This window comes from Streptomyces sp. CNX435, from assembly GCF_059570575.1.
The window spans coordinates 115,344-230,686 of the sequence record NZ_JCANTA010000008.1 but is presented as its reverse complement, the minus strand read 5'-3'; the positions used below and the strand labels follow the sequence as shown (position 1 = coordinate 230,686).

Here is a 115,343-nt window from a genome sequence, read left to right as displayed (position 1 = left end):
CACGCCGCGCTCCTCGGTGGCGGAGTACAGCTGGACGGGGATGCTGACCAGCCCGAAGGAGATCGCACCCTTCCATATAGATTTCATCCATATGTCCTCTCTCCCGGAGGTTCAGCATATGCCGGTCACCGAGGTCGAAGGCCGCCGCCTGAAGCTCAGCAACCTGGACAAGGTCCTCTGGCCCGAGCCCGGCTTCACCAAGGGCGAGGCGCTGCACTACTACGCCCAAGTCGCCGACGTCCTGCTGCCGCACGTGCGCGACCGGGCCGCGTCCTTCCTGCGTTTCCCGGACGGTGTGGACGGGGAGCGCTTCTTCGCCAAGAACACCCCGGCGGGCACGCCTGAATGGGTGAGGACCGCGGATGTCGAGCTGACCCGGAGCACCGTGCACCACGTACTCGTCCAGGACCTCCCCACCCTGCTGTGGGCGGCGAACCTGGCCGCGCTGGAGCTGCACGTACCGCAGTGGAAGGCGCTGGCCGGCAGGGGAGGGAAGGAGGCGGTGCGGGTCAGGGCGGACGAACGTCCCGCCGACCGGATCGTCTTCGACCTCGACCCCGGTCCGCCGGCCACCGTCGTGGAGTGCTGCCGTGCCGCGCTGCTGCTGCGCGAGGCGCTGCGCGCGGACGGACTCGACGCCTGGCCGAAGACCTCCGGGGCGAAGGGCCTGCACCTGTACGTGCCGATCGCGCCCGCCGCCGCCGAGGCCACCAGCGCGTACGCCAAGGGCCTGGCGCGGCGGCTGGAGGAGGAGAACCCGGGGCTGATCCTGCACCGGATGGCCAGGAAGCTGCGCCCGCGGAAGGTCTTCGTCGACTGGAGCCAGAACTCGCGGGCGAAGACCACCGTCGCCCCGTACGTGCTGCGCGCGAAGGCCCGGCCGACCGTCTCCACCCCGCTGACCTGGGACGAGGTGGAAGGCTGCGCGGATCCGGACGAGCTGGTCTTCCTCCCCGACGACGTACTGGAGCGCATCGGGGAACACGGTGACCTGCTGGAGCCGCTGTTGGGCGAGCGCTTTGACCTGCCGGATATGCCCGATTAGTCCATTCGTAGGACAGTGGAGAGCGACCGACACGGTCGACAGGGTCACAGGGGCCCGGCGGGCTCGGGGCGTCGGGCACACGGACGTGGCCCCTCCGGCATGCGGCGGCGTGCTGAGGGGTGGGTGCGGCCTCGTGCGGCGGCGGGGCGCTGCCGCCGCACGACGGGCCCGTGCCGCGCGCCTTCCTACCCCCCGTACTCCGGCGCCCGGGCCTCCTCCGGGCCCTTGTCCGGCCGCAGCCCCCGCCACACCGGGTGCCGCAGCACACCCGCCGCCGTCCACTCCCCGTACGTCACCTCGCCCACCAACTCCGGCTCCACCCAGTGCACCGCGCCCGCCGCCCGCACGTGCCTGTCCGCGACCGGCCCCGCGAACGGGCTCGTGTCCCGGGCCAGCCCCGCCAGCCGCTCCCGCAGCACCTCCAGCGCGTGCCGCGAGAAGCCGCTGCCCACGCTGCCCGCGTAGGCCAGGTCCCCGTCCTCCGTCCATACGCCCATCAGCAGCGCGCCGACCGCGTCCGACCTGCCGCCCGCGCCCTCCGTCCAGCCGCCGACGACGACCTCCTGGGTACGGACGTTCTTGATCTTCAGCCAGAGGTCGCTGCGCCGCCCCGGCAGATACGGCGACGACAGCCGCTTCGCGAGCAGCCCCTCCAGCCCGTACCGCAGGGTCATCTCCCGCGCCTCGGCGCCGTGGCCCTCCCAGTGCGGGGGAGTGCGCCAGTGCGGGCCGTCGACGTCCAGGCCCGCGAGCAGCGCGCGGCGCTCGCGGTACGGCAGGCGCAGGGTGGACTCGCCGTCGAGGTGCGGCACGTCGAACGCCATGTAGTGGACCGGCACCTCGGCGGCGAGGCGGGCGACGACGGCGCGGCGGGTGAGGTTCATCCGGCGCTGCAGCGCGCCGAACGAGGGCCGGCCGTCCGGGGCCAGCGCCACGATCTCGCCGTCGAGCACGCAGGCGTGCCCGGCGGCGGCGAGGGCCTCGCCGAGCGGGGCCAGCTCGGGGTAGCGGGCGGTGACGTCGTTGTCGTTGCGCGACAGCAGCCTCAGGGAGCCGTCGCCCGGGGCGTAGGCGACGGCGCGGATGCCGTCCCACTTCAGCTCGTACCCCCAGGAGGGGTCCGCGGCGGCCGACGGCAGGCTGCCGGAGACCGCCAGCATGGGCGTGACGTGCGGCAGCCCGCCGAGGTCGGTCATGCGGGCAGAGTAAGTTCCGGGCCGGCGCTACGCCTCCTGGGCGATGTCCGCCTGCAACGGCGCCAGGGTGCCGCCGATCGTCTTCACGGTGTCGTCCGGCACGCCGAGGCCGACGAGGGTGGCCGTCAGGTGGTCGACGACCCGCTCGAAGTGGGCCGTCGTGATGCCGAGGCCCTCGTGTGCCTTGCGCATGCCGCGGCCGTTGTACGCGGCGGGGCCGCCGAGTGCGGCGCCTATGAAGGCGCGCTGGTGGCGCTTGAGGCGCTGGACGTCGATGCCGTCGAAGAACGGCTTCAGCTCCGGGTCGTCGAGCACTCGGTCGTAGAAGTTGTCCACGGCGGTGGCGACCGCCGTCTCCCCGCCGATCGAGTCGTAAATAGTCATAGGGCCCGATTATTGGTGCCAGTGGGGCTGGAGTGAAGAGCGTAGAACGTTTAATTCCGGCCCAAGATTTCGCCAACTGTTGCCCAGGAGCCCTGCGTTGTCAGCCGTTATCGCCCATGCGCTGCAGGATCGCCCGCTTTGCCGCTGCGAATTCTTCGTCGGTCAGTATCCCGGCGGCGTGCAACTCGCCCAGCTCGCGCAGCCGGCGCAGCACCGCGTCGTGGTCGTCGGCCGGAACCGCGGTGTCCCGGGACTCCGTCCCGGCGTCCGCCGCCTTGCGGAACTCCACCGGCACCGCGTCCTCGGGCTCCGCCCCGTTCGCCGCGGCGGGCTCAGTGGACTCGGCGGGCTCGGCCGGCAGGGCGGGCACCGCGGGCGCGTTCGGGTGCGGCAGCCGTACGGTCACCGCCGCGGCCAGCAGCACCGCGGCCCCGGTCTCCTTCTTCGTGCCCCACAGCGCCAGCGTGTGGGGGTCCTTGTCCGGGTCGAGGAAGACCGCCGTCCCGTGCGGCCGGAACCGCAGGCCGCCCGACTCCAGGCCCGCCGCCCCCGCCCACTCCACGCCCGCCAGCTCGGCGAGCGGGAAGACCCGGTTCCCGACCCGCTTCTTGACGTCCTCGACCAGCCAGTTCCACTCCAGCCTGACCCGCTCGCCATCGAACGTCGCGGTGCCGTCCAAGCCGGCCGCGGTCAGCGGCACCGCGGGGCCCGGCAGCAGATAACGGTCGACCGGCCCGTCCGGAACCTCGTCCAGCAGCAGTGACCTGCGTACCTCCTCGGCGAAGTACTCCGCGACCCCGCCGCGGTCGCGCTCCGGCCGCAGCAGGTACGGGCTCGCCGCCTCCGAAAGCCGCCCGCCGGCGGCGCGCAGCAGCGGGCACGCGCCGTCGCGCAGCCGCAGCCGCAACAGTCCGCCCTTGCGCCCCGGTTCGTACGCGATCCCCGCCACGGCCGGCAGCGGCACCGCGACCTCGCCGAGCAACTGCCGCAGTTTGTGCACTCCCCGGTCGCGGCCGGGGGCGATCCGTATGATGTCGCCGTCGAACGCCCAGCTGCCGTCTTTCGCGATCACCTCGGCCATACCGCGAGTCTATGGCGCGGCCATGTGAACGTCAGTTCGTCTGGAATCCGTTCGAGACGTCAACGCTCCGTCACCTGACCGCCGCGTGGCGTATGGACAGTGGTTGCCGCCAACAACTGAAATACGGCGCATGACGCCTCCTCACCCGCAGGACGCCCTGCGCGCCGCCGCCGCGCACGTGAGCCGCCGCCGCTTCCTCACCGTCACCGGTGCCGCCGCCGCGCTCGCCTTCTCCGTCGGCCTGCCGCGGGCCCACGCGGACGAGCCCGCGGACCCGGGGCAGATCCGCCAGGAGCCCTTCACCCTCGGTGTCGCCTCCGGCGACCCGGCGCCCGACGGCGTGGTGCTGTGGACCCGGCTCGCCCCTGCGGCGTTCGAGCCCGACGGCGGCATGCCGCCGAGCCCGTTCATGGTCGACTGGGAGATCGCCCACGATGAGGGCTTCGGCCGAGTCGCCCGGCGCGGACAGGAGTTGGCGCACCCCGAGTACCACCACACCGTGCACGTCGAGGTCGACGGGCTCGCCCCCGGCCGCCCGTATTACTACCGCTTCCGTCTCGGCCGCTGGACCAGCCCCGTCGGCCGGACCAGCACGGCGCCGGGGTACGGGGAGCGCAACTCCTCCATGCGCTTCGGCGCGATCGCCTGCCAGAACTACCCGGGCGGCTACTACACCGCGTTCAAGCACCTCGCGAACGAGGACCTCGACGCCGTCTTCCACCTCGGCGACTGGATCTACGAGGGCGCCGTCGACTCCGCCGGCGGCAGCCGCGCCTACCCCACCGGCACCCTCTCCGACGTCTTCAACCACGAGACCGTCACGCTGACGGACTACCGGCTGCGCTACGCCCTCTACCGCAGCGACGCCGACCTGCGCGCCGCCCAGGCCGCCCACCCCTGGATCCTCACCTGGGACGACCACGAGGTCGAGAACAACTACGCGGGCGCGATCTCCCAGGACAACCAGCCGCCCGAGGAGTTCCTCGTCCGCCGCGCCGCCGCCTACCGGGCGTACTGGGAGAACCAGCCGCTGCGCAAGCCCCAGCGCCCGCGCGGCGCCGACCTGCTGCTGTACCGGCGGCTGCACTACGGGACACTGGCGCAGTTCGACGTCCTCGACGGCCGGCAGTACCGCAGCGACCAGGCTTACGGCGGCGTCTGGGCGCCGCCGGGGCCGGATGCGGACGACCCGGGGCGCACCATGCTCGGCGAGCGGCAGGAGCAGTGGCTCGCGGACGGCTGGCGGGACTCGCGGGCGCGGTGGAACGTCGTGCCGCAGCAGGTGGTGCTGGCCGAGCGGCGCAGCGAGCCGATCGAGGCGTACAACGTCAGCATGGACGCCTGGGACGGCTACACCGCCGCCCGCACCCGCTTTCTGGACGCGGCCGGGGCGGCGGGGGTGGAGAACCTCGTCGTCCTCACCGGTGACGTGCACGTGCACTACGCGATGGACGTCAAGCGGGACTACACCGACCCGGACGCGCCCGCCGTCGCCAGCGAGATCGTCGCCACCTCCATCAGCAGCGGCGGCGACGGCGCCGAGCGGCCCGCGAACTACGACCCGCTGCTGCAGGCCAACCCGCACCTGCGCTTCTACGACGGCCGCCGCGGCTACGTGACCGTCGAGCTGACCCGCGAGCAGTGCCGCGCGGACTTCCGCGTCGTGCCGTACATCACCACGGAAGGCGCCCCGATCGCGACCGCGGCTTCCTATGCGGCCGAGGCCGGAAGGCCGGGGCTGTACCGGGTGTGACGGGGCCGGCGGTGCCGCCGGCGTCGCCGGGTGCGTCGCCGGGTGCGCCACCGCCTGCGCCGCCGTCGCCTGCGCCGCCGGCCGAGCGGCTGACGGCCGCGACCCTGAGCCACAGGGCCGCGGCCTTCAGCGCCGAACCGGCGCACAGGCCCCAGGCGGCGCCGAGCACGCCGCCGGCCGCGTAGCCGGTGAGCATGCAGCCGACGGAGAGCAGGGAGAAGACGACCTGGATCGGCAGCGTGCTCTCCGGGCGCAGCACGCGCAGCGTGAGCAGCGCGCTGGTGCCGAGGGCGATGCCCGCGTACTGGCTGCCGGTGGCGGGCAGCAGCGCGGACGTCGCCGCCCAGGTGTCGCCGAGGAGTTCGCGGCCGGCGGAGTCGGGGAGGACGACGAGCACGGTCGTCCAGGCGGCGGCGGTGCCGGTGAGCAGGAGGGCGAGGGCGGCGGCGGAGCGGAGCTTGCCGCGCAGGTTCGGGATGCGGTGCATCACCGGCGGGCCGAAGGACGTCGCGGAGTTGTAGAGGACGTTCATCGGCCCGTAGAGGGTGGTGGCGCCGCGCAGCGTGCCGACCGCGAGTTGGCTCGCGACGAGCCCGAGGCCGATGACCGACAGCTGGGTGGCGCCGTTGCCCACCGCGAACTCCACCACGAAGCGGCGCCCGAGATGCCCCCGGCGCAGATAGCGCCGCCAGTCGCCGCGGGCGCCGCGGAGCCGGTACGCGGCCAGCGCGAGGCAGAGCAGCAGCGCGGGCAGCGCGGACGCACCCCACACGGCTATGAGCCGGGCCGGGGACGAGCCGTCCGGCTGCAGCACGAGCGCCGGGACGGCGACGACGAGCCGCAGCAGGTCGCCGAGGAGCGCGAGGTGCGGCAGCCGGAGCGCGGCGAAGCAGTAGCGCAGGACGTCGTGGAGCAGCACGACGGGCAGCACCAGCCCGAGCACGGCCAGCCCGTGCGCCAGCTCGCCGGGCACCGGCGCGAGCAGCAGCGCCGTCGTCCCGCCGACCGCCGCGGAGGCGAGCGCCGAGAACGTCGCCGCCGACCGGCAGGCGGAGGCGACGCCGGTGGCCGGCGGGGGCGGCGCGTCCGGGTCGGGCTCCGCCCAGGAGGGGACGACCGGCCCCTCCGGTGCGGTGTCGTCGGGCCCGACGCCGGGGCGCCCCCTGCCGTCCCTGCCCGCACGGCCCTTGCCTGCACCATCCTTGCCGCCGTCGCGCTCCAGCACCAGCGCCTGGCCCACGTAGCTGCTCTGCACGCCCAGCACGACGGTGAACGTCATGTAGACGAGGGAGAAGACCGCGAAGCCCTCGGCGGACGACCCCCGCGCCGCGACCACCAGCACCGCGATGTTCGTCAGCGCCGCCACGCCCTGGTCGGCGACGGAGGACGCGATCGCCCAGCGGGCGCGCATCTACCGCCGCGAGGAGCGCACGGCCCGGCTGTCGGCCGGGTAGTCCGCCCCCGTGGCCTTGGCCGGCGGCGCCGGTGCCACCGTGCCCGTACCCGCGTCGACGCCGCGGCCGTCGCCCCGGCCGCCGCTCCGGCCGGACCGGCCGCGCCCGCCCGCGTCGGGCTCGCCGCTGCCGTGCGAGTGCAGCACCGCGCCGAGCACCGTGCCGCCCGCGCCCGATATCAGCTCGCGGATACGCGCCAGGTCCTCGCGGTGCACCTGCCGCGGGTCGCAGACGACGAGCACGCCGTCGACCCGGTCGGCGAGCGCCAGCGCGTCCGCGTACGACAGGACGGCCGGCGCCAGCACCACCACGACCGACCCCGGCGCGTCCGCCTCCGCGATCAACTGCGTGGCCGGCGCGGACGTCAGCGCCCGCGCGGCGTTGCGTACCCGGGTGCCGGGGATCAGGTCGAAGGCACCGGACTCGCCCGCGTCGATCGGTATCTGCAGGCCCGTCGGCCAGCCGCCGTCGCCGCGCGCGGGCGTACGGGCCCAGCCGGGCCGCACCCCGTCGGCGGCGCTGAGCCGCGCCGACAGGCTCGGCGTGCGCAGGTCGGCCTCGACGAGCAGCACCTCGTGCCCCATCTCCACGAACGACGCGGCCAGGTTGACCGAGACCGCGGCGGGGATGTCTATGCCGCCGCGCGGCGCGACCACCAACAGCCGCCGCCGGTCGGCGAAGCGCTGGTCGTACGCCAGCCGGAAGGCCATCGAGCGGTACTCCTCGGCGACCCTGCCGGTGGCCAGCAGGCCGCCGGACCCGCGGGTGCGCGGCAGCGTGCCGAGCACCGGGGCGTGCAGCGCCCGTACGACATCGCTCTCCGAGCGCGCCGTGGGGTCGAAGATCAGCCGCACCCAGGCGACGAGCAGCCCGAGGCCCACGCCGAACGCGGCGCCGAGGCCGAGCAGCATGAAGATCCCCGGCCCCGCGGGCTCGGCGGGCGGCGTGGCGTCCCGCACGACGTGCCCGGGGGTGGTGTCGAGGGCCTGCAGCTTGGCGCGGTCGGCGGTGATCTGGCCGATGCTCTGGCTGAGCGAGGAGCGGGCCGACAGCGCCGACTCCAGCGCCCGGCCCTCGCCGAGCGCCTCGATCTCGTCGTCGAGCGCGTCCCGCTCCGCGATCAGGGGTTTGATCTGGTCGTCGTAGGCCTTGACCATGTTGTCGATGGTGCGCTTGCTCTTGTCCTCGCGGTACGCGAGGTAGGCGGCGGCGAAGGCGTTGGAGCGCTCGGCGGCGGTGCCGGGGTCGTCCGCGCTGTAGTCGAAGCGCAGCACCAGCGTGTTCGGCGGGTTGGTGACCTGCAGGCCGTGCTGCAGCTTCTCGCCGTCCTCGGGGTGGCCCACCTCGTCGGCGACGATCTTGGCCACCGCGTTGCTCGCGGCGGTCTGCCGCTCCGTGCCGATGTTCTCCTTGATGGCCGTTGCGTCGCTGCCGGAGGCGAAGGGGTCCAGGCTGACCTGGCGCAGCGTGACCTCACTTGAGGCGATGTACTCCTCGCCGGAGGCCAGGGCGATCCAGCCGCCGCCGAGCAGCCCGAGGACCACGCCCAGGACGATCATTCCGCGGTAGCGCAGGAGCTGCCGGAACTGGTCGCGCAGCAGGTCGGGCTCGTCCTGCGGCTGCATGGCGTGGCTGTCGCCCGGAACGTGCTGTGACATGGTCTCGGCCCCCCTCAACCGGTCTTGTCAGTATGGGGGACGGGCTCCCCGGCCGGCTCCCCGGCCGCCTTCCGCCTGTGGATAACCGACCGGTTGTGGACAACCGGCCCCCCGGCCCCGTCCAGCGCCCCGTCCAGGGCCTCGTCCAGCAGCGCGGTGATACGGCCCAGGCCCGCCTCGCTGCTCAGGTGCTCCCGGACGTACACCGGCCCCTTCGCGCCCAGCGCGGCGCCAAGGTCCGGGTCCCCGGCCAGCGTACGCACCGCCGCCAGCAGCGCCTCCGGGTCCTCCGGCGGCACCACCACCCCCGCGCCCGCGCGCCGCATCTCCTCCGCCGCGCCGCCGCCTTCGGCCACCGCGGCGACCACGGGCCGGCCGGCGGCGAAGTACGAGGTGAGCTTCGACGGCACGCTCATGTCCAGGACCGACGACCGCTGGGTGACCGCAAGCACGTCCGCCGCGGCCAGCACGTCGGTGAACTCCCCGGAGTCCGCGGGCGGCAGGAAGTCGAGGTTCGGCAGCCCCGCGCCCAGGGCGGCGAGCCGCTCGCGCTGGTTGCCGTCGCCCATCAGCACGACCCGCAGCGACGGATCCGACCGGGCCGCCTCGACGAGCACCTCCAGGCCCTGCTTCAGCCCCATGTTGCCGGAGTGCAGCAGCACCGTCTGCCCCTCGCGCCACCCCAGCCGGGCGCGCATCTCCGCGCGCGGCCGGGTCGGTCCCGTCACGTGCGACCAGTTGGGGACGACACGTATCAGCTTCTCGTCGACGCCCATCGCGGCCACCCGCGGGACGAACGTCTCGTGGATCACCCCGACCAGCGACGCCCGCCGCAGCACCCGGGACTCCACCGCGCGGGCCACGGCCGCCGCCCGGCCCCCGCCGCGGATACCGCTCTGCGCCGCGGCGGCGCCCATCAGGTCCTGTACGACGGGTATGTACGGCACCCCGTGGCGGCGGGCGAGACGGGCGCCGAGCGCGCCGCCGGCCAGGCTGGGCAGCTGCGCGACGACCGCGTCGGGGGCGTCCATGCGGGGCGGTGCGACGATGCCGTGGGCGAGGATCGACGCCTCGTACAGCGCGCGCCGTACGGCGGTCTGCCGGGCGGGTACGGAGTGCCGGCGGCGGTGCAGGCGGACGCCGGCCAGCTCCTCCTCCCGGCGCCAGACGTCGCGGTAGCCGTCGGCGACGCGCCAGTTCGGGTAGTGCGGCATCCCGGCCAGCACGTGCACCTCGGCGCGGCCGGTCTCGACCCAGTGCTCCGCGATCTGTGTCGCGTACGGGCCGATCCCCGCCTGTTCCGGCGCATAATTGGTCGAAACCAGCAGCACCCGCGTCACCGTTCCACCCCTCGTTTGCCTTCCCGAAGCCGGCTCGCACCTTATCCGCACCTGCCCGTTATGGTTGACACTCCTGGCGCGCCAGGGGTTGTGCCACTATCAGGGGGAATACTTGGGGGGTGCCGTGGCGCACACGGTCGGCTATGCACCGGGGGTCTACGACCTCTTTCACGTCGGACACCTGAACATCCTCCGGCACGCCCGGAGTCGCTGCGACTATCTCGTCGCCGGGGTGGTCTCGGACGAGATGGCGCGGCTGGCGAAGGGCCGTGCCCCGGTCGTGCCGCTGGTCGAACGGCTGGAGATCGTACGCAGCATCCGGCATGTGGACGCCGCGTTCGTCGAGACCGTGCCCGACAAGCTGGAGACCTGGCAGCAGGTCCGCTTCAACGTCATCTTCAAGGGCGACGACTGGCGGGGCACGCCCAAGGGGGACAAGCTGGAGGCCGACTTCCGGTCGGTGGGCGTGGAAGTGGTGTATTTCCCGTACACCGTGCACACGTCGAGCACGCAGCTGCGCCGCGCGCTCGACGCCCTCGCCGACCGCACCACCCTCGCGGACCGCGCCACCCTCGCCGGCCGCGGCCCTCGCGGCGAGGCCACGGTCAGCTCGCCGCAGACAGCTCCCGGAACCATTTCGCCATGAAGGCGGCCACGAACAGCCCCGCCACCGCGGCCAGCGCCGTATAGCCGGCGAGGAACGCACTCTCGCTGCCCAGCAGCAGGAACACCACGCAGAAGACGCCGTAGTCCACGGGCAGCAGCGCCACCGCCCGCAGCCGCGAAGGCGGCGGGGCGGGCGCCGGCGCCGCGTCCGGCGCGGGCTTCGGCTTGAGCTTGTCGGCCAGCAGCCCGCCGCAGAAGATCAGCACGGCGGCCAGCTGGAAGCCCAGCGGCAGCAGCAGCCAGGCGTCCGAGGAGAGGTCGAAGAAGCGGTAGAACGAGACGAGTACGGCGGCGTGCACAGACGTGACCTTCGCGCAGTCGACGACGTGGTCCAGCCACTCGCCGGCCGCGCTCGACTCCCGGCGCAGCCGCGCCAGCTGGCCGTCCGCCGAGTCGAGGGCGAAGCCGGTGACGAGCAGCGCGTACACCGCGACGGCCAGCGGCCAGCCGGGGCGTACCAGCGCGACGGCGGCGATCCCGCAGCCGGTGAAGGCCGCGCTGAGCAGCGTCACGTGGTTCGGCCGCAGCCCGAGGACGTACGCGCCCGCCGCGAACACCCGCCCCAGCGGCCGGTTGACGTAGCGCGAGTAGAGCGAGACGCCCTTCGCCGTTTTCTGAGCTTTGCGCAACTCGCTCAGTGCTGCCCCGAATGTCATGCGCAGCATGATGATCGCTCGTACCCGTCCCGGGGAAGGGTTTTCGCCACCGGGGCGCGAATGAGAGCCGAATCACTGTGCGGTTCCCCGCGGCCGGCGGCGGATCCGGTCCCGGGCCGGTGGGCCGCCGCCGACCCGGGTATGGTGACGCCGTTCCCAGGCACAGCGCAGGAGTCGGAGAAAAAGATCATGCCGATACGCCGCTTCCGGGCGACCGTCGCCGCGGTGCCGTTGCTGGTGGCGACGCTGCTGACGCTCAGCGGGTGCGTCACGGTGCACGGCGAGGAGGTCCTCCAGCCGGCCGTGACCGAGGGCGAGGCGGGCCGCGTCCTCGACCGGTTCGGGGAGATGAACAACAAGGCCAACGAGGACTACGACCTCGACGTCAACTCCCGTATCGAGGCCGGCGGCCTCCGCGAGATCGACCAGGCGGGCCTGAAGGTGCGCAAGGCGGACCGCCCGGAGGGCAACCCCGACTACGAGCCGCTCGAGTTCCGCGACACCCGCTACCTGATCCCCCAACAGCGCGGCTGGCCGCGCTGGTTCGTCGCCGACACCCTCTCCAACCGCAACGAGCTACGCTGGTTCATGGTCTTCGTCAAGGAGGGGCCGGAGGCCCGCTGGCACGCCACCCACCTGTCGCTGCTCGACGACTCCGAGGTGGCCGCCATCGGCGAGTTCGCCGAGGACGACGACGGCCACGTCCGCCGCGTGCCGCTCGGCGAGTCCTCGGGGCTGACCGTGCCGCCGGGGCAGTTGGGCACGACGTACGCGGCGTACCTGAAGGACGGCGAGGGCGACGACTTCGCGCCCGGGCAGCACACCTCCGAGCGGGTCGGCGCCCGTGAGCAGTACCGGCGCACGCCCGAGTACGTCACGCAGTACGTCGACGAGGCCACCCCCGAGTACCCGCCGGTCGCGCTGCGGCTGGCCGACGGCGGGGCGCTGGCGCTGTTCAGCAGCCGGCACTTCGTCAAGCAGACGGTGGCCCAGGGCCGGGAGGTCGAGGTGCCGCCCGCGGCCGACCCCCTGATGAAGGGGACCCCGGAGAAGTCGCTGACGCTGGAGCGGGTCTCGCAGCAGGCGGTGGTGGTGCCGCCGCGCGACGACAAGGGCGACGGGATCATCTTCTACAACCGTCTGGAGGGGCTGGTCGGCGCCGCGGGCAGCTGAGGAGGCGGCGCTACGGGCCCTCACCCGCGCGTACGCGGGCGGAGGGCCGCGGCGCCCGTACGCGAACGGAGGGCCGCGGTCCCAGCCCGCCGGCCGGGTCGCTCAGCCCAGCGGCCACGCCGCTCAGCTCAGCGGCCAGGCCGCTCAGCTCAGCGGCCAGGCCGCTCAGCTCAGCGGCCAGGCCGCCTCGCGCTCCCGCTCCCGCTCCCGCTCCGCGCCCGCGTACGCCGCGCAGGCGTCGGTCAGCGCCCCCAGCAGTGTCAGCGGGTCGGGCAGGGGATGTTCCGGGCCGCGCAGCCACGTCACACCCTCCTCGCCCGGCAGCCGCGCCGGCGGCACCAGCACGTAGCTGCCGCGGCAGTGCCAGCGCAGCCCCGGGTGCTCGTCCATGGTCTCGGGGCGGCAGTCCAGCTCGCACGGCCACCACTCGTCCTCGTCCTCGGGCGTGCCGCGGGTGGAGGTGAAGAACAGCATCCGCCCCTGCCCCGGCGCCTCCGGACTGACCGCCACCGGGCCGACCGCGACGCCCTCCGCCTCCAGCCGCTCCAGCGCCCGCGTGCCCGCCTCCAGCGGTACGTCGAGCACGTCGTGGCTGCGGCCCGTGGCGGTGACGAAATTGGCCTCCGGCTGGGCGGCCAGCCACCGCTCGACGCGCTGCGCGTCGGCGCTGGCCTGCGTCTGCCAGGCGAAGGAGACGGCGTGGCGGCCGGGGGAGGGACAGCCGATGCGGTCACAGGAGCAGCCGTAGCCCTCCGGGTACGCGGCGGGAGCGAGCGGCAGGCCGGCGTCGGCGGCGGCGAGCAGCAGCTCCCTGCGCTCGGCGGCGGCTGCCTGCAGGCGCTCCGCGGCGGCGGCGCTGCCGCGCGTCCGGCCGCGGCGGGTGCCGGAAAGCCACTCCGGAAGCCTGCGTACCCGTGCCATGCGTCCCCTCACCTCGGCCCGTCGTCCCGATGGCCCCCGATCTTCATGCTGCCACCTGACCGGGTGCCCGTAGGCCGATACTGTGCCACGGTATGCCATCCGGTCCGCGGGCCGCCCTCCGGTACCGAGGCGCCGCGATCCGCCCCGGCCGCCGGCCGCCGCCCGTTCCGTACGCCCGGACCTGCGCGGATGCGCACGTCCAGGGGCTGCGGGCGCCCCCGGCCGGCGTGGCGCGCGATGAAAACGTGACCACCGTTCACCAGTGCGTATCGCGCTAAATGCGGCTTTGACGGGCCGCCCCGGCCGCCCGTTCCCGCCCGCACCGCCGCACCACCGTGCCCCGCGACCCGTCCCCGGTCACTCGTGTCGCACTGCTGCGCGCGCGGCCCTTCAGCAGGCACCATTCGGTTACGTGCGTCGGCGCGCGCGATCCGCGGGCCGGCGCTTGGACGTCAGCAGTGAGGAGCCCTCGTTGTTGCGCACAGCTTCGGCGCGCCGGTACCTGATGTGCCCACCGGCACACTTCGCCGTCACGTACTCCATCAACCCGTGGATGGACCCCGCCAAACCCGTCGACCTCCAGCTCGCGCTCGCGCAGTGGGAGGACCTCGTCGCCCGTCAGCGCTCCCTCGGCCACACCGTCGAGCTGCTGGAGCCCGACCCCGCCCTGCCGGACATGGTCTTCGCCGCCAACGGCGCGCTCGTCGTCGACGGCCGCGTGCTCGGCGCGCGCTTCGCCTACCCGCAGCGCAGCGGCGAGGCCGCCGCCCAGCGCCGCTGGTTCCGCGCCCACGGCTTCGCCCACTACCGCCTGCCGGAACACGTCAACGAGGGCGAGGGCGACTTCGCCGTCACCCGCTCCTGGATCCTCGCCGGGCGCGGCTTCCGCAGCAGCCCCGAGTCGCACGCCGAGGCACAGGAGTACCTGGGCCGGCCCGTCATCGGCCTCGACCTCGTCGACCCGCGCTTCTACCACCTCGACACCGCGCTGTGCGTCCTGGACGACTCCACCGACACCGACGTCATGTACTACCCCGCCGCCTTCTCCCCGGGCAGCCGCGACGTGCTCGCCCGGCTCTTCCCGGACGCCGTCCTGGCGGGGGAGGAGGACGCGCTGGCGCTGGGCCTCAACGCCGTCAGCGACGGCCGCCACGTGCTGCTGCCGCAGGCGGCGGCCGGGCTGGTCGAGCCGCTGCGGGAGCGCGGCTTCGAGCCGATCCCGATGGACCTGACGGAGCTGCTCAAGGGCGGCGGCAGCGTGAAGTGCTGCACGCTGGAGCTGCGCGAGTGAGAGCGGCCGGGCGCGGAGGCCCCGGGCCGCTGGGCCCGTGAGCCGCTGAGTCCCTGATTCCCTGATTTCCCGAGCCGTTGAGCCGCTGACCTGCTACGGCGCGTCGTGGCCGTCGCCCGCCGGCGGCGGCCACGCATCGCCCCACCGCAGGTCGCGGGCGGCGCGGTAGCGGGTGCCCTGCCGCTTGGAGACGGTCGTACGGACCAGCCCCTCGCCGGCCGTGCACAGCTGCAGCAGCACCTGCCCCTTGCGCAGCTGCGGATGCCGTACGACGCGACCGGCGGCCGGTGCACCGCCCACGCGCTCCAGGCGGGCGGCAGCGACGTACGCGAACTTCTCGTCCTCGTGCCCCAGCTCGCCGCCCTTGATCCGGCGGTGCAGCGCGGAGCGCTGCACGCGGGCGGCGAAGTGGCACCAGTCCGCGGTCCCCTCCATGGGGCACGCCGCGCTGTGCGGGCAGGGCGCCAGCACCTCGAACCCGTCGGCCACCAGCTGCCGGCGCGCGTCGAGCACCCGGCGGAACCCCTGCGGCGTTCCCGGCTCCACGACCACGATGGCGCCGCGCGCGCTGCGGGCCGCGTCCGCGACGACGTCGCCGCGTACGTCCTCGGACAGCTCGCCGAGGACGTACGAAACGGTGACGAGCGCGGCCGCCGCCCACCCGGCGCCCGCCGAGCCGCCTGCCGGTGCGCCCGCCGAGCCGCCCGTCGAGTAGTCCGCCGGGGCGGCCGTCGAGGCGTCCGCCGGGGCGCCATCGGGGCCGGCTGCCGTCGTGCCGCCCCACTGCCGGAGCCGGGTGTCGCCCGCCGGCCGGCCCCGGGTCCGGCGAGGGCCCGCCGGGGCGGCGCCGAGCGCCTGGCGGCGCCACTCGGCGGCGCGTACCGCCGGGGCGGCGGCGCCCGCCGCCAGCTCGCGGCCGAGCGCCAGGGCCGGTTCTGCGTGGTCCAGGACGAGGGTCGGCCGCGGCCCGTCCGGCCAGACGGCCGCCGCCGCCCAGACCGCGGCGCCGGTCCCGCCGCCCACGTCGAGGTGGCTGCCCGGCTCCCAGCCGGGCGCGGCGACGGCCAGCGCGCTCAGGGCGGCCCGCACGGCCTGGAACGTAGCGGGCATCCGGTACGCGGCGTACGCCGCCACATCGTCCCGGTTGCGCAGCGCGGGGGCGGGGCCGCCGCCCCGGTATCCGGCGACGAGCCTTTCCACCGCCGCGGCGGTGCGCCGCGCGCCCGCTCCGTCGAGCAGCCGCCCGAGCCCGGCGCGGAGATCATCCTCGGCATCCACGCCCCGAGCCTACGGCCCGGGCGGTGCAACGCACGTTGCGTACGGCGCGAGGCGGACGGTACGCCGGTGCCCGCGGGCCTGGAATGTCGGAGGGGCGGCCTACCCTGGGGCGGGAGTGCGGGGAACGGGGTGTGCGGAAAGACGGGGTGCGCCCGCCCAAGCGGCGGCGGGATGACCGCGTGACCACTGACTCCGCCCCCGCCCCGCCCCCCGCCGGCAGGCGGTCCCGCTCAGCGCAGCCGCTTGCGCTCGTCCGGCCGGAACGTCGCCACCAGCGCCAGACACAGCACCGCGATCCCGATCCGCCCCGTCGCCTGCAGCAGCGGTCCCCGCAGCAGGATGAACGAGTACCCCGCGACCAGCGGGACCACCGTCGCCATCACGTTCCCCGGGTCCCGGGACACGTGTCCCGACTCGGCGAACCTCCGGTCCGTCCGCGCCGCCGCGTACCCCACGAGCAGCAGCCCGCCCGCCATCCCCAGCGGCCCGAAGTCCAGCCACAGCTCCGTCCACAGCGGCGAGGACAGGTTGACGTTCGTCATCCCCATCCACGTGCCCACCTTCACGCCCGAGTCGAGCTGCTTGCCGTCCCACACCGAGCGGGGCACGAAGAAGAACGCCGACGACGCCAGCTGCTTGCCGTAGGTGTGGCCGGCGCCCGAGTCCACGTACGAGATGGTGTTCGCGAACATCACCGTCTGGTCGTAGTCCTTCATCACCAGCGGCTCCAGCACCGACCCCGACTGCGTCTCCTGCCGCCCCGCCTCGTCGTAGCGGAACTTGTCCGCGAACGGGAACAGCAGCACCGCCAGGGCCACACCCCCCGCGAGCGCCGTGCGGTACACCACGGAGCTGCGCGGGAACGCGGTGAACAGCAGCGCGAAGGCGACCGTGAGGAACCAGTACCGCGGGTTGGAGATCGGGTTGTTCACGATCCCGTTGACCAGGACGAGCCCCGCCCACGGCAGCACCACGCCCGGCTGCCGCCTGGCCCGCCGCGACGTCACCAGCCAGCGCGTCATCATCAGCAGCGCCAGCAGCGCCGGCACCGTACCGAAGCCCCGCAGGAACGCCGAGCCGACCTGCGAGCCGGACGTGCCGCCGCCGGTCAGCTCGTCGCTGATCGCCTGGCGGCTGCCGAAGAACGGCGCCGGGCCGCCGAAGGAGGCGATGAGCAGCCCGCTGCCCGCGTACGCGAGGATCACCAGCAGGTACAGCCGGCGCTTGTTGACCGACGCCACCGGCCGCGGCCGGCTCACCCGCGCCTCCGAGGCGTGCCGCGACAGCAGCGCGCCGACGTCGAACGCGACGAAGCCGGCGAGCACCAGCGCCACCGCCATCGTGAAGTCGCCCCGGGTGCCGACCACCGGCGTCGGCGTCTGCTCCAGCACGATCTGCGCCAGCGGCGCGACGCCCATCGCGACGTAGCAGAACAGCCACACGGTGCCCTGGATAAGCCGCCGCCGGGTGGCGAGGACCATCGCGGACAGCCGCGCGCCCGCGTAACAGGTGGTGGCCAGCTGGAGCCAGAAGACCGCGTCCCGTACGTCGGGCTGGGAGCGGCCGGCGACCGCCAGCGGCAGGACGAGGACGAGCGCGACGACCAGCGGGACGGACAGCGCCCGGGAGAGCACGGCGCGCGGGGCGGGGCTCTTGGGGATGACGAGGGGCGTGAACGGGCGGCGGGCCGGTGTGCCGGTGCGGGTGTCGGTACGGGTGCCGGGGCTCGTGCCCGCGGCGGCCCGGGCGCGGCGCGCGGCCTTCGCGGCCAGCGGCGCCATCCGGATCTGGACGGTCTCGTCGAGTGGCGCGCGGGCCTCGCCGTCGCGCTCGCCGGGCCGCCGCCCGCCCGGTTGGTCCGCCATCGCCCGAACTGCCCCCGCCCCGTATCGCCCCGTACAACCGTCTTGCAACCGAAGACAGTCTAAAGAGGCGCGGGGTTGTGCGCCGGGTAGGCTCCGGGAACGTATGTACGGTGCCGGGGGTGCCGGGGAGGGGACCGTCTTGAGAGTTCTGCATGTCGTCACGCTGCACACGCCCACGAACGACTTCGGCGGGCCCACGCGCGTCGCGCTCAACCTGAGCAAAGGGCTGCGGGCCCGGGGCGTCGACTCCCGTATCGCCACCCTCGGCGACGGCTTCGACGGCCCGCTGCCCCGTGACATCGACGGCGTGCCCGCGTGGATGTACCAGGCCAAGCACGTCCTGCCGCGGTTCGAGGTCAGCGGCATCACCTCGCCGGCGCTGCTGGCCCGCGCCCGCCGCCTGGTCCGCTCCGCGGACGTCGTGCACGTCCACCTCATGCGGGACCTCATCACCCTGCCGTTCGCGCTCATCGCGCAGCAGGCCGGGGTGCCGGTGGTGCTGCAGACCCACGGCATGATCGACCCCACCGAGAAGCCGGTGGCCCGCGCCGTCGACGTGCTCGGGCTGCGCCGCGCGCTGCGCAGGGCGGACGCGACGCTGTATCTGACGGAGTTCGAGCACGGCGAGATCCAGGCCGTCGTCCCGGACACGCCGCTGACCCGGCCGCGCCGCCTCGTCAACGGCGTGCCGCCGCAGGAGCGCAGGCCCGCGCGGACGTCGGGGCCGCCGACGGTCGTGTACGTCGCGCGGGTGCAGGAGCGCAAGCGGCCGGAGGACTTCATCCGGGCGATCCCCGTGGTGCTGGCGAAGCACCCGGACGCCCGCTTCGTGCTCGCCGGGCCGGACACCGGCGCGCTGGCCGAGCCGATGATGCGGCTGGCCGAGGCACTACGGGTGGCGCACTCGGTGTCGTACGTCGGCTCCCTCACCCCCGACGAGGTGCTGGCCCGGCACCGTACCGCCGACGTCTACGTACTGCCGTCGGTGGTCGAGCCGTTCCCCGTCTCCGTACTGGAGGCCATGTCGGTCGGCGTCCCCGTCGTGATCACCCGCACCTGCGGCCTCGGCCCCGACGTGGCGGAGGCCGGCGCGGGCCGGGTCCTCGACAGCCGCGCCGATACCGACAACGGCCCACTGGTCGGCCAGGCCGTGCTGGAACTGCTGGACCCGGCCGCCAACGAGGAGGCGTCGCAGGCCGCCTGGCAGTTGATCAACGACCGGTTCGCCATCGACGGCGTGGTGGACACCCTGCTGGACGTCTACGACGAGGTGCGCCGCTGAGCCGTCCGTAGCCCGGCGGTGCAGGTGGCGCGGCCGTGCGGACCGGTGGCGGTGGCGCGCTGGCGGCGTCGTGCGTCGAAAGTTTCTCCGCGGTGCGGGCACCGCGAGATCGGCCTACGCGCTCTGCTCCCGGGTCTTCAGGCCTATCTGCCAGCGGTAGAAGCTCATCGCCAGCGCGTAGTCCAGCCCCGCGCGCCCGTCGAGGAAGCCGCGCTTGTACACGTAGGCGTACGCGAACGACACCAGCGGCTTCAGCGGGGCCCGGTGGAAGAGCCGGCCCTGGCGCGTCTTGGCCTGGCGGATCTCCTCCCGGACCTCCGGGTGGAGTTCCAGCCACGCCTCCCAGTCCGAGTAGCGGTTGTGCCGCTCGAACCACGTGCGTACCGGGTCCAGGTCCTCATGCTCAAGCGTTGCCCTCAGCCGCACCACCGGGCCTTCGGCGAGCGGCTGGTAGTGGCCCTCCTGCTCGCCCATGCCCGGCGCGTTCAGGTCTCCCAGCTCCGGGAAGCGGGCGCGGGTGCGGTCCATCAGGGCGCGTTTGACGATGGTGTAGCCGTGGCGCAGGCGCTTGCCCGCGAACCAGTAGCCGAGCGGGATGTCGAACGCGGCCGGGGCCACCCGGAGAGACCCCTCGGCCGCCGGGTCGAAGATGCGGTGCAGTTCGGCGATCAGCTCCGGGCTCGGGGATTCGTCGCCGTCGACGAACAGCATCCAGTCCAGCTCGGGATGGACGTGGTCCAGGCACCACTGCTTCTTCTTAGGATATTTGCCGTCCCAGGTGTACGGGACGATCTCGGCGCCCTGGTCCGCCGCGAGGGCGCGGGTGTCGTCCGTGCTGTCCGAGTCGACCACCACCACGGCCTCGAAGTGGTCGATGACGGACCGCACCGTCGTCGCGATGTTCTCGGCCTCGTTCTTGGTCGGTATCGCGACGACGATGGGCAGTCTCTTCAAGACGGCTCCTACAGCAGGTCTTCGTACTGGGGGCACAGGGTGTGGATCGCGTCCTCGGCGTTGGCGATGTCGCCGGAGCGGATGGCCTCCCGGGCCAGCTTCTCGTCCGTCGCCGCCGCGCTCTCGATCTTGGCGCAGGCCTCCTCGCCCGCCTCCAGGATCGCCGCCGGGTCCACGCCCTCGGGCACCCGGTCCTTCAGGTACGTCTTTTCCTTTTCGGAGAACTCGCCCTCCGCGGGCTCCAGGCCGGCCTCCGGCACCTTCTCGGTGCCGTCGTCCTTCTCCGCCTCGGGGCCGGGGTCCTTCGGGGCGCGGTCGCCCTCCTGCTGGGACGCCGGGGACTTGGCCGCCGCGTCGTCGTCTCCGTCGTCGCCGCCGCTGCAGCCGGCCAAGAGCAGCGCCAGGACCGTGGCCGCCGTCGCCAGCGCCCCACGTACCGTACGGGCGCTCATCAGCCCGCTCCGAACGTCAGCGTGAGCTTCGGCGCGTACGCGGTCTCCCGCGCCCGCACCCACCAGGCGTCCGTGCCGTCGCTGGTCAGCGCCACGTCCAACGTGTCGCCGAGCGAGCCGGCGAGCTGGGCGGCCGACAGCGACGCGGTGTAGTCGGTGTCCAGCTCCGTCGCGCCGGTGAACGTCCCCAGCACGGTGGACGACAGCCCCGGCCGGCTCGCGTACGTCACCGCCGACTCCGACCAGCTGCCGGTGACCGGCTGCACGCTGACGGTGTCCGGGGAGCCGGCGCTGGCGTCGGTCGTCGTGCGCAGCGTCAGCTTCGCGGACTTCAGCGTCATCCCGCTCGGCGCCTCCGGCAGCGAGAACCGCAGGTAGCCGAGGTACGGGGAGGTCTTCCTGGCCAGCAGCTGGTTGTGCGTGCCGTAGTTGGTGCTCACCGCCGAGCCGTTGACGTAGGCGTCCGCGGTCGCGGTGCGGTCGACCGTGGTCTGCGCCGGCGTGCCCGGCGTCGTCACCGTCACCGCCGCGGACTTGGCGGTGGTGTTGCCGGCGGCGTCGCTCGCGGTGATCTGGTAGCTGTACGTCGTGCCGGGCTCGACCCCGGTGTCGGTGAAGCTGCCCTGCGGCAGCGTCCAGAACGTCGAGTCCAGCGTCGGCTTGGTCGCCAGCGCCTCGCCGTTGCGGTAGATCGTGTACGTCAGCTTGCTGTCGTCGCGGTCCCAGCCGGCCTTCCAGCGCAGCCGCACACCGCCGTCGACGTTCGCCGCCGTCACACCGGTGGCGCCGGCGACGGGCTTTCGGCCGTCCGGGGTGCTCGCGAAGCGGACCAGGCCCTGCTGGAGCTTGTTGCCGTTGGACTGGATGCGGGTGAACTCGCCGCCGATCCACATGTAGTCCTTGCCGCCGCTGGACGACGTGACCATGACGCGCGGACCGATCTGCTCGGTGCCGGACGGGCCGTCGTCGGTGTCCGGGAACCAGGACAGCAGCGGCTTGGGGTTGTCGACGGACTCGGCGAGCATGTGCTGCCGCTCGTCCAGCTCCGGGAACTGGCCCATGCTGCCGCAGTTGTGCGCGTGCGAGACGCTGTACAGCACGTCCTTGTAGACGGTGACGTCTTGCGTCGCGCCCAGGCAGGTGTCGCGCCAGCGCTGCGTGAAGGTGCTGTTGAGGTTCATCGCGAGCCGGCCGTCGAAGACGCCGCCGCCGTGGCCCTCGTGCGCGGTGTAGATGCCGGTCTCGTCGATGTGGATGCCCTTGACGAGGGAGTTCCAGTGCAGCTCGTACGGGTTGTTCGCGTTGTTGCTGACGCCCTTGAAGGCCCGTACGGTCGATCCGGTGTCGGCGCGGACGACGGCCAGGCCGTGCACGCTGCTGTCGCCGTTCAGCCCGTTGAAGTCGCCGCCGACCACCACGTGCTGCCCGTTCGGGGTCTCCTCGATGACGCGGCCGGCCCGGTCCGGGCCCGCGTTGGCCTTCCAGGAGTTCAGCGCGCCGGTGCTCGCGTTCACGGCGGCGAACTTCACCCGGCTCTGCCCGCCGACGGTCTTGAAGTCGCCGGCCAGGTACAGCCGGCCGCTCGCCGCGGCGTCGAGCCCGTAGACCCGGGCGGAGACGCTGCCGGCGTTGAATCCGGACTTCACTGTGCACGAGGCGATGTCGATCGCCGCGACGCGGCTGCGGGAGGTGCCGTTGACGGTGCCGAACTCGCCCCCCGCGTAGAGCGTCTTGCCGTCGGGGGAGACGGTCAGCGCGCGTACGGTGGCGGTGCCGGAGCCGATGGTGAAGTTCAGCTTGCAGTCCGTCGGCTCGCCGGTCGCCGCGTCGAACGCGGCGAAGTTCGCCACCTTCGTCTCGCTGGTGCCGGCCGCCGCGCCGGGCGGGCGGATGGCGGAGAACGTACCGCCGGCGAAGACCACGCCGTCCGACTCGGCCATGGCCCACACGACGCCGTTGGTCTGCCAGGTCGCCAGGTCGTCGGCGGTCATCGCCACCGGCGGGGTCACCGCCTCGGCCTCGGGCGAGGAGTACGTGATGCCGGCGGATACCAGCGTGCCGGTCGCCAGCGCCACGGCCGCGCCGAGCGCTCCCCACTTCCGCGTTCTTCTGTGCTTGTGCATGTGCCCCCCTGGGCCGTCGTCCCCTGCGGCCGCGCGTCGCGAGTCCGGGGAGAGAATATCCGTTTTTACCTGTCGATTCTGACGGTGGCTCCGGACAGTTCGGCGTCGAGCGCCGCGATGTCCGCCGCCACCATGATCCGGGCCAGCTCGGGCCATTTGACCTGCGGCTTCCAGCCCAGCAGGTCGCCTGCCTTGGCGGCGTCTCCGATGAGCGCGTCGACCTCGCTGGGCCGCTCGTACTTGGGGTCGAAGCGGACGTACTCCGTCCAGTCGAGGCCCGCGGTGGTGAACGCGGCGTCGAGGAACTGGCGGACGCTGCCCGCCTCCCCGGTGGCGACCACGTAGTCGTCGGGCACGTCGCGCTGGAGCATCAGCCACATCGCCTCGACGTACTCCGGGGCGTAGCCCCAGTCGCGTACCGCGTCGAGGTTGCCCATGTAGAGGCGGTCCTGGAGGCCCGCCTTGATCCGTGCGACGGCGCGGGTGATCTTCCGGGTGACGAAGGTCTCGCCGCGGCGCGGCGACTCGTGGTTGAACAGGATGCCGTTGACCGCGAAGAGGTCGTACGCCTCCCGGTAGTTCACCGTCGACCAGTAGCCGAAGACCTTGGCGCAGCCGTACGGGCTGCGCGGGTGGAAGGGGGTGCGCTCGTTCTGCGGCGGCGGGGCGGAGCCGAACATCTCCGAGGACGACGCCTGGTAGAGCCGGGTGTCGATGCCGGCGGCGCGCACCGCCTCCAGCAGCCGCAAGGAGCCGAGGCCGGTGACGTCGGCGGTGTAGAGCGGGGCGTCGAAGGAGACCCGGACGTGCGACTGGGCGCCGAGGTTGTAGACCTCGTCGGGCGCCAGGTCGCGCAGCAGGTTCACCAGCGCGACGCCGTCGGAGAGGTCCGCGTGGTGCAGCACCAGCCGGCGGCCGGGCTCCTGCGGCTCCTGGTAGATGTGGTCGATGCGCTCGGTGTTGAACGACGACGAGCGCCGCACGAGACCGTGCACCGTGTAGCCCTTGGCGAGCAGCAGTTCGGCGAGGTACGAGCCGTCCTGACCGGTCACGCCGGTGATGAGGGCCGTCTTGCCCATGGTTTCCTTCCGCCTGATCATTCCGCCGGATGGCAGGATGCGTACGTATGACGCCCTCGAACGAACTGTCCCCGCCCGCCGGCGCTGACGGTCTCCCGCCCGCCGCCCGGGTCTTCCTGCCGCCCGGCGCGCGCGTCTTCGTCGCGGGCCACCGCGGTCTGGTCGGCTCGGCCGTCGCCCGCCGGCTCGCCGCCGACGGCTACCAGGTGCTGACCCGCACCCGCGGCGAACTCGACCTGCGCGACGCCGAGCGGACGGCGGCCTGGCTGGCGGCGGTCCGGCCCGACGCGGTGGTGCTGGCGGCGGCCAAGGTGGGCGGCATCATGGCGAACAGCCGCTACCCGGTGCAGTTCCTGGAGGACAACCTGCGTATCCAGCTGAGCGTCATCGCCGGCAGCCACGCGGCGGACGTACGGCGGCTGCTGTTCCTCGGCTCGTCGTGCATCTACCCCAAGCTCGCGGACCAGCCGATCCGCGAGGACTCGCTGCTGACCGGGCCGCTGGAGCCGACGAACCGGGCCTACGCGCTGGCGAAGATCGCCGGCGTCGAGCAGGTGCAGGCGTACCGCCGGCAGTACGGCGCGGCGTACATCTCGGCGATGCCGACGAACCTGTACGGCCCCGGCGACAACTTCGACCTGGAGACGAGCCACGTCCTGCCGGCCCTCGTCCGCCGCTTCCACGAGGCGCGGGAGGCGGGCGCGGAGGAGGTCGTGCTCTGGGGCACCGGGACGCCGCGCCGGGAGTTCCTGCACGTGGACGACCTGGCGGCGGCGTGCCTCGCGCTGCTGCACGGCTACGACGCGGACGCGCCGGTCAACGTCGGGTGCGGCGAGGACCTGACGATCCGCGAACTGGCGGAGACCGTACGGGACGTCGTCGGCTACCCGGGCCGTATCGCCTTCGACCCGAGCCGCCCGGACGGCACGCCGCGCAAGCTGCTGGACGTGTCCCGGATCAGGGAGCTGGGCTGGCGGCCGGAGATCGGGCTGCGGGACGGCATCGCGGCGGTGTATGAGCACTGGCTCGGTACGACGCGGGTCGGCGCCTGATACACACCACACCGCGGCGCCGGCCGACCCCGAAGGGCCACGCCGGCACCCCCCGTGGGCGGCTCCGTACCTCAATACGCCCCCCGGCCGTCGACGACCGCGCGCAACGTGCGGGCCATCACGTCCATGTCGTGGGCGAAGGACCAGTTCTCGACGTAGTTCAGGTCCAGCGCGATCGTCTCGTCCCAGGTCAGGTCCGAGCGCCCGCTGACCTGCCACAGGCCCGTCATCCCCGGCTTCACCGCCAGCCGGCGCAGCTCCGTGTCGCTGTACCGGGCGACCTCCTCCGGCAGCGGTGGGCGCGGGCCGACCAGGGACATCTCCCCGCGCAGCACGTTGAACAGCTGCGGCAGCTCGTCCAGCGAGCTGCGGCGCAGCACCTCGCCGACGCGGGTGACCCGCGGGTCGCGGCGGATCTTGAAGATCGGGCTGCCGTCGTGCTCGTCGACCACCGACAGCGCGGCCTTCCGCTCCTCCGCGTCCGGCACCATGCTGCGGAACTTCCACATGGTGAACGGCGCGCCGCCGCGGCCGAGGCGGGTCTGCTTGTGGAACACCGGTCCCGACGACGTGCACTTGACCGCCGCCGCGATCACCGCGAACACCGGCGACAGCAGCGCGATGCCGACGGCCGCGAGGGCGCGGTCGCTCGCCGCCTTCAGCGTCGACTGCGCGCCCCGCCGCAGCGGCGGCGCGATGTGCAGCAGCGTCAGGCCCGCCACCACCGACAGCCGCAGCCGCCGCTCGGCGACCTCGGCTATGCCCGGCAGCACCGCCAGCGGGAGCCCCGCGTCGTGCAGCGCCCACGCCAGCTGCCGCAGCCGGGCCGCCGGCAGCAGCGGTCCGGGGGCGGCGAGCACCAGCTCGGCGCCGTGCTCCGCGGCGGCGGCGAGCACCGCCTGGGCGTCCCAGCCCGCCCGGTCCGCGGGGACCGGGCCCAGCCGGGCGGCCTCCGGGGCGCCGCAGGACAGCGGCGCCTCGCCGACCGGGACGACGCCGACGACCACGTACTCGTGGTCGGTGCGCGCGGCCAGCCGGCCGACGACGTGGTCGGCGGTCGCCGGCTCGGCGACGACCAGCACGCGCCGTACCGCCTGGCCCTCCCGCCGGGACGCGACGAGGTGGTGGTGGAGCAGCTTGGCGGTGACGATCGTCAGCACCAGGCCGGGCAGCAGCGCGAGCAGGGCCGGCTGCGGCTCGGCCGCGCTGTCGGCGCCGTCGGCGGTGAACGCGCGGACGACGGCGAGCACGCCGAGCAGCAGGAGCCAGTCCTGCAGCAGCGGCACGACCGCGCCCGACTCGCCGAGCTGCCGCGCGGAGTAGCGGCGCCGCGCGGCCCGTACGGCGAGCCAGCCCCCGGCGGCCACCGCGGCGCAGAGCGCCGGATAGGACTGCCGGGTCGTGACGAAGACGAGCACGACGGGGATCGCGATCCCCGCCGCGTCGGTGACGAGGGCTGCCGGCAGATACCACGCCGGCTTCGCCGCGGCGGAGCGTACGCGGGTCCCGCGTCTCGGCTCCGCCGTCATGACCCCGGTATCGGCAACTCCGATACGCCGCATGTTCCCCCCTGGCACATCGCGACTGATGAGGCGCACGCGAGACCCTCCCCTGGTCGACGCGCGCCTATGCTCCCGGAACTTTAGGCCACATTTGCGTAGAACGGCCATGGTTCGTGCAAAAGGGCCCTAGGTGCAGCGAGCTTCACACCAGGTCGGCGCCGTGCAGCTCACGACATGAGACTCCTGAGGGGGGCGGAGGGATGTACGGAGTTTTCCGGCAGTTTCGATTATGTGCCGCGCGCGGTCACGCACCCCGCTTCCGTAGCCGGATCACGTTCCACGACACCGGCGGCAGTTCGGCTTCGAGTTCGCCGTCCGCGCCGATCCGGGTGGTGGAGACGACCTGCGGCACCACCCGCCCGGGGTCCGCCTCGGTGTTCGCCGCGTCGGGGTCGTCGTCGGCGAGGACCAGGTGTTCGAGGACCGCGTACCCGTCCGCCCCGCCGCCCCCGGCGCCGTCCGCCGCGAACCCGCGCAGCGCGACGCACAGCCGCAGCGGCTCGTCCTGGGCCCGGTTGACGGCCAGGATCGTGAGGTCGCCGGTCTCCTCGTCGTACGTCACGACGTGGTCGAGCGCCGGAACGTCGCCGTGGCGCGGCGTCTCGACGCGCGACGCCGTACGGTCCGGCTCCGTGCGCAGCACCGCGCCGCGCGCGAACCGGGCGGCCTGCGCGAAGGGGTGGAACGTGGTCTGCCGCCACGCCGGTCCGCCGGGCTCGCTGCGGATCGGGGCGATGACGTTGACCAGCTGCGCCAGGCACGCCACGGCGACCCGGTCGGTGTGCCGGAGCAGGGTGATGAGGAGGGAGCCCACGACGGCGGCGTCGGTCACGGAGTACGTGTCCTCGATCAGCCGCGGCGTCTCGGCGGTGGCCAGATTGCGCTCCCCGGGGAAGCGGGCGGCGTACCAGACGTTCCACTCGTCGAAGGAGAGCCGGATCCGCTTGTCCGCCCGCCGTACGGCGCGCACGTGATCCGCGGTGGACACCACGTCGGAGATGTACTGGTCCATGTGCGCGCCGGAGGCGAGGAAGCTCGCCCGGTCGCCGTCCAGCTCCTCGTAGTAGGCGTGCAGCGACAGGTAGTCGACCTCGTCGTAGGTCTCCTCCAGGACCTCGCGCTCCCAGGTGCCGAAGGTCGGCATCCGGGCGTTGGAGCTGCCGCAGGCGACGAGTTCGATCGACGGGTCGACCTGGTGCATGGCCTTGCCGGCCTCGGCCGCCAGCCTGCCGTACTCGCGCGCCGACTTGTGCCCGGTCTGCCACGGGCCGTCCATCTCGTTGCCCAGGCACCACAGTCGCACGCCGTGCGGCTCGGCGACGCCGTGCTTGATCCGCAGGTCGGACCAGGCGGTGCCGCCCGGGTGGTTGACGTACTCGACGAGCGCGCGGGCGGCGTCGATGCCGCGGGTGCCGAGGTTGACGGCCATCATCGGCTCCAGACCCAGCCCCCGGGCCCAGGTCAGGAACTCGTTCGTGCCCACCTCGTTGGTCTCCACCGACCGCCAGGCGAGGTCCAGCCGGCGCGGCCGCTCGGCCACCGGCCCGACGCCGTCCTCCCAGTGGTAGCCGGAGACGAAGTTGCCGCCTGGGTAGCGGACGAGGCCGGTGCCCAGCTCCCGGACCAGCTCGGCGACGTCGCCGCGGAAGCCGGCGGGGTCGGCGGTGGGGTGGCCGGGCTCGTAGATGCCGGTGTAGACGCAGCGGCCCATGTGCTCGACGAACGTTCCGTACAGGCGCGGGTCCACCTCGCCGATGACGAACTCGGGGTCGACGGTGAACCTGGCGGTGTGCGGCATGCGGTGCCTTTCTCGGGGGGTTGTCGGGGCGAGTGCCGGCGGTACGGGGCTACTTCAGGCCCGTACCGGCGATGCCCTCGACGATGCGGCGCTGGAAGAGCGAGAAGACGACGAGCAGCGGGATGGCGCCCAGCACGGCGGAGGCCATGAGCTGCGCGTACGGGATGCCGAAGGCGTCCTGTACGGAGTTGAGCCCGACGGGCAGCGTCATCATCTCCGGGTCGGTGACCACCAGCAGCGGCCACAGGAAGTTGTTCCACACCTGCACGAACACGAAGATCGTCACGGCGGACACGGCGGGCCGGGACACGGGCATCACGATCTGCCAGTACGTGCGCAGCCAGCCGGCGCCGTCGGCGCGCGCGGCCTCGATCAGCTCCTTGGGGATGCCGTCGAAGAACTGCTTGAAGACGAAGACGGCGACCACGTTCGGCACCTGCGGCAGGACCACGCCCCAGTACGTGTTGAGCAGGCCCACCTCCTGCAGCGCGAGGAACTGCGGGATCATCAGCACCTGCATCGGGACCATGATCCCGGCGAGCAGCAGCAGGAACACCCCGCGGCTGAAGCGGAACCGCACCTGGGAGAGCCCGAAGGCGGCGAGCGAGGCGGTGACGACGGTGAGCACCGTGGTCAGCAGCGAGACGATGAAGCTGTTGGCGTACCAGTAGGGCAGCTTGCCCTTGTCGAAGAGGTCCTCGTACGCCGCGAACGTGGGGTTGGAGGAGAACCACGACGTCGGGTCGACGGCTATCTCGTCGGCCGGCCGGAGGGATATCGCCGTCGCGAACAGCAGCGGCACCAGCCACAGCAGGGCGAAGGCGATGAGGACGCCGAGCGAGACGCGGTTGAAGAGCTTCTCGGCGTCGTAGCGGCGCCCGGACGCGGGGGCGGCGGCGTCCGCGCGGGCGGGCGCGGCGGCGGTGGCGGTGGCGGCGGGGCCTTCTTTGGTGTGGGCCATGGCTCAGCTCTCCTTCTCTGCCCGGCGGACGAGGAAGAACCAGACCAGGGAGATCAGCAGGATGACGAGGAAGAGGAAGAGGGAGACGACCGAGGCGTAGCCGGTGCGGCCGTCGGTGAAGCCGGTGTCGACGATGTAGTGCAGCGTCGGCCGGGTGGATCCGTCGGGGCCGCCGCCGGTCATCATGTAGATCTGGTCGAAGACCTTCAGCGAGGCGACGATCTGGAGCACGGTGACGAGCGTCGTCGTCCGCCCCAGCATGGGGATGACCACGTGCCGGATCCGCTGCCAGGGCCCGGCGCCGTCGATCGCGGCGGCCTCGTGCACGTCCCGGGGGATCTCCTGGAGCCCGGCGAGGTAGAGCACGAAGTTGAAGCCGATGGTCCACCAGACGGTGACGCCGGCGATCGACCACATCGCCCAGCTCGGGTCGCCCAGCCAGGACGGCGGGGTGTCGACGCCGAGGTTCTTCAGCCAGTCCTGGGCGAGGCCGGTCTGGTCGGCGAGCACGCCCCACATGAAGATCAGCGAGACGGACGCGGACGGGATCACGTACGGCGCGAAGAAGGCGAAGCGGATGAACCACCGGCCGCGTACGAACCGGTCGGCGAGGATCGCCAGCGTCAGCGACAGCAGCACCAGCGGGATGGTGGTGAGCACGGTGAACCACAGCGTGTGCTTCAGCGTGCGCCAGAACTCGGGGTCGTTGAGCACGTCCGCGTAGTTGGTGAAGCCGACCCAGCTGCCGAAGCCGTCGCGCAGCAGGCTGCCGTTGAAGAAGCCCGCCACGAAGGTGTAAATCAGCGGGCCGACCAGGAAAACGAGGAAGAAGAGCGCGAACGGCGCGATCAGGGCCGGGCCCGCGAGCCGTCCGCGGACGGTGCCGACGGCGCCTTGGCGGTCGGGGGTGAGGGCGCCGGTGCCGGCTGTACTCGCCACGGGGATGCCTTTCGGTTGCGGGGGTGTGTCGGCGGCGGGGTTCAGATCGGGGACTCGACGTCCGCGAGCGTGCGCAGTGCGCTGCGGACCCGTTCCGCGGTGGCCCTCGGGCTCGCCCGGCCGGTGAGCGCGGCGGTGACGGCGTCGCCCACGTCGTTCTGCAGGTTGCTGCCCGCGCCGCCGTACCAGGCGACGGGGTCGTACACGGCGCCCTCGGCGGCGGCGGTGTAGTGGGACTGGGGAGTCAGCTCCCGGTACGCGGTCGAGCGCTGGGTCGGCAGCCACGCGGGGACGTGGCCGCCCTCCGCCCAGAGCTTGCTGGAGTCCAGCAGGGAGGCGGCGAACTCCAGCGAGAGGTCGAGGCGTGCGTCGTCCTGCTTCGGCGGCCGGGGCAGCACCAGGGCGTGGCTGTCGGCGAAGCAGGCGTACGGGGCGTCGGAGAAGATCCGCGGCAGCGGCCGCATGTCGAACTTCACCCCCGCCTCCAGGACGGCGATGATCTGCCAGACGCCGTCCATCAGGAACCCGGCCTCGCCGTTGGTGAGCAGTGTGATGGCGGCCTGCTGGTTCGCGCCGGTGGGGATCAGCTTCTCCTTGCCGAGGCGCTGGATGTACGCGAGCGCCTCCTCGGCGGCGTCGAGGTCGACCTGCACGGTGGCGCCGGCGTCGGCGACCAGCGGCCGGCCGCCGAGCTGGGTGTAGAAGGACAGGAAGAGGCGGAACTGCGTGGCCGTGTCCTTGACCGAGGCGACCGAGCCGCCCCAGACGCCGGTGACCTCCTTCGCCGCCCGCAGCGCGTCGGCGTACTTGTCGGGGCCGTCGATGTCGACCAGTTCGCCGCCGTCGAGCAGGCCCGCCTTCTCGGCGATGTCGGTGCGGAAGTACAGGGCGAAGGGGTGGGTGTCGAGGGGGATGCCGTAGAGGCGTTCGTCGACGTGGGACTTGCGCCACGGCTTGGCGTCGAACTTCTCCGGCGTCATGCCCTGCTCGGCGAGGGCGTCCGGCGGCAGTTCGGTGAGCAGCCCGGCCTGGGCGAGCACCGGCAGCTTCGACAGGTGCGCGATGGCGACGTGCGGGGGGCGGTCGCCGACGGTGGCGAGGCTGAGCTTGGTGTAGTACGGGTTGCCCCAGACGAAGGTGGTGGCCCGCAGGGAGTTCTCCGGGTGCGCCTTCTCGTACTCCTCCTGCATGGCGACCATGCGTTCGCCGTCGCCGCCGGTGAACGGGTTCCAGAAGTTGAGCCGGTCCGCGGGGGGTTCGCCGCCGGTGAAGCCCTGGGCGATGGTCGAGCCGCAGCCGCTGAGCGCGGCGGTGGCGGCGGCGCCGGCGGCGAGGCCGGCGGTGCCGCGCAGCAGGGCGCGGCGGGAGGGGGCAGGTCCGCCGGCCGCACGGCCGGGGGAGGTGGGGCGTCGGAGCATGGCGGATGTCCCTTTCCGCGGCGAACTTGTACAACGTTGTAATGGGTTCTTGGTGCAACGTTGTATATCGCCTCGCGCACGCCGTCAACAGCCTGCGCAGGAAGGCGTAGGGTGTGCGCAGCCAGAACCGCGGAGGAATCGGGAGGAAGCCGTGTCCGGGGCCCGCCTCAAGGACGTCGCAGAGCGCGCCGGTGTGTCTATCAAGACCGTCTCGAACGTCGTCCGCGGCGCCGCGCGCGTCGCCGAGCCGACCCGCGAGCGCGTCCTGCGGGCCATCGAGGAACTCGGCTACCGCCCCCACGCCTCCGCCCGCCACCTGCGCACCGGCCGCAGCGGAGTCATCGCGCTGGCCGTCCCCGAACTCGTCGCGCCCTACTTCGCGGAGCTGGCCACCTGTGTCATCGCCGCCGCCAAGGAGAGCGGGCAGACCGTCCTCATCGAGGTCACCGACGGCGACCCGGCCGAGGAGCTGCGCGTCGCCTGCGGACTGAGCGACCCGCTCATCGACGGCGTGCTCCTCAGCCCGCTGGGCCTGGACCAGACGGCGCTGGCCGCCCGCGAACGCCGCGTCCCGCTGGTGCTGTTGGGCGAGCGCGACTACGAGATCGCCGCCGACCACGTGCTCATCGACAACGTCGCCGCCGCCCGCGACGCCACCCGGCACCTCGTCGGCCTCGGCCGCCGCCGTATCGGCGTCGTCGGCTGGCAGCACGGAGACGCCCCCACCGCCACCGCCCAGCAGCGCATGCAGGGCCACCGCGAGGCGCTGGCCGAGGCCGGTCTCGCGTACGACCCGGCGCTGGCGCCCGCCGTGGGCGCGTACACCCGCGCGGGCGGCGCGGCGGCGATGCGGGAGCTGCGCGCGCTGCCGCAGCCGCCGGACGCGGTGTTCTGCTTCACCGACATGCTGGCGTCGGGCGCGATGCGCGTCGCGCACGACGAGGGGCTGGCGATCCCGGAGGACCTGGCGGTCGTCGGCTTCGACGACATCCAGGAGGCGCGGTACATGGTGCCGTCGCTGACCAGCGTGGCGCCGGACAAGCAGGAGCTGGCCAGGCTGGCGGTGAAGGCGCTGCTGGCACGGATAGAGGGCCAGGCGGAGGCGCCGCCGACGACGCTGCTGGCGGGGTACGAACTGGCGCTGCGCGAGTCGACGGAGCTCTCGCCGAGCGGGCGATAGCGGGGTCGGCGGTGCTCTCGCCGAGCGGGCGGTAGCGGGGTCGGGGGGGGTCGGTTCAGGCACGGGGGCCGGCTGGGACCGCGGGCTGGCGGTGCGGGCGGCTGCGGGGTGCGGGCGTTGCGGTCGGCTGCGGCGGGCGCGGGGTGCGCTCGGGGCGATCTGTGGGTCGGGGCCGAAACCGGGCGCACTCCCCCGTAGCGCGCTGGGCGCGCACGGGCGGTACCCCCATGCCCGGTGCGCACATCTTCGGCCGCGCGTGCTGCTCATCCCCGGGCTGCGGGCGCACTCCCGGCCCCGTCCCCTTCGTTGCGCCTGCGGTCGGCCGTTAAGTCAGCAGACGATCGATCTCCGCCAGTTGGTCGGCCGTCAGCGGGCCCGCGCTGAGCGCACCCCCGGCCCCGTCCCCTTCGTTGCGCCTGCGGTCGACCGTTACGTCAGCAGTCGTTCGATCTCCGTCACCTGCTCCGCGGTCAGCGGGCCCGCCGCCAGCGCGCCGGCGTTCTGGCCCGCCTGCGCGACCGTGCGGAAGCCGGGGATCGGGACCGTGTGCGGGCTGCGGGCCCAGATCCAGGCCAGCGCGCCCTGCGCGAGGGTGCGGCCGTCGGAGGTGAGGATGTCGCGGATCGCCTCGATGCGCGGCAGCCAGCCCGGAGCCACGCGGCCGTCCGCGCCGAAGTACTCCAGCCAGGCGGGCGGGGTGGCCCGGATGTCGCCGGCGCCGACCCGCGAGCCCGCGTCGTACGCGCCGGAGAGCAGCCCCATCGCCAGCGGGCTGCGGTTGACGCTGGCGAGGTTGCGCTCCGCGCACAGGGCCAGCATCTCCGGGGCGTCCTCCAGCACGTTGAGCCGGTGCTGCACCGCCGCGCAGTGCGGGCCCTCGGCGAAGACCGCGGCGCGCCCGGGGGCGTCGGTGCTCCAGGCGTATGCGCGGGTCAGCCCCTCGCGCACGAAGTCCTCGCAGGCGTCGCGCAGCGCCGCCGCGGCCCCGGGGTCGGCGTCGGAGATGTGCAGCTGGTAGAGGTCGACGTGGTCGGTGCCGAGGCGGCGCAGCGAGGCGGTCAGCGCCCGGCGCGCGTAGTCGGGGGTCAGGTCCGGGGTGAGCAGCGTCCGGCGGTCGGCGTCGAAGGTGTTGCCCCACTTGGTGGCGATGACGACGTCGTCGCGCCGGCCCGCGAGGGCGCGGCCGAGGACGGTCTCGCTGTGGCCGGTGCCGTAGACATCGGCGGTGTCGAAGAAGGTCACGCCGCCGTCGAGCGCGCGGTGCACGGCCCGTACCGACTCCTCGTCGTCGACCTTCCCCCAGCCCAGCGGGTTGCCGTCGGTGTCCCACCACTCGCCGCCGATCGCCCAACAGCCGAAGCCGAGGGCGCTGACCTCGATGCCCGTACGTCCCAGAGTCCGCATGTCCATGGTGACGACCATGCACCCTGGAGTGGACTCCAGCGCAAGGGTCAGGCGGTCAGCGGGTCCGCCGGCTCCAGGGCGCGGAAGAGGGCGGTGTTGAGCGTGAAGGCGCGGCGGCACTCCTCGACCACCCGCTGCTTCTCCAGGTCGCCGACCGGCAGGTCGTCCAGCAGCCGGCGGTAACCCCGCTTGTACGCGGCCGGGTTGGGCACGCCCTCGAAGACGTAGAAGCGGACGCCGTCGCCCTTGCGCTCGAAGCCCCAGGTCTTCTCTGCCGTGCCGCGGATGATCTGGCCGCCGGAGAGGTCGCCGAGGTAGCGCGTGTAGTGGTGGGCGACGTATCCCGCGGGCCAGTCGCGGGCGCACTCCTCGATGCGGGCCGCGTACGCCTGGGTCGCCGCCAGCGGCGCGGCGGTGGCACGCCAGCCGGGGCCGCCGTGGAGGAAGTCGAGGTCGCGCTCCAGCTCGGGCACGCGGGTCAGTTCGGGCTGGACGAAGGGGCCGGCGACCGGGTCGGCGGCGAGGGCGTCCCAGCCGCCCTCCAGTGCGCGGTAGACGAACCACAACTGCTCGGTGTAGCGCAGGTAGGCCCCGATGCCCAGCGCGCCGCCCAGCAGGTCGCTCATGAAGGCCGACTGCTCCGCCTCGGTGTGCTGGTCGTGGGATTCGGTACGCAGCCGGGTGGAGAACGGCGTCGCGTCCAACGAAGACCTCCGGGGCACGGCAGGGGCAGTGGGCGTGACGATTCTCTTTGGTTAGGCTTACCTAAGTCAATAGCTTCCCGACGCCGTGTCGGTATCACCCGGGCGCGCTCACGGCAGGGTCAGCACCTCCGCGCCCGACTCCGTCACCACGAGCGTGTGCTCGAACTGCGCGGTGCGGCTGCGGTCCTTGGTGACCACCGTCCAGCCGTCGTCCCACTTGTCGTACTCGTACGTCCCGAGGGTCAGCATCGGCTCGATGGTGAACGTCATCCCGGGCCGCATCACGGTGGTGGCGCGCGGGTCGTCGACGTGCGGGATGACCAGGCCGGAGTGGAAGGCGGTGTGGACGCCGTGGCCGGTGAAGTCGCGGACGACGCCGTAGTCGAAGCGCTTGGCGTACGACTGGATGACCCGCCCGATCACGTTGACCTGCCGGCCCGGACGGACCGCCCTGATCGCCCGGTTCAGCGCCTCACGGGTGCGCTCGACCAGCAGCCGCGAGGTCTCGTCGACGTCCCCGACGAGGTACGTGGCGTTGTTGTCGCCGTGCACGCCGCCGATGAACGCGGTGACGTCCAGGTTCACGATGTCGCCGTCGCGCAGCACCGTGGAGTCCGGGATGCCGTGGCAGATCACCTCGTTGACCGAGGCGCACAGCGACTTGGGGAAGCCGCGGTAGCCGAGGGTCGAGGGGTACGCGCCGTGGTCGCACAGGTACTCGTGCGCCACCCGGTCCAGCTCGTCCGTCGTCACCCCGGGCGCGATGTGCTCCGCCGCGGCGGCCATCGCCCGGGCGGCGATCCGGCCGGCGGTACGCATCCGCTCGACGGTCCCGGCGTCCTGGACCTCGGAACCGGTGTACGGTGCGGGGCCCTTCTTCCCGACGTACTCGGGGCGGGCGATGGCGGCGGGAACGGTGCGGCGGGGGGAGAGGGTTCCGGGCGCGAGCAGCGACGACTGGCCAGACATGGACATGGTTCGAGTCTAACGGCGGCGAACGGTGGCGGATCAGGCACGATGGGCGGCGGCAGACCGCGCGGACACGGCGCGCACGGCGCCGGTGAGGAGCGAGATGGCCCTGTTCAGGAAGAAGACGGCGGGTAAGCCCGGCGAGTGGTACTACTGCCTGGAGCACCGGCGGGTCGAGGAGGGGCCGCAGTGCAGGGCGGCGAACCGGCTCGGGCCGTACGCGACGCCGGAGGAGGCGGCGCGGGCGATCGAGACCGCGGAGGCCAGGAACGAGGAGTGGGACGAGGACGCGCGGTGGAACGACGACGGGGAGGGCGGGGAGGGCGGGGCCGCGCCGAGCCGCTGAGGACCTGACGCGGTACGGGACCGCGGGACGGCCCGCGCGGCGGCCGGGCGGGCGGGCGCGGCGACGCGGGCCCCGCGGTCAGGTCGCCGGGTCCGGTGCCGGCACCCCGTCCGTCCCGCCGGCCTCCGCCCCTTCCTTTTCCACCGCCGCCTTCTCCGCCGCCGCCGCGGCGCGGCGCTCCCGTTCCCGTATCGCGTGCTCGTTCGTGCGCGCGTCGTACGTCATCAGCTTCGGCAGGCACGCCGCCAGCAGCACCACCGCCCCCGCGCACATCACCCCGCCCGACCAGACCGACGTCCGCACGCTCGTCAGCGCCGCCACCCCGCCGGAGCGGAACTGCCCGGCCACCGGGCCGACCGAGTACGACAGCAGCTCGATGCCCGCCAGCCGGCCGCGTAGCTCGTCGGGGATGGTCTGGTTCCACATCGCCGCCCGGAACACCCCGCTGACCATGTCGAACGCGCCCGCCACCATGAGCAGGAGCAGCACCGCCCACGCGCTCGGCAGCACCCCCGCCGCCGTGATCGCCAGCCCCCACCCGGCCGCCGACAGCATCACCGCCCGGCCGTGCCGGTGCACCCGCCGGGTCCACCCGCTCGTCAGGCTCACCAGCAGCGAACCCGCGGGCAGCGCCGCGTACATCAGCCCCAGCGCCCACGGCGCGTCCAGGTCGTCCGCGAGGAACGGGAAGAGCGCGAGCGGGAAGGCGAAGAACATCGCCGCCAGGTCGATGGCGTACGTGCCCAGCAGCTCCTTGCGGCTCCAGGCGTAACGCGCGCCCTCCGCGATGGCGCGCACGCTCGGCGCCACCGCCTCGCGCGCGGCGGGGGAGGGGCTGAGCATCAGCGCCAGCCCGACGGAGACGACGAAGGTCCCGGCGTCCAGCGCGTACGCCCAGGGCAGGCCGGCGTACGCCACGATGAGCCCGGCGAGCGCGGGTCCGGCGATGCCGCCGATCTGCCAGCGCACGGAGTTGAGCGCGGCGGCGGCGGGCAGGTGCTCGTGCGGCACGATGCGCGGGACGATCGAGTCCAGGGCCGGGCGCTGGATGCCGGTCAGCGCGCTGGTGAGCGCGGCGACGAGGTACAGCGGCCAGAGCATCGGGTCCGGCAGCAGGCTGTTGACCAGCAGCACGGCGCAGGCGACGCCCAGGCCGGCCTCGCTGTAGAGGATCAGCTTCCGCTTGTCCACGGCGTCGGCGAGGGCGCCACCGTACAGGCCGAAGACGATGAGCGGGACCAGCTCCACGGTGCCGATCGCGCCGACCGCGAAGGCCGAGCCGGTCAGCTCCTTCACCTGCACGGGCAGGGCGACGAACGTCAGGAAGCTGCCGAAGGAGGTGATGAGGCCGGCGACCCACATGAGCCGGAAGTCACGCGAGGCGTGCCAGGGGGCGAGGTCGGGGAGGAGGTCGCGAGCGCGGGAATGGTCGGCCACGAGGGGCCATGGTCGGGTGGGTGCGCGGTGCGCCGCAACGGAATTACGTGGTGACCGGCCTACCAGCGGGGCGGCGGCGGGGACGACAGCAGCTCGGCGAGGCGGGCGAGGCGGTCCCGGAAGCCGGAGCGGGCGGAGGCGGCGGCGGCCGGTGCGCCGTTCTCGCCGGCGGCGGCGCTGACCAGGTGCTGGACGGTCTCCAGGTCGATGTCGCCGCTGTCGCCGGGCACCGTGAGCAGTTCGTGCGCCAGGCCCGGCAGCTCCGCGGAGCCGCCGTCCAGCGCGAGCACCGCCGCCCCGGCGCGGCGGGCGTCGCCGACGCGCTCCAGCAGCGCGTCGCCGGGCTCGCCAGGGGCGACGACGAGCAGGGTCTCGCCGCGGCCCGCGGCCTCCAGCCGGCCCAGCCCGACGCCGAGGTGGGCGGGGCCCGCGGGCGGCACGCGGTGGCGTACGAGGGTGGGGGAGAGGGCTGGCAGCCCGGACCAGGCCGCCTCGTCATCGAGGTGGGCGGCCAGGTGCCACGGCTCGTACGCCTCCGTGCCCACGAGCAACAGCCCGCCGCCCTGCGCCTCGACGGCCTCCCGCAGCGCCCCGGCGAACCGCCGCGCCGCACCCGGCCATTCGGTCCCGGCCAGTACCTCCCGCAGCAGCGCCACACGCACGGCATCCATGGGGCGGGATGCTGCCGGAGGTGCGCGGCGCCCCGCAGCGGAACGCCCCCGATACCACCGGATCGGGTCGATCGGCCCGACCGCCGCCCCAGGGGCCGCACCCGTGACCGGTGAACCGGGCCGGATCACACAGCTGCCGGAATCTTCTGTGACGAACGCCGCTCGCCCGCCCCCCACGGCATCGCGTCAGACAGACGATAAAATGGCCGTGTGCCTCAACTTCGTCTCGCGCTGAACCAGATCGACGCCACCGTCGGCGACCTCGCCGGAAACGCCGACGCCGTCGTCCGCCGGACCCGGCACGCGGCCGACCGCGGCGCGCACTTCGTGGCCTTCCCCGAGATGGTGCTCACCGGCTACCCCGTCGAGGACCTCGCCCTGCGCTCCTCCTTCGTCGAGGCGTCCCGCGCCGCGCTGCGCGCGCTCGCCGGCCGGCTGGCCGCCGAGGGCCTGGGCGACACCCCCGTCCTCGTCGGCTACCTGGACCGCAGCGAGGAGCGCCACCGCTACGGGCTGCCCGCCGGCTCCCCCGAGGACGCGGCGGCCGTGCTGCACGGCGGCGAGGTGGTCCTCACCTTCGCCAAGCACCACCTGCCCAACTACGGCGTCTTCGACGAGTTCCGGTACTTCGTCCCCGGCGACACCATGCCGGTCGTCCGCGTCGCCGGCGTGGACATCGCGCTGGCCATCTGCGAGGACCTGTGGCAGGAGGGCGGCCGGGTGCCCGCCGCGCGCCTCGCCGGCGCCGGCCTGCTCGTCACCGTCAACGCCTCGCCGTACGAGCTGAACAAGGACGACACCCGCCTGGAGCTGGTCCGCAAGCGCGCGCAGGAGGCCGGCTGCACGACGGCGTACGTCGCGATGACCGGCGGCCAGGACGAGCTGGTCTACGACGGCGACTCGATCGTCGTCGACGAGCGCGGCGAGGTCGTCGCCCGCGCCGCGCAGTTCACCGAGGAGTGCCTGCTCGTCGACCTGGACCTGCCCGCCGCGCCCGCGGAGCCGCCGTCCGGCGTCGCCGGCATCGCTGATGATGGTCTGCGCATCGAGCACGTGACGCTGTCGGCGGAGCCCGTCGCGCCGTACCCGCGGCGGTACGCGGGGACCGTCGCCGAGCGCGTCAGTGACGAGGAGGAGATGTACACCGCGCTGGTCACCGGGCTGCGCGCGTACGTCGGGAAGAACGGCTTCGGCTCCGTCCTCGTCGGCCTCTCCGGCGGCATCGACTCCTCCCTCGTCGCCGCCGTCGCCTGCGACGCGGTCGGCGCGGAGCACGTGTACGGCATCTCCATGCCCTCGCGCTACTCCTCCCAGCACTCCCGCGACGACGCGGCGGAACTCGCCCGCCGCACCGGGCTGCACCTGCGCAGCGTCCCCATCGGCCCGATGTTCGACGCGTACATGGCGTCCCTGGGGCTGACCGGCCTGGCCGAGGAGAACCTGCAGTCCCGGCTGCGCGGCACGCTGCTGATGGCCGTCTCCAACCAGGAGGGCCCGCTCGTCCTGGCCCCCGGCAACAAGAGCGAGCTGGCCGTGGGCTACTCGACGCTCTACGGCGACTCGGTCGGCGCGTACGGCCCGATCAAGGACGTCTACAAGTCGGCCGTCTTCCGGCTGGCGAAGTGGCGCAACGCGGTCGCCGCCGAGCGCGGCGAGATCCCGCCGATCCCGGAGAACTCCATCTCCAAGCCGCCCAGCGCGGAGCTGCGCCCGGACCAGGTCGACACCGACTCGCTGCCCGAGTACGACGAGCTCGACGCGCTCCTGGAGCTGTACGTCGACCGCGACCTCGGCAGCGCGGAGATCGTCGCGCAGGGGTACGAGCCGGAGCTGGTCGAGCGGGTGCTGCGGATGGTCGACACGGCGGAGTACAAGCGCCGCCAGTACCCGCCGGGCACGAAGATCTCCCCGAAGGGCTTCGGCAAGGACCGCCGGCTGCCCATCACCAACCGCTGGCGGGAGCGGGCGTAGCACCGCTCGCTCTCTTTGGACCGGTGGACCGGGCCGCCTTTGGCTCTGGCGGCCGTAAGACCGCGGTCCCACGCTGGCGGCCATGGAGGAGATCACCTCGGAGCCGGCCGGCGCACTGCGGGGTCCCGGGCCGCTGGACGTGGGCACCGAGGCGGGCGCCCGGCTGCTCGACGAGGCCGTCGGTCTGGTCGTACGGCACGCGGAAGCGGTGCCCGACGGCCCGGTGGCGCCCGCCGAACCCGGCACCGACCGGATCCGCGACTGGCTGGCCGGCCACGACTTCGCCGGGCCGCGCCCGGCCGGCGAGCTGCTGGCGGAGGTGACCGCGGCGCTGCGGCGCTGGGGGGTGCACGCCACCCACCCGCGCTACCTCGGCCTGTTCGTCCCCACGCCCACGTGGTCGGGCGTCGCCGGCGAACTGCTCGCCGCCGGCGTCAACCCGCAGCTCGCCGCGTACGGGCACGCGCCGGCCGCCGTCGAGATCGAACGCCACGTGCTGCGCTTCCTCGCCGCCCGACTGGGTCTGCCGTCGAGCGCGGACGGCAGCTTCACCACCGGCGGCGCCGAGGCCAACCTCACGGCCGTCGTCGTCGCCCTGACCCGGCGCTTCCCCGCCTACCCGGACACCGGACTCGCCGCCCTGCCGGGGCAGCCGGTGCTCTACGCCTCGGCGGAGAGCCACCTCGCCTGGCTGAAGATCGCGCACATCACGGGACTCGGGCGGCACGCGGTGCGGCTCGTTCCGGTCGACGCCGCGGGCCGGCTGGACGCCGCGCGGCTGCGCCCACTGCACGACGAGGACGTCGCGGCCGGGCGGGTGCCGTTCCTGCTCGTCGGCACCGCGGGCACCACCTCCGGCGGCGCCGTGGACCCGCTGCCGGAGCTGGCGCGGCTCGCCGCCGTGTGGGGCCTGCACCTCCACGTGGACGCGGCCTGGGCCGGCGCGGTGGCGCTGTCCGACCGGCTGCGCCCGCTGCTCGCCGGCGTGGAACGGGCCGACAGCGTCACCGTCGACGCGCACAAGTGGCTGTCGGCGCCCATGGGCGCGGGCGTCTTCCTCACCCCGCACGCCGCCGCGCTGGCCGACAGCTTCCGGGTGAGCACCGCGTACATGCCCCCGGACAGCGAGGCGGTGCCGGACCCGTACCTGAACGGCGTGCAGTGGTCGCGCCGCTTCGCCGGGCTGAAGGTGTTCCTGGCGCTGGCCGCGGCCGGCCGGGACGCCTTCGCCGCGCAACTGGAACGCGACACCGAGCTGGGGGTGCTGCTCGCCCGGCGGCTGGCCGCGGACGGCTGGCGGCGGGTCAACGACACCCCGCTGCCGGTGGTGTGCGTCGCCGACCCCGGGGCCGAGGCGCGCGGGCCCGGGCGCAGCGGCACGTGGCACGCCGCGGTCGTCGCGCACGTCGTACGCGGCGGGCGGGCCTGGCTCAGCTCCGTGACGCTCGACGGCCGGCCCGCGATCCGGCTGTGCGTCACCAGCCACCGCACGCGCGCCGACGACATCGAGACCGCGGTGGCCGCGCTCGCCGAGGCCCGCGCGGCCACACCGTACTGAGCAGCTCCGCCCGGGCCGCCGGCCGGGCTCGCGGTCATAGGTTCACAGGTCGACCGAGGCCCGTACCGGGCGGTGGTCGCTGCCCGTCTCGCCCAGTACCTCGGAGCTGACCGGCTCCACGCCGCGCAGCAGGATCTGGTCGATCCGCGCCATCGGGAAGTCGGCCGGCCAGCTGAAGCCGAAGCCGTTGCCCGCCGCACCCTGCGCGGAGCGCAGCTGCGAGGTGACGTTCGCCAGCGCCCGGTCGTTCATCGTGCCGTTGAGGTCGCCGAGCAGCAGCACACGCTCCGCCGGCTCGGCCCTGATGGCCTCGCCGAGCGCGTCGGCGCTGACGTCGCGCCGGCTGGCCGTGAAGCCGGCGTCGGCCTTCACCCGCACGGACGGCAGGTGGGCGGTGAAGAGCACGAGCGGGCCGCGGTCGGTGGCGACGGTGGTGCGCAGCGCCCGGGTCCAGCCCATGTGGAGGTCCACGGGCCGGGTGTCGGACAGCGGGTACTTGCTCCACACCCCGACGGTCCCCGCCACCTCGTGGTACGGGTACGCCGCCGCGAGGCCGTCCTCGTACGCCGCCCTGTTGTCCTGCGTGACCTCCTGGAGGGCGAGCACGTCGGCGTCGGACTCCACCAGCGTGCGGGCGGTGCCGGCGGCGTCGGTGTTCTCCTCGGCGACGTTGTGGCTGACGACGGTCAGGTCGCCGCCGCCCGACGACTTGTCGGTGATCAGCCCGCCGAAGAGGTTGAACCAGACGCACACCGGCAGCACCAGCGCGCACACCGCGGTCAGCGACCGCCGCCACAGCGCGCACACCAGCAGCACCGGGACGGCCAGCCCGAACCACGGCAGGAACGTCTCGACCAGGCTGCCCAGGTTGCCGACCCGGTTGGGGATCGCCGAGTGGCCCAGCATCACGAAGCCGACCAGCAGCGCGAGGGCGGCGACCACCAGTCCGCGGCGCCAGGTGCCGGGGCCCAGGCCCTCGCGGAGCCGGCGGCGCCAGTACACCGCGCGTGACTCCGCAGGGCCGGCCGCGTGCGTGGCCGCGGCGCCGCGGCCGGTCTCCGCCCTGTCCACGTGCGTCATGCGCTGTTCCTCACGTCAGTGCACTTGCCGGTCTGCCCCCGCTACCACTTACCTGACGAGCGGGACGGCGCCGCGAGTTGCGGACGGGCCGTGCCGGAAGGTCACCGTAGCGAAGCCGGGACATTTTCTTCGCCCGTCGCTACCGCCGCGTGACGGGCTCATTCTCGCTGTCCTGCGCCGGCCCCCGCCCGCCCCGGCCCTTCGCCGGCAGGAACGCCGCGGCGACCACCGCGCCCACCGCCGCCACGCCCGCCGACGCCAGCGACGTCACGTGCATCGCGTCGATGAACGCGTTGTCGGCCCGCTCGATCAGCTGCTTCCCGGCGGGCCCGGCGTCCTCCGCGAAGGTGCGGGTGGCCTCGATGGACTCGCCCGCCGCGCTCGGTGCCCCGGCGGGCAGGTCCACCTGGCCGCGGTAGACGGAGGACAGCAGGGAGCCGAGCACGGCGACCCCGAGGGCGCCGCCGACCTGCCGGAAGGTGTTGTTGACCGAGGAGCCGGCGCCGGCCTTCTCGGGCGGCAGCGACTGCATGATCGAGGTGGTGGCCGGCGGCATGACGTGCGCCATCGCGGCGCCCATGAGGAAGAACAGCGCTTCGAGGACCCACAGCGGCGTCGTCTCGTCCAGCAGCAGGAAGCCGGCGAAGGCGACGGCGACGGCGAGCATCGCCACCGCGCACACCGCCCGGGCGCCGAACCGGTCGACCACCAGCCGGGACCGCGGCGCGAAGATCAGCTGGGCGACCGCGAGCGGCAGCAGGAGCAGCCCGGAGTCCAGCGGCGAGAAGCCGCGCACGCTCTGGATGTAGAAGACCATGAAGAACGTCACGCCCATGAGCGCGAAGAACACCAGGCCGATGACGGCGACCGAGGCCGAGAACCGCGGGTTGCGGAACCACCGGATGTCGAGCGCCGGGTGCCGGCTGCGGCGCTCGTACCAGACGAAGAGCCCGACGACGACCCCGCCGCCGAGGATCGTGCCCCAGACCTCCGGGGCGCCGAAGTCGGCGCGCTGGCCGCCCCGCACCACGCCGTAGACGATCAGCACCAGACCGGCGATCGACAGCAGCACGCCCGTGGGGTCGATCCGGCCGGGGGCCGGGTCCCTGGAGTCGGGGACGACGAGCACCATGGCGATCAGCGCGACGCTGATGATCGGCACGTTGACCAGGAAGACCGAGCCCCACCAGAAGTGCTCCAGCAGCAGCCCGCCGGTGATCGGCCCGATGGCGATGGCCAGGCCCACGGCCGCGGCCCAGATGCCGATGGCACGGGGCTGCTCGTCGCGCTCGAAGACGTTCACGATGATCGCCAGCGTGGCGGGCAGGACGAACGCGCCGCCCAGGCCCATCAGGGTGCGGAAGGCGATCAGCTCGGCCGGGCTGCCGGAGAACGCGGCGAGCACCGAGCCGATGCCGAAGACGACCATGCCGGCCAGCAGCACCCGCTTGCGCCCCAGCCGGTCGCCCAGGACGCCCGCGGTGAACAGCAGACCCGCGAAGGCCAGGGTGTACGCGTCGATCGCCCACTCCAACTCGCTCTGGCTGGCGCCGAGTCCGGTGGGGGCGGGGGTGGCGATCGTCTTCATCGCGACGTTGAGGATGGAGTTGTCGAGGACGACGACGAGGAGGCTGAAGACGAGTACGCCGAGGATGAGCCAGCGGCGGTGGTGGACGTCCGGGGCGATGTGGTGCGCGGTGTCCATGAAAACCACGCTAGCGGGCATTCCGATACGCCGCCGTTCCGTATCACAAAGCCCTGGCAAAGGTGCGATCAAGGGACAAACAGCAGGTCGAAGGCCCGACACGCGTGCGCGTGCGACCTTCCGCACACGTGGCAGGGCCGGGGTGTCGTTCGCCCTCCGGGCGTGCCAGCATGGAAGAGGTCCGGGGACGCCGTTCAGGGCGCCTCGAGATGACGAAGGAGCGTTTGCGATGACGCACGTTTCGCATGCCCGCAAGGCCTCCGGCGGTGCCGACTCCGCCCCGACGCTGTACGGCGGGGGCGGCGGTGACGGCGGCAACCGGGGCCGCCGGGTGACCGTCCGGGATCTCTCGGCCGCCAAGCAGCGCGGCGAGAAGTGGCCCATGCTGACCGCGTACGACTCGACCACGGCCGGCATCTTCGACGAGGCCGGCATCCCCGTGCTGCTGGTCGGCGACTCCATGGGCAACGTCCACCTCGGCTACGACACCACCGTGCCGGTGACGCTGGACGAGATGACCATGCTCTCCGCCGCCGTGGTCCGCGGCACCCGGCGGGCGCTGGTCGTCGGCGACCTGCCGTTCGGCTCGTACCAGGAGGGCCCGGTCCAGGCGCTCCGCTCGGCGACGCGGCTGGTCAAGGACGCCGGAGTGGGCGCGGTGAAGCTGGAGGGCGGCGAGCGGTCGCTGGCCCAGACCGAGCTGCTGGTGGAGTCCGGCATCCCCGTGATGTCCCACCTCGGCCTCACCCCGCAGTCCGTCAACGCCATGGGTTACCGCGTCCAGGGCCGCTCCGACGAGGACGCCCACCGGCTGGTGCGCGACGCCAAGGCCGCCCAGGAGGCGGGGGCGTTCGCGGTGGTGCTGGAGCTGGTGCCGGCGGAGCTGGCCGCCGAGGTGACCCGCTCGCTGCAGATCCCGACCATCGGCATCGGCGCCGGCCCCGACACCGACGCGCAGGTGCTCGTCTGGACCGACATGGCGGGGCTCACCGGCGGGCGGCTGCCGCGCTTCGTCAAGCAGTACGCGCAGCTGCGGCAGACCCTCGGCGACGCCGCGAGGGCCTTCGCGGAGGACGTCGGCGCGGCGGCGTTCCCGGCGGAGGAGCACACCTTCCACTGACGCGGTTGACGCGGTGACGGCGGCGGGCACCCGGGCGTGCGGGTGATGCGCCGATGCGGTGATCTTATTAACTGCATGCGGGTGCCCGCCGTCGTGCCGACGCGGCGCAGGCGAGGTCCGCGCGGACGCTGGCGGAAAGCCGCCCGCCGACCGCCTGCCGATCGCCTGCCGACCGCCTGCCGACCGTCGGTCGGCCCCGTGGAGAGGAACCCCGCCCATGTCCCCCGGACACCCAGGCCGCCTGCTGCTCACCGGCGTCGCCGCACCGCTGCTCTGGGCGGCCGTCGCCGCCCCCGCCGCGGCCCTGCAGCCGCCCGCCCTGACGCAGGCCACCGCCCGCGTCCCCGTAGAGCCCGTAGAGGAGGACGCGCCGCACGCGACCGACGACGGCAAGAACCCCGGCCGCGCCCCCGCGATGGGCTCCCCGGGCGCTCCCGCCGTGCGCGGCGACGACGCCTGGCCGGCCGTCGCCGCGAGCGGCGTCTTCGCCGTCTCGCTCGGCGCGGCCGTGTACTTCTTCGGCTGGGGCCGCCGCCGTACGGCCTGAGGGCCGCGGCCCGGCCAGCGGTCCGCTAAACCTCCGGGCGCTGCTCCGCGCCGCGGGACGCCCGGGAGCGGCGTACGTAGAACCACGTCATGTTCGACGACAGCCCGGCCAGCAGCACCCAGATCGCCCCGATCCAGTAGCCCTTCGCGAACGACACCACCGCCGCGGCGACCGACAGCACGCATACGACGGCGGTGAAGACGGCCAGCCGGTTCGGCTCGGCGAGGAAGGGCGTGCGCTGGCGCGGCTCGGACGGCATGGGGGCGGGCTCCTCGGGGGTGCGGCGGGCGGATCCATTGTGCCTCCACGCGGTACGCGCCCCGCACCGACCCCGCGGCCGGCGGGGCGTCCGCCGGCCACTCCCGGGCCTGCTGTCCAAGGCCCCGCAGACGGAACTCAGCCGCCCTGTCAGACGTCCGTCAGCCGTACCCCGGCGTGCGCCCGGTAACGCCGGTTGACCGAGATCAGGTTCGCCACGAGCGCCTCGACCTGGTGCGCGTTGCGCAGCCGGCCCGCGTACACGCCGCGCATCCCCGGGATCAGCCCGGCCAGCGCCTGCACGACGTCCGTGTCCTCCCGGGACTCGCCGAGCACCATGACGTCCGTCTCGATCCGCTCCACCTCCGGGTCCTGCAGCAGCACCGCCGACAGGTGGTGGAACGCCGCCGCGACCCGCGACTGCGGCAGCAGCGCCGCCGCCTGCTCGGCCGCGCTGCCCTCGGCGGGCCGGATCGGGTACGCGCCCTTCTTGTCGAAGCCCAGCGGGTTCACGCAGTCGACGACGAGCTTGCCCGCCAGCTCCGCGCGCAGCGCCGTCACGGTCGCCTCGTGCCCGTCCCACGGCACCGCGACGATCACCACGTCGCTGCGCCGCGCGCACTCCGCGTTGTCGGCGCCCTCGACGCCGTGCCCCAGCTCGGCCGCCGCCGCCTCGGCCCGCTCCGCCTTCCGGGAGCCGACGACGACCCGCTGCCCGGCCCGCGCCAGCCGGTAGGCCAGCCCCCGGCCCTGGTCGCCGGTGCCGCCCAGCACGCCGACGACGAGGCCGGAGACGTCGGGCAGCTCCCACGGGTCCTTGCGGGCGGGCGGGGTGTTCTGCGCACTCGAAGTCATGGGCCGATCGTACGGGGGCCGCCGGCCCGCCCCCGCCGCGGCTCACCCCGCGGGCCCGGCCGTGCGGGGCGCGTCGCCGCAGACGTCCGTGACCCCCGCCGCGGGGCCGTCAACGGCCCGGGCTTCAGCGATTACGCACCCGGTTCTCACCGAATCCTCAGGCGGGCAGGCGACATTGAGTGCCATGAATCCGCTTGTGCCCGTCTGTCCGCGCTGCGGCCGCGTGCGGTGCATCTGCCCGCCGTGCGCCCTGCGATGTCACCGGCCCGTTGTTGACTGGAAGGGTGAACTGCCTCTTCTGCGACATCGCCACCGGTGAGCACCCGAGCCACCGGGTCTTCGAGGACGACGTGGCCGTCGCCTTCCTCGACGCCCGGCCGCTCTTCCCCGGCCATGTCCTGCTCGTCCCGCGCGCCCACGTGGAGACCCTGGCCGACCTGCCGGAGCCGGACGTCGGCCCGTTCTTCGTACGGGCCCGGCGGCTGACCGCCGCGGTGGAGAAGTGCATGGGCGCGGCGGGGTCGTTCGTCGCGATGAACAACCGGGTCAGCCAGTCCGTGCCGCACCTGCACGTGCACGTCGTCCCGCGCAACCGCAAGGACGGGCTGCGGGGCTTCTTCTGGCCCCGGACGAAGTACCGGGACGAGGAGCACGCCGCCGGGACGGCCCGGCTGATCCGGTCGGCGTACGACGGCTGAGCGCGCCGTGCACCCGGCTCGTAGGGAACCCGTAGCGGAGCGGCTCCGTCCGAGTGGCATGAACCGAACGAGCCCACTGCGCACATCCGCGGCCTCGACCGCGGCCCTCGCCACCGCCGTGCTCGCCGCCGGCTGCGGCTCGGAGGACGCCTCCGGGTCCGCCGGGGACGGGGGCCGCCGCGACGGCGACGTGGCCGCCCAGCTGTACCGCGTCCAGGCCACGGTCCTGGCGAACGACGAGCACGGACCCCAGCTCTGCCACACGATGGCCGCGTCGATGCCGCCGACCTGCGGCGGCCCCGACGTCGTCGGCTGGGACTGGGACGACGTACGCGCACACCGCCAGAGCGGCACCACGTACACCGACCCCCTGGTCCTCGTCGGCACCTGGGACGGCGAGCGTTTCACCCCGACCGAGAAGCCGCGGCCCGCCGGCGAGTCCACCGAGCCGGGCGCGCCCCGAGACGACGCCCCGGACTTCGCCACGCCCTGCGAGGAACTGAAGGACGGCGGGAAGGACGCCGCCGACGAGCGCTCCCGGCAGCGGGTGCTGGACAAGGCCCAGAAGCTGCCCGGCTACGCCGGCTCCTGGCTCGACGGCGACGTCGTCAACATCCGGTTCGCCGACACCGGTGACAACGGCGGTCCGGACGCCGCCGAGCGCGAGCTGCGCACCCTGTGGGACGGCCCGCTGTGCGTCGTCGGCGCCGAGCACACCGAGGACGAGCTGAGCCGCGTCCAGCGACAGGTCGGCGAGGACGTCGAGGGCATGCTCAGCTCCGCCGTCGATCCGGTGCGCAACGTCGTCACCGTCGAGGTCGTCGCCGCCACCCCCGACCTGCGGCGCGAGCTGGACCGCCGGTACGGCGAGGGCACCGTGCGGCTGAGCGGCTGGCTGCAGCCCGTCGCCTGACGGGCGCGCCGTCACGCACCGCCGGCACCTCCCGCGAGCAGGGCCCCGCGCCGCTCCTCCCATCGGTGCGGGGCCCGCCACGGCGGCGTGCCCTACGGCCCCGGGTGGAGATATCCGTCCCAAAGCGGCACCGGGGGATGATCTGACGACCCCTCTTCGTCTGGCAAAATGTCTCCCCATGGGCGCGTCGTATTCCCGGGACCTTGCTCCCCGGCCAGCGGAGAGTGCGAGGACTCTGCAGGACCGGCGGACACCCGTTCCCCCCACCGATCCGGACGCCGAGGAGAGGCGCAACATCTCGTTGCCGTCCCGGGACAGTCTGCGTAGCCTGCTCGACCGGATGCGCTCCCCGCGTCCGCCGCGACTGTGGTTCGAGATCATGCTCGTGGCGCTCGTCTACTGGACGTACTCCATCATCCGCAACGCCGCGCCCGACCAGGAGGTGACGGCGCTCAAGAACGCGGACCGCATCTGGAGCTTCCAGGAGAGCCTGGGGCTCGCCTTCGAGCGCTCGCTGAACCACGCGGTCGACGGCGTCACCTGGCTCGTCGTGTCGATGAACTACTACTACGGCACGCTCCACTACGTCGTCACCATCGGCGTGCTCGTCTGGCTCTACCGCCGCCAGCCCGGCCGCTACGCCGCCGTGCGCCTCGCCCTCGCCGTCACCACCTGCTTCGCCCTCGTCGGCTACTACAGCTTCCCGCTGGCGCCGCCGCGGCTGATGGAGGGCATGGACTTCATCGACACCGTGCGGGTGCACGAGACCCTGGGCTCGACGTCGTCGGGCAACCTCGCCAACGTCTCGAACCAGTACGCGGCGATGCCCTCGATGCACGTCGGCTGGTCCGTGTGGGCGGGCATCACCATCGCCGTGCTGGCGAAGCCCCTGTGGGTGAAGCTGCTGGGCGTGCTCTACCCGTGTCTGACGCTGGTGGTCATCATGGCGACGGCGAACCACTTCTGGATGGACGCGGTCGGCGGCATCATCTGCCTCGGCTTCGGCTTCGCCGTCTCGTTCGCCTGGTACGGGACGATCGCGTACCGGCTGCCGCAGAACGTGGCGTCGACCTAGCGCCCAGCGCCGGCCGGCGCCCCGGTGCCCCTCGGCGCACCCGGCGGCTCAGCGCGTCGGGTCGTCGTCCGAGTCCCGGGCCCGGCGGCGGCGCACTACCACGATCCCCACCGTGCCGACGAGGAGCGCGGCGGCGGCGCTGACGGCCGCGTAGACCTTGTTCGAGGAGATCCAGGGCTCCGGGGTCCATTCGTCCCCGGCGCTGGTGCAGGTGAGCCACTGGCCGCGGGCGCCGTCCTGGAAGCAGACCGTGGTGGCGGAGGCGGGGCCGTCGCCCTTGGCGTCGGTGCGCCGCGCGGCGGCCCGTACGCCGTCGGCGGCGTCGGCCGCGTCGGCGGCACGCCGCTCCGGGCCGTCGTGCTCCCGGCCGCGCGCGCCGTCTTCCTCGGTCCGGTCGGGCGCGGCGGTCACCGTCAACACCCGGCTGCTGCCCGCCGGCAGCGCGATCCGCCACGTCACCTGGCGTCCGGTCGTCCTGGCCCGCGGGCTCGCGGAGACGTAGCCCAGCGTGTCGGGGAGGAGCTGGGTGACCAGGCCGTGCGGGGCGTTCGCCCCGGAGGTGTTGCGCACCGTGATCGCGTACGTCGTGCCACCGTCCTCCGCGGCCCGGCTGTCCAGCACGATGCGGACCGGCGACGACGGCTCGCCGGCCGGGCGCGCGTCGGGCGCCGGCGGCGGCGCGGGCGCGAGGGACGCCAGCAGGCCGGCGGTCAGCGCCGCGGAGGCGATCGCCGTACGCATCCCGTGTCACCACCCTGCTCCTGCCGCCCGGTCCGTGCGGCCGGTCTACCAGCGGGCCGCAGAAAGAAAAAGGGCAAATCGCAAGAGCAGGGCGCGATGCTACGAACGGCCCGCCGAACCGTCCCCCTTCGGCGGAACCGGCCCGCGGCGTGCGGCGGCGTCCTGCGGGGTGCGGGGCCTCAGTCGCCGTAGAAGAGCCGCTCCACCACCGCGCGCGCCCGCCGCGTCGTCCGCCGGTACTCCTCCGGCAGCTCGCCGGACTGCCCCGGGCCGTAGCCGAAGTAGCGTGCCACCGCCCCCAGTTCGCGCTCGGCGGCGGGGAAGGTGTCGCCGGGCCGGCCGCGTACCAGCATGACCGCGTTGCGCAGCCGCGTCGCCAGCAGCCAGGCGTCGTCCAGTGTCCGCGCGTCCTCCGCGTCCAGCAGCCCCGCCGCCCGCGCCGCGGCCAGCGCCGCGCGGGTGCGGGTCGTACGCAGCGCCGGCACCGCGCGCGCGTGCTGCAGCTGCAGCAGCTGCACCGTCCACTCCACGTCCGCGAGACCGCCGCGCCCCAGCTTCGCGTGCAGCGCCGGGTCCGCGCCGCGCGGCAGCCGCTCCGCCTCCATCCGTGCCTTCAGCCGCCGTATCTCGCGTACGGCGTCCTCGTCGAGCCCGCCCTCCGGGTAGCGCAGCGGGTCGATCAGCTCCATGAACCGCGCCCCCAGCGCCGCGTCGCCCGCGACCGGCTCGGCACGCAGCAGCGCGTGGCTCTCCCACGTCAGCGACCAGCGCCGGTAGTACGCCGCGTACGACGCGAGCGTGCGCACCAGCGGGCCCGACTTGCCCTCCGGCCGCAGGTCGGCGTCGACCAGCAGCGGCGGGTCGGCGCTGGGCAGCTGCAGCAGCCGGCGCAGCTCGTTGGCGACGGCGAACGCCGCCGCGCCCGCCTCCTCGTCGGAGACGCCGTCGCGCGGCTCGTGGACGAAGAGCACGTCGGCGTCCGAGCCGTAGCCCAGCTCGTGACCGCCGAAGCGGCCCATGCCGATGACCGCGAACCGCGTCGGCAGCGTGTCGCCCCAGCGGGCGGCGGTCGCGGCGCGCAGGGCGCCGGCGACGGTGGCGGCGTTGAGGTCGCTGAGGGCGTCGCCGGTGCGGTCCACGGCGGCGGCGATACGGGCGTGGCCGTCCCCGTCCCCGTCGTCCCGGTCGTCGCCGCCCGTCCCCGCGTCCTCGGCGCCGGCGTCCTCCTCGCCGGGCACCGCGTGCGCGCCGTACGCGTCGATGAGGTCCGCCGCCGCGGTACGGAACAGCTCCCGCCGCCGTACCCCGCGGGCCGCCGCCACCGCCGCCTCCGGGGCCGTGTGCCGCCCCACGGCCGCCAGGGTCTCCTGCTCCAGATGCGCCCGGCTGCGCGGCCGCAGCCCCTGCTCGTCGCCGAGCAGCGCCACCGCCTCCGGCGCGCGCAGCAGCAGGTCCGGCGCCAGCCGGCCCGCGGACAGCACCCGCGCCAGGTTCTCCGCCGCCGCGCCCTCATCGCGCAGCAGCCGCAGATACCACGGTGTGCTGCCCAGCGCGTCCGATACCTTGCGGAAGTTGAGCAGCCCCGCGTCCGGGTCGGCCGAGTCGCCGAACCAGCCCAGCAGCACCGGCAGCAGCGTCCGTTGGATCGCCGCCTTCCGGCTCATCCCCGCCGTCAGCGCCTCCAGATGGCGCAGCGCCGCCGCCGGGTCCGCGTACCCCAGGGCCACCAGCCGCTCCCGGGCAGCGTCCGGCGTCAGCCGCACCTCCCCGGGCCCGAGCCGGGCGACGACGTTGAGCAGCGGCCGGTAGAACAGCTTCTCGTGCAGCCGCCGCACTTCGAAGGCGTGCCGCCGCCACGCCTTGCGCAGCTGCGCGACGGGGTCGCCGCGGTCCTGGCCGGGCAGCAGCCGCGCCAGCGAGCGGCCGAGCGCGCGCAGCTCGCTCTCGCCCTCCGGCACCAGGTGCGTACGGCGCAGCTTCTGCAGCTGGATGCGGTGCTCCAGCGAGCGCAGGAAGCGGTACGCGGCGTCCAGCGCGGCGGCGTCGGCGCGGCCGACGTACCCGCCGGCGGCGAGCGCGGCCAGCGCGTCGAGGGTCGTGCCGCTGCGCAGCGAGGCGTCGGCGCGGCCGTGTACGAGCTGCAGCAGCTGCACCGCGAACTCCACGTCCCGCAGCCCGCCGGGGCCCAGCTTCAGCTCCCGGTCCAGCTGCGCCGCGGGGATGTTCGCCACCACCCGGCGGCGCATCTGCTGCACGTCCGGCACGAAGTTCTCGCGCTCCGCCGCCTGCCACACCATCGGCGCGATGGCGTCCGCGTACGCCGCGCCCAGCTCCGGGTCGCCCGCGACCGGGCGGGCCTTCAGCAGCGCCTGGAACTCCCAGGTCTTGGCCCAGCGCTGGTAGTACGCGAGGTGCGAGGAGAGGGTGCGGACGAGCGGGCCGTTGCGGCCCTCGGGGCGGAGGTTGGCATCGACCGGCCAGATGGTGCCTTCGGCGGTGGTGTCGGAGCAGACGCGCATGAGGCGGGCCGCGAGCCGGGTCGCGGCCTGCAGCGCGGCGCGCTCGTCGCCGTGGCCGTCGCCGTGGCCGTGGCCGTGGCCCGGTCCTTCGGCGCGCGGCTCGGCGACGAAGATGACGTCGACGTCCGAGACGTAGTTCAGCTCCCGCCCGCCGCACTTGCCCATCCCGATCACCGCCAGCCGGCACACGGCGGCGTCCTCGGGCTGCTCCTCGGAGGCGATCTCCAGCGCCGCGCGCAGCGTCGCCGTCGCCAGGTCGGCCAGCTCCGCGGCGGCCTGCACGACGTCCGTCGTCCCGCACACGTCGCGGGCGGCGATCCCCAGCAGCGCCCGCCGGTACGCGACCCGCAGCGCGTCGGCCCGCGGCAGCGCCGCGCCCCGCGCCCCCCACACGCCCTCGGCGAGCGCCCGCTCGAACTCCGCGGTCGTCGGGTGCAGATCGGCCGCCTCGTACGTGACCAGCGACTCCCAGTCGCCGGGGTGCCGGGCCAGGTGGTCTCCCAGCGCCGCGGAGGCGCCGAGCACCCCCAGCAGCCGGTCGCGCAGCGGCTTGGCGGCCACCAGCGTGTCGAGGAGCGCCTGCCGCCGCTCCGGCGCCAGCGCCTCCGCGAGCCGCACCAGCCCGAGCAGCGCCCGGTCCGGGTCGGCGGTGCCGCCCAGCGCGTCGAGCAGCACGGGATCGTCCCGTACGCCGTCGAGCACCGGGGACCCCAGCAGCCGCCCGGCGTCGGCGGGCTCGGCGAAGCCGTACCGCAGCAGCCGGGTGAACGCGCTGCTCCTGCGCCCCTCCGGAACCGCCATCGCGCGCACCGCCTCCCGTCCCGTGATCACCGCCGCTACGAGCTTACGGCCGCGGAGGCCGACGGCACCGCGCCCGTACGCCGCGCAGTGCGTGCAGACCTGCCGCCTACAGCACCGGGAGGTTCTTGCGCAGCTCGAAGGCGGTGACCTCCGACCGGTACTCCTCCCACTCCTGCTTCTTGTTGCGCAGGAAGAAGTCGAAGACGTGCTCGCCGAGCGTCTCCGCGCAGATCTCGCTGCGCTCCATCAGCCCGATCGCCTCGCCGAGGTTCTGCGGCAGCGGCTCGATGCCCATCGCGCGGCGCTCCGAGTCCGTCAGCGCCCACACGTCGTCCTCGGCGCCCGGCGGCAGCTCGTAGCCCTCCTCGATGCCCTTGAGGCCGGCGGCCAGGAGCATCGCGTACGCCAGGTAGGGGTTGCAGCCGGAGTCGAGGGAGCGGACCTCGATGCGGGTGGAGCCCGTCTTGCCCGGCTTGTAGAGCGGGACGCGGACGAGCGCGGAGCGGTTGTTGTGGCCCCAGCAGATGTACGACGGCGCCTCCCCGCCCGCGCCCGCGGTGCGCTGGGAGCCGCCCCAGATGCGCTTGTACGAGTTGACCCACTGGTTCGTCACCGCGGACACCTCCGCGGCGTGCCGCAGCAGCCCGGCGATGAAGGAGCGGCCCACCTTCGACAGCTGGAACTCCGAGCCCGACTCGTGGAAGGCGTTGCGGTCGCCCTCGAAGAGCGACAGGTGCGTGTGCATCCCGGAGCCCGGGTACTCGGAGAACGGCTTCGGCATGAACGTCGCCTGCACGCCCTGTTCCAGCGCCACCTGCTTCATGATCAGCCGGAACGTCATGATGTTGTCCGCGGTGGTCAGCGCGTCCGCGTAGCGCAGGTCGATCTCCTGCTGGCCCGGCGCGCCCTCGTGGTGCGAGAACTCCACCGAGATGCCCATCGACTCCAGCATCGTGATCGCCTGCCGGCGGAAGTCCATGCCGACGTTCTGCGGGGTGTGGTCGAAGTAGCCCGAGTTGTCCGCGGGCACCGGCCGGCTGCCGTCGACCGGCTTCTCGTCCAGGAGGAAGAACTCGATCTCCGGGTGGGTGTAGAACGTGAAGCCCAGGTCGGAGGTCTTGGCGAGGATGCGCTTCAGCACGTACCGCGGATCGGCGAACGACGGGGAGCCGCCCGGCATGAGGATGTCGCAGAACATCCGGGCGGTGCCGGGGATCTCCGCGCGCCAGGGCAGCACCTGGAAGGTGCCGGGGTCGGGCTTGGCGAGCATGTCCGACTCGTGCACCCGGGCGAAGCCCTCGATCGCCGAGCCGTCGAAGCCGATGCCCTCGTCGAACGCCTGCTCAAGCTCCGCGGGGGCGACGGCGACGGACTTCAGGAAGCCCAGCACGTCGGTGAACCACAGCCGCACGAACCGGATGTCGCGCTCCTCCAGGGTCCTGAGCACGAACTCCTGCTGCTTCTCCATGGTCCACATCCTCGCAGGTGACTCGGTGGCGGGCGCGAGCCCTCAGTATCACGCTACGGAGTTTCACGGGGGTTTCGCACCCCGCGCGGCGCCTCCGGCGCGGGCGGCGGGTTGCGCGGGTGCGCGGGTGCCGGGGGCGGGCGGTTGTCCGGCGGCGGAGAACGGGGGCGGTGGGTGGTGGGTGTGCGGTGGCGGCGGGCGGGGCCTTGACCTGGTGCGGGCAGGTGTGCCCCGTACGCCGTCGGGTGGGTGTTCGGGTGCGCGCCCGTCGGCTGCGACGGCGGGTACGGCGCCGTTGCCGCGCCGGGGTGCGGCCGACGGGCGCCGGCCGCCGGCCGCGGCCGGTCGTGTCCCGCGGGATGGCGTCCCGCCGGGTGGTGTAGCCGGTCAATGGACCGGAACGTGCAGGTCACGCCGGTGCTTCGACCGGCCGGGGCACTCCCTCCCGGCGCCTGACCGGGCCATTTCGCGTGCGGTGCCCAGGGAGAGGTCACCGCGAGCCAGGCACCGGAGGGCGAAGCTCGTAATCGCTGACACCACCTCGCGGGACGCGACCTCCCGCGGCGTGGCGCAGGGCGATGCGCATCCGTGGGTACGGCTGTCCGGCGCCGCGCGCCGTCGCCGCGCCCGGTGCGGGCTCACTGTGTGGTCGGGCGATGACCAGACGCCGGTGCTGCCGCCTGCGGAGTCGTAGCCCCACAACCGGCTGCACCACCTCGCGGGACGCGATCCCGCGGCCGGCCGCTACGACGAGGGCGGGTGCAGCGTCGAGCCGTCCGTCAGCGTCGCGCTCAGCTCCGCCCGGGCGCCCCGTTCCGCCGCCGCGGCCAGGAACCGGCCTTCCGCCGCGCGGCTGACACCGCCGGAGGCGGTGACCGAGGTGACGTCGCGGCTGCCCGCCGCCAGCACGTACCAGCTGCCGGAGCGCGCCTTCCACAGCACCCCCGCCAGCGCGTGCGGCGCCCGCACCCCGCACGCGGTGGTGTCCTGCGCGCGGGACACCACCGCGCCCTGCTGCCGCGGGTCGGTCATCGGGGGCTGGAACTGGGCCAGGGCCACCCCGCCCGTGCCGCGCCAGGTGTCGGCGCGGGTGCACACCCAGGCGGCCGTGCCGCCGGCCTCGGGCAGCGGCTGGCCGGCGAACGTCCAGGAGTTCACCGTCCGTACGCCGTGGGCGCGGAGCGCGGCGAGGTGGCACGCGGTGCGGGCCCAGCGGTCGCGGGCGGCGGTGCCGGCGACGTCGGTGGCGGCGGCGGGGGAGCCGTACGTCAGCCGGGCGGGCACCAGCTCGCCGAGGTCGGTGGTCAGCTGCGCGGGGGCGCCGGCGCCGGCGGAGGGCCGGCTGCGCAGCTCCAGGGCGGGCCAGGTGGTGCAGGACCGGCGGGGGGTGGGCGTTTTCGGGCCGGGTGTCTTGGTGCCGGGGGCCTGGGCGCCGGGTGTCCGGGCGCCGGCCTCGGCGGCGAGGGCTTGGGCGCCGGGGGCTTGCGCTCCGGGCGTGCCGGTGGCGGAGGTCCGGGGAGCAAGGGGAGCAAGGGGAGCAAGGGCTTGCGCTCCGGGACTCTCGGCGGGGGCGTCGGTCGCCCGGGCGCCGTCGGCCCTGGCCCCGTGGGCCCTCGTGCCCTGCGCCCGCTTGCCCTCGCTCCTCCCGCCCTGCGCCCCCTCGCTCCTCCCGCCCTGCGCCCGCTTGCCCTCCGTCCCCTCGTCGGGAGCCGCCGGGCCCGTGGCCTCGCCGGCGTCGTCGGCGTCGCCGGCGTCCGTCTGGTCATCGCGGGTCGCGCCGTCCGGGGTCCCGGGTTCGCCGCTCTCCGCGGGGGCGGTGGTCGGGAGCGGGGGACTCGGCACCGGGTCGGTCACGCCGTCCGGGTCGCGGCCGACCCGCCGCGGTTCCGCCGCCGGGTCCAGCAGCTCGCGCAGCGAGACGCCGGAGACCCAGGGGGCGGTCAGATAGCGGACGTTGCCGTCGGACCTGCCGACGACGACGGCCAGCGCGCTCGCCGCGTCGGCGGCGTCGGCGCGGGCGAAGTCCAGCACCGCGGCATCCGGTTCGCCCCGCATCTCCGCGTACCGCACCAGCCGCAGGCCGTCGTGGAGGAGGACGACGGTCGCCCGGTCGACGTCCCCCGCGTACAGCAGCCGCGGCGGTCCCGCGGGCGGCCCGGCGGTGGTGCCGGGCGTTGCGGAGACACGTACGGACTCACCGGGCCGGGCCCAGACGGCCAGCGCCCGGCGCAGCAGCGCGGCGTCGCCCGTACGGGCGCCGCGGGCGGGCCAGACGGCGAAGTCGGCGCGGCCGGCGCGCCGCCAGTCGTCGCGCCCGGCGACGGCGAGCCGCGCCGGGTCGAGGGCCTGCTCGGCGAAGGCGTTGCGGGCGTACGGGGGCGCCGCCGCGCCGTCCGCGCCGTCCGCGCCGTCCGCACCGCCGCCGGTGCCGGGGACGCCGAGCAGCGCGGCGACAGCGGCGAGGGCCGCGGCGGCGGCGAGCGCGGCGCGGGTGTGCTGGCGGCGCCGTAGCAGGTCGGTGGGGCGGGCCTGCAGCGAACAGGGGTCGAACTCGGGGGAGAGCAGCAGCCGCCGCTCCGCGCTGCCGGGCGGCTCGGCGACGCGGCCGGCGGCGGCGAGCGCGGCCCCGGGGTCCGCGGCACCGGCCGCCGCGAGGATCCGGCGCACGGCGGGGTCGGGCAGCGCTTCGAGGCCGCGCAGCACGTACGCGGCGCGGGCCGGCGCGTCGAGCGCCGCGAGGGCGCGGTCGAGGGCCAGCTCGTCGGGGCCGCCCGGGCACGGGTGGAGCCGCAGGCCCCAGAGCCGCGGCAGCGGGCTCGGCAGCCCGCCGGGCCGCGGCAGCCCCAGCGGCCCGCGAGGCCGCGCCGCGGCGAGCGCGGCCCGTACGATCCGCAGCCGCACGTACGCGTAGCCGGCCTCGGCGTCCCCCGCCGGCCACCACGAGGCGTCTGCGACGTCCTCCTCCGGCCGCCACGTCGCACCCCCGCCAAGCCCGCCCTCCGACCCGTACGGCCCGCCGCTCCGGTCCACGTCCTCACCCGTACCGGCGAAGCCCTCGGAGCGGCTCCCGCCGCCCGCGCGCTCGGTGCCCGTGCGCAGCGGTACTCCGCCGGCGTCCGCCCGCGGGCCGGGCACCGCGCCCGGCGGCGCTCCGCCGCCCCGCACCCCGCCCTGCGCCGGCGCCTTCGGCGCGCCCGGTGCCGTACGTCCGCGGGGCAGCGCGCGCTGGACCAGGCCGTGTGCCGCCAGCACCCGCTTGCCGCGGCTCTCCCCGGCAGGCAGCAGCAGATACGCGAGCCGCGTCAGATGCGCGTAGTGCTCGACGACGGCGGCCTCGGCCTGTTCGACGTCGACGGGTGACGAGACGGTGTCCGCGGGCGGTGTCGGCTCCGCAGCCCCCGGGGCGGTGACGGCCTGCTGCTCCACGCTGGGTAGAACGAGTGAATCCTCAGATGGTCACCCCGCCCCGGAGGGGCCACGCGGACGGCCCACCTCACCCGCTCGTCTACCCGCTGAACTCCACCGTCCCCCGCACCCCCGCCGCCGCCGACATGAACAGCCCCGCGTCCTGCGCCGCCGCCACCCCCGGCACCGCGACCGTCGCCACCGTCCGCCACGTCGCCCCGCCGTCCGTCGAGAACGCGCCCGTGAACTCCCCGCCCGCCCGCGTCAGCCGCAGCGTGACCGGCGCCGCGACGCCCGTGACGCGGCGGTACGTGTCCAGCGTCCCGTCGCCGTTCGAGTCGTACGACAGCACCACGCCGTTCGCCGGCGTCACCGCCAGGTTGAGGAACCCGCCCGCGCCCGCCGTCCGCAGCTCGTTGCGGGCGACGATGCCGGCCCGCGCCCACGGCCCGGTCGGCGCCTGCGCGTCGACGGTCAGCGTCACCGAGCCGCCGGAGGCCAGCGCCCCCGGCCGGAAGACCGCGCCGAACTCGGCGGTGCCCTTCCACATGTCCGCCCCGCCCCCGTCGACGGCCCAGCGGTCGCCGAGCTGCCCGAAGACGGCCGCGTTCGTCGTCACCGTGGCGACGCTGTCGTCCAGCGGCCCGGCGACGAACAGCGTCCCCGGCGTGTGCGCCGTCACCGGCTCCTGCCCCGCCATCCCGTACGCCGTGTGCAGCTCGTACGCCAGCGGCGTCAGCGGCGCCGCGGGCGGCCCCGCCGGGGCGCGTACCTCCCACGCGAACTCCGCCCGCCCCGCCGCCGGCACCGGCGGCAGCGTCTGCACACCCGGCGGCGCGGCGTCGAGTCCGGTCAGCTCCAGCTCCACCGGGCCCGTCGCCGCCAACCCGCACATGTTGTGGAACCCGGCCGTCAGCAGCCCCGTCCCGCCGGGCGCCAGCACGGGGGGATCGGCGACGGCGGTCACTTCGCCCTGGTACGGGGCGGTGGCCAGCACGTCGTGGACGCGGCTCGCGACGGCGTGCGCGTCGCCGGAGGGGCGCTCGGGGTAGCTGTTGCGCTGCCGCGTCCAGGGCTCCTCGACCGCGTACCAGTCGAAGGGCTCCGGCTCGCGCCCCGCCGCCAGCGCGTCCTCAAGCTCCTCCAGGTACGCGCGCCAGCGCGGCGCGTGGAAATCGCGGATCAGCCCGGACCAGTCGCGGTTCGCGTAGTCCGCGAGGTGCCCGCCGTCGGCGGTGGCGCGGTCGGCCCAGGTGGTGACGAGCACCCGCGCGGTGCGCTCCAGCAGCGCGGCCTCCGCGTCGTCGGCGGCCGTCCGGCGGGCGTCGGCGAGCCACGGGCCGAGGAGGAACGCGCGGTGCGCGCCGGTGGTCTCGTCGCTGAGCGCCATCAGCTTCAGCCACAGATCGGACAGCGCGCGGAACGTCGCCGCGTCCTTGCCCTCGTACGCCCCCTTCAGCTGCGGCAGCAGCACCCGCGAGCGGCTGGCGAGGGCCTGCCGGGCGAGGTCGACGAGGTCGTGGCGGTACGCGTCGGAGGCGCGCAGCGCCGGGGCGACGGCCAGCAGCGCGCCGAACGCCTTGTCGAACTCGGCGAGGTCGAAGGCCGGGGTCTTGGTCGCGTAGTACGCGCCGGAGCGGGCGTCCAGCGACGGGCGGGCGGCGAAGAGCGAGTCGTGCGGGCGGCCGTCGGCGCTGGAGATCGCGTACGCCGTCTCGCGCAGCGCCGCGAACGCCGCGCGCGCGGCCGCGTCCTCGCCGCCGTAGCGCACCGCGGCGTACTCGTCGAACCACGCCTTCCGGTCCACCGGCTCCGCGCGCCACGCCAGCTCGCTGAACAGCTCCAGCGCCGCCGGGTCGCGCTCGGCGGCCTCCGGCATGTACGCGGTGCCGGCGCAGGCGCTGCCCGGCTTGTCCCGCCAGGCGGCGAAGCGCTCCGCCCACATGTGGGTCTTGGCGCCGATTGTCGTTCGCCCGCCGAAGTTGGGGATGGTGCCGAACGCGTAGGGCACGCCGCCCCAGTCCGCCTCGCGGTCCGTGACCCGCTCCAGGTCGGACAGGCCGTCGACGACGAGCATCCGCTCGGGGTGCGCGAGGCCGTCGAGCAGGTCGCGCCGCGGGTTCTCCTGCCAGCCGAGGATGACCCACGTCGCGCCGGGGCGGGCGGTCTGCAGCGCGGTCTCGACGGCGCGCGCGGCCTCCGGCACGGGGACGTCGCCGGGGTCGCCGCCCTCGTGCAGCAGGTCCATCTTCAGGTGCGCCACGGGCCCGAACAGCTCTTCCTGGTGGCGGTAGAACGCGGCGGCGACGTCGCGGAAGACCTCGGTGCGCGGGTCCAGCCAGTCGGGGCGGGGCAGGCCCGCCCAGGTGCCCTGGGGGATGGTGCGGCCGAGGGGGTGGCGGTCGGTGAAGCCGCCGGGGACGGTGCCGAAGTAGCCGGGCAGGACGGGGGACATGCCCAGCTCGCGCATGCGGCCGACGATGCGGCGGCCGAGTTCGGTGCGCTCGGCCAGCAGCGCGGGACTCACGGGGCCGCCGTAGCCGCTCATGTTCTGCAGCAGCCACCAGGGCTGGTGGCTGGGGGCGGGCAGCCAGGCGCGGGCCTCGGCGTCGGAGTAGCCGAACTCCGTCAGCAGCCGGTGGTAGACGGCTTCGGTGCCGGGGGTGACCAGCACCTGGTTGCAGCCGTGCAGGGCGAGCACGTCGAGGAACCGCTCCCAGCGCGGCCAGTCGTGGTACGGGCCGGTGTAGCCGTCGTGCGTGTCGTTGAGCGCGAAGCGGGCCGAGACGGTGGCGCGGCGCTCCACGGGGGCGGCGGGCGCGGGGAGCGTGGCGGGCAGCCGGGTCTGGCTGCCGGACCAGGAGACGACGGCGCGGCAGGTGTACTTCAGGTACCAGTGCACGCCGGTGAGGAGCACCGCGGGGCTGGTGCCGCCGACCTCGATCCGGCCGGCCCCGCCGCGTACGGTGAACCGCTCGGCGCCGTCGAGGGCGGTGAGCGCGAACTGCCCGGCGTGGTCGGGCAGCAGCCGCTCCAGCGCCTCCCGGGCCGCCTCCACCTCGAACCTCCCGTCGGCCGCCGTGCCGCCTCCGGCCGTCACGCTACGGGCGTGCGCCGGCCCGCCGACGCTTGCCCCGCCGACGCCGAGCGCGCCCGCCGTACCCAGAACCGTGCGTCGCGTCATCTCCGTCATCCGCGGACGGTAGCCACGCGCCGGGGGAGGGGGCAACGGAGGGAAACGGGCGAAAAGCGACCCGCGCCCGTCAGCCGCCGGCCCCGCCCGGCAGCCGCCGGACCCGCCCGTCAGCCGTGGTCCAGGTACGCCAGCACCGCCAGCACCCGGCGGTTGTCGTCGTCCGACGGCGGCAGCCCCAGCTTGCCGAAGATGTTCGACGTGTGCTTGGCGACCGCCCGCTCGGTCACCACCAGCCGCTCCGCGATCGCCGCGTTGGACCGGCCCTGCGCCATCAGCTCCATCACCTCGCGCTCCCGCGGGGTCAGGGTGTTCACCGGCTGGTCCTGCGCCGCCCGCCGGCTCAGCAGCTGGGAGATGACCTGCGGGTCCATGGCCGTACCGCCGCCCGCCACCCGCCGCACCGCGTCGATGAACTGGTCGGCGTCGAACACCCGGTCCTTGAGCAGATAGCCCACCCCGCCGCGCTCGTCGGCCAGCAGCTCGCGCGCGTACAGCTGCTCCACGTGCTGCGAGAGCACCAGCACCGGCAGCCCCGGCCGCTTCGCCCGCGCCTGGAGCGCGCACTGCAGGCCCTCGTCCGAGAACGACGGCGGCAGCCGGACGTCGACCACCGCGACGTCCGGCTCCAGCTCGTCCAGGGCCCGCGCCAGCTCCGGGCCGTTGTCCACCGCGGCCAGGATCTCGAAGTCATACGCTTCGAGCATGCGGACGAGACCGTCCCTCAGAAGGAAGAGGTCTTCGGCGATGACAGCGCGCACGGAATCTCCAGGGTCACCATCGTGGGGCCGCCCACCGGGCTGTTGACGGCCAGTACGCCGTCGAATGTACCCAGCCTGCGCTCCACCCCGGCGAGCCCGGAGCCCTTGTCCAGCGCGGCGCCCCCGCGGCCGTCGTCCGTGATCGCGATCCGCAGCATGCCGTCGCGGTGGCCCATGTCCAGCCACATGCGCTGCGCCTCCGCGTGCTTGATGGCGTTCGTCAGCACCTCGCTGACCGCGAAGTACGCCGCCGACTCCACCGGCTCCGCGGCCCGCCCGGGCGGCGTGCCCAGGTCGATGTCCACCTCGATCGGCACCGGCATGCGCAGCGCCAGCGCCCGTACCGCGTCCGCAAGCCCGCGCTCCGCGAGCACCGGCGGGTGGATGCCGCGTACCAGGTCGCGCAGCTCCGTCAGCGCCTCGGCGGACTCCCCGCGCGCCCTCGACACCAGCTCCTTCGCCTTGGTCGGGTCCTTCTCGATGAGCGCCTCGATGGTCCCCAGGCTCATGCCCATCGCGACCAGCCTGGCCTGCGCGCCGTCGTGCAGGTCCCGCTCGATGCGGCGCAGTTCGGCGGCGGAGTTGTCGACGGCGTCCGAGCGGGTCTCGGTCAGCCGCGCCACCCGCTCGGCCAGCTCGACCTCGCGCGGGGCCAGCACGCCCTTCGTCATCTGGAAGTGCAGCCCCAGCAGGCGGTGGGTGGTGAAGAGCCCGACGACGAGCAGCACGGTGCCGAGGCCGGCGGCCATGAGCGCGGTGCTCTGCGAGGACACGGGGACGAAGCCGTACCAGTAGGTGTTGTCGCCGCCGCTGGTCATGGGGTCCCAGACGCCGGCCGCGATGACGTACCCCTCCAGGGGGTAGAAGGTCAGCGCGACGGTCACGATGGCGAGCACCGAGCCCGCGATCATGTCGGTGAACAGCCAGCGCACGTCGCGCCAGGTCGCCGGGTCGGTGAGCATGTGGCGGGTGCGCTGCGCCTGGCCGACGAGCCCGGGGCGCAGGTCCGGGGGCCAGGGGCGGTACGTGGCGGCGATGCGGACGTCCGACCACTGCGCGGCGAGCAACCGGCGCAGGTTGGCCTGCAGGCGCACGCCCTCCAGCACCCAGGGCGTGGTGACCAGGCCGATGCCGAGCACCGGGATGAGCACGACGGAGACCAAGGTGAGCACGAAGAGCGTGATCGAGGCCGCGGTGCACAGCACCGTCAGCGCCAGCGCCCGTACGCCGGCGAGCGCCCAGTTCCGGATGATCATCTCCGTGTTCCCCTCTGTCCCTGCCCCGGTCCCGTTCCCGGGTCCGTCCCTGCCCGCCCGGCGTCCGTTTGCCCGGGCGGCACGTCACAGTCTGCCGTGCGGCGGGGACGGGGGCACGGGTCCGTACCCCCTGCTCGGGGTGTAGCTAGCACCACCTCTGCCGGCCGGCGGCGGTGACACGGGTGCTGCTCGCCGGCCCCGGCCCCGGGCTGCGCGCCGGGGCCGGGGCCGCAGTCGCTCACAGCTTGCGGATCAGCTCGCGGCGGTCGGCGAAGGTGACGTAGCCGCCGCGCTCGAAGCCCCTGGCCATGGCGGCGTTCCCGGCGTCGCAGTCGCCGCGGATCTCGGTCGCGCCGTGCGCGGCGAGGATCCGGGTGCCGCGGGCGACGACCGAGGCGCTGAAGCCCTGCCCGCGGTGGGCCGGGTCGACGCCGACGAAGCCGATGACCGGAAAGGCGGGGCTGACGGCCGGCAGGCTGACCGCCGCGGGGGCGCCGTCGCCGGTGAAGCCGATCTCGTACCACGCGGGGTCGTGCTCCAGCTCCCGGGAATCGGCGAACAGCTTCTCGGCGGCGCCGCGCAGGCCGTACTCGGCGACGTCGGCGGCCAGCCACTGGTCCGCGGTGTCGGCGAGCAGCCGGGTCAGCAGCGCGACGAACGGCTCCTCGCCCAGCTCGGGCAGCCCCCGGAACGTCAGCCGCGGATCCTCCGGCGGCACCTCCTGTCCGGCGAGCCAGCGGAAGCGGCGGCCGGCGCGGACGAGCGCGAAGCCGGCGTCGGCGAAGACCCGCTCGCGGGCGGCCGGGTGGTACTGGTACTGAGGCGGCTGCACGGGAGCGTCGATCACGTACAGCAGCTCGTCGGCGCCCCGGGCACGGGCCTCGGCGCAGGCGTGCTCCAGCAGCGGCAGCGCGACGGAACGGCCCTCGTCGGCGTCGTCCCAGGGCGCCTCGACGAGCACGACGGCGTCGGGCGCGGGCTGCTCCGGCAGGCTCCACAGCACGACGCTGCCGCGGGGCGGGGCGCCGTCCTGCCCCGCCAGGAAGCACCAGTCCGGGCGGGTGCACTTCTTCGCCAGGAGGCCGGAGAGGTAGGCGGCGGTGCCGTCGTTGCGCTCGGCGCGGTCCGGGACGGCTTCGCCGGTGGGGTCGTCGGGCAGCGCGAGGAGCGTGGGAAGCTCCGCGGGCTCTGCGGGTCGTACGCGTACGGGATCGGGCACCGCGTGATTGTCGGGCGTCGTACGTGCGGGTGCAACCGGCTTTTCCGCTCGCTCTTTCGGCCGCGCTGCGCTGGCCCGCGGCCCGTGAGCCGCCGAGGCTGAGGGCATGTCAGGGGCGCGGCGGGTCTGGACGGTGGTCGCCGCCGCGCTGCTGAGCGCGCTGACGGTGCTGCTGCTGTGCCGGTCCACGGTGGCCGACCCGGCGTACTACACCGGCGCGGTGCGCGAGGCCGACGGCTACCAGCGCGTCTACGACGAGGTGCTGGCGGACCCCGCGGTCCGCCGGGCGCTGCGTACGGGCGCGCTGGGCGTCCCGCTGGGCAGCGACGCGGTCGTCGAGAACCTGCCGCTGCTGGTGCCGCGGCCCGCGCTGGAGCAGGCGGCGGACCGGCAGGCGCGGGCCCTGGTCGCCGCGCTGACGGGCACCGGCCGGCCGGCGCACGGTCTGACCGCCGCCTGGCGCGGCCCGGTCACGGAGAGCGCGACGCAGGCGGGCAGCGACCAGCTGCGCGCCCTGCGCGCTGACGCGGACCCCGCGGCGGCCCGCGGCCTCACCCACCTCATCACCCGCCTCCGCACCTACGCCGACCCGCCGGCGCCTGCGCCGGCGCCCGCGCCCCCGCCGGCGTCGGCGCTGCGGAGCGCGGTCGCGGGGTTCGTCCACGACACGTGGCCGCCGGGCGCGGCGCGGCGCATCATGACGGCGCTGGACGGGGTGTTGCCGGGGGCCGGAGGGACGGATCCCGGGCCGCCGCCGGCGGGCGGGGTCCAAGGGGCGGCGGCGGAGCTGCGTCCGCCGTCGGTGGCGCGCCCGCCGTTGGTCGTGGGTGGGGGCCCGGGGGCGGAGGTGCGCCCGCCGTTGGTGGTGCGGGGGGATGCGGCGGGGCAGCCGGGGGCGCCGTTGGCCGCGGGCGGGACCTCCGGCGCGGGGGCGCGTCCGCCGCTCGTGGCGCCGGGGGATGCGGCGGGGCCGGCGGTGGCCGGGGGCGGGGGTGGCGGTAGGGGCGGGGGGTTGCAGGCGATGGGGGAGGCGCGGGCGCCGCTGGTGGCCGGGGCCGGGGCCGGGGCGGGGGCCGGGGTTGCTTCGGGGCTGCCGGGGTGGGTGCCGGAGGGGGGTGCGGTGGTACGGACCGTGCTCGCGGCGTCCGCGTCCTGGTGGGCCGTCGCCGGGGTGGCCGCCGCCGCGGCCGGTGCGGGGGTGCTGGCGCTGCGCGCGGCCGGACGGGGCGGGCGGCCCCGGGCGCGTACCGCCGCGGCGGTGTGCGCGGGCGCCGCGACGCTGACGGCCGCCGCGGGGACGGTGGTGTGGGCGACGCTGCCGGTGTCCGCGGGCCTGGTGCCGGACGGCCTGCCGCCGAGCGTGTCGGCGCTGCTCACGGACGTGGTGACCGGGCTCTACCGCGAAGCGGCCCTGGCCTGGGCCGCGGCCCTGCTCACCCTGGCCCTCACCGCCGCCGCCCTGCCCCTCGCCGCCTCCGCCGCCGCCCGCACCCCCGCCTCTCCGCCCCCGGCGCTCAGCCCTCGCCGGGCCGCCCGCCGGACTGCCCGCCGGGCCGCCCGCCGGGCCGGCATCGTCGCCGCTGCCGTCGCCGCGCTCGCGCAGGTCTGGGTGCTCGTCGGCGTACCCTCCGAGGCCGCCCTCGCCTGCAACGGCGACGTCGACCTCTGCGACCGCCCCTACGACCGCGTCGTGCAGGTCGGGGCGCACAACGCCATGGCCACCGTGCCCGACGGCTTCCTCGGCGCCCACCAGGACATCTCCCTCACCGGCCAACTCGACCGCGGCGCCCGCGCGCTCCTCCTCGACACCCACTACTGGGAGACCGCCGAGCGGCTCCTCCCGCCCGCCGGCACCGGCGGGCTCGACGCCGCCGCGCGGGCCACCCTCGTACGGGCCGTGGACTCCGTCGTCCGGCCGCGCCCCGGGACGTGGCTGTGCCACGGCCCGTGCCGGATGGGCGCCACCCCGCTCACCGCGCAACTGCGCGAGCTGCGCGGCTGGCTGGAGGCGCACCCGCGGGACGTGGTGACCCTGATCCTGCAGGACGCCGTCGCCCCCGCCGACACCGCCCGCGCCTTCCGCGCCGCCGGCCTCGGCCCGTACCTGCACCGGCCCGCCCCCGACCCCGCCGCCCCCTGGCCCACGCTCGGCGAGATGGTCGGCTCCGGGCGACGGCTCGTGGTCTTCGCCGAGGAGGCCGACGGCCCCGCGCCCTGGTACCGCAACTTCTACGACTACGCCGTAGAGACCCCGTACCGCGCCGGCAGCGCCGCCGACTTCCGCTGCGCACCCCACCGCGGCGGCAGCGACCCCCGCAAGCGGCTCTTCCTCCTCAACCACTTCGTCACCCGCGGCTCGGGCGCCCCCCGCACCGAGGCCGCGGCCGTCAACGACGCCGACGTCATCGTCGACCGGGCCCGGACGTGCGGGCTGCTGCGCGGCCGGCTGCCGACGATCGTGGCCGTGAACCACCTCACCCTCGGCGACGCGGTCGGCGCGGTCCGCCGCCTCAACGCCGAAGCGCCCGAAGCGCCCGAAGCGCCCTGAGGGGAGCCGTCAGCGGCACCGCGTCCCGTACCGCGGCAACCTGCCCTCGAACAGGAAGCGGTCGACGTTCCGGTCGACGCACGGGTCGCCGGTGGTGGCGACCAGCAGCGCGGCGGGGGAGCGTACCGGCGACATGATGAACACCGACCGCGCAAAACGGGGCGCGCCGCCGCCCCACCGGCTGCGATGCTGGCCGGCATGGCTGATCACGACCACCGCGACGGCCCCCGCGCCGTCGCCGCGCTCCACTCCGTCGGCGTCCGCCGCTACACCTCAGGACAGGTCATCCTCGACGGCGTCGACTGGACCGTACGGGCCGGGGAGCACTGGGCGCTGCTCGGCCCCAACGGCGCCGGCAAGACCACCGTGCTGCGGCTGCTCGGCGCGCTGACGCACCCGACGACCGGCACCGTGGACGTGCTCGGCCACCGCATCGGCCGGGTCGACATGCGGGAGCTGCGCGCCGCGATCGGCCTGGTCTGGGCGGCCCAGAAGGTGCCGCAGGACGCCACCGGGCACACCGTCGTGCTCACCGGCGCCAGCGGCACCGTGCAGCCGCTGTGGCGTAGGTACGACGCCGCCACGCGCGAGCGCGCGTACGAGCTGCTGGCCGAGCTGGACTGCAAGGAACTCGCCGACCGCGAGTACGGCGTCTGCTCCGGCGGCCAGCGCGCCCGGCTGCTCATCGCCCGCGCGCTGATGCCGGACCCTGGGCTGCTGCTGCTCGACGAGCCGTTCAACGCGCTCGACCTGCCCTCCCGCGAGGACCTGGTCGACGCCCTGCAGCGCCTCGCCGAGACCCGCCCCGGGCTGGCCACCGTCATGGTCACCCACCACCTGGAGGAGCTGCCGCCCACGACGAGCCACGCGCTGCTGCTGCGCGACGGCCGCGTCGAGGCGGCGGGCCCGGCGGTGCGGGTGCTCACGGGGGAGCGGCTGACGGAGTGCTTCGGCCGCCCGATCGAGGTGCACCACGACGCCGGCCGCTGGCTGGCCCGCTCCCCCCGCCCGTAGCCCGGCCCGGCCCTCGTACTCCCAGGTCTTGCCACGCCCACGCTCCGCCGCCGAAGAGCCCCCGGCGAACTCCCAGGGTAGATATGGGAATCAGGGCGGGCACCCCGGGAAGTGATCCGATGGCATTGCACGAGCACGTTCTCGAACGCTGCACAGGATGCAATCTCGGCTACGTCGCGTGCGGCAGCTGCCGGGGCACAGGCTACTTCGACAACGGCGAGATCAGGTTAGGCTGTGGGCGTTGCCGCAGTAGCGGAACGCTCACCTGCAATTGGTGCGGTGGCAGCAGACGCATGTGCTGGAACTGTGTCACCGAACGACGAAGAGCGGCCCGGCTGCGACGAATATGCTTATGGATCCTCGTTGCCGCCTTGGTTGCTGATTTTGCGGCGAGATTCTGAGCCAATAGTCGCGATCCCGTCGTGGGCCTCGGCGGGGTGATCGCCCGCTGGCCGCGCGCTACGCGCCCGCGGGCGGCCGGTGGCGTTCCCCCGGCCAGTCCAGGGCCAGGCGGCGGGTGCGGGGGAGTTTGGCGACCACGAGGTCGTACGAGTCCTCGATCATCTCCAGCACCAGGCGCTCGGGCACGGCGCCGTCGAGGCGGACGGTGTTCCAGTGGCGCTTGTTCAGGTGATATCCGCCGACGATCTCCGGGTACGTCGCGCGCAGTTGCACCGCCAGATCCGGCTCGCACTTGAGGCTCACCGACAGCGGCGTGGCGGCCAGCTCGCTGAGCGCGAACATCTTGCCGCCGACCTTGAAGACGGATATCTCCCGGTGGCGGTCGAAGGGCCACTCCTCGACAGCCCCGTTCGGCTCCAGGCAGGCGGCGCGCAGCTGGTCAGGTGTCATGCGCCCAGTATGGGAGCCGCCACTGACACCGCACGTCGAGCGCCCCCGGCGGCGTACCCGGCGGCGCCCGGGCGGCCCCCGGCCGCCGCCGCGCTACAGCCCCGCCGAGGACGCCGCCGCGCCCAGTACCTCCCGCAGCATCGCCGGCGTCAGCCGCCCGGTGAAGGTGTTCTGCTGGCTGACGTGGTAGCACCCGAACAGCTCCAGCGGCGCGCCCCCGTCCGCCCGCCGCAGCGTCGTGTGCGCCCCGTGCCCGAACGCCGGCCGTGGCCGCGGCACGTCCCAGCCCGCCGCGGCCAGCGCCGGCAGCGCCGCCTGCCAGCCGAACGCGCCGAGCACCACCGCTGAGCGCAGCGTCGGCCGCAGCAGCTCGATCTCGCGGACGAGCCAGGGCCGGCAGGTGTCGCGCTCGGCGGGCGTCGGCTTGTTCTCGGGCGGGGCGCAGTGGACGGGGGCGGTGATGCGGACGCCGCGCAGGGTCAGGCCGTCGCCGCGGTGGGTGGCGGTGGGCCGGCTGGCGAGGCCGGTGGCGTGCAGGGCGGCGTACAGGACGTCGCCGGAGCGGTCGCCGGTGAACATCCGCCCGGTGCGGTTGGCGCCGTGGGCGGCGGGCGCGAGGCCGACGATCAGCATCGCCGCGTCCGCCGGGCCGAAGCCGGGGACGGGGCGGCCCCAGTAGTCCCAGTCGGCGTACGACCTGCGCTTGGTCGCGGCGACCTCCTCCCGCCAGGCGACGAGCCGCGGGCAGGCGCGGCACTCGACGAGGCGCCCGTCCAGCTCGGCGACGGTACGGGTGCGGGGGGCGGTGGCGGCGGGGAACGGGGGTTCGGAGGAGGCCATCGTGCCCAGCATGCCCGAAGGCGGCGGGTGGTGCCGAACGGGGTCCCCGTATCCTCCTGTGCATTCGAACTGGTATCCCGAAATGACCTTTGACCAGGCGTGTTTGTCAGTCGGTGGCGGTATCATAGAGGGAGTGAACACGGGCCAAGACGAGGCCGAGGAGGTCGCCCATGCCAGTGGCGTACGCCCCGACACCCCTGCCCAGGAAGCCGCTTCCGGCAGGCATGCCGCGTGAGTGGTATGTCGCGCACAACCGCATGCTGAAGGCCATGCGCATCGCCATCGCCCTGCTCGACACCGGGGTCTACACCCCGCAGCGCGCCCGCAACGAGGTGATACGCCACACCGCCGAGCGGATCGGCGTCCACCCGCCCTCGCTCACGACCTGCCGGCTGGTGCGCAGCCTGCTCCCGCTCATCTGACGGCGTTATCTGACCGCATCATCTGACCGCGTCGACCTGACGCGTCGTCCCGACCACCGCGTCCCGACCACCGCCCCGGGCGCGGGGCCCGGCCCGCAGGCCGTACGCCCCGCGCCCGCGCACCTCCCCGCCGGGCCCGCTCCCCGGAAATTCGGCTGCGCCGCGTCCCGTACCCGCCCCACACTGGACGTTCCGATACGGCGCGCCCCCTGCGCGCGCCGCCGCACCCCGCCCCAGAACCAGGAGCCCGCCGCGTGCAGGCAGCAGTCACCGTCACCCCCGCCCGGATCCCCGAGCTGCTGCTCGGCCTCGCCACCGTGCGCCCGGTCTTCCTCTGGGGCGCCCCCGGCATCGGGAAGTCCTCGCTGGTACGGAAGTTCGCCGACTCCCTCGGCCTCGACTGCGTCAGCCTCATCGGCACCCAGCTCGCGCCCGAGGACCTCATCGGCGTGCCGCAGATCCGCGCCGGCCGCAGCGTCTTCTGCCCGCCGGAGGCCATCGCCCGCGACGAGGCGTACTGCCTCTTCCTCGACGAGCTGAACGCCGCCACCCCCGACGTGCAGAAGGCGTTCTACTCCCTCATCCTCGACCGCCGCATCGGCGACTACGAGCTGCCCGAGGGCAGCATCGTCATCGTCGCCGGCAACCGCGCCACCGACAACGCGCTCGCCCGCCCCATGGCCTCCGCCCTCGTCAACCGCCTCGCCCACGTCCACCTGGAGGCGTCCGCCACCGACTGGCTGGTCTGGGCCGGCGAGCACGGCATCCACTCCTGGGTCACGGACTACCTGACCGACCGCCCCGACCACCTGTGGTCGAAGCCGCCGAAGACCGAGGAGCCCTTCTCCACCCCGCGTTCGTGGCACATGCTCTCCGACGCGCTGCACTCCTTCGGCCCGGCGCTCGACGACCTCACCCTCAAGACCGTCGCGCACGGCACGCTCACGCCCGCGCACGCCGTCTCCTTCTGCGGATACGTCAAGATCGTCCGGCACCGGTACGGCGTCGAGGCCATCCTCAAGGGCGACGCCTCCTGGCCGCGCCGCACGGAGGACCGCGACCTCCTCTACTACCTCGCCGAGGCGTTCCGCGGCCGGCTCGTCAAGGAGCTGCCCGCGAGCAAGGAGCACGCCTCGCCGGCCGTGCGCGAGACCGCGTACCGCGCCAAGGCGCTCCTCGTCCAACTGGCCGAGATATCGGTGGAGGTGGCGCAGACCGTCATCGCCGAGGACGGGGACGGCCAGCCGGTGCTGCCCGCCTGGTTCCTGGTCGAGGCGGCGCGCGACATGCCGCGTCTGGTGGAAGCGCGCCGGTGAGCCGTACGAACCGCGCGGGCCGGCGCGGCAAGGCCAAGGCGGAGCGCCGCGACGACCCGGCCACCCGCGCCTTCTCCGCCGGCCTCGCCAAGGCCCTGCAGAACCCCGCCCTGCGCGCCCTCAAGGCGCAGGTCCGCCGTACGGGCACCGCGCCCGCCCCGGGCGCCGGAGGCGCGGGGACCGCAGGCCCCACCGGCTACGTGGAGACCACGAGCACGACGCGTGCCCCCGCCCACGGCCTGGCCCGGGTGGACTCCGGCGGCGCCGTCCACGCCCACCCCACCCGGCGCGCCGAGCCCGCCGAGTGGACCTGGGCGCTGGCCCACTGCCTGCTGCACCTCGGCTTCGGCCACGCCCCCGCCGCCCGCGGCGAGCGCACCCAGCCCGACCGGTACGAGCAGGCCGCCCGCTGCACCGTCGTCAACCGCTTCCTCGTCACCTTCGGCACCGGCCGCCCGCCCCCCGACCTGCCCGAGCGGTACCCGGGCGGCACCGAGGAGGAACTCGCCGCGCGCTGGCGGCGCGACGGCATCCCCGCGGAGTACGAGCACTGCGGCGCCGCCGGCGGCGAGCCCGACGTGCTGCTGCTGCCGTGGGAGGGCTGGGCCGGCACCGCCCCGCCGGACTGGCAGAAGGACTTCGCGTACGCCCTCACCCGGACGATGTCCGCCGCCATGGAGGTCGCCGGCGGCCGGCGCGACCCGCTCACCGGCAAGCGGACGCCCCGGCGGCCGTGGGAGCGGGCGCTGGAGTGGTTCGTCTCCTCGTACCCGCTGCTCGGCGGCATCGCCGCGGGCATGACCGTCGTCGCCGACGCCGAACTCGCCCGCGCCCACGACATCTCCGTCGCCGCCGTCGACGCCGCCGCCGGCGAGATCTACATCAACCCGCTGAAGGACCACACCGACGACGAGTGGCGCTTCATCCTCGGCCACGAGATGCTGCACGCCGCGCTGCGCCACGGCGAGCGCCGCGGCGCCCGCGACCCGTACCTCTTCAACATCGCCGCCGACTTCGTCGTCAACGGCTGGCTGCTGGAGATGCGCATCGGCGAGATGCCCGCCGGCCTGCTGCACGACCCGCGGCTCGCCGGCCTGTCCACCGAGGAGGTCTACGACCGCCTCGCCGCAGACCTGCGGCTGCAGCGCCGCCGGCTCGCCACCCTGCGCGGCCGGGGACTCGGCGACGTACTCGGCGGCCCGCTGGTGCCGCGGGACCCGGCCGCCGCGTACGTCGACCTCGACGAGTTCTACCGCCGCGGGCTGCAGCGCGGCCTCGACCTGCACGAGCGCGACCACGGCCGCGGGCTGCTGCCGGCCGGCCTGGTGGAGGAGATCCGCGCGCTGGCGCAGCCGCCGCTGCCGTGGGACGCGCAACTGGCCCGCTGGTTCGACGAGTTCGTGCCGCGCGCCGAGCCGGTACGCACCTTCGCGCGCCCCTCCCGCCGCCAGGCCGCCACCCCCGACATCCCGCGCGCGGGCCGCTACTTCCCGCCCGAGGAGGTGGCCCGCTGCACCTTCGGCGTCGTCCTCGACACCTCGGGCTCCATGGACCGCACGCTCCTCGGCAAGGCGCTGGGCGCCATCGCCTCGTACGCCGAATCCCGCGACGTGCCCGCCGCGCGCGTCGTGTTCTGCGACGCCGCGCCGTACGACGCGGGCTTCCTGCCGGCGACGGAGATCGCCGGCCGGGTGCGGGTACGGGGCCGCGGCGGGACGGTGCTGCAGCCGGGCCTCGACCTGCTGGACCGGGCGGACGACTTCCCGCGACCGGCGCCGGTGCTGGTGATCACCGACGGCTTGTGCGACGTGCTGCGGGTGCGCAGGGAGCACGCCTACCTGATCCCGGGAGGCGCCTCGCTGCCGTTCGCCGCCCGCGGGCCGGTGTTCCGCGTACGGTGACGCCGGCGTCGGGCCCCGGGGCCGGCGGCGTACGGTGACCTCGACCATCACGTACGACAATCGGCGGGAGGCGGCGGACGTGGCGGAGAACACGCAGATCCGGGACTGGGACGGGGCGGCGGGCGACCACTGGGTCGCGTACGAGGAGAAGTACAACGCGGCGATGTCCCGCTACGGCGAGCGGCTGTTCGCGGGGGCCGGCGTGCGCCCGGACGACCGCGTGCTCGACGTCGGCTGCGGCTGCGGCCAGACGACCCGGCTGGCCGCGACGCTTGCCGCGGAGGGCTCCGCGCACGGCGTCGACCTGTCCGCCGCGATGCTCGCGCGGGCGCGGCTGCGGGCGGCGGAGGAGGGCGTCGCCAACGTCCGCTTCGAGCAGGCCGACGCGCAGGTCCACGACTTCGCCCCCGGCGCGTACGACCTGGCGATCAGCCGGAACGGCGTGATGTTCTTCGCGGACCCGGTCGCGGCGTTCGCCAACGTACGGCGCGCGCTGCGGCCCGCCGGGCGGCTGGCGTTCGTGTGCTGGCGGGCGCCGGAGGAGAGCGAGTACTCGCTGGTGCCGCGCGCCGCCCTCGGCCGGTACGTCACCCTGTCGAGCCCGGGGGCGGCCAACGAGCCCGGCCCGAACTCGCTGGCCGACCCCGACCGCGTACGGGACGTGCTGGGCCGCGCGGGCCTGGTCGACGTGCACCTGGAGCCCGAGGACCAGCCGATGGACGTCGGCGCCGATCTCGACGAGGCGCTGGACTTCGTCCTCAACCGGCCGTCCGTGCGCGATCCGCTGGCGGAGGTCGACGCCGCCACGAGAGCCAAGGCGACGGAGGAACTGCGCACGGCCCTGACCCCGTACGTCACCCCGGAGGGTGTGCTGCTGCGCTCCCCGGCCTGGCTGGTCACGGCCCACGCCCCGGGGTGAGGGGGACGCGGGCGGTGAGTTCCGCTTTCCCGGGACCGGGCTGAAGGGGCACAAGGACCTGATCGAGTCCTCGACCCGCCCCAACGCGCTGTTCCTCACGGTCGGCGCCGCTCTGAACCACCCCCAGCTCTCGGCGGTCCACCGCTGGTTCGTCGACAACCTCTGGCTGGTGACCACAGGGGACGATGTGCCTGCCCGCACCGCATGGACCCGGGACCGGCTGATCGACTCAGGCGGCGCTGCCCTGCGGGACCGCCTCGCCGCCCTGCTGGCCGCCGCCGGGCCGTCAGGCCCTCAGCGTGCGGCGGGCGACCAGGGCCGCGCTCAGGCGGTGGGCGTCCGCCGGGGTCGTCGGGGTGAGGCCGGTGAGCAGGGCGATGCGGCGGATGCGGTAGTCGACGGTGTTGGGGTGCACGTGCAGCGCTGCCGCCGTGCCGCGCCGGTCGAGGTCGCGGGCCAGGTACGTCTCCAGCGTGCGCAGCAGCTCCGGGCGCCCCGCCAGCGGCTGCAGCAGCTCGGCGAGTTCCGTGAGCGCCTCGCTGGGGCGGCTGAGCTGGTAGTCGAGGAGCACGTCGGCCAGCCGGTACAGGCCGGGCGGCCGGTCCGTGCGGCGTACCAGCTCCACGATGTCCGCGGTCTGCGCCACCGCCGCCGGCACCCCCTCCGGCGCGGCCCCGGCCGCCGCCGCGGTCACCGCCGCGCCGACGGCCGTCGCCGTACGGTCGATGAGCCCGCACAGCGCCGGCCACGCCGGCTCCTCCGCCACCGGCAGCAGCGCGGTGCCGCCGCCGGCGTCGAGGGCGGTCAGCGCCGGCTCGCCGGCGAAGCCGTTGAGCGCCGTCTGCAGCCGGCGGATCTTGCGCCGGGCGGCGATCCGGGCCCGTGACCCGGGGGAGTGCTCGTCGGGGTGCCGGGCGACGTGCAGCGTCATCGCCACGTACCGCGGCGCGGGCCGCAGCCCCGTGCGGCGGGCGACCCCCTCCAGCGGCTCGCCGGCGAGCAGCGCGGCCAGCAACGCGTGCCGCGGCGCGTGCTCCTGGACGTCGAGCACCTGCCGCGCCTCCAGGTACGCGGCGCTGACCGCCGAGACCAACTGCCGCTGCAGCACGAAGAGATGCGACAGCACCTCCTGTACGTCGGCGAGGTCCGACGGCCGCGCTCCGGCCGATATCTCCTCCCAGCCCATCGCCGTGCCGATCTGGTACGCGCTGAGGATGGCGTCCAGCGGCACCCCCTCCTCGGCGCGCTGGGCGGCCGACTCCCGCTGCCGTACCAGCTCGTCGTCGCGCGCCGGGCCGCGGCGCTGCAGCACGTCGGCGAAGAGGCGCAGGCTGCGCTGCACGATGTCGGCGATGTCGCCCGCCACCTCCTCGGGCGGCAGGGCGGCGTACACGGGCAGCTCGGCCAGCAGCCGGTCGACGACGCGGCGGGTGAGCGCGGGCACCCTGGCCCGTAGCCGGGCGTCGACCGGGCTGCCGCCGATACACAGCGGTGTGTTGTCATGCGTCACAACGGCTCCCGGAGAAGTCTGCGTTACTGACCAGTTAAGCGCAGCCCGGCCCCTCTGCATCATGTCCACGACACAACTACCCGCCATCCCCACCGCCGGGAGTCGCCGATGAACGTGGTGCCGAAACTCCTCAAGGGCGCCCTGGGCGCCGCCGCGGCGGCCGGCCTCGTCGCCGGGGCCACGGCCGCACCGGCCGCGGCGGCCGGCGCTGACGCCGCCGCCGGCGAGGTCTACGTCGCCCTCGGCGACTCGATGGCCTCCGGCCCGCTCATCCCGCTCCCCACCGGCCCGCTCGCCTGCGGGCGCTCCACCGAGAACTACGCGCACGAACTGGCCGACCGGCTCGGCGTCGCCGAGCTGCGCGACGTCACGTGCAGCGGTGCCAGGACCGACCACATGACGCAGCCGCAGTCGCTGTCGCTGCTCGACGTGGACATGGGCGAGGCGCCGCCGCAGTTCGACGCGCTCAGCGCGGACACCACCCTCGTCACGCTGACGATCGGCGGCAACGACGCCGGGCTCGTCGGCGTCGCCCAGGACTGCATGCAGCTCGACCCCACCGCCGACCTGTGCAAGGACGGCTTCACGGAGGGCGGCGTCGACACCGTCGCGCAGCGCATCGAGGCAATGGGCCCGAAGCTGGGCGCCGTGCTCGACGGCATCCACGCGCGCGCACCGCAGACCCGCGTCCTGGTCACCGGCTACGGCGACTACATCAAGCCCGGCGGCTGCTGGCCGTACCAGCCGGTGCTCGCCGCCGACGCCGACTGGCTGCAGGGCAGCGTCAACCACATGAACCGCGTCATCGCCGACCGCGCCGCGGCGCACGGCGCCGAGTACGTCGACGTCTTCACCCCGAGCCGCGGCCACGACTCCTGCCAGTCGCCCGGCGACAAGTGGGTCGAGGGCTACGTGCCCACCGCCCCGGCCGCGCCGCTGCACCCCAACGAGCGGGGCGAGGAGGCGTACGCGGAGATCATCCACGGGCAGCTGGGCGGCTGATGCCCGGGACCGGACTCCGCCGGCCGGCGAATGCAGGAGGGCCCGTCCGGCGGACCACCGGGACCACCGGGACCACCCGGGCCACCCGAGGCCACCGGTCCTCAAGGGCCGACCCGAACGGCGGGGACGGGCCGACCACCCCCCACCGATGCCCCGCCACCCGCGACGTCCCGCCCCCCGAGGGACGCGCACCCGCCGGCCCGGCGCCCTCCCGCGCCGGGCCGGCGGCGTCGGTGCCGCGCCGCCCCCGTCGGCCCAGCCGTCCCCGCGTCCGCCGGGCAGCCGCCGCTACCTCCCGTACGTGCCGCGCAGTTCCTCCGTGTACGCCCACAGGCGCCGGGCGGTCGCCGTGTCGTACGACTCGGCGGAGGAACGCACCGCCGTCATGCGGTCGTAGTAGGCGCCGCGCCGGACCGCCGGCCGGGTGGCGAGCCGGACCAGCGGCTCGGCGCCGGCGCGGGCGGAGCGGGAGAACGCGCTGAAGACGCGCACCTGGACGGTGGGGAAGTCCCGGCCCAGGCGGGTACGCACCATGCCCGGGTGCACCGCGACCGCGGTCAGCTCCGGATACCTGGCCTGCAGCTCGTAGGTGAACATCAGGTTGGCCAGCTTCGTCCGGCTGTAGGCCAGGAAGGGGTCGTACCCGCGCGCGGACTCCAGGTCCTCCGGCAGGCCGTCCGGGTCCAGCCGCACCGGCCCGCGACCGCGCAGCGGGGCCCTGTGCCCTTCGGAGTTGACGTTGACCACGCGCCCGTCGCCGCGCGTGAGCAGCGGCAGCAGCCGGCCGGTCAGGGAGTACGGGGCCAGGTGGTGCACCGCGAAGTTGAGTTCGTGTCCTTCCTCGGTGGTACGGCGGCGGGGGCACATCACCCCCGCGTTGTTGACCAGCGTGTCCACCTCCCCGACCGCCGCGGCCACCTGATCCGCCACCTCGTCGACGCCCTTGGTGGTGGCGACGTCGCCGGTGACGACGTGCGCCCGCGGCAGCTCGGCGGCCAGCTGCGCCGCGCGCCCGGGGTCGCGGCCGACGAGGACGAGGCGGTGCCCGGCGGCTGCGAGCAGGCGGGCCGACTGGCGGCCGATCCCCGACGTGGCGCCGACCAGGACGACCGTCCGGGGCTCCGCGGTGGTCACCGGGCGGTCCCCGGGGTGACGCCGTTGAGGCCCAGCGCGCGGGCGAGCACCCGGCCCCGTACCGGCGCCGGCAGCCGGGACAGCAGGCCGGCGGCCCGCGCGTCCCCGACCGCGTAGTGCCGCTTGGGGCGGGCCGTCTCGACGGCCTTGACCAGAGTCCTGACCACCGGCTCCAGCGGCCGGTTGCGCTGCCGCGCGACCGCCTTCGCGAGCGCCGCCAGATGGTTCTCGTACAGCGCGACCCGCCGCGGGTCGGCCGTGGCCGTCGCCCGGCCGGCGGCGTCCGCCGCCTTGGTGAAGATCCGGGTGTCGGTGGCGCCGGGCTCGACGACCACCACGGGGATCCGCCACGCCGCCAGCTCCAGCCGCAGCGCGTCGGAGAACGAGGCGAGCGCCGCCTTGCTGCCGGAGAGCGCGCCGAAGAGCGGCATCGCGACCCGGGCCGTGGGCGCGCTGACGTTGACCACCCGCCCGCCGCCGGCGCGCAGCAGCGGCAGCAGGGCCTGGGTGACGTAGGCCGGGCCGAGGGTGTTGACCGCGAACTGCCGCTGCAGCTCCGCCGGCGGCACCAGCTCCAGCGGCCCCTGGACGATGACGCCCGCGTTGTTCACCACCGCGCGCAGCCCGCCGGCCGCCGCCGGGTGCGCGGCCACGTCGTCGGCCGCCCGGCCCACCGCGTCCGGGTCGGTCACGTCCAGCGGAACCACCGTCACGCCGGGGACCCCGGCGAGCGCTCCGTCGTCCTTGTGCACCGCGGCGAACACCGCGAACTCCCGCTCGGCCAGGCGCCGTACGAGCGCTGCGCCGATGCCGGCGCCCGCGCCGGTGACGAGGACGGCCTGCTTCTGCGTACCCGTGCGTCCACTCATGACGTTCTCCTCGCGACATGTAAGAATCTACATGTCAGTGTCGGAGTGTCGGGTTCGACATGTCAAGGTCTCCCTGACACCGTGGGCGGAGGACTCACCGGAGGAGAGGGCACAGATGTCGTTGCGCCACGGTCTGCTGGGACTGCTCGCCGAGGGCCCGGCCAGCGGATACGACCTGGCCCGGCGCTTCCAGGAGGTGCTGGGCGCGGTGTGGCCCGCCCGGCACCCGCAGATCTACGCGGAGCTGACCCGGCTCGCCGACGGCGGCCTGATCGAGGTGGAGAGCGAGGGCCCGCGCGGGCGGAAGGCGTACCGCATCACCCCCGAGGGCCTCGCCGAGGTGCGCCACTGGCTGTCGAAGACCGAGGTCGACCACACCGTACGGCTGCAGCCCCTGCTGCGCTCCGTGTTCTTCTGGCTGATGGAGCCCGGGGACCTGCGCCGGCACCTGGCGGAGGAGGAGCGCCACTACCGCGAAACGGCCCGGTTCTACCGCACCGTCACCGCCGCCAAGGACCGCGGCGAGTTCGGGCACAGCCCGCAGACGCACTCCCTGCGGGTCGCCGCCGAGGCCGCGGTCCGGCTGCACGAGGCGCTCGCCGACTGGGCGGAGTGGGCGCAGACGGTCCCGCCCGCGAGCGGGGGCGACGGCGGGGGCGACGAGGTCGGGGGCGGGAACGGCGACGGCGCCGGCTGAGGCGGGCCGCGGCCGGCCGGAGCGGGGAAAGCCGCTGCCCGGCGCAGGACCGCCCGGGCGCTGCCCGGCCGCCGGCCCGGGCGGCCTCAGCGCTCCGGGGCGGGGACCGACTCCGGCGGCCGGGCGCCTTCGGCCCCGGGTGTAGGGGCCGGCCGGCCGATCACGGCCGGCGGGCGTCCGCGCCCGTGTCCGCGCCCGCGCCCGTCTCCGTCTCCGTCTCCGTCTCCGTCTCCGTGCCGGCACCCACGACCTCGCCTCCGGCGCGGCAGACCTCCCGCACCACCCGCAGAAAGGCGTGGAGCGCGGGATCGCGGTCCGTACGCCGCCAGATCACCGACGTGTCCACGGTCAGGCCCGGCCCGGCGAGCGGGCGGTAGACCACGCCGTCCCGGCGCAGGTTCGCCAGCGAGGCGGGCAGCAGGGACGCGCCGAGGCCGGCCGCCACCAGGCCGATGATGGTCTGCTTCGGCGACGCCTCGCGCAGCGCGGGCGGCGTGAACCCCGCGGCCCGGCACAGGGCGATGACGTCGTCGAAGAGCGGCGGGTTGATCTCCCGCGGGAACTGCACGAGCGGTGTCCCGTCCAGGTCGGCGAGGTCGACCCGGGCCCGGCCGGCGAGCCGGTGCCCCGCGGGCAGCGCCACCGCCAGCGACTCGGTGAACACCGACTCCACCGCCAGCCGCGGGTCGGCCACCGGCGGGTGTACGAACCCCGCGTGCAGCCGGCCCTCCGCCACCTCGCGGATCTGGTCGGGGATGCGCAGCTCCGTCACGTTCAGCTCGACGTCCGGGTAGACCTGCGCGAACCGGCGCACCACCGGCGGGACCACGCTGTAGATCGCCGCGTCGATGAACCCGACGGCCAGCCGCCCCCGTTCGCCGCGCGCCGCCCGCCGCGTCAGCTCCACCGCGCGGTCCGCCTGCCGGACGGTCGCCCGCGCCTCCCCCAGGAACACCCGCCCGGCGGCGGTGAGCGCGACGCCGCGGCGCCCGCGGTCCAGCAGCCGGGCGCCGACCGCCTCCTCCAGCCGCCGGATCTGCCGGCTGAGCGGCGGCTGCGCCATGTGCAGCCGCGCCGCGGCCCGGCCGAAGTGCAACTCCTCGGCGACCGCGATGAAATACCGCATCTGTCTGAGGTCGACCATGGGTCATATCCGTTCTGTCTCAGAGCCCGTGAAACGGGTATTGGACCCCGCCGGGTTCCGCGCCGGACGCTGGTGCCACCACGCCACCACGCCACCACGCCACCGAGGATGCGGAGAAGCCGGTGACGGACAAGCAGGGGATATCGCGCCGGGGGGCGCTGCGGGCTTCGCTCGCCGGCGCCGCCGCGGGCACGGCCGTGGGAGTGACGGCACCGGGGGCGGCCACGGCCGCCGCCGCGCCTGCCGGCCGGGCGCGGCACGTCGAGGCGATCGGGTACAGCGACCTGGACCACCGGCCGGCGTTCAAGATGGCCGTACGGCACAAGCACGGCCGGTGGTACCTCTACACGGGCCACTTCTGGGACTCCGGCTGGACGGTCGTGGACGTGACCGACCCCGCGCGGCCCGAGGTCGCCGCCCACGTACCGGGTCCGGAGAACACCTGGACCCTCCAGGTCGACCTGCACGGCGACACCATGGTCACCGCGCTGGAGCAGACCTTCCCCGACTTCGGCGGCGACCCCGCCGCGCCCTTCGAGGAGGGCGTGCTCATCTGGGACATCGCCGACCCCGTACGCCCGCGAAGACTGGGCCACTACCGCACCGGCGGCACCGGCACGCACCGCAACCTCTACCCGGGCGGACGCTACGTCCACCTGGCCGCCGGCGCCCCGGGCTTCAGCGGCAACATCTACGTCATCCTCGACATCTCCGACCGCACCCGGCCACGCGAGGCCGGCCGCTGGTGGGTGCCCGGCCAGCGCGCGGACGAGCAGCCGCCCGCGGACGGCGGGCGCGGCGGGCACGGCGCGCACGGTGCGTCCGGCGAACACGCCGCCACGGGCGGCTTCTGCTGCTCCGCCGGCCAGGACGTGTCCCTGCACGGCCCGCCGTACCCGGTCGGCAACCTGGTCTACCTGCCGTACGGCGGCGCCGGCCTGATCGTGCTCGACATCGCGGACCCCGCCCGGCCCCGCGAGGTCGGACGGCTGCCGTTCAGCCCGCCGTTCCACAGCCGCTTCGGTGTGCACGGCGTCCTCCCGATGCCCGGCCGCGGCATCGCCTTCGCCAACTCCGAGGACGTGTCGTACGGCACCGGCCCCGCGCACCACGCCTCCATCGTCGACATCTCGGACCCCCGGAAACCCTTCCTGCTCTCGCTGCTGCCCGAGCCGGTGCCCCCGCGCGGCGCGGACTACGCCGACTTCTCCACCCGCGGCGGCTGGAGCGGCCCGCACAACATCAACCACCACCAGCACCACCCCGACGTACAGCCGCAGGACGGTCTGCTCTACGTCGCCCACTTCAACGCCGGACTGCGCGTCTACGACGTCTCCAACCCGCGCCTCCCCCGCGAGACCGGCCACTTCATGCCGCCCGAGCCGACCCGCCGCTACGGCCCCATGCCGGCCGGCGAACTCACCCTGCAGACCGAGGACGTGGTCGTCGACCGCCGCGGCTACATCTACGTCTCCGACAAGAACCAGGGCCTGTGGATCCTCCGCCACACCGGCCCCCGCCCCTGACCCCGCACCACAGCTGGGACGCCCCGACCGCCCGCCCGCCCGGGCAGCGGCACGCGCACGCGCACGCCGAAGGCCGCCAGCCCGGAACGGGGTGGCGGCCTTCGTGCGGTACTCGCGGCTTACACGTCGAAGTACAGCTCGAACTCGTGCGGGTGCGGGCGGAGCTGCAGCGGGGCGATCTCCTGGGTGCGCTTGAAGTCGATCCAGGTCTCGATCAGGTCGGCGGTGAAGACCCCGCCCTGGAGCAGGAACTCGTGGTCGGCCTCCAGGGACTCCAGCACGGCCGGGAGGTTCGTCGGGACCTGGGGGACCGCGGCGTGCTCCTCGGGGGCCAGCTCGTAGAGGTCCTTGTCGACCGGCTCGGCGGGCTCGATCTTGTTCTTGATGCCGTCCAGGCCGGCCAGCAGCATGGCGGAGAAGGCCAGGTACGGGTTGCCGGAGGAGTCCGGGGCGCGGAACTCGATGCGCTTGGCCTTGGGGCTGGCCCCGGTGATCGGGATGCGGATCGCGGCGGAGCGGTTGCGCTGCGAGTAGACCAGGTTGACCGGGGCCTCGAAGCCGGGGACCAGGCGGTGGTAGGAGTTCACCGTCGGGTTGGTGAAGGCCAGCAGCGCCGGGGCGTGCCGGAGGATGCCGCCGATGTAGTAGCGGGCGGTGTCCGACAGGCCCGCGTAGCCCTGCTCGTCGTAGAAGAGCGGCTCGCCGCCCGCCCAGAGCGACTGGTGGCAGTGCATGCCGGAGCCGTTGTCGCCGAAGATCGGCTTGGGCATGAAGGTCGCGGTCTTGCCGTTGCGCCAGGCGACGTTCTTCACGATGTACTTGAAGAGCATCAGGTCGTCGGCCGCGGCCAGCAGCGTGTTGAACTTGTAGTTGATCTCGGCCTGGCCGGCGGTGCCCACCTCGTGGTGCTGGCGCTCGACCTGGACGCCGGACCGGGCCAGTTCGAGGGAGATCTCCGCGCGCAGGTCGGCGAAGTGGTCGACGGGCGGGGCGGGGAAGTAGCCGCCCTTGTAGCGGACCTTGTAGCCGCGGTTGCCGCCGTCCTCGATGGCACCGGTGTTCCAGGCGCCGGCCTCGGAGTCGATGTGGTAGTAGCCGGCGTTCGCCTTGGTCTCGAAGCGGACGTCGTCGAAGACGTAGAACTCCGCCTCGGGCCCGAAGTAGGCGGTGTCGGCGATGCCGGAGGAGGCCAGGTACGCCTCGGCCTTCTTGGCCACGTTCCGCGGGTCGCGGCTGTACTGCTCGCCGGTGATCGGGTCGTGGATGAAGAAGTTGATGTTGAGCGTCTTGTCCTTGCGGAACGCGTCGACGCGGGCCGTGGAGAGGTCCGGCACGAGCGCCATGTCGGACTCGTGGATGGCCTGGAAGCCCCGGATCGACGAGCCGTCGAACATCAGCTGGCCGTCGGGCTCGAATACCTCGACGGGCACCGTGAAGTGCTGCATGATGCCCGGCAGATCACAGAAGCGCACGTCGACGAACTTCACGTCGTTGTCCGCGATGTACTGCTGGACCTCGTCGGCGTTCTGGAACATCCAACTCCTCCTATGTCCCGCCGCGAGGGGACGGGTAAGCCTGCTGAGCCTGCGCGGGTGCGCGTACCGGATGGGCGCCTTGGGTGCCCCGGGTGCCAGCGTGGGGTGCCGGGCCGCCGGCATGCTTGCCCGAGCGTAGGCACCCGGGATTTCTCGGGCATGACCCATTTGTTTCGTCGATGTTAACCACGCCTCTCCGTCACCCCCGGGAACATGCGCGGGACGACTCGTCCGCCGCCCGACGGGTGGCCGGAATCGTATGCCGTCCGAGGCCGCCGGCAGGGGGGCGGCGAAGGGGTCCGGGGGCCTGGCAGTACCGTGGATACGTGGACAACGCGGAGAAGCGGCAAGCAATCGGATCGTGGCTCTCCGGCCCCCGCTCGGCGGCCGAGGACATGGGCGTCGACTTCGGCCACCGGGGACAGCGCCTCGGGCTGCCCGAGACGGGGCCGGGTTCCGTCGCGCCGGTCGGCAGGCGGATCGCGGCGGTGGTCATCGACTGGCTGCTGTGTCAGCTGATCGCGTACGGCTTGTTCGCCGATGGCGAAAGCCGGTCGGTCGCGCTGTGGACGATGGCCGTCTTCTTCGTCATGACGGTGCTGATGGTCGGCACGGTCGGCCTGACGCCGGGCAAGCGGATCATGCGCATCCGCGTCATCTCCGAGAACGGCACCCGGCTCGGCCTCCTTGCCACGGTCGTGCGGAGCGTGCTGCTCTGCCTGCTGATCCCGGCCGTCGTCTTCGACCGGGACACCCGCGGGCTGCACGACCGCGTGGCACGCGCGGTCGAGGTCCGGATCTGAGACGGGCGCGAATCTGAGACGGGACGCGTAGTACGGCGGCCCGCTCGTAGGTCCGAACGCTGTCTCCCGGGCGCCGTCCGCGGTCCGTACGGCCGCGCTTCCGTACCCGTACGAGACCTCGGGCCGCCGCCGCGCTCAGCGCAGCTTGCCGCCGCCCTTCGGCATCCGCATGCCCTTCGGCATCGGGCCCTTCGGAATCGGCATGTTGCTCATCAGGTCGCCCAGCGCCTTCAACCGGTCGTTGACCTGCGTGACCTGCGGGCCCTGCAGCACGCGCGGCAGCTTCATCAGCGTGGTGCGCACCTTCTTCAGCGGCACCTGGCCCTCGTCGTTGCCCACCACGACATCGTGGACGGGGACGTCTGCCACGACCCGGTTCATCTTCTTCTTCTCGGCCGCCAGCAGGCCCTTCAGCCGGTTCGGGTTGCCCTCGCCGACCAGGACGATGCCCGCCTTGCCCACGGCCCGGTGGACGACGTCCTGCTGGCGGGTCATCGCCACCGCCGGGGTGACGGTCCAGCCGCGCTTCATGTTGTCCAGCACCGCCGCGGCGGCGCCCGGCTGGCCCTCCATCTGACCGAACGCCGCCGCCTCCGCGCGGCGCCCGAAGACGATCGCCATGCCGAGCAGCGACAGCAGGAAACCGACGATGCCCAGATAGATCGGGTGCCCGATGAGGAAGCCGATGCCCAGAGCGGCGCCGAGGACCAGGATGCCCACGCCCGCGACGATCAGACCGACCTTGGGGTCGGCCCGCCTGGTCATCTTGTACGTGAGGGCGATCTGCTTCAGACGCCCGGTGTTCTCGGGTGTGGGTTCACTGCTGGCCATGCCGCGAATTCTACGGCCAGCCGGGCCCGGGAACAGACCCGGCCCGGCACCGGGGCCGGGCACGGGCCGGAGACGGGGGAGCCGGAGGGCCGGCGCCGGGGCGCCGGCGGGGCGGCAGGGCGGCGGCTATCGGGGCAGAGCGGGCGTACCGCCCACCGGATCGCCCCTCCCCACCGCCGACTCCGACTCCCGCCGGGCCCTGGCCCGGCGGCGGTCCTCCAGAACGGCGTCCCAGGCGTTACGCCGTGCGGTCCGCTGCTCGCCGCGCAGCAGCAGCCCCTCGATGGTGCGCAGCACGCCGGTGACGGTGGGCCGGGGCGGCGGCCAGGACGGTAACGACGACGGTGACGACGGCACGACGGCCCCCCTCGGCGGTCGAGAAGTCAAAGTTCGTTCGGGCTCCATGCTCACCTCACGGTGTTACCAGCGCGTGGCCCGACGGTCAAAGCGGGGTGAAGGCCACTGAGGCGAAGACCACAGGGACGGTGCGGCGACGGTGCGGCGACGGTCCGGCGCGGCACGCCGCCGCCCCGCTACGCCGCCGGCTGCGCGCGCTTCTCCACGGCCTGCTGGTACAGCCGCCCCGCCCGGTACGAGGACCGCACCAGCGGCCCGGACATGACGCCGGCGTAGCCGATCTCCTCGGCCTCCTGCTGCAGCTCCACGAACTCGTGCGGCTTGACCCAGCGCTCCACCGGGTGGTGCCGCGGCGAGGGCCGCAGGTACTGCGTGATGGTGATCAGCTCGCAGCCCGCCTCGTGCAGGTCCCGCAGCGACCGGCTGACCTCCTCGCGCTCCTCGCCCAGGCCCAGGATGAGGTTCGACTTCGTCACCAGGCCGGCCTCGCGGGCGCGCGTGATGACCTCCAGGGAGCGCTCGTAGCGGAAGCCGGGGCGGATGCGCTTGAAGATCCGCGGGACCGTCTCCACGTTGTGGGCCAGCACCTCGGGGCGGCTGGAGAAGACCTCCGCGAGCTGCTCCGGTACGGCGTTGAAGTCGGGGATCAGCAGCTCGACGCCGGTGCCCGGGGTGGTCGCGTGGATCTGGCGCACCGTCTCCGCGTACAGCCAGGCGCCGCCGTCGTCGAGGTCGTCGCGGGCGACACCGGTGATCGTCGCGTACCGCAGCTCCATGCGCTGGACGGACTCGGCGACCCGGCGCGGCTCGTCGCGGTCCAGCTCGGCCGGCCGGCCGGTGTCGATCTGGCAGAAGTCGCACCGTCGGGTGCACTGCTCGCCGCCGATGAGGAAGGTCGCCTCGCGGTCCTCCCAGCACTCGAAGATGTTGGGACAGCCGGCTTCCTGGCAGACCGTGTGCAGGCCCTCGTCCTTGACGAGCTTCTGCAGCGCGTTGTATTCGGGCCCCATCTTCGCGCGGGTTTTGATCCACTCGGGCTTGCGCTCGATGGGGGTCTGGCTGTTGCGGACTTCCAGGCGGAGCAGCTTGCGACCGTCGGGTGCGACAGCGGACACGTCCGGGCTCCTAGCTTTCGATTCCTCGGCGTTCTCCAGCGTACGCCTCTGAATGTGGGAGTCAGACCGCGCGGGGGAGCGGCTCGACCGTCTCCAGGATCTCGCGCAGATGCTTCTCCACGACAGGGAGAACCTCCGACACCGGCACGTCTCTTCCCAGCTCGCCGGAGAGCGACGCCACGCCCGCGTCGCGGATGCCGCACGGCACGATCCGGTCGAACCAGGTGTTGTCCGGGTTGCAGTTCAGCGAGAAGCCGTGCATGGTCACGCCCTTGGCGACGCGGATGCCGATCGCGGCCAGCTTGCGGTCCTCGCGCCGCTGGCCGGCGTTGGAGGGTGCGTACTCGGGACCGGCGAGGCGCGCGTCGTACTCCTCGTCCGCCAGCCGGGGGTCGAAGTCCAGCGACAGCCCGCCCAGCTCGGCGCGCCGTTCCACGGGGTCGCCCAGCACCCACACCCCGCTGCGGCCCTCGACCCGGGTGGTCTCCAGGCCGAAGTCGGCGCAGGCGCGGATCAGGGCCTCCTCCAGACGGCGTACGTGCGCGACGACATCGACGGGGCGCGGCAGCTTCAGGATCGGATAGCCGACGAGCTGCCCCGGACCGTGCCAGGTGATCTTCCCGCCGCGATCCACGTCCACCACGGGGGTGCCGTCGAGGGGGCGTTCGTCCTCGGCGGTGCGCCGGCCCGCGGTGTAGACCGGCGGGTGCTCCAGCAGCAGGCAGGTGTCGGGGATCTCCTCGGCGAAGCGGGCGGCGTGCACGCGCCGTTGCTCCTGCCAAGCCTCCAGGTACTCGACGGCGTCCTCGCCGAACCCCAGGTGAACGAAGCGCAGCTCGCCCACGGTGCCCTCCTCGCGCTGTTCGCGCTGCTCTCGCCTGCGGCGTGCGTACGCCGTCGGGCATATGCGGCTGGCTGCATTCCAGCCGACCCTCTCCACTCTACGGCGGTATACGTTCCCGCCCTGCGCTTGGGTCTCCTCACACGATCGAATGAAGCTGGGACGAAAGCGGCGAGTAAGGCTTGTTTCGCCGCTACATTCGCGCCGTTCCCGGAGGCCAGGCAGGAGACCCCACAGGTGACGACGGAACGACCTTCACAACGACCTCCCAACCGCCAGCTCGCCGCCCTCATCTCCGAGGCCGGGTTCTCCAACGCGGGGCTCGCCCGCAGAGTCGATCAGCTAGGGCTCGAACACGGCCTCGACCTGCGGTATGACAAGACGTCGGTGACCCGCTGGCTGCGCGGCCAGCAGCCGCGCGGCACGACGCCGGCGCTGATCGCCGAGGTGTTCACCCGGCGCCTCGGGCGCCGGCTGACCGCGCAGGACCTCGGGCTCGACGCGTGCGCACCGGTGTACGCCGGACTGGAGTTCGCCTCGACGCCGGCCGAGGCGATCGACATCGTGAGCGGGCTGTGGCGCAAGGACACGGGCAGTCAGGCGGAGCTGCGGAAGATCGCGTTCACTCCTGCGGGTCTGGTGGTGCCGAGCCGGGACTGGCTGATCGGCAGGCCGGACGAGAAGGTGGCGCGGGAGCTGCTGCAGCAGCAGCGGGCGGCGGGGCCGCCCGGTGCGGGGGTGCCGGCGCCGGCGCCGGGTGGCGGTCCGGGGCCGGCCGGCGGGGTGCGGGTGCCGGCCCAGGGGCGCGGGCAGGGCGTGGGCGGCGGTTCCGCCGGCGGCGGGGTCGGTGTCGGCGTCGTCGGCGGTGCGGGGCCGGGAGGTGTGGGCGGGCCTGAGCCGGGACCCGGAGCCGGGGCTGCCGGTGCGCGCGGGGACGCGGGACCGGGGTGGAGCGGGCCGGGAGTGCGGGCGCCCGGACAGCGGGTCACCCAGGGCGACATCGGGGCGATGCGGTCGGTCGCGGAGATGTTCCGGGCGCTGGACAACGCGTACGGCGGCGGGCACGCCCGGCAGGCTCTTGTGCGGTATCTGGAGCACGAGGTCGAGCCGATGCTGCGCGGCACGTACAACGAGGCCACGGGGCGGCGGCTGTTCTCCGCCGCCGCGGACCTGACGCGGCTGGCGGGCTGGACGTCGTACGACATCGCCGCCCACGGCCTCGCCCAGCGGTACTTCGTCCAGTCGCTGCGGCTGGCGCAGGCGTCGGGCGACCGCGCGTACGGCAGCTACGTGCTCGTCACGATGAGTCGGCAGGCCGTCTACCTGGGGCACGGCCGGGAGGCCGTGCAGCTGACCCGGGTCGCCCAGCAGGGCGTCGGCGGGGGCGCACCGCCGGTGGTGCAGGCGCTGCTGCACGCCGCGGAGGCGCGCGGGCACGGGCTGCTGGGCGAGGTACGGGCGTGCACGACGTCGCTGGCGCGGGCGGAGCGGGCGCTGGAGTCGGCGCGGCCGGGGGAGGAGGCGCCGCACTGGGCGCGGTTCTTCGACGAGGCGCAGCTGGCGGACGAGTTCGGGCACTGCCACCGCGACCTGCAGCAGTACCGGGCGGCGGCGCAGCACGCGGAGCGCTCGCTGCAGCTGCGCGCGGCGGGGTTCGCGCGCAGCCGGGTGTTCTGCCGGCTGGTGCTGGCCACGGCCCGGCTGGGGCTGGGCGAGGTGGAGCAGGCGTGCGTGCTGGGCGCGGAGGCGGCGCAGCAGGCGGCGGAGATGCGGTCGGCGCGGGCGGCGGAGTACGTGCGCGACTTCGAACGCCGCCTGGAGCCGTACCGCGACGCACCTCCGGTGCGGGCGTACCGGGAGCGGGTCGCGGCACTGGCGGTGTGAGGGCGCGAGGGCCGGGCGGTCGGGGGGCCGCCGGGCCCCCGACGGGCGCCCGCGGAGGAGGGCGGTGCTCTCGGGCGCGTACGGTGCTCGCGTTCCGGAGCACCGCTCTCTCCGCGGGCGCTCTTGTTTGGGAGCACAGCCCTCGGGCGAGCGCGGCGTTCTCGTCCGAGAGCCGTGCTCGTGGTGCGGAGCGGTGCTCGCCGGCGACGGGCCGCGCGGGAGAGCGGTGCTCTGGCGTGCGCGCGGAGGCGCGCGGAGCTCGCGACGCGACGGCCGCCGCGCTGGACGGTGCGGGGTGTGCGCGCTGGAGAAACCGCTCTCCTCAAGCGGGTGTCGCGGTTTGGATCACTGCTCTCCCGGTGCGGTGCTCGCGGTTCGGAGCGCTGTTCGTGCCGCGGGGCGGTGATCTCGGTGTGGGAGAACCGTTCCTTCTACGCCACCGCCGGCAGGGCCGTGGTTCCCACGGCCGGGGCCAGGCCGAAGTCGCGGAGCAGCGCGCGGGCCGCGCGGCGGCCGGAGTGCAGGGCGCCCTGAGGGCTGCTCGTGTCGCGGTGGTCGCCGCACACGTACAGGCCGCACAGCACCCGCACCGGCCGACGCAGGTCGTGCGGCGCCGGCATCGCCGGTACCGCCTCCGGGTCGTGGTGCGCCGCCACCAGATCCCAGTCGAACGCCGACGTTCCGTACAGCTCGCTCAGCTGCCGTCGCGCCGACTTGTCCAGCACCCGCGCCGGCCGTCCCGCGTCCTCGCCCAGCACCACCGAGCTGACCAGCGCCCGCCCGCGCGGCGCCCGCGAGGTGTCCGCGCCGCTGACCACCGCCGTGTGCGACACCGGCCCGTGGGCCCGCTCGGCGTCCAGCAGCAGCGCCGCCTTCCGCAGGCCGTCCGGGCCCCGCGCCGGACCGCCCCGGGGCGCCGCGCCGTTACGGACCGGGGCAGCCCCCTCCCCATCCCCGCCGTCCCACAACGCAGGCTCGGGCGCCCCGCCCCGCGCACCACCCCCGCGCACCGCACTCCCCTCAGCCGCCCCCGCCGCACCCCGCGCCTCGCCGTCCTCCCGGCGCCCCGCCCCCCGGGCGGCGCCCCCGACCGGCAGCGACTCCGCCGGGGCGCTGTGGTGCAGCACCGTCACCGGGTGGAACCCCGGCAGCCGCAGCCCCGGCAGCAGCCCCGCCGCCGCCCGCGCGCCCGTGGCCACCAGCACCGACCGGCAGCGCAGCACCCCGTGGCCCTCCGTCCGCACCGCCGTCGTCGACACCGACACCGCCCGCACCCCCGTCCGCACCGTCCCGTGCGGCAGCCCCGCCGCCAGCCGCCGCGGCACCGTCGCCGCCCCGCCCGCCGGCAGGCACAGCCGCCCGCGCGCGAACGACCGCAGCGCCAGGTCGGCGGAGCGGCTCGACGTCGTCAGCGCGGGGTCGTTGAGCAGGGCCACCAGCAGCGGCCGCAGGAAGCCCGCCGCTATCCGCGGCGGCAGCCCCCGCGCGGCCAGCGCGTCCGCCGCCCGGCGTTCGGGCCGGGCCAGCAGCCGCGCGGTGGGTACGGTGGCCAGCCGGGCCAGCGCCACGGTCAGCCACGCCTGGTCGATGACTCCGCCCAGGGGCGCACGCGCGGCGCTGGCGAAGGCGCTCGCCGTCGTGAACGCGCCCCCCGTGCCCCTCGATCCGCCGATACGCTGCCGCCGCGCGCCCGCGCAGACGACCACGTCGCCGTTGAGCGGGCACAGCGGCACCCCCGTGAGCCCCGGTATTCGACGTAGTTCCGGGTACGAGGTGTTGAGCAGCTGCAGTGAGCGGTCCAGCCGGAAACCGTCGACGTGGTCGGTGGCCATTCGCCCGCCGACCTGCTCGCCCGCCTCCAGCACGGTCACGTCGAGACCGGCTCCGACCAGGTGCCGGGCCGCGGAGAGACCGGCGAGTCCGGCGCCTACGACGACGACGTCGACGGGGTCCGTGCTTCCTGCGGCATGGGGCACGGGTGCCTCCCGGGGGTTGTGCGTCCACGACCGGGCACTCCCGAATGCCTCTGGACGCCTGTTTGATGCCCAGCTGGGCATGGCCGTATCCGCGTACCAGCGTGGACGCGTTCCGATGACGATAGGTCGGATGGTGGCGTCGGCCAGGTGCGCACCACAAGGGCACGGACGCACACCCGGCGCGCTCCCCGCACAAACGCGCCCCGGAGCCGCCCCCGCCGAGCCCCCCCGGAACCCCCGGGAGCCCCGACTACCCGAGCCGCTCCCGGAATCGCGGTCGGAGCCAGTCAGCCCCGAGCCGGCCCGCCGCCGGACCGGCCCGAACCGCCCGCATCCTCCAGCGCCGCCCGCAGCGCGTCGTCGATGCCCGGGAACGCGAACTCGAACCCCGAGTCGAGCAGCTTGCGCGGCGTCACCCGCTGGCTGCCGGTCACGTCCTCCGCGAACTCGCCCAGCGCCAGCCGCAACACCGCCGCCGGCACCGGGAACGGCGTCGGCCGGTGCAGCACCCGCCCCATCGCCGCCGTCACCTCGCGGTTGGTCAGCGGCTCCGGGCCGGTGAGGTTGACCGGCCCGGAGAGCGACTCGGTCTCGATGAGGTGCCGCAGCGCGGCGATGTGGTCGTGCAGGGAGATGAAGCTCCAGTACTGCCGCCCGTTGCCGAGCCGGCCGCCCAGCCCCGCCCGGAAGATCGGGAACAGCCGCCCCCACGCCCCGCCCTTGCGGGAGACCACCAGGCCCGTGCGCGCGTAGGCGGTACGGATCCCGGCCGCCATCGCCGGGTCCGCCGCGGCCTCCCACTCCTGGCACAGGTCGGCGAGGAACCCGCGCCCCGGCGGGGCGGTCTCGTCGACGCGGCGGTCGCCGGTGTCGCCGTAGTAGCCGATCGCGCTGCCGCAGACCAGGACGGACGGCGGCCGGTCGAGCGAGGCGACGGCGTCGGCGACGGCCGCGGTGCCGAGCACCCGGCTGTCGCGCAGGACGCGCTTGTAGCTCTCGGTCCAGCGCCGGTCGGCGACGCCGGCGCCGGCGAGGTGCACGACCGCGTCGCAGCCGGCGAGCCGGGCGGTGTCGACGTACGCCTTCTCCGGGTCCCACCGCACCTCGTCCGGCGCGCTCGCCTCCCGCCGCACCAGCCGTAGGACGTCGTGCCGGTCGGTCCGCAGCGAGCGGACGAGGGCGGAGCCGATGAGTCCGGAGGAGCCGGAGACCGCGATGCGCATGAGCCCATCCTGCCCTCATGTGCCGTCCCGGGGCAGCTCGTGTCACAGTGAGTCGACGACCGGCGTGCACCGCCCGCCCGGAGCCGCGCCGCCCCCTCAGTCCTCCCGGTACAGCTCCCACAGCTTCGGGAACCGCCGCGCCAGCACCCGCACGTCCTCGAAGTCGATCGCCTCCCCCACCGGCTCCGCCGGCCCCGCCGGCAGCCCCAGCTCCGGCAGCTTCAGCCCCGTCAGCCGCTCGTACGCCTCGTCCGCCGCGTACGCCAGGTCCTCGGCCTCCCCGTCCGTCTCCTCGTCGAAGTCCTCCAGCAGGTCGGCGAGGTCGTCGGGCTCGTGCAGGGCCCCCTCGAAGACCGTCCGGCCCTGCCCGACGAGCCACCCCCGGAAGGAGTCGAAGGCGTCGTCGCTGACCCCGTCCAGCAGCACCCACGCGGCGCCCCACAGGTCCATGCGGTACGCCCGGTCCATCCGCGACTCGAAGTGGCAGGCGAAGTCGGTCACGGCGTCCGGGTCCAGCCGGGTCAGCCGGTCCACGAGCAGGTCGGCCTGCTCCGCGGGGTCGCCCTCGGCAGCCTCGCGGGTGCTGTCGATCAGCTCCCAGAACTCCGACTCCTCCATCACGGGTCCAGCATCTGCCTTCCGCCGCCCGTACGCACGCGGAGCGGCGGGATCGGAACCTCCCGAAACCTCTTTCGCAACCCGCCCGGAAACCTGACAGCAGGTGTCCGGTTTCGGTGTCACGGTGTGCGCATGAGCGAAGAGCAGAACCAAGGCAAGGCAGTCCCGACCACCGGGGCGAAGCCGCTGCGCGGGAAGGTCGCCCTGGTCGCGGGCGCCACGCGCGGCGCGGGCCGGGCGATCGCGGTCCAGCTGGGCGTCCTGGGCGCCACCGTGTACGCCACGGGCCGTACGACCCGGCAGCGCGTCAGCGAGGTCGGCCGCAGCACCGAGACCATCGAGGAGACCGGGGAGCTGGTCACCGAGGCCGGCGGCGAGGGCGTCGCGGTCGCCGTCGACCACCTCGAAGCCGATCGGGTACGGGACCTGATCGCCCGCATCGAGCGCGACCACGGCCGGCTCGACGTGCTGGTGAACGACGTCTGGGGCGGGGAACACCTCGTCGAGTTCGACAAGAAGATGTGGGAGTTCGACCTCGACCGCGGCCTGCGCATGCTGGAACTCGGCGTCAGGACCCACATCATCACCAGCCACTGCGCGCTCCCGCTGCTGCTGCGCACCGGCGGCGGGCTGCTGGTCGAGATCACCGACGGCACGGCGGAGGCCAACAGGCCGTACCGTGAGGATTTCTTCTACGACCTGACGAAGAACGCCCCGATCCGGATGGCGTTCAACCTCAGCCACGAGCTGAAGGACGCCGGCGCCACCGCGCTGTCCCTCACGCCGGGCTTCCTGCGCTCCGAACAGATGCTCGACCACTTCGGGGTGACGGAGGAGAACTGGCGCGACGCGGTCGCGAAGGAGCGGCACTTCGCGCTCTCCGAGTCGCCCGTCCTCGTCGGCCGCGCGGTGGCGGCGCTGGCGGCGGACCCGGACAAGGCGCGGTGGAACGGGGCGTCGCTGTACAGCGGGCAGGTCGCCAAGGAGTACGGGTTCACGGACACCGACGGGACCGTGCCGGACAGCTGGCCGTACTTCACGCTGGTCATGACCGGCGAGGACCCCGGCGACCCGGAGGGCTACCGGCTCCGCCCGTAGGGCTCCCGCCCGTACAGCTCCGCGCTGCGGGCCGCCGCCGTCGCGAACCGCGCGCGCAGCTCCGGCGGCCCGAGCACCTCCGCGTCGGGCCCGAGGGTGAGGAGCTGGGTGTACGCGACGTCCGGGGACTCCACCCGCAGCCGGACGGCCGTCCAGCCCCGGTCGTCCGGCTCGCCGGCGGCGGCCACGGCGTCCTCGGCGGCGATCCGGTCCGTGACGTACGGCAGCCGCCGCAGGCCCTCGGGGGAGAGCCGCACCGTCACCTCGTCCCGCAGGATCGACTGCGCGAAAGCCGCCGCCCGCCGGGCCCAGAAGCCCGGCAGGTCGAAGTCCTCGTCCCGCTCGAAGCCCTGGGCACCCACGCCGCCGGCCCCGCCGCTCCCGTCCGCCCCCACCGGTTCCGCCCGCTCGAAGCGCTCCACCCGGTAGACCCGGTACGCCCCCTCCGCCCCCGCACCGCGGTCGGCGTCCTCCCGCACCCGCGCCACCAGATACCAGATCCCCGCCTTCAGCACCAGCCCGTACGGCTCCAGCTCCCGCTCCACCGCCGCCGCCCCCGGCCGCCGCCGGTACGTCACCGCCAGCCGCCGGTCCGCCCACACCGCCGCCGCCACCGCCGGCAGCAGCTCCGGCGCCTCCGGCTCCCGCCACCACCCCGGCGCGTCGAGGTGGAACCGCTGCGCCGCGCTGTCCGAGGCGCCGCGCAGCTCCGGCAGCAGCGCCGCCGACACCTTCAGCCGCGCCGCGGACGCCGCGTCCGCCAGCCCCATGTCCCGCAGCGCGCCCGGCACTCCGGACAGGAACAGCGCCTCCGCCTCGGTCCGTCCCAGCCCGGTCAGCCGGGTGCGGTAGCCGCCGACGAGCCGGTAGCCGCCGGCCCGCCCGCGGTCGGCGTAGACCGGCACCCCGGCCTCCGCGAGCGCCTGCACGTCGCGCGCGACGGTCCGCTCGGAGACCTCCAGCCGTTCCGCCAGCTCGGCGGCGGTCATGGAGCCGCGGGACTGGAGCAGCAGGACCAGGTGGATGAGACGGGCAGCGCGCATGGCAGCCATCATGCAGCGCCTTGATAGCGTCGTTCGGCACTGCACCAGAAACAAGAAAGTCTCATATGTCCACAGAGCCTCGTGAGCGCTGGGGAAACCGGGCGGGTTTCCTCTTCGCCGCGATCGGATCCGCGGTCGGTCTCGGCAATATCTGGCGCTTCCCCTACATCGCCTATGACAACGGCGGCGGCGCCTTCCTCCTGCCGTACCTCGTGGCCCTGCTGACGGCCGGACTGCCGCTGCTGATCATGGAATACGCCATCGGCCGCCGCTACCGCTCCTCCCCGCCGGGCGCCTTCCGGCAACTCGCCCGGCCCGCCGAGGTCATCGGCTGGTGGCAGGTGGCGATCTGCTTCGTCATCTCCGCGTACTACGCCGTCATCCTGGCGTGGTCGGTGCGCTATGTCGGTTTCTCGGTCAACGAGTCCTGGGGCGACGATCCGAACGCCTTCTTCTCCGAGGACTTCCTGAAGGCCGGTGAGCCGGGCACGTTCTCCACCTTCGTGCCCGGCGTGATGTGGCCGCTGCTGGGTGTGTGGCTCGTCTGTCTCGTCATCCTGTGGTTCGGCGTGCGGCGCGGCATCGAGTGGGCCAACCGCGTCTTCATCCCCGCGCTGCTGCTCTTCTTCGGCATCCTCGTCGTCCGTGCGGTCACCCTGGACGGGGCGGGCGAGGGCCTCGACGCGCTGTTCAAGCCGGACTGGGACGCGCTCTCCGAGGGCAGCGTGTGGGTCGCCGCCTACGGGCAGATCTTCTTCTCGCTCTCCATCGGCTTCGGCATCATGATCACGTACGCCTCGTACCTGGGCCGCAAGTCCGACCTCTCCGGCTCGGCGCTCGTCGCCGGCTTCGCCAACAGCTCGTTCGAGATCCTGGCGGGCATCGGGGTGTTCTCCGTCCTCGGCTTCATGGCCGCGCAGCAGGGCGTCGGCGTCAACGAGCTGGCGACCTCGGGCGTCGGGCTGGCGTTCGTGGCGTTCCCGGCGATCATCTCCAGCATGCCGGGGGGTGAGTTCTTCGGCGTGATGTTCTTCCTGTCGCTGGTGATCGCCGGCCTCACCTCGCTGGTGAGCATCGTGCAGGTGCAGGTCGCGGCGGTCGAGGATCGTACGGGCCTGTCCCGCAGGACGGCCGTCCTGACCGTCGGCGGCGTGCTGACCGCCGTCTCGGTGCTGGCGTTCGCCACCGACGGCGGACTCACGCTGCTCGACGCCTCCGACCACTTCGTCAACCAGTACGGCATCGTGCTGGCGGCGCTCGTCTCGGTCGTCGTCGTGGCCTGGGTGCTGCGCCGGCTGCCGCTGCTGCAGAAGGACGCGAACGCGACCTCCGCCGTGCGGATGGGCCGCCTGTGGCTGTTCTTCCTGGGCGTCGTCACACCGCTGGTGCTCGGCTGGATGATGGTCGACAGCCTGCGCACGGAGTTCGACGAGAACTACGAGGGCTACCCGACGTCGTTCCTCGCCTGGGCCGGCTGGGGGGTCGCCGCCGCCGTCCTGGTGGTCGGCGTGCTGCTCTCGCTGATCCCGTGGCGCCACCACGGCGACATCGGCGGCCGGGCGCCGGAGGCGGAGCCCGTGGAGGATCCGGAACCGGCGAAGGGAGGCAACTGATGTCGGCGAGCGCCATCGTCATGCTGGTCATCGCGATCGTCATCGTCTGGGGCGGCCTGGTCGCCGCGCTGCTGAAGTTGCGCACCTTGCCCGACCAGCCGGACTAGGCCGCGGCGGCGGCCGGCTGTCGCCGCGGCCGGATACGGACGGGCCCGGCCCGCGCACCCGCGCGGGCCGGGCCCGTAGCCGTCGAAGGGCTCAGGCCAGCCCGTACTTCGCGACCGCCGCCGCGACCGTCTCCTTCTTCACCTCGCCGCGGCGCGCCAGCCGGTCCAGCGCCGCCACCACGATCGACTCCGCGTCCACCCCGAAGTGGCGGCGGGCCGCCTCGCGGGTGTCGGAGAGGCCGAAGCCGTCCGTGCCCAGCGACGTGTACTCCTGTGGGACCCACTGCGCGATCTGGTCGGGCACCTGGCGCATCCAGTCGCTGACGGCGAGAACCGGGCCCGGTGCGCCTTCCAGAGCACGGGTGACGTAGGGGACCCGGTCCTCGCCGCGAAGCTGCGCCGCGTCACAGGACAGGGCGTCGCGGCGCAGCTCGCTCCAGGAGGTGGCGGACCAGACGTCGGCCGCGACACCCCAGTCCTCGGCGAGCAGGTGCTGGGCGGCGAGCGCCCAGTGGATGGCGGTGCCGGAGGCGAGCAGCTGGGCGCGCGGGGTGTCGTCCGCGGCGGCCCCGCCGGGGAGTTCGGCGGTCCGGTAGCGGTAGAGGCCGCGGACGATGCCCTCCTCGACGCCCTCGCCCGCGGGCATGGGCGGCTGCACCTTCGGCTCGTTGTAGACGGTGAGGTAGTAGAAGACGTCCGCGTCCTCGCCGGGGGCGGCGTGCCCGTACATGCGGCGCAGCCCGTCCTTGACGATGACCGCCACCTCGTAGGCGAACGCCGGGTCGTAGATCAGCGCCGCGGGGTTGGTGGCGGCCAGCAGCGGGGAGTGGCCGTCGGCGTGCTGCAGGCCCTCGCCGGTCATGGTGGTGCGGCCGGCGGTGGCGCCGATGACGAAGCCGCGGCCCAACTGGTCGGCGAGTGCCCAGAACTGGTCGCCGGTGCGCTGGAAGCCGAACATCGAGTAGAAGATGTAGAACGGGATCATCGGCTCGCCGTGCGTCGCGTACGACGTGGCGGCTGCCGTGAAGTCCGCCAGCGAACCGGCCTCGGTGATGCCCTCGTTGAGGATCTGCCCGTCCGCCGCCTCCTTGTAGTAGAGGAGCTGGTCGCGGTCGACCGGGTCGTAGTTCTGGCCGAGCGGCGAGTAGATCCCGGCGCTCGGGAAGAGCGACTCCATGCCGAACGTACGGGCCTCGTCCGGCACCACAGGCACCCAGCGCCGGCCGGTCTCCTTCTCCCGCATGAGGTCCTTGACCAGGCGTACGAGCGCCATGGTCGTCGCGATCTCCTGGCTGCCCGAGCCCTTCTTCAGCGCGTCGAACGGCTTCGCCGACGGCTCCGGCAGCGCCACCGGATGCACCCGGCGCGCCGGCGCGGGGCCGCCGAGGGCGGCGCGGCGCTCCTGGAGGTAGCGCACCTCGGGGGAGTCGGGGCCGGGGTGGGCGTACGGCACGAGGTCGGCGGCGAGCGCGCTGTCCGGGATGGGCAGCTCCAGCAGGTCCCGCATGTCGCGGAACTCGGCGGCGGTCAGCTTCTTCATCTGGTGGTTGGCGTTGCGCGACTCGAAGCCCCGGCCGAGGGTGTGGCCCTTGACGGTCTGCGCCAGGATCACGGTCGGCGCGCCCTCGTGCGCGACGGCGGCGCGGTACGCGGCGTAGACCTTGCGCGGCTCGTGGCCGCCGCGGGAGAGGTGGAAGCAGTCGAGGATCGTGTCGTCGGTGAGCAGCTTCGCCAGCTCCGCCAGCGCCGGGTCGGCACCGAAGAAGTGCTCGCGGACATACGCGGCGTCGCGCGTGGCGTACGTCTGGAACTGCGCGTCCGGCACGGCCCGCAGCCGGCGGACGAGCGCGCCGGTGGTGTCGAGCGCCAGCAGCTCGTCCCAGGCGGATCCCCAGAGCGACTTGACGACATTCCAGCCGGCGCCGCGGAACTGGGCCTCAAGCTCCTGTACGACCTTGAAGTTGGCGCGTACGGGACCGTCGAGGCGCTGCAGGTTGCAGTTGATGACGAAGGTGAGGTTGTCGAGCCGCTCGCGGGCGGCGAGGGCGAGGGCGGCGGTCGACTCGGGCTCGTCCATCTCGCCGTCGCCGAGGAAGGCCCAGACGTGGCTGGCGGAGGTGTCCTTGATGCCGCGGTGGGCGAGGTAGCGGTTGAACCGGGCCTGGTAGATGGCGGATATGGGGCCGAGGCCCATGGAGACGGTGGGGAACTCCCAGAGCCAGGGCAGCCGCCGGGGGTGCGGGTAGGAGGGCAGTCCTTCGCCGTGGGGACCGGCCTCCTGGCGGAAGCGGTCGAGGTGCGCCTCGGTGAGCCGGCCGTCGAGGAAGGCGCGGGCGTAGATGCCGGGGGAGGCGTGGCCCTGGACGTAGAGCTGGTCACCCGAGCCGGGGGCGCGGGGGTCGTCCTTGCCGCGGAAGAAGTGGTTGAACCCCGTCTCGTACAGCCAGGCCGCGGAGGCGAAGGTGGCGATGTGCCCACCGAGCCCGTAACGCGACCCGCGGGTGACCATGGCGGCGGCGTTCCACCGGTTCCACGCGGCGATCCGCCGCTCCAGCTCCGGATCGCCGGGCAGGTCGGGCTCCGCGGCGGTGGGGATGGTGTTGACGTACGGCGTCTCCAGCAGCGCGGGTACGTCCAGACCGGCAGCACCGGCGTGTGCGACGGTGCTGCGGAGCAGCCGCGCGGCCCGGTCGGGGCCGGCGTGCCGTGCGACGGCGTCCAGGGACTCGCGCCATTCGGCGGTCTCCTGCGGGTCGCGGTCGGGGAGCTGGTCGAGCTGACTCTGCATGGCACTACCTCCTCGACCGAACTGTAAGTCCGCGATCGATGATCGATCAAAGGTCCCACCGCAAAATCAGGGCGAGGAGGAGAAAGTAGGCATCCCGTGCCACACCCCCGTGCACGGAGTGCCTGCAGCAGGCGCGGCGGGGTCGGTGCGCGCGGGGCCCGGTTCGAAGTGCCCGGAGCCCGTGACCGCTGAGCCGGACGCCGGGGCCCCGTGAGGGCCGGGGCGGGGCCCGGCCAGGGCGGTGCGGGCATGTCGGACGGCGGGGCGGCACGTGGAGGTGCCCGCGGGGAGCTGGGGGCGGAGCCCCCGCCGGGTTTCGGGGCGGTGCCCCGGTGAGGGCCGGGGTGGTGCCCGTGGGGGTCGGGCGGCGGCCAGGGGGCTGGAGGCCGGGCCGTCGGGCGGGCCTGCGCCCGACCTGGGCGGGTTCGGAGTGCGGAGCCTCCGCGCGGCGCGCGCGGGGGTTTCGCGGGGCGGAGCCCCGGGGGGGCCGGGGCTGCGCCCCGGTGGGGGATCGGGGGCGTAGCCCCCGATCAGGCTGGCGCGCAGCCTAGGACGTGGTCCTTCACCAGTTCCGCGATCGCCGGGTCCCGGCGGCGGAACGCCTCGACGATGTCCGCGTGCTCCTCCGCGTAGCTCTGCTGCCGCGTGCCCAGCCAGCGGATCGCCAGCGACGTGTAGATCTCGATCCCCAGCGACTCCCACGTGTGCAGCAGCACGCTGTTGCCCGACGCCCGCACCAGCTCCCGGTGGAACGCCACCGTGTGCCTGACCTGCGCCCCGCCGTCCTCCTTCGCGTCCGCCTCCCGCAGCGCCGCCACGTGCGGCTCCAGTGCCGAGACGTCGTCCGCCAGCCGCGGCGCCGCCAGCTCCGCCGCGATCTGCTCCAGCCCGGCCCGTACCGGATAGATCTCCTCCAGGTCCGCCGCCGTCAGGTCGCGGACCCGTACGCCCTTGTTCGGCGCCGACTCGATCAGCCGCATGCTCTCCAGCTCGCGCAGCGCCTCCCGCACCGGCGTCTGGCTGACCTCCAGCTCGACCGCGATGCGCCGCTCCACGATCCGCTCGCCCGGCTTCCACCGCCCGCTGACGACGCCCTCCACGATGTGCTCGCGGATCTGCTCGCGCAGCGACGGGTGGACGACGGAAGGGGGCATCGGCATCTCCTCGGGTCCTCTCACACAGACAGAGCGCGGGGGGTGGAGACGACAATACGGCGCCCCCCGCCCGGACCGGAGCCGGACGGGGGGCGCCGCGCGGCGGCGCGTCAGTGCGCGTGCGCCGCTTCCTCGTCGAAGGGGTCTCCGTTGTACTTCGGCTTGCGCAGCCGGTCCGGTGTGAGCGGGCTCATGTCCGTCACGTCGCGCGGCGAGATCTGGAAGCCCTGCCAGTGCACCGGCATCGGCGTCTGGTCCTCGTCGCGGGCGATGTGGTGGAAGCCGACGTTGACCCAGACGATCGGGTGCTTCAGCTGCTCGCCGTTGGTGGCGTCCACGATGTTCTTCGTGCAGTTCTCGTCGAAGTTCTGGTTGTGGTTCGGGAACTTCTCGCACTTCTTGTACTGCGTGAACCACACGTCCTTGCTGGTGAACTTGCGGCCCGTGTAGCGCGCGTTGTTGCCGTGCACCAGTTCCCAGGAGCGCGTGTGCCCGTCGCCGTTCTTGCCCGCGGTGCCGCTCACGCGCCACCAGCGGTGCTGGTCGGAGTTGCCCGCGGTCTCCTTGGTGACGTTCTTGCGGGTCGTCTCCTGCGCCGGGTAGCCCTCCTCGCCCGTGCCGGTGCGCTTCGTGTCGTACTGCTGGATCTTGGCCGGGCGGGAGCTGTCCGTCTGGAAGTCCAGCCGCCAGAAGATGTTGTGCTGGTGGCTGGTCGCGCGGTCGCGCGAGCCCTCGCCGATCGGCCAGCCGTGCTTGTCCGAGGCGTCGAAGTCACCGGGGGAGAGGTTGCCGGTGGCGCCCGCCTTGGCGGTGAGGGTGCCGTCGTCGGAGAAGTTCCACTGGGTGATGTAGTAGTAGTAGCCCGCCGAGTGGATCGTGTAGACGACGAGGTCGTCGCCCTGCGCGCTGTCGTTGCGGCCGTTGTCCTCGCCGACGTCCCAGCTGTTGCCGAAGTGCGCGAAGCCGCGCGGCTGCTGGGTGACGCAGACCGCGTCGTACGCGTCGCCGCCGACCTTGACCGCGCGGCGGGTGCCGCCGGGGCAGTCCTTCTCCTTCAGGGACACCGGGGCGGAGCCGAGCGCGATCTCGGTGACGTCGTAGTACTCGACGTTCCCGTCGTCGTACGGGACGTGTATCTGCCCGAGCCGCGCGCTGTTGAGCACCGGGACCGCGTTGCGGGCGCCCTTCGGCTTGTACGAGATGTCCTCCAGGACCAGGCCCGCGTAGTCGTTGTTGCGGTAGCACATCTGCCACTCGGTGCCGTTGGGCAGCTTGTGCGTGATCCGGTACTCCTCGCTGCAGTCCGGCGCCGCCGCCCGCGGCGCGTGCGGCGTCGCGGCGCCGGCGCTGGGCAGCGCCGCGGGTGCGGCGGCCGGCAGGAGCAGCACCAGGGCGGCGACGGCGCCGCGGCGCCAGGTCGCGGGGCGGCGCCAGAACGCGGCTCCGCGCCGGCCGGCGGCCGGCCCGTGGGTGGTGGCGTTACGCATGGTGCACCTTCCGCTCGCTCAGGTCGATGACGTAGTCGCGGGTGTCGATCCACGGGCCGTCCTTGACCCGGGTGAAGAGCCGCACGCAGCGGTGCTCCCCGCACTGCTCCAGGCCGCCGGAGTCGCCCGGCCGCGCCGTGTACGTCATCCCCTGGACCTGCAACTGCTCCGCGCCGGTCAACTCCTCGCCGGTCGCCGCCTCGTAGTCCTGCCGCAGGCCGGCCCCGAGCGGGCTGTCCACCAGCAGGTCGGCGGCGGCCTCCGCCTCCGGCGCGGCTGGCGGGGGCTGCGCGCCGGTGGACTCGACGGTGTCCACGACCTCGTCGCCGGTGAGGTTGACGCTCTTCATTACGAGCGTGTCGTTCGCGTAGTCGTAGAAGTACACCTCGGCGATCCGGTCGTCGCCCGCGCTCACCGAGGAGTCGGCGAGGTCGGTGCTGACGAGCTGCGGTACGCCCTCGCGACCCCGGACGCCCTCGCTCTCCGTACGCAGCGTCCGGTCCTCCGCGAGCGCCAGTTCCTCGGCGCGCCGCTCCTCGTCCGGCGTCAGCGGATCGCTGCCGGTGCCCGTCCTGCCGGTCGGCAGCGGTGCGGTCCCCGGCCCTCCGGGGCCCGGCGTCCCCAGCGCGCCGGGCGCAGGGGACGACGCGGACGCCCCCGGATCCCCGTCCTGTTGGTCGTCGCCCGCCGCGCCGAGCGGCACGGCCACGACGACGGCGGCCGCGGTGCCCGCGACGGCCGTCAGCGCCCCCCACACGATGCGCTGTCGCATGCGGCGGCGGCCTCCCCCCGATGTGCTCATGGGAAGTCCCTTCATCTTGATCGGTCTAGACCGATCAAAGCGGCCGGACCGTTGTTCAGCACCCCGCTCCAGCCCTGCTGAACAATCCCCGGGAGGTGTCCGGCCGCTGTGCACAGTGCGTCGGACGGCGCCGGTGGCGCGGACTATCGTGGGGGCGATCAGGGGGAGCAGGGGAACAGGGGAACGAGGGGGGTCGCCCATGGGGCGGCGGGAGAAACCCGTGGACCCGTCCGCGGGCCCGGTCCAGCGTTTCGCGTACGAACTGCGCAAGCTGCGGGCCGAAGCGGGAGGACCTACCTACCGTCAGCTCGCCGCGCGCGGGGAGTACTCGGTGACGGCGCTGTCCCAGGCCGCCGCCGGCGACCGGCTGCCCTCGCTGCCGGTGGCGCTGGCGTATGCGGAGGGCTGCGGCGGCGATCCGGGCGAGTGGGAGTGGCGCTGGCGGCAGGCCGCGGCGGAGGAGGCCGAACAGCCAGCGGAGCACGGCGCCGCAGTGCCGCCGTACCGCGGCCTCGCGCGCTTCGAACCCGCCGACCGCGACCGGTTCTTCGGCCGCGACCGGCTCACCGCGGACCTCGTGGAGCTGGTCCGCGCCCGCCGCTTCGCGGCGGTCTTCGGCCCGTCGGGCAGCGGCAAGTCGTCGCTGCTGCGGGCCGGGCTCGTACCGGCGCTGCAGTCGGGCGGGACCCCGGCCCGGGACGGCGAGGCGGACCGGCCGGAGGAGTCGCGGGAGCCGCGGGAGCCCGGCGAGCCGGGGCGGGGGGCGGCCGGTTGCCCGCCGCCCGCCGCGCTGCGCATCCTCACGCCCGGTGATCATCCGGCGCGTACCCACGCCGATGTGCTCGACGCGGCGCCCGCCGAGGGCGACACGTACCTCCTCGTCGACCAGTTCGAGGAGGTCTTCACCCTCTGCCAGGACCCCGACGAGCGCGCCGCCTTCCTCGACCGCCTCCTCGCCGCCCGCGACCCCGCGCGCCGGCTGCGGGTGGTCATCGCCGTACGGGCCGACTTCTACGGCCGCTGCGCCGAGCACCGCGAGCTGACCGAGGCGCTGCGCGACGCGCAGTTGCTCGTCGGCCCCATGTCGCCGGCCGAGCTGCGCGAGGCGGTGGTCAAGCCCGCGGCGGCCGAGGGCCTGATCGTCGAACGGGCCCTGACGGCACGCATCCTGAAAGACGTCGACGGCGAGCCGGGCGCGCTGCCGCTCATGTCGCACGTCCTGCTGGAGACCTGGCACCGGCGGCGCGGCCGTTCGCTGACGGAGGAGGCGTACGAGGCGGCCGGCGGCGTCCGCGGCGCCATCGCCCGGACCGCGGAGCGGGTCTACGGGGAGCTGACGCCGGCGCAGCAGCAGGTCGCCCGGTACGCGCTGCTGCGCCTCGTCTCGCCCGGCGAGGGCTCCCAGGACACCCGCCGCCCGGCGCCGCGGGCGGAGCTGGCGGAGATCGCCGCGAATGCGGTTGCCTCCGGCGGGACCGCCTCCGGCGGGGACGGCAGGGCCGGAGGCGGCGCAGGCTCGCGGCGGAGCGGCGGGGGTATCGAGGGCGGAACCCTTGATGAGTGGGAAGGTGCCGGACCGGTGGCCCCTGCGGCGGACGGCGCCGACGGCGCGGGCCCGCGGCGGAGCCGTCGGGGCGGGGGTCTCGGGGGCGGAGCCCCCGAGTTTCGGGAAGGGGCGGGGCCGGGGACACCCCCATCTCCGGCAGCCGCGTCGGCCCGCGGCGGCGACACCCCCGACCGGCCCGCACACGGCGAAGCCGGCACCGCTGGCACCGCCGCGACCGAGGGCACCGCCACCACCCGCGCCGCCGACGACGCCACCACCCGCGCCGGCGTCACCACCCCCACCGACCCCACCGTCGACGTCGGGCACGTCCTCGAACGGCTCGTCGGGGCCCGGCTGCTGACCCTCGACGACGACGTCGTCGACCTCGCGCACGAGGCGCTCCTCACCGCCTGGCCCCGGCTGCACGGCTGGATCGAGGAGGACCGCGAGCGCATGCGCGCCCTGCGGCGGCTCACCGAGGCCGCGCACGGCTGGGAGGAGCTGGACCGCGACCCCGGCGCGCTGTATCGGGGGAGCCGGCTGGCGCAGGCCGAGGAGCTGTTCGCCGACCGGCCGCAGGAACTCACCGGCGGCGAGGCCGCGTTCCTCGCCGCCAGCACCGCCGCCCGCGGCCGGGAGCGGCGCCGGTTCCGCGGGCTGCTCACCACCCTCGTGGCACTGCTCGTCCTCGCCCTGGTCGCCGGCCTGTTCGCCTGGCAGCAGGACCGCGCCGCCGACGACGAGCACCGCCGCGCCGAGGCCCGCCGCGTCGCCGCCGTCGCCGACAGCCTGCGCTTCACCGATCCCGTACGGGCCATGCAGCTCAGCGTCGCCGCCTGGCGGCTCGCCGACACCCCGGAGACCCGCGGCGCCCTGCTCGGCGCGCTGCACCAGCGCGAGTCCGGCTCCTTCGCCCTCCCGCAGTCCGGCGAGCCGCGCGCGCAGCGCTTCCTCAGCGCCGACGGCCGCACGGTCACGAGCGTCGGCGAGGACCGCACCGAGCGCTGGGACGTGGCCACGCACCGCCGGCTCGGCTCCGGCCCCGGCCTCGGCCGCCCGGTCGACGAGTCCGACTTCGAGGTCTCCCCCGACGGCCGCACCCTCGCCGTCGCCGACGGGGACGGCGGCATCCGGCTGCGTCCCGGCCGCGGCGAGATCCCCGGCATGACGGGCTGGTTCGGCCCCAGCGGCCGGACGTACGTCGCGAACACCTGGTCGTTCGACGACGAGGGGACGCGCCTTGCGCTCTGGGACGTACGCAGCCGCCGGAAGGTCTTCTCCTACGAGACGGACACCGACGGCAACGGCTGGCTCAGCCACGTCAGCCCCGACGACCGGCTCGTCGTGCTGTGCCCGCCGAGCGGCCCGCCGGAGGTGTGGCAGACGGGCGAGCGGCAGCGCAGGCTGCGCTCGTACCCCGCCGCCCGCGGCGCCTGCGGCTCCGACACCGCGACGATCGAGTTCACGCCCGACAGCCGCGGGATCGTCGTCATGGACGACTCCGGCTTCCGGGTGCTGGACGTGGCGACCGGGCGGGAGCGACTGGACGTGGAGCGCGCGGGGCTGTCGGAGATCGAGTTCAGCCGGGACGGCTCGCTGGTCGCGGCCGTGGGCCCGGACGAGCTGGTCGTCTGGCGCACGGCCGACACGTCGGCGCCCGTGCTGCGCCACCCGCTGGTCAGCGAGTACGCGACGGAGCTGCGGCTGACGCCGGGCAACAGGGAGCTGCGGTACCTCAGCGGCCTGTCCGGGCACGTGGTGCGTACGGTACGGCTGGACGGCATCGCCGGCGCCGGCTGGCACGAACGGCGGCTGGAGGGCGCGGCGTTCAGCCCGGACGGCGGGAAGCTGGTCACCGCCCGCCGGTCGGGGGCGCCCGGTGTGTTCGAGGTGCACGACATGCGCGACGTGCGCGACGGCCGGGCGCCGAAGTCGCCGCCGTCGCTGCCCTGCCGGCTGGAGGGGGTGGATCTGGTCGGGGACTTCTGCATCCCGCTGATGGCGTTCAGCCCGGACGGGCGGCGGCTGGCATACGCGCTGCCGAGCGTCATGGGCGACGAGCCGGAGCGGGTGCGGGTGTGGGACACCGTGACCGGCCGGATCGTACGCACCCTCGACGTCACCCCGGACCCCGTGAGGGTCAACCCGCTGAACAGCCTCGCCTACGGCCCGGGCGGCAAGCTCGTCCTCTCCCGTATCCCCGACCGGGAGACCGTGGAGGTGTGGGACGTCTCGCGCGGCAAGCGCGTCCGGCAATTGCGCGACGCGGGCGGCACACCGCTCGCCCTGCACCCCGGCGGCGGGCTGCTGGCCACCGGCGACGACCAGCTCGTCGCCCTGCGCGGCGGCAGGGTCACGCCGCGCCCGCTGGCCCAGGACGCGGTGCGCTCCGTGGAGTTCAGCCCCGACGGCCGCTTCCTCGCCGCGGGCGACGACTCGGGCCGGGTCACCCTGTGGGACGGCGAGGGCCGGCGCCGCCTCGGGGTGCTGCCCGGTACGTACCGGGGGATGCAGACGGGCGCCGCGGAGCCGGCGACGGCGCTGGCGTTCTCGCCGGACGGCCGCACGCTGGCGGTCGCCGGGCAGTCGGGGACGCTGCGGCTGTGGGACACCGCGTCCAACCAGGCGCTGGGCGGCAACCTGCCGACGGCCGGCGACGAGCTGCTGGCGGTCTCCTTCAGCCCCGACGGCGGCGAGGTCTACGCCGTCGGCCGGCACACCGCGCCGCGCGCGTACCCGGTGGACCCGGAGCGGGCGCGGCAGGCGGTGTGCGTCCGCGCCGGCGGCGGCCTGTCGCGGGCCGACTGGGAGGCGTACCTGCCGGGGCTGGCGTACCGCGACACCTGCTGAAGCTGGACCGCTTGGACCGCTGCCGAACCCTGAACCGACCCCGGCCGGGGCGGCCCGGAACACGGCCGCGCCCCCGCCCGGGCTGCTGCTCGGAGCGGGGGCGCGGCCGTGCCGTACGGCTACCGGACCGGACGCCTCACAGGCCGATCTCGCTCTCGAACGCGCCCGCCTCCAGCAGGCCCTTGACCGCCCCCAGGTAGCGGGCGGCGTCGGCGCCGTCCACCAGGCGGTGGTCGTAGGAGAGCGTCAGATAGGTCATGTGGCGCACGGCGATCGTCTCGCCCAGCTCCGGGTGGTCGACGACCATCGGGCGCTTGACGGTGGCGCCGAGGCCGAGGATGGCGACCTGGTTCGGCGGCACGATGATCGTGTCGAACAGCGCGCCGCGCGAGCCGGTGTTGCTGATGGTGAAGGTCGCGCCCGAGACCTCGTCCGGGGTGATCTTGTTGTTGCGGACCTTGTCCGCCAGCTCCGCCGTCTTCCTGGCGATGCCCGCGATGTTGAGGTCGCCCGCGCCCTTGATGACCGGGGTCATCAGGCCCTTCTCCGTGTCCACCGCGATACCGACGTTCTCGGTGTCGAAGTAGCTGATAGTGCCCTCGTCCTCGTTGATACGGGCGTTGACGACCGGGTGGGCCTTCAGCGCCTGGACGGCGGCCTTGACGAAGAACGGCATCGGCGAGAGCTTCACGCCCTCGCGCTGCGCGAACGCGTCCTTGGCCCGGGCCCGCATCCGCATGATCCGGGTGACGTCCACCTCGACCACGGTGGACAGCTGGGCCTGGTCGTGCAGGGCGCGCATCATGTTGTCGCCGATGAGCTTGCGGATGCGCGGCATCTTCACGGTCTGGCCGCGCAGCGGCGACGCCTCCAGCACGGGCGCCGCGGGCCGGCCCGCCGACGGCGCCGCGGAGGCGGCGGCCGGGGCGTAGGCGGCGGCGCGGGCGGCCTGCTCGGCGGCGGCGACGACGTCCTGCTTGCGGATACGCCCGCCGACGCCGGAGCCCTTCACGGTGGCCAGGTCGACGCCGGACTCGGCGGCGAGCTTGCGCACCAGCGGGGTGACGTACGCACCTTCGGCGGCGGGCGCCGCGGGTGCGGGCGCCGGAGCCGCCGCGGCGGCCGGAGGCGCCGCGGCGGCCGGAGGCGGCGGCGCGGCCGGGGCCGGCTGCGCCGGGGCCGCGGCGGGCGGCGCGGCGGCCGGCGGCTGCGCCGGGGCCGCTGGGACGGCGTCCTGCGGAGCGGCCGGGACGGCGTCCTGCGGGGCCTGCGGGGCCGCCGGGGCGGCGTCCTGTGGCGCGGCCGGGGCCGCCGGAGCGGCGGCGCCGCTGCCGATGACCGCCAGCCTGGCGCCGACCTCCGCCGTCTCGTCCTCCTGCACGACGATCTCCAGCAGGGTGCCGGACGCCGGGGAGGGGATCTCGGTGTCGACCTTGTCGGTGGAGATCTCCAGCAGCGGCTCGTCGGCCTCGACTTGCTCGCCGACCTGCTTCAGCCAGCGGGTCACCGTGCCTTCGGTGACCGACTCGCCCAGCTCGGGCAGCCTGACGTCGGTGCCCTGGGCACCGCCGGCGGCCTGCGCGGGCGCGGGCTGCGGCGCCGGGGGCGCCTGCTGCGCGGGCGGAGCCTCGTCCTGCGGGGCCTGAGCGGGCGCCTGCGCCTGCTCGGCGGCCGGCGCGGGGGCCGCCGCGCCGCCGCCGGTGCCGTCGTCGATCACGGCCAGCTCGGCGCCGATCTCGACGGTCTCGTCCTCGGCCACCTTGATGGCGGAGAGCACTCCGGCGGCGGGGGAGGGGATCTCGGTGTCGACCTTGTCGGTGGAGACCTCAAGCAACGGCTCGTCGGCCTCGACACGCTCGCCCTCGGCCTTGAGCCAGCGCGTGACGGTGCCCTCGGTGACGCTCTCGCCGAGCGCCGGCAGGGTTACGGAAACCGCCATGGTTTCGGTTGCTCCTCACGTTCTTTGCGGATGGTGGGCGTGTCCGTGGCTCAGTCGTGAGCGTGAAGCGGCTTGCCGGCGAGCGCGAGATGGGCCTCGCCGAGCGCCTCGTTCTGCGTCGGGTGCGCGTGGACGAGCTGCGCCACCTCGGCGGGCAGCGCCTCCCAGTTGTAGATCAGCTGCGCCTCACCGACCTGCTCGCCCATGCGGTCGCCGACCATGTGCACGCCGACCACGGGGCCGTCCTTGACCTGCACGAGCTTGATCTCGCCCGAGGTCTTGAGGATCTTGCTCCGGCCGTTGCCCCCCAGGTTGTACTTCAGTGCCACGACCTTGTCGGCACCGTACGTCTCCCTGGCCTTCGCCTCCGTGATGCCGACGGACGCGACCTCCGGGTGGCAGTACGTCACCCGCGGGACGCCGTCGTAGTCGATGGGCACCACGTCCAGGCCGGCCAGCCGCTCCGCGACCAGGATGCCCTCGCCGAAGCCCACGTGCGCGAGCTGGAGGACCGGCGTCAGGTCGCCGACGGCGGAGATCGTGGGTACGTTCGTGCGCTTGTACGCGTCGGTCAGGACGAAGCCGCGCTCCATGGCCACGCCCTGCTCCTCGTAGCCGAGACCCTGCGAGACCGGGCCGCGGCCCACCGCGACCAGCAGCAGCTCGGCCTCGAACTCCTTGCCGTCCGCGAGGGTGACCTTGACCCCGTCCTGGGTGTACTCCGCCTTCTCGAAGAAGGTGCCCAGGTTGAACCCGATGCCGCGCTTGCGGAAGGCCCGCTCCAGCAGCTTGGAGGTGTTCTCGTCCTCCGCCGGGACCAGGTGCTTCAGGCCCTCGATGATCGTTACGTCGGTGCCGAAGGACTTCCACGCGGAGGCGAACTCCACGCCGATGACGCCGCCGCCCAGCACGATCGCCGACTTCGGCACCCGGTCCAGGACCAGGGCGTGCTCCGAGGCGATGATGCGGTCGCCGTCGATCTCCAGGCCCGGCAGCGACTTCGAGTACGAGCCGGTGGCGAGCAGCACGTGCCGCCCGCTGTACCGCTGCCCGTTCACGTCCACCGAGGTCGGCGAGGACAGCCGGCCCTCACCCTCCACGAGGGTGACCTTGCGGGAGGCGATCAGCCCCTGCAGGCCCTTGTAGAGGCCGGCGACCACGCCGTCCTTGTACTTGTGCACGCCGGCCATGTCGATGCCGTCGAGCGAGGTGTTCACTCCGAAGGATGCGCCTTCGCGCGCCTGGTCGGCGAGCTCCCCGGCGTGCAGCAGCGCCTTCGTCGGGATGCATCCGCGGTGCAGGCAGGTGCCGCCCACCTTGTCCTTCTCGATCAGGGCGACGTCAAGACCCAGCTGGGCACCTCGCAGGGCGGCGGCATAGCCGCCGCTGCCGCCTCCGAGGATCACCAGGTCGAAAACGGTGCTGGCGTCGTTCGCCACGTCACGTCCTCCATGCATGTGCGCCGGTGGCCGGCCGTGGTGCGGCCGGGCGGCGGCTCCTTTACGGCCGCTCTACTACTGAGGCCCTGTCCTGCCATCAGCCATCTTCGCACTTGTCGCCGGAAGCCGGAGACGCGGGCCGCACCCCGCCGGCCCCGAGGCGGGCCGTCGGCGGGGTTGCGGGGCACGTCAGGCCAGGTCGCCGTGGGCCGCCTGCTCCGCGATCGCGACCAGCGTGCGCACCGCAGAGCCGGTGCCGCCCTTGGGGGTGTAGCCGTACGGGCCGGAGGTGTTGAAGGCCGGGCCCGCGATGTCCAGGTGCGCCCAGGTGATGCCGTCGCCGACGAACTCCTCCAGGAAGAGCCCGGCCACCAGCCCGCCGCCCATCCGCTCGCCCATGTTGGCGATGTCCGCGATCGGCGACTCCATGCCCTTCTTCAGCTCGGGCGGCAGCGGCATCGGCCAGGACTGTTCGCCCGCCGCCTCGGCGAGCATGTGGATCCGGGTCCGGAAGGTGTCGTCGTTGGCCATGATCCCGAACGTGCGGTGGCCCAGGGCCAGCACCATGGCGCCGGTGAGCGTGGCCACGTCGATCATGTAGTCGGGCTTCTCCTCCGACGCGGTCGTCAGCGCGTCCGCGAGGACGAGCCGGCCCTCGGCGTCGGTGTTCAGCACCTCGACGGTCTTGCCGCTGTACATGCGCAGTACGTCGCCGGGGCGGGTGGCGGAACCGGACGGCATGTTCTCGGCGAGGGCCAGCCAGCCGGTGACGTTCACCGGCAGCTCCAGCCGGGCGGCGGCACAGACCGCGGAGAGCACGGCGGCGGCGCCGCTCATGTCGCACTTCATCGTCTCGTTGTGGCCGGGGGGCTTGAGCGAGATGCCGCCCGAGTCGTACGTGATGCCCTTGCCGACCAGCGCGATCGTCTGCCTGGCCTTCGGGTGCCGGTGCTCAAGACGGACCAGCCGCGGCGGGGTCCGCGAGCCCTGGCCGACGCCGAGGAGGCCGCCGTAGCCGCCCTTGGCGAGCGCCTTCTCGTCGGTCACCGCGACCTTGAAGCCGTGCTCCTTGCCGGCCTGCTGGGCGGCGGCGGCGAAGCGGGTGGGGTCGAGGTCGTTGGGGGGGAGGTTGACCAGGTCGCGGGCCCGGTTGACCTCCTCGGCGAGCACGGTGGCGCGCTCGACGGCGGTGCGGTGCGCCTTGTCGCGCTTGGCGCCGAGGAGGGCGATCTCGGCGAGCGGGGCCTTGGCGCCGCCGTTCGCCCTGCCCTTCGTCACCTTGCCGCCCTTGGCGCCCTTGCCGTCGCCGGCGCCGGCGTCCGCGCCGCCGCGGTAGGCGGTGAACGCGTACGCGCCGAGCAGCGCGCCCTCCGCCACGGCGGCGGTGTCGTCGGCGACGTCCTGCGGCAGCGCGAACGCGGCCTTCTTTACACCCGCCAGCGCGCGGGCCGCGCTGCCCGCGGCGCGGCGCAGGGCCTCCGTGTCGTACCCTGCCCCCTTCTCGGGCGCGGCGCCGAGGCCGACGGCGACGACGAGGGGCGCCTTGAGGCCGTCGGGCGCGGGCAGCTTCGTGACCTCGCCCTCGCCGCCGGACGCCCCGAGGGCCTCCAGCACGGCGCCCAGCTTCCCGCCGTACGCGGCGTCTACCGCCTCCGCGCCGGGCGCCGGGACGGGACCCTTGGGGCCCTTGGCGACACCCACGACGACGGCGTCCGCGCGCAGGCCGGCGACGGACGAGGAACTGAGAGTCAGAGCAGTCACGGTGGTTCGGATCCATTCTCGGGCGAGGGCTCGGGGGTGCATGGCGCATCGTATGCGGTACGACCCGCGCCGCGGGCGCCGGATCGACGGCGGGTTTCCCCGCGTAGGGGCAGGTGGCGGGGACCCGCCGCCGCCCGCCGCGGGCGCCGTCAGCGGGGTAGCCAACTGCTGGCCGGATAGTGTGCACGAGGGTGGTGTGACTCGATCGTGTGATGGTCGGCTGGGCTTGCGGTGGCCCGGGCCGTTCGGGCTACGGTGATCGTGCGATCTGGGACGCGGGTACGGTGCCAGCGTGCGGGGCCCCCGCTCCACCGGAGTGATGGTTCGGGGCTTCCCCGTCGCCCTCTGGCCGTGCCCACATGGCCAGGTCGTGAGGGAACCGGCCTCCCGGGATCGGACCACGGACAGGATCCGTGTCGCTGCCCCGGGGTCGAGTACGCCGGGGACATGGGGGTACCTCCCACGCCCTTCAGGCAGTGGGGGAGCGCTCAAGACCGTTCGGGGCGTGCGGCCGAGCGGAGTCACTCCCGCTCAGTCCACAGGAACGGTATGCGGCGTGTGTATGTACGTCGCCGGGGCGCGGGGTGCGGGGCCGTGCCCGGGCGCGGGCGGGATCCGTTCAGGCGCCCAGGACCGCGGCGACCAGGGCGGCGGTCGCGGCGGTCTCGGCCAGCGCGCCGAAGACGTCGCCGGTGACCCCGCCGAGACGGCGTACGCAGTGGCGCCGCAGCAACTCGGCGGCGGCCAGCGCGGCGGCGACCGCGAGGGCGGTGTGCAGTGCCGCAAGCGGGCCGGAGAGGACGCCGACCGCCGCGGCGGGGACGGCGGTGGCCGCCGCCGCGCAGGCCGCGGCCGTACGGGCGGACAGCACCCCCGCCACCGCGGCGCCCAGGCCCTCCGGGCGGGCCGGCGGGACACCGGCGCGGGCGGCGAGCGCGAGCGCCGCGCGGGCGGCGACGGCGGCGGCGGTGACGGCGATCGCGGCGCGGACCCGGGAGCCGTCGTCGTACAACTCGTACACCGCGGCGACCTGCCCGAGCAGCACCAGCAGCAGCGTGATCACGCCGAACGGGCCGATGTCCGAGCGCCGCATGATCCGCAGCGCCTCGGCGGCGGGCCGGCCGCTGCCCAGGCCGTCGGCGGTGTCGGCGAGCCCGTCGAGGTGCAGCCCGCGCGTCAGCACGGCCGGCGCGGCGACGGTCGCCACGGCGGCGACGGCCGCCCCGGCACCCGCGAGCAGCAGCAGCCCGCCGGCGCCGGCGGCGAGCAGCCCGAGCACGAGCCCGACGAGCGGCGCGGCGAGCATCCCGCCGCGCGCGGCGGCGCGGTCCCAGCGGTGAACGCGTACGGGCAGGGCGGTCAGGGTCCCGAACGCGAACCGCAGCGCGTCGCGGAGTCCGGCGGTGCCGACGGGGTCCACGGAGCTGGCCGGGTCCGGCGGTTGGGCCGGTTCGGAAGTCCCGTCCGGTCCCGGCGAACCGGTCGAACCCCCCGCCGGTCGGGGTGTGCGGTACCCGGCCGGGTCGGCCCCGGCCGGAGGGTCGGTCCGGTCGGCCGCGTCGGGGCTACCGGCCCCGTCCGCCGGGCCGGGCCCGGCGGTCTCG

At 74.4% G+C, this 115,343-nt stretch carries 92 protein-coding genes (1 of these 92 only partly in view); 31 read left to right on the top strand and 61 right to left on the bottom strand.

All coding sequences use genetic code 11. From position 1 onward, the window contains the following. Positions 1-87: the 5' end (the start) of a non-homologous end joining protein Ku gene (gene ku, locus T328_RS16680; RefSeq protein ID WP_496496836.1), read on the bottom strand. 822 nt of this gene lie to the left of the window's left edge; 87 of the gene's 909 nt are visible here — the first part of the coding sequence; its start codon is at positions 85-87; the stop codon falls past the left edge of the window. Positions 88-118: 31 nt separating this feature from the next. On the opposite strand from ku, the gene ligD (T328_RS16675) reads away from it, so the two are divergent. After that, positions 119-1,045 carry a non-homologous end-joining DNA ligase gene (gene ligD, locus T328_RS16675; RefSeq protein WP_496496835.1) on the top strand — a complete coding sequence of 309 codons (927 nt, stop codon included), beginning with the start codon at positions 119-121 and terminating at the stop codon, positions 1,043-1,045. Between the two features lie 185 nt (positions 1,046-1,230). Here the strand turns inward: ligD (T328_RS16675) and ligD (T328_RS16670) are convergent, their stop codons facing one another. The 3 genes from ligD (T328_RS16670) to T328_RS16660 form a co-directional block, all read right to left on the bottom strand. After that, complete coding sequence (gene ligD, locus T328_RS16670) at positions 1,231-2,241, bottom strand: non-homologous end-joining DNA ligase (protein WP_496496834.1); 1,011 nt, start codon at positions 2,239-2,241, stop codon at positions 1,231-1,233. A gap of 27 nt (positions 2,242-2,268) precedes the next feature. Then, positions 2,269-2,625, bottom strand: a complete 357-nt coding sequence (locus T328_RS16665) for a group I truncated hemoglobin (RefSeq protein ID WP_496496833.1) — start codon at positions 2,623-2,625, stop codon at positions 2,269-2,271. Between the two features lie 100 nt (positions 2,626-2,725). Beyond that, positions 2,726-3,706, bottom strand: a complete 981-nt coding sequence (locus tag T328_RS16660) for a DUF4429 domain-containing protein (protein WP_496496832.1) — start codon at positions 3,704-3,706, stop codon at positions 2,726-2,728. Between the two features lie 130 nt (positions 3,707-3,836). Here T328_RS16660 and T328_RS16655 point away from each other — a divergent pair, with 130 nt between their 5' ends. Then, the gene (locus tag T328_RS16655; RefSeq protein ID WP_496496831.1) at positions 3,837-5,459 is read left to right on the top strand and encodes an alkaline phosphatase D family protein; all 1,623 of its coding nucleotides are present in this window, start codon (positions 3,837-3,839) and stop codon (positions 5,457-5,459) included. Here T328_RS16655 and T328_RS16650 read toward each other — a convergent pair. Genes T328_RS16650 through T328_RS16640 form a run of 3 tightly spaced genes read right to left on the bottom strand, consistent with a single transcriptional unit; the run spans position 5,380 to position 9,896 of the window. Then, positions 5,380-6,870 (bottom strand): MATE family efflux transporter, encoded by a 1,491-nt coding sequence (locus T328_RS16650; RefSeq protein ID WP_496496830.1) that lies wholly within the window; start codon positions 6,868-6,870, stop codon positions 5,380-5,382. The genes T328_RS16655 and T328_RS16650 overlap by 80 nt on opposite strands. Beyond that, positions 6,871-8,538, bottom strand: coding sequence for a lipopolysaccharide biosynthesis protein (locus T328_RS16645; RefSeq protein ID WP_496496874.1), 1,668 nt, complete (start codon positions 8,536-8,538; stop codon positions 6,871-6,873). It lies immediately after the preceding gene. Positions 8,539-8,585: 47 nt separating this feature from the next. Next, positions 8,586-9,896: a glycosyltransferase gene (locus tag T328_RS16640; RefSeq protein ID WP_496496873.1), complete on the bottom strand. Its 1,311-nt coding sequence runs from the start codon at positions 9,894-9,896 to the stop codon at positions 8,586-8,588. Positions 9,897-10,035: 139 nt separating this feature from the next. On the opposite strand from T328_RS16640, the gene T328_RS16635 reads away from it, so the two are divergent. Next, positions 10,036-10,557 carry an FAD synthase family protein gene (locus T328_RS16635; protein WP_496496829.1) on the top strand — a complete coding sequence of 174 codons (522 nt, stop codon included), beginning with the start codon at positions 10,036-10,038 and terminating at the stop codon, positions 10,555-10,557. Here T328_RS16635 and T328_RS16630 read toward each other — a convergent pair. Continuing rightward, complete coding sequence (locus tag T328_RS16630) at positions 10,517-11,233, bottom strand: CDP-alcohol phosphatidyltransferase family protein (RefSeq protein ID WP_496496828.1); 717 nt, start codon at positions 11,231-11,233, stop codon at positions 10,517-10,519. The two genes, T328_RS16635 and T328_RS16630, sit on opposite strands and share 41 nt — an antisense overlap. A gap of 189 nt (positions 11,234-11,422) precedes the next feature. Between T328_RS16630 and T328_RS16625 the strand changes: the two genes are divergently transcribed. Then, entirely contained in the window at positions 11,423-12,406 is a 984-nt protein-coding gene (locus T328_RS16625) for an SCO2278 family lipoprotein (RefSeq protein ID WP_496496827.1), read from the top strand. A gap of 165 nt (positions 12,407-12,571) precedes the next feature. Here the strand turns inward: T328_RS16625 and T328_RS16620 are convergent, their stop codons facing one another. Next, a complete protein-coding gene (locus T328_RS16620; protein WP_496496826.1) occupies positions 12,572-13,327 on the bottom strand; it encodes a bifunctional DNA primase/polymerase in 756 nt (251 codons plus the stop codon). Positions 13,328-13,802: 475 nt separating this feature from the next. Here T328_RS16620 and ddaH point away from each other — a divergent pair, with 475 nt between their 5' ends. Next, the gene (ddaH, locus tag T328_RS16615) at positions 13,803-14,618 is read left to right on the top strand and encodes a dimethylargininase (protein WP_496496872.1); all 816 of its coding nucleotides are present in this window, start codon (positions 13,803-13,805) and stop codon (positions 14,616-14,618) included. A gap of 93 nt (positions 14,619-14,711) precedes the next feature. Here ddaH and T328_RS16610 read toward each other — a convergent pair whose 3' ends face one another. Both T328_RS16610 and T328_RS16605 read right to left on the bottom strand, forming a co-directional pair. Further along, positions 14,712-15,818, bottom strand: a complete 1,107-nt coding sequence (locus tag T328_RS16610; RefSeq protein ID WP_496496871.1) for a small ribosomal subunit Rsm22 family protein — start codon at positions 15,816-15,818, stop codon at positions 14,712-14,714. Positions 15,819-16,126: 308 nt separating this feature from the next. Then, complete coding sequence (locus T328_RS16605) at positions 16,127-17,761, bottom strand: hypothetical protein (protein WP_496496825.1); 1,635 nt, start codon at positions 17,759-17,761, stop codon at positions 16,127-16,129. A 139-nt stretch (positions 17,762-17,900) separates the two neighbouring features. Here T328_RS16605 and T328_RS16600 point away from each other — a divergent pair, with 139 nt between their 5' ends. After that, positions 17,901-19,043 (top strand): glycosyltransferase, encoded by a 1,143-nt coding sequence (locus tag T328_RS16600; RefSeq protein WP_496496824.1) that lies wholly within the window; start codon positions 17,901-17,903, stop codon positions 19,041-19,043. Between the two features lie 114 nt (positions 19,044-19,157). On the opposite strand, the gene T328_RS16595 is transcribed toward T328_RS16600, so the two are convergent. The 4 genes from T328_RS16595 to gmd form a co-directional block, all read right to left on the bottom strand. Continuing rightward, positions 19,158-19,997, bottom strand: a complete 840-nt coding sequence (locus T328_RS16595; RefSeq protein WP_496496823.1) for a glycosyltransferase family 2 protein — start codon at positions 19,995-19,997, stop codon at positions 19,158-19,160. Between the two features lie 8 nt (positions 19,998-20,005). After that, positions 20,006-20,449 (bottom strand): hypothetical protein, encoded by a 444-nt coding sequence (locus T328_RS16590; protein WP_496496822.1) that lies wholly within the window; start codon positions 20,447-20,449, stop codon positions 20,006-20,008. Next, complete coding sequence (locus tag T328_RS16585) at positions 20,449-22,572, bottom strand: CBM96 family carbohydrate-binding protein (RefSeq protein WP_496496821.1); 2,124 nt, start codon at positions 22,570-22,572, stop codon at positions 20,449-20,451. The genes T328_RS16590 and T328_RS16585 overlap by 1 nt, the downstream gene beginning before the upstream one ends. Before the next feature lie 65 nt (positions 22,573-22,637). Beyond that, positions 22,638-23,651 (bottom strand): GDP-mannose 4,6-dehydratase, encoded by a 1,014-nt coding sequence (gmd, locus tag T328_RS16580; protein WP_496496820.1) that lies wholly within the window; start codon positions 23,649-23,651, stop codon positions 22,638-22,640. Between the two features lie 47 nt (positions 23,652-23,698). Between gmd and T328_RS16575 the strand changes: the two genes are divergently transcribed. Then, on the top strand, positions 23,699-24,703 hold the full coding sequence (locus T328_RS16575) for a GDP-L-fucose synthase family protein (protein WP_496496819.1): 1,005 nt from the start codon (positions 23,699-23,701) through the stop codon (positions 24,701-24,703). A 71-nt stretch (positions 24,704-24,774) separates the two neighbouring features. Here the strand turns inward: T328_RS16575 and T328_RS16570 are convergent, their stop codons facing one another. The 5 genes from T328_RS16570 to T328_RS16550 all read right to left on the bottom strand — a co-directional run bounded on the left by T328_RS16570 (position 24,775) and on the right by T328_RS16550 (position 31,381). Then, complete coding sequence (locus tag T328_RS16570; protein ID WP_496496818.1) at positions 24,775-26,232, bottom strand: sugar transferase; 1,458 nt, start codon at positions 26,230-26,232, stop codon at positions 24,775-24,777. Between the two features lie 277 nt (positions 26,233-26,509). Beyond that, positions 26,510-28,063 carry an arabinosylfuranosidase ArfA gene (arfA, locus tag T328_RS16565; protein ID WP_496496817.1) on the bottom strand — a complete coding sequence of 518 codons (1,554 nt, stop codon included), beginning with the start codon at positions 28,061-28,063 and terminating at the stop codon, positions 26,510-26,512. Positions 28,064-28,112: 49 nt separating this feature from the next. Next, positions 28,113-29,024, bottom strand: coding sequence for a carbohydrate ABC transporter permease (locus tag T328_RS16560; protein WP_496496816.1), 912 nt, complete (start codon positions 29,022-29,024; stop codon positions 28,113-28,115). A gap of 3 nt (positions 29,025-29,027) precedes the next feature. Continuing rightward, positions 29,028-29,963, bottom strand: a complete 936-nt coding sequence (locus T328_RS16555; protein ID WP_496496815.1) for a carbohydrate ABC transporter permease — start codon at positions 29,961-29,963, stop codon at positions 29,028-29,030. Positions 29,964-30,004: 41 nt separating this feature from the next. Further along, complete coding sequence (locus T328_RS16550) at positions 30,005-31,381, bottom strand: extracellular solute-binding protein (protein ID WP_496496814.1); 1,377 nt, start codon at positions 31,379-31,381, stop codon at positions 30,005-30,007. Between the two features lie 151 nt (positions 31,382-31,532). Between T328_RS16550 and T328_RS16545 the strand changes: the two genes are divergently transcribed. Then, entirely contained in the window at positions 31,533-32,561 is a 1,029-nt protein-coding gene (locus T328_RS16545) for a LacI family DNA-binding transcriptional regulator (RefSeq protein WP_496496813.1), read from the top strand. A 429-nt stretch (positions 32,562-32,990) separates the two neighbouring features. Here the strand turns inward: T328_RS16545 and T328_RS16540 are convergent, their stop codons facing one another. The 3 genes from T328_RS16540 to map all read right to left on the bottom strand — a co-directional run bounded on the left by T328_RS16540 (position 32,991) and on the right by map (position 35,638). Beyond that, positions 32,991-33,983, bottom strand: a complete 993-nt coding sequence (locus T328_RS16540; RefSeq protein WP_496496812.1) for an aldo/keto reductase — start codon at positions 33,981-33,983, stop codon at positions 32,991-32,993. Positions 33,984-34,012: 29 nt separating this feature from the next. Beyond that, on the bottom strand, positions 34,013-34,669 hold the full coding sequence (locus tag T328_RS16535) for a biliverdin-producing heme oxygenase (protein ID WP_496496811.1): 657 nt from the start codon (positions 34,667-34,669) through the stop codon (positions 34,013-34,015). A 108-nt stretch (positions 34,670-34,777) separates the two neighbouring features. Further along, complete coding sequence (gene map / locus T328_RS16530; protein ID WP_496496870.1) at positions 34,778-35,638, bottom strand: type I methionyl aminopeptidase; 861 nt, start codon at positions 35,636-35,638, stop codon at positions 34,778-34,780. Positions 35,639-35,741: 103 nt separating this feature from the next. Here map and T328_RS16525 point away from each other — a divergent pair, with 103 nt between their 5' ends. Beyond that, on the top strand, positions 35,742-35,984 hold the full coding sequence (locus T328_RS16525; protein ID WP_496496810.1) for a hypothetical protein: 243 nt from the start codon (positions 35,742-35,744) through the stop codon (positions 35,982-35,984). 78 nt (positions 35,985-36,062) lie between these two features. Here T328_RS16525 and T328_RS16520 read toward each other — a convergent pair whose 3' ends face one another. After that, complete coding sequence (locus T328_RS16520; RefSeq protein ID WP_496496809.1) at positions 36,063-37,421, bottom strand: MFS transporter; 1,359 nt, start codon at positions 37,419-37,421, stop codon at positions 36,063-36,065. Positions 37,422-37,480: 59 nt separating this feature from the next. Beyond that, positions 37,481-38,092, bottom strand: coding sequence for a hypothetical protein (locus tag T328_RS16515; protein WP_496496808.1), 612 nt, complete (start codon positions 38,090-38,092; stop codon positions 37,481-37,483). A gap of 210 nt (positions 38,093-38,302) precedes the next feature. On the opposite strand from T328_RS16515, the gene T328_RS16510 reads away from it, so the two are divergent. Further along, entirely contained in the window at positions 38,303-40,063 is a 1,761-nt protein-coding gene (locus tag T328_RS16510; protein WP_496496807.1) for an NAD+ synthase, read from the top strand. A gap of 82 nt (positions 40,064-40,145) precedes the next feature. Continuing rightward, a complete protein-coding gene (locus tag T328_RS16505; RefSeq protein WP_496496806.1) occupies positions 40,146-41,621 on the top strand; it encodes a pyridoxal phosphate-dependent decarboxylase family protein in 1,476 nt (491 codons plus the stop codon). A 42-nt stretch (positions 41,622-41,663) separates the two neighbouring features. Here T328_RS16505 and T328_RS16500 read toward each other — a convergent pair whose 3' ends face one another. Together T328_RS16500 and T328_RS16495 are read right to left on the bottom strand one after the other, a co-directional pair. After that, complete coding sequence (locus T328_RS16500) at positions 41,664-42,701, bottom strand: endonuclease/exonuclease/phosphatase family protein (protein ID WP_496496805.1); 1,038 nt, start codon at positions 42,699-42,701, stop codon at positions 41,664-41,666. 139 nt (positions 42,702-42,840) lie between these two features. Next, complete coding sequence (locus tag T328_RS16495; RefSeq protein ID WP_496496804.1) at positions 42,841-44,406, bottom strand: MFS transporter; 1,566 nt, start codon at positions 44,404-44,406, stop codon at positions 42,841-42,843. Positions 44,407-44,635: 229 nt separating this feature from the next. On the opposite strand from T328_RS16495, the gene panB reads away from it, so the two are divergent. After that, positions 44,636-45,526 (top strand): 3-methyl-2-oxobutanoate hydroxymethyltransferase, encoded by an 891-nt coding sequence (gene panB / locus T328_RS16490; protein ID WP_496496803.1) that lies wholly within the window; start codon positions 44,636-44,638, stop codon positions 45,524-45,526. A 217-nt stretch (positions 45,527-45,743) separates the two neighbouring features. Further along, positions 45,744-46,073 (top strand): hypothetical protein, encoded by a 330-nt coding sequence (locus tag T328_RS16485; RefSeq protein WP_496496802.1) that lies wholly within the window; start codon positions 45,744-45,746, stop codon positions 46,071-46,073. A gap of 25 nt (positions 46,074-46,098) precedes the next feature. Here the strand turns inward: T328_RS16485 and T328_RS16480 are convergent, their stop codons facing one another. Together T328_RS16480 and npdG are read right to left on the bottom strand one after the other, a co-directional pair. Then, on the bottom strand, positions 46,099-46,332 hold the full coding sequence (locus tag T328_RS16480) for a hypothetical protein (RefSeq protein WP_496496801.1): 234 nt from the start codon (positions 46,330-46,332) through the stop codon (positions 46,099-46,101). A 149-nt stretch (positions 46,333-46,481) separates the two neighbouring features. Continuing rightward, positions 46,482-47,186: an NADPH-dependent F420 reductase gene (gene npdG / locus T328_RS16475; protein WP_496496800.1), complete on the bottom strand. Its 705-nt coding sequence runs from the start codon at positions 47,184-47,186 to the stop codon at positions 46,482-46,484. A gap of 284 nt (positions 47,187-47,470) precedes the next feature. Here npdG and T328_RS16470 point away from each other — a divergent pair, with 284 nt between their 5' ends. The 3 genes from T328_RS16470 (at position 47,471) to T328_RS16460 (ending at position 49,872) form a co-directional block, all read left to right on the top strand. Further along, positions 47,471-47,884 (top strand): HIT family protein, encoded by a 414-nt coding sequence (locus T328_RS16470; RefSeq protein ID WP_496496799.1) that lies wholly within the window; start codon positions 47,471-47,473, stop codon positions 47,882-47,884. A 58-nt stretch (positions 47,885-47,942) separates the two neighbouring features. Next, positions 47,943-48,797, top strand: coding sequence for a hypothetical protein (locus tag T328_RS16465; protein WP_496496798.1), 855 nt, complete (start codon positions 47,943-47,945; stop codon positions 48,795-48,797). A 340-nt stretch (positions 48,798-49,137) separates the two neighbouring features. Beyond that, positions 49,138-49,872, top strand: coding sequence for a phosphatase PAP2 family protein (locus tag T328_RS16460; protein WP_496496797.1), 735 nt, complete (start codon positions 49,138-49,140; stop codon positions 49,870-49,872). 48 nt (positions 49,873-49,920) lie between these two features. Here T328_RS16460 and T328_RS16455 read toward each other — a convergent pair whose 3' ends face one another. From T328_RS16455 to T328_RS16420, 8 genes are all read right to left on the bottom strand, one after another. Further along, entirely contained in the window at positions 49,921-50,613 is a 693-nt protein-coding gene (locus tag T328_RS16455; RefSeq protein WP_496496796.1) for a DUF11 domain-containing protein, read from the bottom strand. A 179-nt stretch (positions 50,614-50,792) separates the two neighbouring features. Beyond that, positions 50,793-53,933, bottom strand: a complete 3,141-nt coding sequence (locus T328_RS16450) for a bifunctional [glutamine synthetase] adenylyltransferase/[glutamine synthetase]-adenylyl-L-tyrosine phosphorylase (protein ID WP_496496869.1) — start codon at positions 53,931-53,933, stop codon at positions 50,793-50,795. 106 nt (positions 53,934-54,039) lie between these two features. Further along, on the bottom strand, positions 54,040-55,401 hold the full coding sequence (locus tag T328_RS16445) for a glutamine synthetase family protein (RefSeq protein ID WP_496496795.1): 1,362 nt from the start codon (positions 55,399-55,401) through the stop codon (positions 54,040-54,042). 744 nt (positions 55,402-56,145) lie between these two features. Then, a complete protein-coding gene (locus T328_RS16440; RefSeq protein ID WP_496496794.1) occupies positions 56,146-58,827 on the bottom strand; it encodes a hypothetical protein in 2,682 nt (893 codons plus the stop codon). Positions 58,828-58,906: 79 nt separating this feature from the next. Next, complete coding sequence (locus T328_RS16435) at positions 58,907-61,999, bottom strand: alpha-N-acetylglucosaminidase (RefSeq protein WP_496496793.1); 3,093 nt, start codon at positions 61,997-61,999, stop codon at positions 58,907-58,909. Between the two features lie 110 nt (positions 62,000-62,109). Then, positions 62,110-62,760 (bottom strand): LuxR C-terminal-related transcriptional regulator, encoded by a 651-nt coding sequence (locus T328_RS16430; protein ID WP_407564465.1) that lies wholly within the window; start codon positions 62,758-62,760, stop codon positions 62,110-62,112. Beyond that, positions 62,724-64,016, bottom strand: coding sequence for a sensor histidine kinase (locus T328_RS16425; protein ID WP_496496792.1), 1,293 nt, complete (start codon positions 64,014-64,016; stop codon positions 62,724-62,726). Before T328_RS16425 ends, T328_RS16430 begins: the two co-directional genes overlap by 37 nt. Positions 64,017-64,254: 238 nt before the next feature. Next, positions 64,255-65,235 (bottom strand): GNAT family N-acetyltransferase, encoded by a 981-nt coding sequence (locus T328_RS16420; RefSeq protein ID WP_496496791.1) that lies wholly within the window; start codon positions 65,233-65,235, stop codon positions 64,255-64,257. 106 nt (positions 65,236-65,341) lie between these two features. Here T328_RS16420 and T328_RS16415 point away from each other — a divergent pair, with 106 nt between their 5' ends. Beyond that, positions 65,342-67,783, top strand: coding sequence for a phosphoinositide-specific phospholipase C-related protein (locus T328_RS16415; protein WP_496496790.1), 2,442 nt, complete (start codon positions 65,342-65,344; stop codon positions 67,781-67,783). A 9-nt stretch (positions 67,784-67,792) separates the two neighbouring features. On the opposite strand, the gene T328_RS16410 is transcribed toward T328_RS16415, so the two are convergent. Next, complete coding sequence (locus tag T328_RS16410; protein ID WP_496496789.1) at positions 67,793-67,918, bottom strand: alpha/beta hydrolase; 126 nt, start codon at positions 67,916-67,918, stop codon at positions 67,793-67,795. 51 nt (positions 67,919-67,969) lie between these two features. Between T328_RS16410 and T328_RS16405 the strand changes: the two genes are divergently transcribed. Continuing rightward, a complete protein-coding gene (locus T328_RS16405; protein WP_496496788.1) occupies positions 67,970-68,797 on the top strand; it encodes an ABC transporter ATP-binding protein in 828 nt (275 codons plus the stop codon). A 459-nt stretch (positions 68,798-69,256) separates the two neighbouring features. Here T328_RS16405 and T328_RS16400 read toward each other — a convergent pair whose 3' ends face one another. Further along, positions 69,257-69,649 carry an MmcQ/YjbR family DNA-binding protein gene (locus T328_RS16400; RefSeq protein WP_496496787.1) on the bottom strand — a complete coding sequence of 131 codons (393 nt, stop codon included), beginning with the start codon at positions 69,647-69,649 and terminating at the stop codon, positions 69,257-69,259. A 93-nt stretch (positions 69,650-69,742) separates the two neighbouring features. Continuing rightward, positions 69,743-70,489, bottom strand: a complete 747-nt coding sequence (locus tag T328_RS16395) for a uracil-DNA glycosylase (protein ID WP_496496786.1) — start codon at positions 70,487-70,489, stop codon at positions 69,743-69,745. A 170-nt stretch (positions 70,490-70,659) separates the two neighbouring features. On the opposite strand from T328_RS16395, the gene T328_RS16390 reads away from it, so the two are divergent. The 4 genes from T328_RS16390 (at position 70,660) to T328_RS16375 (ending at position 75,047) form a co-directional block, all read left to right on the top strand. Beyond that, the gene (locus T328_RS16390; protein ID WP_496496785.1) at positions 70,660-70,911 is read left to right on the top strand and encodes a hypothetical protein; all 252 of its coding nucleotides are present in this window, start codon (positions 70,660-70,662) and stop codon (positions 70,909-70,911) included. Between the two features lie 254 nt (positions 70,912-71,165). Continuing rightward, positions 71,166-72,227, top strand: a complete 1,062-nt coding sequence (locus T328_RS16385) for an ATP-binding protein (protein WP_496496784.1) — start codon at positions 71,166-71,168, stop codon at positions 72,225-72,227. Next, the gene (locus tag T328_RS16380) at positions 72,224-74,128 is read left to right on the top strand and encodes a vWA domain-containing protein (protein WP_496496783.1); all 1,905 of its coding nucleotides are present in this window, start codon (positions 72,224-72,226) and stop codon (positions 74,126-74,128) included. The genes T328_RS16385 and T328_RS16380 overlap by 4 nt, the downstream gene beginning before the upstream one ends. A 34-nt stretch (positions 74,129-74,162) precedes the next feature. Beyond that, positions 74,163-75,047 carry a class I SAM-dependent methyltransferase gene (locus T328_RS16375; RefSeq protein ID WP_496496782.1) on the top strand — a complete coding sequence of 295 codons (885 nt, stop codon included), beginning with the start codon at positions 74,163-74,165 and terminating at the stop codon, positions 75,045-75,047. A gap of 286 nt (positions 75,048-75,333) precedes the next feature. On the opposite strand, the gene T328_RS16370 is transcribed toward T328_RS16375, so the two are convergent. Then, complete coding sequence (locus T328_RS16370) at positions 75,334-76,557, bottom strand: PucR family transcriptional regulator (protein ID WP_496496781.1); 1,224 nt, start codon at positions 76,555-76,557, stop codon at positions 75,334-75,336. Positions 76,558-76,665: 108 nt separating this feature from the next. On the opposite strand from T328_RS16370, the gene T328_RS16365 reads away from it, so the two are divergent. Continuing rightward, positions 76,666-77,559 (top strand): SGNH/GDSL hydrolase family protein, encoded by an 894-nt coding sequence (locus T328_RS16365; RefSeq protein ID WP_496496780.1) that lies wholly within the window; start codon positions 76,666-76,668, stop codon positions 77,557-77,559. 288 nt (positions 77,560-77,847) lie between these two features. Here the strand turns inward: T328_RS16365 and T328_RS16360 are convergent, their stop codons facing one another. Both T328_RS16360 and T328_RS16355 read right to left on the bottom strand, forming a co-directional pair. Further along, positions 77,848-78,693, bottom strand: a complete 846-nt coding sequence (locus T328_RS16360) for an SDR family NAD(P)-dependent oxidoreductase (protein WP_496496779.1) — start codon at positions 78,691-78,693, stop codon at positions 77,848-77,850. Then, positions 78,690-79,562, bottom strand: coding sequence for an SDR family NAD(P)-dependent oxidoreductase (locus T328_RS16355; protein WP_496496778.1), 873 nt, complete (start codon positions 79,560-79,562; stop codon positions 78,690-78,692). Before T328_RS16355 ends, T328_RS16360 begins: the two co-directional genes overlap by 4 nt. 115 nt (positions 79,563-79,677) lie before the next feature. Between T328_RS16355 and T328_RS16350 the strand changes: the two genes are divergently transcribed. Then, positions 79,678-80,259 (top strand): PadR family transcriptional regulator, encoded by a 582-nt coding sequence (locus T328_RS16350; RefSeq protein WP_496496777.1) that lies wholly within the window; start codon positions 79,678-79,680, stop codon positions 80,257-80,259. A gap of 160 nt (positions 80,260-80,419) precedes the next feature. Here the strand turns inward: T328_RS16350 and T328_RS16345 are convergent, their stop codons facing one another. Further along, on the bottom strand, positions 80,420-81,403 hold the full coding sequence (locus T328_RS16345) for a LysR family transcriptional regulator (protein WP_496496776.1): 984 nt from the start codon (positions 81,401-81,403) through the stop codon (positions 80,420-80,422). A 122-nt stretch (positions 81,404-81,525) separates the two neighbouring features. Between T328_RS16345 and T328_RS16340 the strand changes: the two genes are divergently transcribed. Continuing rightward, a complete protein-coding gene (locus T328_RS16340; RefSeq protein ID WP_496496775.1) occupies positions 81,526-82,929 on the top strand; it encodes an LVIVD repeat-containing protein in 1,404 nt (467 codons plus the stop codon). A gap of 119 nt (positions 82,930-83,048) precedes the next feature. On the opposite strand, the gene glnA is transcribed toward T328_RS16340, so the two are convergent. Beyond that, positions 83,049-84,464: a type I glutamate--ammonia ligase gene (glnA, locus tag T328_RS16335; protein WP_496496774.1), complete on the bottom strand. Its 1,416-nt coding sequence runs from the start codon at positions 84,462-84,464 to the stop codon at positions 83,049-83,051. 326 nt (positions 84,465-84,790) lie between these two features. On the opposite strand from glnA, the gene T328_RS16330 reads away from it, so the two are divergent. Then, positions 84,791-85,267 carry an RDD family protein gene (locus T328_RS16330; protein WP_496496773.1) on the top strand — a complete coding sequence of 159 codons (477 nt, stop codon included), beginning with the start codon at positions 84,791-84,793 and terminating at the stop codon, positions 85,265-85,267. A 135-nt stretch (positions 85,268-85,402) separates the two neighbouring features. On the opposite strand, the gene T328_RS16325 is transcribed toward T328_RS16330, so the two are convergent. From T328_RS16325 to lipB, 4 genes are all read right to left on the bottom strand, one after another. Further along, positions 85,403-86,098, bottom strand: coding sequence for a DUF4191 domain-containing protein (locus T328_RS16325; protein WP_496496772.1), 696 nt, complete (start codon positions 86,096-86,098; stop codon positions 85,403-85,405). A gap of 126 nt (positions 86,099-86,224) precedes the next feature. Further along, the gene (locus tag T328_RS16320; protein ID WP_496496771.1) at positions 86,225-86,395 is read right to left on the bottom strand and encodes a hypothetical protein; all 171 of its coding nucleotides are present in this window, start codon (positions 86,393-86,395) and stop codon (positions 86,225-86,227) included. 236 nt (positions 86,396-86,631) lie between these two features. After that, positions 86,632-87,570, bottom strand: coding sequence for a lipoyl synthase (gene lipA, locus T328_RS16315; RefSeq protein ID WP_496496770.1), 939 nt, complete (start codon positions 87,568-87,570; stop codon positions 86,632-86,634). Between the two features lie 61 nt (positions 87,571-87,631). Then, on the bottom strand, positions 87,632-88,414 hold the full coding sequence (gene lipB / locus T328_RS16310) for a lipoyl(octanoyl) transferase LipB (protein WP_496496769.1): 783 nt from the start codon (positions 88,412-88,414) through the stop codon (positions 87,632-87,634). A gap of 234 nt (positions 88,415-88,648) precedes the next feature. Here lipB and T328_RS16305 point away from each other — a divergent pair, with 234 nt between their 5' ends. Then, positions 88,649-90,295 (top strand): NsdA family TPR-like regulatory protein, encoded by a 1,647-nt coding sequence (locus T328_RS16305; protein WP_496496768.1) that lies wholly within the window; start codon positions 88,649-88,651, stop codon positions 90,293-90,295. Between the two features lie 431 nt (positions 90,296-90,726). Here T328_RS16305 and T328_RS16300 read toward each other — a convergent pair whose 3' ends face one another. From T328_RS16300 to T328_RS16290, 3 genes are all read right to left on the bottom strand, one after another. Then, positions 90,727-92,271, bottom strand: coding sequence for an FAD-dependent oxidoreductase (locus T328_RS16300; RefSeq protein WP_496496767.1), 1,545 nt, complete (start codon positions 92,269-92,271; stop codon positions 90,727-90,729). 287 nt (positions 92,272-92,558) lie between these two features. After that, entirely contained in the window at positions 92,559-93,494 is a 936-nt protein-coding gene (locus tag T328_RS16295; RefSeq protein WP_496496766.1) for a TIGR01777 family oxidoreductase, read from the bottom strand. A 96-nt stretch (positions 93,495-93,590) separates the two neighbouring features. Further along, complete coding sequence (locus T328_RS16290; RefSeq protein WP_496496868.1) at positions 93,591-94,112, bottom strand: DUF4240 domain-containing protein; 522 nt, start codon at positions 94,110-94,112, stop codon at positions 93,591-93,593. A gap of 132 nt (positions 94,113-94,244) precedes the next feature. Between T328_RS16290 and T328_RS16285 the strand changes: the two genes are divergently transcribed. Further along, positions 94,245-95,210 carry an SDR family oxidoreductase gene (locus tag T328_RS16285; RefSeq protein WP_496496765.1) on the top strand — a complete coding sequence of 322 codons (966 nt, stop codon included), beginning with the start codon at positions 94,245-94,247 and terminating at the stop codon, positions 95,208-95,210. Here the strand turns inward: T328_RS16285 and T328_RS16280 are convergent. Continuing rightward, positions 95,192-96,253 carry a helix-turn-helix transcriptional regulator gene (locus T328_RS16280; protein WP_496496764.1) on the bottom strand — a complete coding sequence of 354 codons (1,062 nt, stop codon included), beginning with the start codon at positions 96,251-96,253 and terminating at the stop codon, positions 95,192-95,194. The two genes, T328_RS16285 and T328_RS16280, sit on opposite strands and share 19 nt — an antisense overlap. A gap of 65 nt (positions 96,254-96,318) precedes the next feature. On the opposite strand from T328_RS16280, the gene T328_RS16275 reads away from it, so the two are divergent. Further along, entirely contained in the window at positions 96,319-97,866 is a 1,548-nt protein-coding gene (locus tag T328_RS16275) for a sodium-dependent transporter (RefSeq protein ID WP_496496763.1), read from the top strand. After that, on the top strand, positions 97,866-97,973 hold the full coding sequence (locus tag T328_RS16270; protein WP_496496762.1) for a methionine/alanine import family NSS transporter small subunit: 108 nt from the start codon (positions 97,866-97,868) through the stop codon (positions 97,971-97,973). Before T328_RS16275 ends, T328_RS16270 begins: the two co-directional genes overlap by 1 nt. Positions 97,974-98,064: 91 nt before the next feature. On the opposite strand, the gene aceE is transcribed toward T328_RS16270, so the two are convergent. From aceE to T328_RS16250, 4 genes are all read right to left on the bottom strand, one after another. After that, positions 98,065-100,761: a pyruvate dehydrogenase (acetyl-transferring), homodimeric type gene (aceE, locus tag T328_RS16265; RefSeq protein ID WP_496496761.1), complete on the bottom strand. Its 2,697-nt coding sequence runs from the start codon at positions 100,759-100,761 to the stop codon at positions 98,065-98,067. Between the two features lie 530 nt (positions 100,762-101,291). Continuing rightward, complete coding sequence (locus tag T328_RS16260) at positions 101,292-101,915, bottom strand: GntR family transcriptional regulator (protein ID WP_496496760.1); 624 nt, start codon at positions 101,913-101,915, stop codon at positions 101,292-101,294. Positions 101,916-102,025: 110 nt separating this feature from the next. Beyond that, a complete protein-coding gene (locus tag T328_RS16255; RefSeq protein ID WP_496496759.1) occupies positions 102,026-103,402 on the bottom strand; it encodes a copper amine oxidase in 1,377 nt (458 codons plus the stop codon). Further along, the gene (locus tag T328_RS16250) at positions 103,395-104,174 is read right to left on the bottom strand and encodes a hypothetical protein (RefSeq protein ID WP_496496758.1); all 780 of its coding nucleotides are present in this window, start codon (positions 104,172-104,174) and stop codon (positions 103,395-103,397) included. The genes T328_RS16255 and T328_RS16250 overlap by 8 nt, the downstream gene beginning before the upstream one ends. Positions 104,175-104,403: 229 nt before the next feature. On the opposite strand from T328_RS16250, the gene T328_RS16245 reads away from it, so the two are divergent. Then, positions 104,404-108,600, top strand: a complete 4,197-nt coding sequence (locus T328_RS16245) for an nSTAND1 domain-containing NTPase (RefSeq protein WP_496496757.1) — start codon at positions 104,404-104,406, stop codon at positions 108,598-108,600. Positions 108,601-108,736: 136 nt separating this feature from the next. Here T328_RS16245 and sucB read toward each other — a convergent pair whose 3' ends face one another. From sucB to T328_RS16225, 4 genes are all read right to left on the bottom strand, one after another. Beyond that, positions 108,737-110,539, bottom strand: coding sequence for a 2-oxoglutarate dehydrogenase, E2 component, dihydrolipoamide succinyltransferase (gene sucB / locus T328_RS16240; RefSeq protein WP_496496756.1), 1,803 nt, complete (start codon positions 110,537-110,539; stop codon positions 108,737-108,739). Positions 110,540-110,589: 50 nt separating this feature from the next. After that, positions 110,590-111,978, bottom strand: a complete 1,389-nt coding sequence (gene lpdA, locus T328_RS16235) for a dihydrolipoyl dehydrogenase (protein WP_496496755.1) — start codon at positions 111,976-111,978, stop codon at positions 110,590-110,592. 189 nt (positions 111,979-112,167) lie between these two features. Further along, positions 112,168-113,739, bottom strand: coding sequence for a leucyl aminopeptidase (locus tag T328_RS16230; RefSeq protein ID WP_496496754.1), 1,572 nt, complete (start codon positions 113,737-113,739; stop codon positions 112,168-112,170). A 619-nt stretch (positions 113,740-114,358) separates the two neighbouring features. Beyond that, positions 114,359-115,159: an adenosylcobinamide-GDP ribazoletransferase gene (locus T328_RS16225; RefSeq protein WP_496496753.1), complete on the bottom strand. Its 801-nt coding sequence runs from the start codon at positions 115,157-115,159 to the stop codon at positions 114,359-114,361. Positions 115,160-115,343: the final 184 nt, after the last annotated feature.

Bases quoted from the DNA above. Each gene is read 5' to 3' on its own strand.
- T328_RS16505 (WP_496496806.1), top strand. From the start codon at position 40,146: ATGGAGGAGATCACCTCGGAGCCGGCCGGCGCACTGCGGGGTCCCGGG.
- T328_RS16665 (WP_496496833.1), bottom strand. From the start codon at position 2,625: ATGACTATTTACGACTCGATCGGCGGGGAGACGGCGGTCGCCACCGCC.
- T328_RS16410 (WP_496496789.1), bottom strand. From the start codon at position 67,918: ATGTCGCCGGTACGCTCCCCCGCCGCGCTGCTGGTCGCCACCACCGGC.
- T328_RS16650 (WP_496496830.1), bottom strand. From the start codon at position 6,870: ATGCGCGCCCGCTGGGCGATCGCGTCCTCCGTCGCCGACCAGGGCGTG.
- T328_RS16660 (WP_496496832.1), bottom strand. From the start codon at position 3,706: ATGGCCGAGGTGATCGCGAAAGACGGCAGCTGGGCGTTCGACGGCGAC.
- T328_RS16350 (WP_496496777.1), top strand. From the start codon at position 79,678: ATGTCGTTGCGCCACGGTCTGCTGGGACTGCTCGCCGAGGGCCCGGCC.
- T328_RS16270 (WP_496496762.1), top strand. From the start codon at position 97,866: ATGTCGGCGAGCGCCATCGTCATGCTGGTCATCGCGATCGTCATCGTC.
- T328_RS16630 (WP_496496828.1), bottom strand. From the start codon at position 11,233: ATGACATTCGGGGCAGCACTGAGCGAGTTGCGCAAAGCTCAGAAAACG.
- T328_RS16255 (WP_496496759.1), bottom strand. From the start codon at position 103,402: ATGCGTAACGCCACCACCCACGGGCCGGCCGCCGGCCGGCGCGGAGCC.
- T328_RS16325 (WP_496496772.1), bottom strand. From the start codon at position 86,098: ATGGCCAGCAGTGAACCCACACCCGAGAACACCGGGCGTCTGAAGCAG.
- arfA (WP_496496817.1), bottom strand. From the start codon at position 28,063: ATGCCGCACACCGCCAGGTTCACCGTCGACCCCGAGTTCGTCATCGGC.
- T328_RS16250 (WP_496496758.1), bottom strand. From the start codon at position 104,174: ATGCGACAGCGCATCGTGTGGGGGGCGCTGACGGCCGTCGCGGGCACC.
- npdG (WP_496496800.1), bottom strand. From the start codon at position 47,186: ATGACTTCGAGTGCGCAGAACACCCCGCCCGCCCGCAAGGACCCGTGG.
- ligD (WP_496496834.1), bottom strand. From the start codon at position 2,241: ATGACCGACCTCGGCGGGCTGCCGCACGTCACGCCCATGCTGGCGGTC.
- T328_RS16495 (WP_496496804.1), bottom strand. From the start codon at position 44,406: ATGGACACCGCGCACCACATCGCCCCGGACGTCCACCACCGCCGCTGG.
- T328_RS16560 (WP_496496816.1), bottom strand. From the start codon at position 29,024: ATGGCCCACACCAAAGAAGGCCCCGCCGCCACCGCCACCGCCGCCGCG.
- T328_RS16605 (WP_496496825.1), bottom strand. From the start codon at position 17,761: ATGGCGGACCAACCGGGCGGGCGGCGGCCCGGCGAGCGCGACGGCGAG.
- T328_RS16415 (WP_496496790.1), top strand. From the start codon at position 65,342: ATGTCAGGGGCGCGGCGGGTCTGGACGGTGGTCGCCGCCGCGCTGCTG.
- T328_RS16460 (WP_496496797.1), top strand. From the start codon at position 49,138: ATGCGCTCCCCGCGTCCGCCGCGACTGTGGTTCGAGATCATGCTCGTG.
- T328_RS16455 (WP_496496796.1), bottom strand. From the start codon at position 50,613: ATGCGTACGGCGATCGCCTCCGCGGCGCTGACCGCCGGCCTGCTGGCG.
- T328_RS16540 (WP_496496812.1), bottom strand. From the start codon at position 33,983: ATGGTCGTCACCATGGACATGCGGACTCTGGGACGTACGGGCATCGAG.
- T328_RS16575 (WP_496496819.1), top strand. From the start codon at position 23,699: ATGACGCCCTCGAACGAACTGTCCCCGCCCGCCGGCGCTGACGGTCTC.
- T328_RS16280 (WP_496496764.1), bottom strand. From the start codon at position 96,253: ATGCGCGCTGCCCGTCTCATCCACCTGGTCCTGCTGCTCCAGTCCCGC.
- T328_RS16275 (WP_496496763.1), top strand. From the start codon at position 96,319: ATGTCCACAGAGCCTCGTGAGCGCTGGGGAAACCGGGCGGGTTTCCTC.
- T328_RS16500 (WP_496496805.1), bottom strand. From the start codon at position 42,701: ATGACGCACGTGGACAGGGCGGAGACCGGCCGCGGCGCCGCGGCCACG.
- T328_RS16365 (WP_496496780.1), top strand. From the start codon at position 76,666: ATGAACGTGGTGCCGAAACTCCTCAAGGGCGCCCTGGGCGCCGCCGCG.
- T328_RS16345 (WP_496496776.1), bottom strand. From the start codon at position 81,403: ATGGTCGACCTCAGACAGATGCGGTATTTCATCGCGGTCGCCGAGGAG.
- T328_RS16620 (WP_496496826.1), bottom strand. From the start codon at position 13,327: ATGGCACGGGTACGCAGGCTTCCGGAGTGGCTTTCCGGCACCCGCCGC.
- ligD (WP_496496835.1), top strand. From the start codon at position 119: ATGCCGGTCACCGAGGTCGAAGGCCGCCGCCTGAAGCTCAGCAACCTG.
- glnA (WP_496496774.1), bottom strand. From the start codon at position 84,464: ATGTTCCAGAACGCCGACGAGGTCCAGCAGTACATCGCGGACAACGAC.
- T328_RS16405 (WP_496496788.1), top strand. From the start codon at position 67,970: ATGCTGGCCGGCATGGCTGATCACGACCACCGCGACGGCCCCCGCGCC.
- T328_RS16245 (WP_496496757.1), top strand. From the start codon at position 104,404: ATGGGGCGGCGGGAGAAACCCGTGGACCCGTCCGCGGGCCCGGTCCAG.
- T328_RS16425 (WP_496496792.1), bottom strand. From the start codon at position 64,016: ATGATCATCCGGAACTGGGCGCTCGCCGGCGTACGGGCGCTGGCGCTG.
- T328_RS16355 (WP_496496778.1), bottom strand. From the start codon at position 79,562: ATGAGTGGACGCACGGGTACGCAGAAGCAGGCCGTCCTCGTCACCGGC.
- T328_RS16655 (WP_496496831.1), top strand. From the start codon at position 3,837: ATGACGCCTCCTCACCCGCAGGACGCCCTGCGCGCCGCCGCCGCGCAC.
- T328_RS16550 (WP_496496814.1), bottom strand. From the start codon at position 31,381: ATGCTCCGACGCCCCACCTCCCCCGGCCGTGCGGCCGGCGGACCTGCC.
- T328_RS16525 (WP_496496810.1), top strand. From the start codon at position 35,742: ATGGCCCTGTTCAGGAAGAAGACGGCGGGTAAGCCCGGCGAGTGGTAC.
- T328_RS16390 (WP_496496785.1), top strand. From the start codon at position 70,660: ATGCCAGTGGCGTACGCCCCGACACCCCTGCCCAGGAAGCCGCTTCCG.
- T328_RS16260 (WP_496496760.1), bottom strand. From the start codon at position 101,915: ATGCCCCCTTCCGTCGTCCACCCGTCGCTGCGCGAGCAGATCCGCGAG.
- T328_RS16295 (WP_496496766.1), bottom strand. From the start codon at position 93,494: ATGCGCATCGCGGTCTCCGGCTCCTCCGGACTCATCGGCTCCGCCCTC.
- T328_RS16285 (WP_496496765.1), top strand. From the start codon at position 94,245: ATGAGCGAAGAGCAGAACCAAGGCAAGGCAGTCCCGACCACCGGGGCG.
- T328_RS16435 (WP_496496793.1), bottom strand. From the start codon at position 61,999: ATGACGGAGATGACGCGACGCACGGTTCTGGGTACGGCGGGCGCGCTC.
- sucB (WP_496496756.1), bottom strand. From the start codon at position 110,539: ATGGCGGTTTCCGTAACCCTGCCGGCGCTCGGCGAGAGCGTCACCGAG.
- T328_RS16570 (WP_496496818.1), bottom strand. From the start codon at position 26,232: ATGACGGCGGAGCCGAGACGCGGGACCCGCGTACGCTCCGCCGCGGCG.
- T328_RS16590 (WP_496496822.1), bottom strand. From the start codon at position 20,449: ATGAGCGCCCGTACGGTACGTGGGGCGCTGGCGACGGCGGCCACGGTC.
- panB (WP_496496803.1), top strand. From the start codon at position 44,636: ATGACGCACGTTTCGCATGCCCGCAAGGCCTCCGGCGGTGCCGACTCC.
- T328_RS16585 (WP_496496821.1), bottom strand. From the start codon at position 22,572: ATGCACAAGCACAGAAGAACGCGGAAGTGGGGAGCGCTCGGCGCGGCC.
- gmd (WP_496496820.1), bottom strand. From the start codon at position 23,651: ATGGGCAAGACGGCCCTCATCACCGGCGTGACCGGTCAGGACGGCTCG.
- T328_RS16445 (WP_496496795.1), bottom strand. From the start codon at position 55,401: ATGGAGAAGCAGCAGGAGTTCGTGCTCAGGACCCTGGAGGAGCGCGAC.
- aceE (WP_496496761.1), bottom strand. From the start codon at position 100,761: ATGCAGAGTCAGCTCGACCAGCTCCCCGACCGCGACCCGCAGGAGACC.
- T328_RS16515 (WP_496496808.1), bottom strand. From the start codon at position 38,092: ATGGATGCCGTGCGTGTGGCGCTGCTGCGGGAGGTACTGGCCGGGACC.
- map (WP_496496870.1), bottom strand. From the start codon at position 35,638: ATGTCTGGCCAGTCGTCGCTGCTCGCGCCCGGAACCCTCTCCCCCCGC.
- T328_RS16400 (WP_496496787.1), bottom strand. From the start codon at position 69,649: ATGACACCTGACCAGCTGCGCGCCGCCTGCCTGGAGCCGAACGGGGCT.
- T328_RS16290 (WP_496496868.1), bottom strand. From the start codon at position 94,112: ATGGAGGAGTCGGAGTTCTGGGAGCTGATCGACAGCACCCGCGAGGCT.
- T328_RS16450 (WP_496496869.1), bottom strand. From the start codon at position 53,933: ATGGCGGTTCCGGAGGGGCGCAGGAGCAGCGCGTTCACCCGGCTGCTG.
- T328_RS16395 (WP_496496786.1), bottom strand. From the start codon at position 70,489: ATGGCCTCCTCCGAACCCCCGTTCCCCGCCGCCACCGCCCCCCGCACC.
- T328_RS16465 (WP_496496798.1), top strand. From the start codon at position 47,943: ATGAACCGAACGAGCCCACTGCGCACATCCGCGGCCTCGACCGCGGCC.
- T328_RS16645 (WP_496496874.1), bottom strand. From the start codon at position 8,538: ATGCAGCCGCAGGACGAGCCCGACCTGCTGCGCGACCAGTTCCGGCAG.
- T328_RS16480 (WP_496496801.1), bottom strand. From the start codon at position 46,332: ATGCCGTCCGAGCCGCGCCAGCGCACGCCCTTCCTCGCCGAGCCGAAC.
- T328_RS16625 (WP_496496827.1), top strand. From the start codon at position 11,423: ATGCCGATACGCCGCTTCCGGGCGACCGTCGCCGCGGTGCCGTTGCTG.
- T328_RS16485 (WP_496496802.1), top strand. From the start codon at position 45,744: ATGTCCCCCGGACACCCAGGCCGCCTGCTGCTCACCGGCGTCGCCGCA.